Source organism: Synechococcus sp. WH 8016, from assembly GCF_000230675.1.
Lineage (GTDB): Bacteria > Cyanobacteriota > Cyanobacteriia > PCC-6307 > Cyanobiaceae > Synechococcus_C.
Genome location: NZ_AGIK01000005.1, coordinates 1 through 107,347 on the forward strand (window position 1 = coordinate 1; position 107,347 = coordinate 107,347).

The following is a 107,347-nucleotide window of genomic DNA, read 5'->3' on the forward strand; positions in this document are numbered from 1 at the left end:
GTTGAGACTGTTGGAGCAGGGACCGTGAAGTCAGCTTGCTTCTGCTGATAACTCAGGTGGAGTGTCGTCTGTCAAAGCGCCTCCGATCTCGATGCCCATAGTTTGCGGCAGCCGTGCAGCGTTGCCATCGGTGTAAAGGCGCATTGCCTTCACAGCAGAAACCACCGAAATTAGGAATGGCGTGCCTCATCAGCAGGGGGCGGTGGATTTTGAACCTGCTGCCAACGGCTCCATAGATCTGGCCGACGCTCCTGGGTGCGCTGCTCGCGCTGCTGCTGACGCCACAGCGCAACAGCACCATGATCCCCACTGCGCAGCACATCGGGCACGGTCATGCCACGGAAATCCGCCGGGCGCGTGTAATGCGAATGCTCAAGCAACAGATCGCTATGACTTTCCTCCACTAAGGATTCCGGCGTTCCCACCGTGCCTGGCAGCAAGCGCACCACCCCATTGATGATCGTCATCGCCGGGAGTTCACCGCCCGTGAGCACGAAATCCCCGATGGACACCTCCTCATCAGCCAAGGAACGGATCCGTTCATCAAACCCTTCGTAGTGCCCACAGAGAAACACCAACTGGTCGTAATCCTTGGACCAGCGTTGTAAATCAACCTGACGCAATGGTTGCCCCTGGGGGGACATCAACAGCACCCGCCGTCGTGGGCAAACCGGTAGCGACTCAAAGGCCGCAAACACTGGTTCCGGCTTCAGAACCATGCCGGCCCCACCCCCATAAGGCAGATCGTCCACCTTGCGGTAACGGTCGATGGCGTAATCGCGAGGATTGTGAAGGTGCAGCTCCGCAATCTCGGCCCCAAAGGCACGACCAATCACCCCAACCTCCAGCAATGGCGCAAAGGCCTGCGGCGCCAAGCTGATCACATCGAGGCGATAGGGAGCCATCAGATCTCAGCTCTGCGGACGACTGACGCGCCTGATCTCCGAGCAAAAACTGCCCTGCCTGGGCTGGCCATCCTCACCAACCGCCGTGGTGCTGCGCAGGCGCAAATTGGGTTTGGTGAACCAAATACGCTCCAGCACCTGGTCGCCATTCTTGGCTTGGACGCGGAGCTCGAGACTGGCATCAGGAAGCAGCTGCCAACGCCCGGTCTGCTCGGTGCCGCCTGCCTCGATCGCAAGACACCCATCGGCTTGAAACGCGAGGGTGCTCTTGCCACCCTCGGCGGGCGTCACGTCCAAACAGGGCACGCCAGAGGCAACGGAAGCCGACACCTCAACCTCGCCCCGTTCGCTGCTATGCCATTCCTGCTCGGAGGCATTGATCAGAAAACGGCTACGCAAGCTCATCCAACGGCCCACGCAGAGGGCAAGAAAACCGTCGAGATCTGACGGAGGGAACGGAGTTTGATCGCTCATGCTTTGCATCTTCGCAGGCGCAGCAACCAGCACTTAATCGCCCACGTATCCCAACTCCGCCAGTCGGGCCGGCTTGCTTCGCCAATCGGGAACCACTTTCACGAACAGCTCCAGATACACCGGACCATCGATCAAGGTTTGCATCTGCAAGCGAGCGCCCTGGCCGATCGTTTTGAGCATGGCTCCCCCTTTGCCAATCAGGATTCCCTTCTGGCTTTTGCGCTCCACCAACACCGTTGCCAACACAGCCGTTCGCCCAGAGCCCTTGCCCTTGGAAGGCATCTCCTCAATCCGATCAATGCTCACGGCAACGCTGTGGGGCACCTCTTCGCGCGTATTCAGCAACACCTGTTCACGGATCAACTCTCCCATCAGCAAGCGTTCGGGCTGATCGCTCACCATGTCCGATGGATACAGCTGGGGCCCCTCGGGCATCAACGAACTGATCGCTTTCACCAACTCGGGGCAGCCGTCTCCGCTGAGAGCACTACAGCGATGCACCGGCCAATCGGTGTCAGCCAACAGCTCTCGATAGGCCGCATCGGCCGCATCCTTCTGCTCCAGTGGGACCAGATCCCACTTATTGAGCAGCACCTGCACCGGCAAGGATTGCTGACGCAGCAGTTGGACGATGAAGGCATCACCCCGTCCTGGGGCCTCGTTTCCCTCCAGCAAGAGCAGCACCTGATCCACCTCTCCAATCGCTGAGCGGGCACTGCGAACAAGCCGCTCCCCCAGGAGGTGATGGGGCTTATGAATGCCGGGGGTATCCACCAGAATCAGCTGGGCCTCATCGGTTGTGAGGATCGCTCGCAGGCGATTGCGCGTGGTTTGAGCCACGGGCGAGGTGATCGCAATCTTGTCGCCGATGAGCTGGTTCACCAGCGTGGACTTCCCCACATTGGGCCGGCCGATCAGGGCCACAAAACCAGAGCGAAATCCCTCAGGCGCACTGCTTGTGAACGAACGAAAGGAAGACTCAACCATGGATCAAGTCTGCGCTGTCATCGGCTCACACCTTCGGCTTGATGAAGTTCCTCACTGATATCTCGCGAAAGATCAGCCTCAAGAAATTGCTTGGTTTCTGGAAGCGCCAACCGGAGATTCGATTGAAAGTCCAGTTCAACGTTCAACGAATCCGCTTTCACATCCAAGACATGACCACCGCTGCCGTGATCGTCGGATAAAAAATGAAAGTGATAGCCAGGGATGTTCAAGCTGGTGGTATGCGCAGGACTCCAAAACCCCACCCGCGTTCCAGACACCTTTTCCAGGCGGACCATGGCTTGGTTTTTGGAAGCCTCGAGCAGACCCATCCCTTCAGGCACCCTCGACACCGTTCGCATTTTCACCTGTTCAAACAAGCCTTGGATTTTGATCGCCACGAACAAGTTGGCGCCAGGGCGAACCGGATCGATGCGGCCGCCGAGATCCTCAATGCTGCCGATGTCCGATACACGCATCTGATGCTCAGCCTGAAAATGGGTCGCCACCCAAAAAGGAATGGCCTCCTCAGGCGGGGCCTGGCTCAGGCTGCCATCGCCTCTCGCCTGCCAACAGACGCCATCGAGAAGAATCCCTTCGCCATCGAGTTGTTCAAAAGTTCCCAGACCAAAGTCGCCGTGGTCGATCAGGTCTTTCACTTGGAGGGCACCGCCAAAAACCCCTTCCACCACGGCCGTTGAGGTGGAGAGCTGCCAAAGAGTCTGATGGTCGAGGTCGAGGTAATCGGCCAACGCTTTGCGAACCACCGCGCTTAGTGTCTCGCCGCTTTGCTGACAATGACGCTGCAAAGCCTGCCAATGCCCAGCAGGCAGCCTGAGATTCAGATCATGACCTTGTTGCTCTTCCACTCTTCATCAGCGGCTTGTCCTTACTTTGGCGAGAAGGAACGTCTGCACAAGCCTTGTCTTCCTAATCTGCTGAAAGCTCTCACCTCCGCACCATGACTGATCAGGACTCGACTGTTCCGTCAGAAACCGAGCCACACGTTTCGGATTCCGTGCCAGCGCCCAGCTTTCAACAAGCGATGGAGATCGCCGCTGTCTGGCTCCAGCAATGGGATCAAGAAGAGATCAGTGATGAAGTGATTGCCGATCGGGTCGGGGAGCTTGTGGCCAGTCGCGATGGAGCGCGGGGCTTTTTTGTGGTCAGCCTGGCTGGAGACAGTGCCTTGATGGATCGATTGCCCGAAGCCCTTGTGGGCAAACTGCGTTCCTGTGGTGAAGGAGTGGTCGATCTCACCGCTCGCAATCTCGCCATGAGCGCCGCGATGGTGGTGCACCACCGCAAGCAATCGGATGACTTGCAAGCTGCAGGTTCGGAGCGCGTCAACCTGCGCTGCACCGAGTTGCTACGCCAACTCGAACCCCACAGCGTCAAGGCACGCTTAGAAACCTTGTTGGCAGCAGCAAGCCACGATCAAGGACAGGATGTGGCTTTTCTCAATCGCTGGGGATACGACGCAAACCAAAAGAAAGCGATTGCACGGGCGATTGAAGCGGTCGCCGACTAAGTCGTGACGTGTAAATGCGTGCCGTTAAATGCGTGACGTTTAAATCAGAACAAGAAAGACATTTGCATCCCCAACACCAACGCATCCGGCACCGAACCCGTCCCTGAAGGATTGAACACCCATTGAAGGTTTGGCTGAAGGGTCACGTTGTCACCTAAAGCAACCTGATACCCCAATTCAACAATTGATTCCCAAACCTGATCTGTCGGCACCGATGGACTCCAGCTGGCATGGGAGAAGCCCAGCACCACCGTGTCATCGGGGCGATTCCGAAATAATCCTTTCCCAACCCAACCACCGGCATAAAACATCGGAATCTGCTGCACATCGGAATTCAATCCAAGCGATGCATTCGCCCAAAGCTGTCCGTCCAACACCAAGTTGTTGAGGGTCATGGGCACCGACACCAGTCCATAAACGCCATTGTTGTCCTTAGAGATTTGGAGCGGATCCTTCACAAGAGGAAAATCCCATCGCCCTAACCAACCACCCAACTGCAGCCCGGGGGTCGGGAGGCCCGACACATAATCGAAATCCTTCTCATCCTCAGGAACACTTTCTAAATGACCATTTTCTAATTTTTTAACCGGAATGGAGGATCGCTTTGCAAAGGGAATATCAACCTATAGAGACTGAGCAAGACCATTGGCAGACGGTGAAATCTGCAAGTCAGCACCATGATATCCAGGCTCAAATCCTTTCGGATTAATTTGATAAATTCCATAGCGCAAGGTATGACGCTCCTTATCACCTAAATGGAGCACCGCTCCATACTGATTAGCGGGATAAGCCGCCACGGGGAGTGAATTAGGGACACCCCAGATTTAGCCACAAAAGCCATTATTGCTGTAGTAACAAAGCAGCGGTGATGAAGCAAAGTCATCAAATGTTGCCATTTTTCCAAGCTTTACTTTGAGCAAGCCTGGTTCGCTTTGATTGCGCTCAACCCAAAGACCAGCGAGTCGGAACGTTTGCCCATCGCCAAAAATTTGCTGAACAGACTGCGCATTCGGGATCTTTTCAGACAGGCTTGTACCGGAACGTTGAGACGCATTGATCACCAACTTCCATGCATCAAATTCATCCCATTCAGATTCTGGGCGACGAAACCCAGAGGAAAAGCTTGTGTTTAAAGAAAGATTGTGCGTGTAGGTAGCGCTCTGCTGCAAACCTCCGGAAGGATTGCCATTGATTTCATTGACATATCCCAACGAGATCGAAACCCAGTCAGGGAGATCCAACCAGTGATGCAACAACGGTTGAGGCCTCACTTGCCAGACTTCATCCGTGGAGTTTTTAGGCTCTTCCGCCCAGAAAAGCTGAGGTTCCAGGGGAGACAGCAGTGCCAAGGCAGCCACGAGAAACGCTCTACCAAAACCTGTGAAACCACGCAAAGCCAAAGGAACCCTCATCCAAAAGACAAAACCGGTCAGACCATATCCTCCAGTTCCCGGCCCTTGGTTTCCCGCACCATGAATAGAACAAAGAAAAACGAAATCGCCGCAGCCGTGGCATACAGGCCATAGGCCAGGGAGGGGCCTGACGACTCAAGGAAGACAGGGAAGGTGGTGGAGATCACAAAATTGGCCAACCAATTCACGGTGGCAGACAACCCCAGAGCGAGGGCACGAATGCGGTTATTGAACATCTCTCCCAAGAGAACCCACATCACCGGTCCCCAAGAGAAGCCAAAAGCAAAGACGAAAACGTTGGCTGAAATCAAGGCCACCCATGAGGAAGCCCCTGAAAGCACAGGCGCACCATTCACAATCGGAGCTCCAGCAAACGCCCAACTCATCAGCCCCAAGCTGATCGTGATCACGACGGACCCCATTAACAACAGGGGACGCCGCCCCAATCGATCAATCGTAAGGATCGCCAGGAATGTCGTCACGACATTCGTGACTGAAGTAATCACCGTGATAATCAAGCTATCTGTGGTACTGAAACCCACCGACTTCCACAAGGTGCTTGAGTAATAAAAGATGACATTAATTCCCACAAACTGCTGAAACATCGCCAGCAATATCCCTGTCCAAATAATCGGTAAAAACAATGTTCACCTGGAAAAAAGATCAGCAATGGAGCTCCCTTCATGGTTGCCAAGACTCAACTGAATCCGATCAATGACTGGCTGCGTTGGCTCACCGAGGGTTTTGCAAATCACTACACGGGCCTGCTCAATTCGACCTTTTTGCACCAGATAGCGAGGACTTTCTGGTATCTGCAACACCATGGCTCCATAAATCACAGCAGGAACCAGCTCTGAGATCAACATCCATCTCCACGCCGCCATCGGCCCCAAATTCGACAGGGGGTTCTGATCCGGAGTGGCGAGGACCAATAAATAGTCACTGAGAAGCGCGATAAAAATCCCCAGCACAATCGCCAATTGCTGCAAAGAGCCGGTGCGGCCCCGCATCTCCGCTGGAGAGATCTCAGCGATGTAGGCCGGCGCAAGCACACTCGCAAAACCCACCGCCACCCCGCCAATCACGCGCCATGCCACCAGATCAAGCAATCGGGGCGCCAAGGCAGAGCCCAGGGCACTCACCACAAACAAAATCGCCGCAAGCCACATGCTTCGGCGACGTCCAATCCCATCCGCCAGCCAACCAGCACCCAAAGCACCGGCTGCAGACCCCAGCAGTGCTGACGACACGGCAAGTCCAAGATTCACCGCCGACGCATTGAAGGTGGACTGAATGGCAGACACCGCCCCATTGATCACGGCCGTGTCATAACCAAACAAAAAGCCGCCTAAGGCGGCAGCAATGGCGATTCGCAGAATGAATTGGACCCGTGGATTCCCCTGATGATTCCCTTGATCATGCTGGGTTGGCTCAGCACTGTTGTTGCGCATGAATGGGCTCGCCAAGCTCGAACTCTCAATAGAGCAAAGGGGCGTTCGCGGCGCCTTGATTCCTTACAGGCCGACACACACTGTCCATAAAAAAATCCCGGACGAGGCCGGGATGAAACAAACAGCGTGAAATGACCCTTGATCAGTCAAGCCCAATCAGTCGCGACGACCACCACCCTGAAGGGCAATGATCAGGCGCAAGATGAAGATGAACAGGTTGATGTAGGTGAGATACATTCCCAAGGCACCTGCGAGATATTGATCGTCGCTGTAGGTGCGGGGCATTGTGTAGAAGTCCACGAAGGCCATTCCCACAAACAGCACCGTTCCAAATCCTGCAATCGCAAGATTGGTGGCTGCAAAGATCCCCGGGATGAAGAAGCCAGCGACAAAAATGCCGACCATGGCGATCAAAAGGCCGATCAAGCCAAGACCCACCACTGCCGACAACGCTTGACCAACGCTGTCGCTCATGCGCCGGCCGACGACGGAGGCAATCGCAAAGGTGAGGCCCGTGGCGAGAGCAGCGATGCCAATCGAAGCCACACCGGCCACCGCAACGGCTTGCACCACCAGACCGGTGAGCGTGAAGCCCGTGAGCAAACTAAAAGCAGCCATCAACGGCAAAGCAGTGCCGTTATTGCCTTTTTTGGCTGCATTCTGTGCAACGAAGAACAGAATGAACCAAGGAATAATCGCCACCATCGACAGCCCATTAAAGGCTGGACCCATGGCGGCCATGGTGGACATGCCACCAAGAACACCTGCGGCGGTGAGAACCATGCCACCGCCTACATAAGGCAGGGCTTTATTGACAACATTGGGGCCAACAAGAGCACTGGATTGTGCCTCGCGGATGGCCTCTTGAAAATTACTGCTGGCTGGCATGCCTTTCACTGAAGACTCCCTATATCTTGCCAGCGAGAAAAGGGAATGGCCTGCTGCAGAAGTGTGGATCCCCCTATCAATTCCAAACAGGTGGGACAAACAACCTGCCGTTGCTGATCCCTACTCAGGGCCCTCGAGCGGGCTCAAATCAGCGCCTCTTTGTGGGTGAGATTGTTCATCAAAGCTGGCATAGGCCTCCACCACGCGTTGCACCAACGGGTGGCGCACCACATCAGCCGCGGTGAGATGGCAAACGGCAACACCAGGCACCCCATCCATCACCTGGGCCGCTTCCACCAAGCCACTCAACTGCCCAGACGGTAAATCCTGCTGCGTGACATCACCTGTCACCACCATGCGTGAGCGCTCCCCTAAACGCGTGAGCACCATGCGCATCTGGGCCGGTGTGGTGTTTTGAGCCTCATCAAGAATCACAAACGCGCCGGCGAGGGTGCGGCCTCGCATATAAGCCAAAGGAGCCACTTCGATCACACCTCTCTCGAGCAGAGAGGTGGTTTTTTCAGGTCCAAGCAGGGCATGCAGGGAGTCGTAGAGGGGCCTGAGATAGGGGTCAATTTTTTGCTGCAAGTCGCCTGGAAGAAAGCCAAGACGCTCACCAGCCTCCACCGCTGGCCGGGTCAGAATCAAGCGCTCAACCTTGCGCTCCGTGAGCATGCGCACGGCCAACACGGCGGCGAGAAACGTTTTTCCCGTACCAGCTGGACCGAGCGCAAAGGTGAGGTCGTGGCGCTCCATCGCATCCACATACTTCTTCTGACGCAAGGTGCGCGGACGCAGAAGGTTGCCCTTTTGGTTTCGGGCAAGCACCTGATCGCCCATCGTGACGTGATCCTCGCCTTGGCCCGTGTTTAAAGCACCGAGAGCGGACTGCAAATCAATCTGAGACACCGCCTGCCCGTCCTGCCAAATCGGGCGGACCAACTCAACCACCGCGGCGGCGCGTTCGATCTGGACGAGATGGCCAGACATTTCAAGTTGAAGACCCCGCATCACGAGGGACGCACCGGTGAGGGCCTCCAATTGATGCAGGGTCTGTTCAGCCGATCCTGCTAACGCAAGAGCGGCTTCAGAGTGGGGTAGATCAAGGACGAAGCGACCTGTTGCGGCAGCTTCGGGCATGGGTTTGATCAGCTTTCGGTTGATTCGGTAGCTGAATCATCAGCTTCACTGGCCGCTGCTGCCTCTGCAGCCTTGGCTTCTGCCGCATCTTTGGCAGCCTGCTTCACAGCCGCTTCGCGAGCAGCAGCTTGCTTCAACTTGCCGATGGTCTCAGCAGGTCGCACAGACTTTTCGAGCAGTCCACCCTTCTCGAGCAAAAAGCGAACGGCATCGGTGGGCTGTGCACCCTGGCTAAGGCGCACACGAAGAGCCTCGGCGTCTAGACGGGTCTCCTTGGTGCGTGGGTTGTAAAAACCCAGCTCCTGCAGGGGGCGGCCATCTCGGCGTGACGTGCTGTTGCAGGCCACGAGGCGGAAACTCGCTTCCCGCTTCTTACCGAACCGCTTCAGGCGGAGCTTGATCATCGTGGCGCTTGCTTAATGGTGGAATTCAGCGCAGCAAAAAGTTGCCCTGAGCAACCAACTTACCGTGCCGTGGACTCAAAGCTGACCAAACCCCTTCTTCTTCTTGTAAGGGCGCTGCCGGCGGGGAGCAGCTCCAGGCTGCCCAGCGGGCATTCCACCACCCATCCCAGGCATTCCTGGCATTCCTGGCATTCCTGGCATGCCTGGCATCCCTCCACCCATTCCGGGAAAACCACCTCCACCCATTCCTGGCATTCCGGGCATCCCGCCCCCTTTGGTCATCTGTTGCATCACCCCGCGCATCTTTTGGAAATCAGCGAGCACTTTGTCGACATCAGCCGCTTGATAGCCACAGCCGGAGGCAATCCGTCGGCGCCTTGAGGGCTGGGCGGCCAGCAACTCGGGCTGCGTGCGTTCCGCCTCTGTCATCGAACCGATCATCGCTTCGATTTTCTTGAGCTGCTGCTCTCCCTGCTTAAGCATGCCATCGTCGATTTTGTTCATTCCCGGGATCATTTTCATCAGCCCCCCCAGGGAGCCCATGCGCTTGATCAAGCGCATTTGCTGCACGAAGTCGGAAAAATCAAACGACGCCTCCTGCAGCTTTTTCTGCATTTTTTCAACGTCTGCGAGTTCAACCTCTTTCTGCGCCTTCTCCACCAGCGTGAGCACATCCCCCATCCCGAGGATGCGACTCGCCATCCGCTCAGGGTGGAAAGGCTGGAGAGCCTCCACTTTTTCGCCCGTGCCGATGAATTTGATCGGCTGACCGCTCACCTTGCGAATCGATAGCGCCGCACCACCGCGGGAATCACCATCGAGCTTGGTGAGCACGGCGCCGGTGATCCCCACCTGATCATGGAAGGCGCGGGTGAGCTCGGCCGCCTCCTGGCCGATCATCGAATCCACCACCAACAGCACCTCATCGGGCTGCACGGCGCCGCGAATCCGGACCATCTCCTCCATCATCTCGGAGTCGATTTGCAGACGGCCAGCGGTATCGACCAACAGGGTGTCGTACCCCTCCTGTTTCGCCTTCGCCAAGCCGGCCGCAGCGATGTCCTCAGGCTTGGCCTCGATCCCGAGACTGAAGACATCCACACCGATCTGACCGCCGAGGGTCTTCAACTGCTCAATGGCAGCAGGGCGGTACACATCCGCCCCCACCATCAGGGCCTTGCGTCCCTGATCCTTTAAATGAAGCCCCAACTTGGCCGTCGCCGTGGTTTTGCCTGCCCCCTGCAAGCCAGCCATCAACACCACCGTGGGCGCTTGGTCGGCCTTCGCGAGCGGAGCATTGCCGCCGCCCATCACGTCGACCAGCTGCTCATGCACAACCTGAATGAACTTCTGGTCGGGCGTTACACCACGAACAACCTCAGCGCCAACTGCTTTCTCGCGGACTTCAGAGACAAAATCCTTGACCACCGGCAGACTCACGTCCGCATCAAGAAGCGCCCGACGGACCTCCTTCAGCGCCCCCTCCACATTCGTTTCAGAGATGGAGTCCTGGCCTCTCAGACCTTTGACGGCATCTTCAAAACGGGCTGAAAGCTCGTCAAACATGGAGGGCGTCCGCGCAGCACTTCAACCAACTGTAAAAGTCCTTCTTCTTGGATGAAAGTGCAGGGTTGAAAGTGAAGGGCTGAAGGGAAAGGGTTAGCCAGGGATGTAGGCCTGCAAACGCCAGCCATCAGGATCTCGGCCAAGGATGTACGTCACCGGCAAGTTGCCTGCTGGAGTCTCATCCACCACTTCCCCCTGATCGTTCATGGTCTGATCGCGATAGGTGAGTTGTGCCCTCACTTCAATGCGAGATGGCGTTGAACTCACCGTCTGAATCGAGGTGATCGACGCTTGAACCTTTTGGACGAGGCCATCCCTTGATAAGGCGGCTTGCTGATCACGCACGCGACCGACAAGGACAGGACGGGCCACCTCTGCCAGGGATTCCGTCCCCCCCTCTTGGAGCAACGCCGTCGCTTTGAGATCCAGCCATGCCTGGAGGAGAGCTTGCAACTGAACCTCACTGGGAGTTTTCACATCCAGGGGCGCCATCAGCGCATTGGCCTTAGGGGTCTCCTGCTTGAGGGTGGCCTTCGGTTGAGAAGACAGCGCATCAGAAGACAGCGCATCTGCGGTGGGAGTTGCTGTTGGGCTGGATGCCGTCTCCTGCTGGGCCTCCCGCCTCAGCCCCACCAGGCTGAATCCCACCACCATGAGCACCGCAACCACCCCGGAGCCGATCAACACAGAACGCCTGGATTCGATCAATGAGTGTCTCTTCACCGACAGCCGAGAAAGCGAGAGCTGGGGCAGCGACAGCCGAGACATGGAAAGCCGTGACATCGACAAACGAGACATCGACAAACGCGATAGGGACGGGCGGCGGAGCTTCAGGTTTGTCCAGGCCACGGGAATCATCCGGCGCAACCCACGCCCCCTTGTCTCCTCCTCCCCGAGATTTCCGCTGTCCTCCGAGAAGGGTTCCGCGTCCCCGAGTGAAAGGGGCATGGTGCCCTCAGGATCAAGCCCGAGTGGAGGGAGATTGCCAAAGTTCCAATCCGTGTCTGCGTCCGTTGCTGCAGGCGGATCGGGCGTTAGGGGGCTTCTCCCCTCCTTGCGCTCAAGGCGCTCCACATAGGCCTGCACATCGCGATCGGCAAACCACGCCTCCAGGTCAACAACCTGGGCATCCACATCGCGATAGCCGGGGAGTACATCCCGGCCAAGCCAACTGCGGCAGTAATCGAACAGGGCCGCGAGATCGTCACTGGGGTGGTTCTCCAGCCATTCCTGCAACTCCACATCAGGACTGGCATGCACGTGCTCCAACGCCCGCTCCACATCACCGAGCAGGAGATCCATGCAACCCAGCATTGGATTGAGATCTAAACCCACGAGAACCAAGGCTTGAAGTTTTCCGCGTGCGTCCTGAACCCGCTCAGGCTTGCGCTGGGAAAATCCAGCGGCGGCCAAGGCCATCACGGAAAGGAAGCTGGCATCAGAAGAGCCAAGCCGCTCCCAACGTCCATACAAATCAACTTGTTCTTGAACCGTGAGAAAGCGTCGAATCTGCTGAAAAAACAGCTCAAAACTGCCCTGGTCCATGCCAGACGTTGTGAATTCAGCAGCCCCCCCCTCCAGGCCACCGCGATTTTGGACAAAGGTTTCCAACATCACCAGTCCCTCTTGCCGGGCTGATTGCTCCGCCAGATCACGGCTCAGCAGATCCAGAATTCGATAAGGAGTGAGCTGCTCTAAGTCCGTTTCAAGCCGCCGCCTTTGATCGGGAAGCTTGCCCATGCGCTGGAGCAACTGCAGTCCCTCGGTGAGAAGGCCGGCGGCGGATTCATAGCGGCGCTGGTCCTGGTCTTGGCGAGCTGCATCACGGCAAGACAAGGCCGCCAATAGGGCCAGGTCCGATTCTCGACCACTACCCAGGGCGGGTGCCTGCGGAGGTTGCAGCACCTGGCGAGTGAGCTGAAAGGTTTCGTGCGGGGCGTGGGCCTCCCAGAGCAACATCAAACCGGCAACCTCACGGCTGGAAGGCATTTCCAGACCCGCCGTCTCCTCGGGATGCTCACGACTCAATTTGAGCAGGGTGCTCTCGTAGTCCTGCCGTCGCGCCGCATCGCTTAAGAGGTCGGCAGAGAGCCTCAACAATTCAGCCCTCTGCATGAGGACCTCATGGGTGAAGCCCTGATCGGGGCAGCGATCAAGACGCAACTGCAGCGTCCGCAACACCGACTCGGTTTCGGCTGAAGGGCTCACCCCCAACAGGCGGAAATGATCGATGGGCAATTCCACCAGCGTTGCGCTCATTAGCAGAGAAACTTTAGGCAGTGAAAGGGGTTTTGCCCATTGCCTCAACATGGCCCCTTAAAGTTCGTCTCAAATAGGTGGTGCCATGAGTCAGGACATCGCAGTAGGCGCAGCGGCAGGCATCGATCAAAAGCTTGCAAATGGGGCGTCCCCGATGGGAGCGCACGCCGAGCGCTTGTCGTCTCTGGTGACGACCAAAAGAGCCAGCGTGGACCGCGAGACGGGCCTGAGGCTCTACCGGGACATGACCCTGGGTCGCCGTTTTGAGGACAAGTGCGCGGAGATGTACTACCGCGGCAAGATGTTTGGTTTCGTTCACCTCTATAACGGCCAAGAAGCGGTGAGTACAGGCGTGATCGGCGCCATGAAGCGTCAGCACGATTGGTTTTGCAGCACCTACCGCGATCACGTGCATGCCTTGAGCGCAGGCGTCCCAGCCCGCGAGGTGATGAGTGAGCTCTTTGGCAAAGAAACCGGCTGCAGCAAAGGGCGTGGCGGCTCGATGCACCTGTTTTCCAAAGCCCATCACCTCTTGGGCGGCTTTGCCTTTATCGGCGAGGGAATTCCCGTGGCCCTAGGCGCTGCCTTCACCAGCCGCTACAAGCGTGATGCCATGGGTGATTCCAGTAGCGACTCCGTCACTGCAGCCTTTTTCGGGGATGGAACCTGCAACAACGGGCAATTCTTTGAATGCCTAAACATGGCCCAGCTTTGGAAGCTGCCGATCTTGTTTGTGGTGGAGAACAACAAATGGGCGATCGGCATGGCCCATGACCGCGCCACCAGCGATCCAGAAATCTGGCGCAAAGCGGCTGCCTTCGGCATGGCTGGAGAAGAGGTGGATGGCATGGATGTGCTCGCCGTTCGGGCCGCTGCAGAACGGGCCATCGAACGGGCACGGGCTGGGGAAGGGCCAACCGTTCTCGAATGCCTCACCTATCGCTTCAGGGGCCACTCATTGGCCGACCCTGATGAGCTCCGCGCCGAGGAGGAAAAGCAATTCTGGGCCAAGCGCGATCCGCTCAAAGCCTTCGAACGCGATCTTGTTGGCGAAGGATTGGTGAGCGCTGATGAACTTCGCGCGATCGAAAAAGAGATCGATGCAGAAGTTCAGGACTGTGTGGAGTTTGCCCTCAATGCCCCCGAGCCCGATAGCTCAGAGCTGACGCGCTACATCTGGGCCGAAGACTGAAAGCTGATGCCCATGGCCCTAAAGACCATGCAATCTCGCCTGGTCGGCAGCAGCCCGAAACACCAGTGAATGACGCCTCACCAGAGGGTCAAGATCGTCGTAGCCACCGCCAATCACGCTGGCGACGGGGATCTGTCGCCTTAGACAGGCATCAAACACGAGGTGATCGCGTTGCAATAGGCCCATATCGGACAAGCAAAGTCTTCCGAGGCGATCGTCTCGATGCGGATCCACGCCAGCGTTGTAGAGCACCAGCTCAGGTTTGAAGCGGTCGAGGAGTGAAGGAAGCACCTCACCAACGGCAGCCAGATACCCCTGATCCTCAACGCCATCCTCGAATGGCAGGTCACAATCGCTGCTCTGCTTCCGAGACGGAAAGTTGGAAGCAGCATGAGCAGAAAACGTGAAAACCCGTGGGTCGTCAGCAAAGATCACAGCAGTGGCATCGCCTTGATGCACATCTAGATCCACAATCATCAAGCGCTCCAGGCGCCCCTCATCCAAAAGAACCCTGGCTGACACGGCAATGTCATTGAAGATGCAAAAGCCACTGCCGTAATCGGAGAAGGCATGGTGTGTGCCACCCGCGAGATGGCAGGCCACACCATGCTCAAGAGCCAACCTGGCCGTGAGCAACGTTCCCCCCACCGCTAACCAGGTGCGTTGCACCAAGGGTGTGGTGGCGGGAAGACCAATCCTGCGTTGCGCTTGCCGATCAAGCCTGCCCCTCGCAAAGGCCTCGTGATAGCGACGCTGATGCACTGTTTCGAGCCAGCGGCGAGGAATCGGAAGAGGAGCGTGAATCTGATTGGATTCGGCTAAGCCCAAAGCGTTGAGAGCCGAAAACAACATCTTGAACTTCGCCATCGGGAAGCGATGGCTCGAGGGCAGAGGTGCGCTGTAGGCCTGGTGATAAACGAGGGGGATAGCCACTAACTTTCAAATCTTCTCAATATTTTTTGATTGAAATCAAACAACCGTATCAACCAACTGTGTTGTAGCTAAGAGTGGATGAAGATAGCTTGATTGGATGCCTGATGCGCACTCTTCTCTTCGTAGCACTGAGCCTATCGTCGATCGCCTCAACGATGACTGCAAATGCTTCGATGCAGGCACAAGTTCAGAGCTACGCAGAGATGGTTTGCGGGACAAATCTGAAAACAGGCAATGCTGAAAAACCTTCAGCGAAGAAGCGCTGTATCTCTGGATTAATGAAGTTAGGCAAAAATGCTTTTAAGCTCGCTGCACCAAGCATCCAAAAATGCAAGCAAGAAACTAATTTCCTTTCATGCATCAAAGGACACACAACAGATAGAGCCGGGATCAAGCAAGCAGCTAGGGAGCATGGACAGGAAATCAAAACCATGTCTACGACCCCTCACCATCTCGACAGTACGAGACTTAAAAAGCTAGGGGGAAGCAATCCAACAAGTCCTTGGGCAAAGATCTATTCTTTGGTCTAATAACTCTAAAACCTGGGGATGCAAAGGCAGAAGCTTATATGGATATTACCGAATTAAAAACGAATTAGTCGTGATGTACCAGGGGTTTCACAATGGTGATCTTGTTGAATTAATTGACACCCTTAAGCACGAGGGATGGCATGCAGTACAACACCGTTGCCGCAATGGAGCACCCTATCTTGATGATCAGCAAATCGCAGAACGCCTTCCACAAAGTGATGCCATCAATGTACACAACTATCACCCGAAACAAAGACGATTGGAAAGCGAGGCAAGGGTGATGGCAAAAATCAATGATGCACAGTGGATTCAATTAGCGAAAGATCAATGCAAAGGGAAAGAGAAAAGACCATATAAGCCTGACCCAGGCTTTCCCTACTCAACATTTTAAACACCAAAAGCAGCGGAAAAAATCAATACAATCGACATTAATAGAATATCAGCAATCAATGAACACCTATAAAAATTATGAGGTGAGCGAATCAACGATCTGCTCTTTAAAGAGCCGAATGGTCACGACTTTGTCCAGCCCTTCATGGGCGCAGCTTGAGCAGACAGCCGTTTTTACACGTTTGAAATGCAGAGGGATGGGAACAGGTGTTGAGCAGATGCGACAGGGGAGTTGATCTCTCATGACAAGAATATTTTCTTTCAGCTGAACTTTGAAATCCACATTCCTTCGATGAGGTCGTCATCTAGATCACAGTGCTGACGCACGAACTCCTCAGCCTCACTCCTGGTGGGCTCTATCTCTAGTCGCCTGTTCGCCAGCATCAACAAATTGGAGGCCAAGTGGCTAACGAGAGAGTCTCTCGATTCGGCATACCCATCAGCATTGCTGGGTTTCATGCCATTTTGGTATTCCTGTTTGATCTGGAACCGCAGGTTCCTGTCAAAGACAAGCTCTGAAGCTTCACGCCAAGCCGCGGTGCTTTTGCTCGGAGCACGTCGCTGTCTGAATTGAGCAATCAGATACGCAAGAGCTGCCGAAAAGACAAGACACGCAAGAGCACTCATCAGATCCCCGCGTCACCACCAATGTGATCAACTTCTTGATCAGTTTCAGTCTTGAAGGACTGCTCCAGATGCTCGACAGAGCGCTCAAATAGATCCTTTCGGCGCTGTAGATTTAGCTCTTGCTGATGGGTGACATCATCCATTTGTTGCTGACCACCATTCATCATTTCCGTATAAGTGAGCGCTCTGGGCTTTTTGGGCTGATTGGGTTCGTTCAAATGCTTCTTAGAGATACGAGTCAGTAATGTCCGAAAGATTATTCCTTGATGAGTGGATCCGGAAACACTCCCGCAGGTACTGATGCCTGAATAAGTAGCCAAAGAGACTCTCTCAAAATCCCCTCTTCAAAGCCCCTACACGCTCAAAAGATTGCCTTAGATAGTGCGATAGCGGTTAGCTCTGAAACCGGGTCAGACAAGGGCATTCCAACACTGAGTTGCATCGACCCAGTTTTGGAACTCATCAACCAATCAACAAATCAAAACGTCGGAGACATCCGACGGGTGAGATTGCGCAGCTTGCGCAGCGACTTCAATTCAACCTGACGGACGCGTTCACGCGAGACATCGAGCAAACGACCAATTTGAGCCAGGGTGTGACGCTCGTTGCCGTTTAAACCAAATCGCAAGGTAAGCACGTGTTGCTCCTGCTCACTGAGATGGCTCAACCAGCGACCAAGTTGCTCGTGGTGAATGCGCTGCTCAACCTTGTCGAGTGGCTCCTCTGCAGAAGAATCAGCAATCAGATCGCCAAGGAAGCTGCGGCCATCCTCTCCATTTACAGGAGCATCCAGACTGCTGGTAGTGAGAGCCTGCCGAAGCAGGGAGTCGAGCTCTTCCACAGGCATGTCCAGCGCTTCCGAAATCTCGAGGCGGCTGGGCATCGCACCAAGCTTGTGGGCAAGGTCCAAACTCACTTTGCGGATGGTGGTGAGACGTTCGCTCAAGTGCACCGGCAAGCGAATGGTGCGGGACTGACAAGCAATCGCCCGGGTCATGCTTTGGCGAATCCACCAAAAGGCGTAGGTGGAAAATTTGTAGCCGCGGGTGGGGTCAAATTTCTCAACCGCCCGTTCCAAGCCCAGGGATCCCTCTTGGATGAGATCGAGAAGCTCAAGGCCTTTGCCTTGATATTTCTTCGCGACACTCACCACCAAACGGAGGTTGGCCTTCATCATCCGCTGCTTGGCACGCTGGCCAACGCGAATCATGCGCCGATCCTTGGAACTGAACTCTTCGCTGTCAGCAGAGACCGAACCGTCCTGCGTCAGCTCCATGAACTTCTGAACCTGGTTGCCAAGCTCGATTTCCTCAGCCGCCGTTAGCAGGGGTATTCGGCCGATGGTCGCCAAATACCAACTAATCGGATCACTGCTTCTACGTCTCTGAGTCTCGGAGGTCCGAGCTGTTGAGGAAACCATGGCAACTCGTCTCTTGGGCGTGGGGAGACTTTCCTATGAAAAAACGATAAACCCAAATGTTTTCAGCAACCCTTCAGATTCGTGAAAGGAAAACGACACATTGGCGCGTTTTGAATTGTGTGCATTTTAAAACTTCATCAATTTTTTAATAATTAATTTCCGCAAATCCGCCGGGTGAGCTCAGCAAGGGTTTTCGCAATCTCACTGGCATCACTGGCATTTTCAGTGGTTCGTGACGCCTCGGCATGCAGCAAAGCAGCGGCGGCAAGAGCTTGTCCCTGCGGCTGCTCTCCACAAGCCAGATAGCGCGCTCCCCAGCCAAGAGCAAATCCAGCCAACAGGTCTCCCAAGCCCGTACGAGCCACCTGCACCGATGTATCCACAAGTTGATGCACCACACCCTTCGGATCGGCAATGACCGAGTGGGCACCCTTGAGCAACACAACGGCTCCGCTCTCTGCTGCAGCCCCTTGGGCGCTCTCAAGCGGTTCCCGCCCACTGAAATCAGGAAACAGCCTTTCAAATTCACTCTGATGCGGGGTGATCCAGGTTGGAAACGCACGCTGGCAAAGCCAGCGCCAGCCTTGCTTTGAAGCGGCCAAAGCGTTGAGCCCATCGGCATCCAGCACAAGCAGTCCTTCGAAGGACAGCAAGGGCTCTGCCCAGGCCTCCCACGGCGCGCTGAACCCTCCAATCCCAGGCCCCAGCAACAGCGCATCCAAACGGGACAGGTCTGCCTGAGCCAGCCATGGTCCCCAAGCCAATCCTCCCGATGCGGTCGCTGGCAACCCAGCCGACAGCACCAACTCGGGAATCCATTGCCAGATGCGCTCGGCCACGGCCTCTGTCAACGCGGCTTTCAGGCTTCCCACACCACTTGCCATGGCCCCTTGTGCGGCCAGGAGTGCTGCACCGCGATAGCGCTCGCTGCCGGCGAGCAGCATGACGCGGCCACGCTGATATTTCATTGCCGTTGGCGGGTCTTGAGGAACCGGCAAGGTCGCTAAATCCTTTGCCATCACCCGCAAGACAACAGGTGCCGCCAGTGCATCGATCGACTGGTGAGGAACGCCAGGATCCAAGCGATGCAAACAACCCACGTTGGCGAGGGCTGCGTCCTGTACCAACCCGCGTTTCACCAGACCCACGCACAACGTGTCGGAAGCCACCGCCCCACCTCCGGCCTGCATCCGTCCGTGATTGGAATGCATCCCTGCAGGCACATCCAGACTGATCAGCCGACCTGGCTGAACACGCTCGCGTTCGCCGAGCAACAGCGCCAAACCTTCAGGAAGAGGCCGATGTTGTCCCAACCCAAACAGAGCTTCCACCCAGAGAGCGGAATCCTCCGGATCCGGATCCGTCTCCAGAACCGTTGCCCCAAGCCACTCGAGATGACGCCAATGCTCTTGGGTGAGCGCTTGCCGAATCGGCAGAGGGGCCCACAGCCTCACCTCCACTCCGGCATGCATCAGCCGTCTTGCTACCACCAACCCATCACCACCGTTGTGGCCGGGTCCCACCAACACCAACACGCCCTGCTCCAGACGCTTCCGGCGCTGAAGACACCAATCAGCCATCGCCTGACCGACGGCCTCCATCAAGGCAGCAACGGGCAAACCACTCGTCAGCCATTCCTGCTCCAAGGCCAGCATTTGCTCTGCACTGACAAGCCAGTGCTCCGCATCAAAAGGAGGCCAGACCAAGCCAAAAACACCCGGGCCCTCACTATGGAGTCAGACAGCGATGCCCGCCCATGTCGGCCGAGGCCAAGATGACCACCCTCACAGCAACCCCAGCCGGTGCCGAGGCCCTAGAGCGATTGCGCCAATGGCCCGGTGAGCATCGTGTGGCCGTCGGCCTTTCGGGTGGTGTAGACAGCTCCCTCACCGCAGCCCTGATGGTGGAGGCCGGCTGGGAGGTGGAGGGCCTCACGCTCTGGCTGATGAGTGGGAAAGGGGCGTGTTGCGCCGAAGGCTTGGTGGATGCTGCCGGAATCTGTGAACAGCTCGGCGTGCCCCACCACGTGGTGGATTCAAGAGACACCTTCGTTCGTGAAATCGTTCAAGGCTTGGTTGACGGCTACCGGGCAGGCATCACACCTCTGCCCTGCTCCAAGTGCAACCGGTCGGTTAAATTCGGGCCGATGCTCGCCTGGGCCGAACGGGAACGCCATCTCCCCAGGATCGCAACTGGCCATTACGCCCGCATCCGTCTGGACGGAGATGACGGTCGCTGGAAGCTGCTGCGAGGCCTGGACAGCCGCAAAGACCAGAGTTACTTCCTCTATGACCTCCCCCAGGACGTTTTGGCGCGCGTGGTCTTCCCACTCGGCGAACTCAACAAGGCCGACACCCGTCTTGAGGCTGCCCGCCACGGATTACGCACGGCAGACAAGCCAGAAAGTCAGGACCTCTGCCTGGCCGATCACCACGGCTCCATGCGCGCTTTCCTCGATGCCTACCTTCCCCCACGGGACGGTGAAATCGTGCTGCAAGACGGAACGGTGGTTGGACAGCACGACGGCATCGAACACTTCACCATCGGCCAGCGCAAAGGATTAGGCATTGCCTGGAGTGAGCCGCTCCACGTGGTGAAACTCGATGCCGCCATGAACCAGGTTGTCGTCGCCACTAGGGCAGAAGCCGGTCGTACTGGCTGCGAGGTGGGCGCTGTGAATTGGGTCTCGATCCCCCCGCCCCCACTCGGTTCAGCCATGGAGGTGGAGGTGCAAGTGCGTTATCGCAGCGAACCCGTGGCGGCCTATCTCACCTGTATCGAAGCCAACGCCGCCGATCGGGCCGGAGAGCGCCCTCATCGCTGCAAGCTCAGCTTTCAAGAGCCACAGTTTTCGATCACTCCTGGTCAAGGGGCGGTGTTTTACGACGGCGAGGTCGTGCTGGGCGGAGGCCTGATCGACTCGCCGATCTGACCAACAGCAGCGACGACACGCCGACCATCAACCACAGAGGCGCCTCTCCCCAGCGCACGTATCCCGTCAAACCCTTGCGAGGTTGCAACGGCACCAGCAAAAGACCTGGATCAAACGCGGCCAGGCGTTCTGCGATCTGACCGTCAGCTCGAATCATGGCCGTTGGCCCTGTATTCGCCGTTGACAAGAGCGGTCTGGCCGATTCCAAACTGCGCAGCTGGGCCAAAGCCAAATACTGCTGCTGAAGGAGGCTTGGGTAGGGGTCCAGGTTGGCTGCTGCAAGGATCCACTCCGCCCCTTCAGCAACGGCGCGAGCCAAGGCCGCTCCGTTGCTGATCTCGTAGCAGATGGCCACAGCAGCGGGTGGACCGCCCCAGCGCCAAAGCCGGGAGGGCTCACCCGCCTCCAGGCCACCGATGGCAGAGAGGCCGCTGAGACCTGGCCAGGCCGGCACCCACTCCCCCAATGGCACCAAGCGATGCTTATCAAGCGAGGACACCGGAGTGGTGCCGCCAGCCTCCACCAAAACCATGGCGCTGTGCTGACGTCCCCGCGACCAGCGAAACCCTCCACTCATCAGTGGAATCGGGGCCGGTGCCATTAGAGAAACATGAAGTGGCAACGTGCCCTCAGGTGCCATCAGCCAGTCCGCACCAGCGGCATCGGCCTCTTGAAGCGCCGCTTGAAGCCGTTTGGGCAAATCCCGTTGGCGTTGCGCAGAAAATTTTTCGCGGGTGGGAATCGCCGGTTGCCATAGGCCAACACTGAACTCTGCTCGATCGGATTCGGCACCCAGCCTGACTGGGTTCTGCAGCAGCCAGGCCCCCAGCCCATGCAGAACCAACAGGCTCAGCACGCCGCCGGCCAACAGTCTCGGCCAACCCGACTCGCGCCGGGACAGCGTCAGCAAACGCCACAGCCACCAGCCGAGCAGCAGTTGCAGGGCCGCCAGTCCGCCCTCACCGATCCAGCGACTCAGGGCAGCCAACGGGGCGTCGGCCGGGAGCACGCTGCCACCGACACCGATCCAAAACACAGGACTTTGCGATAGGGCTACTTCCACCAATCCCCACACAGCCGCGGCCAAGACGGCATCGATGAAGCTGCCTCGCAAGGGCAGGCGACTAACAAGCCCACTCCAACAGGCCAGCAGCAGGGCTGCCAACAGGGCGCAGGCCAACCAGATCCCAACCGCCACCGGCAGGCTGAGCCAAGCGGGAACACCGATCCACATCAGGGGGTGTAACGCCAGCAACCAGCGGTGACTCACCAGGACAGCCACTCCACCCCAGATCGCTGAGGCGAGAGAGCTGCGGGACGCAGCCCAGAGCAGCGCCAGGGCCGGCACCATCCACCAAGGGCCCGACAGGGTGAGGGCAACCCCTGCAAGCAGTCCCCCCAACAGCCCCTGCAGAAGCACCAGGGATCGGTCATTGCCCATGGTCAGTGGCGGGAGATCAAGCCATCCTGAATCGGAATGCACCCGTACGGCTATGGATACCGCTAATCCCCTGCAACAGCTACTTCTTCGCGGGCTCGGCACCACTACCCTGGTTGCCGATCGGCTCCGTTACGTCACCCAGGAATGGGTCAGCAGCGGCCGCCTTGATTCAACCCATGCCTCGGCCTTAGTGGACGATGTGCTGAAGGCTTTGCGCGGCGAGACCCCAGAACTCGAACAGCAGATGGGCCGCAACCTTGAACGCAACCGCGACCACATCATTCAAGACCTCGGCTTAGCCAGTCAGCGAGAACTGGATGAGCTGCGGGGACGAATCGATCGCCTTGAGCAGCAGTTGCGCCAAAAAGAGCGCGAGGAATGAACTGCCAGACTTGGATTCAATCGAGCAAAAATCTGTGCGCGAGATCTTGATCAGCACCGCTGTGTTTGTGTCCTGTCTGATGGTGGCGTTCATCAGTCAACTGGTGTCGCCCTCCACGGTGATCGCGGCAACGCCATCCACCATGGCCAGCAGCAATGCGACGAATGTCCAAGCGGCTGTCGTTCAGGCCGTGGCCAATCCGATGGAACTCGACCCCGACAACCCCAACCCCACCTTGTTTGCGATGGCTCCCGATACCAACATCGCTGATGCCTCAGCGCTCGGCGGACCGATGGAAGCCGAGAAGCCTCAAGTCACCGCCAGTGGCCTGAAAATCACCGACCTCGTTGTAGGAACTGGTGATGTGGCGAGCTCGGGACAGAACGTGGTGGTGAACTACCGCGGCACCCTCGAAGACGGCACACAATTTGATGCCAGCTACGACCGCGGCACCCCGTTTGAGTTTCCGCTGGGGGCCGGCCGGGTGATTAAGGGTTGGGATGAGGGCGTCCAAGGCATGAAAGTGGGAGGAAAGCGCAAGCTGGTCATTCCCCCTGATCTCGGCTACGGCAAGCGTGGTGCAGGTCGCGTGATTCCTCCGAACGCAACTCTGATTTTTGAAGTCGAGCTACTGGACATCAAAAGGTGAGCCATTGGACGGTGATCCATAGGTAGGCTTGTCGAACCGAAAATTCTGTTTCAAACCCGATGCTTCGCTCGGCTCTATCAGCGATCGTTCGCTCCTTGCCCGCCTCCACCGTTGAAGCCCACTGCGACGGACCCTGCGGCGTCTATGACCCTGCTTCAGCTCGTGTTGCCGCTGAAGCGGTGCTCTCGATGACCAAAAAGCTCAAAGCGTTGGAAGCCCCTGCTGCTGGAAATGCGGCAGCTCTTGCCACCTACAACAACACCTTCTCCCGCTTCGTTGCCATCAAGGAAGAAGAGGCACAGAAGACCAAGAAAGAACTCTTGATCCTTTGGACCGACTACTTCAAGCCTGAGCACCTGGCGACATTCCCCGACCTTCACGACACCTTCTGGAAAGCAGCAAAGCTCTGCAGCGCCTGCAAGGTGCACATCGATCAAGGCAAGACTGAGGAGTTGATGGCCGCTGTTGAGAAAATCCACGGCATGTTCTGGCAGTCCAAAGGCCGTACGGACGCTTGGGTCACCGCCTCCTGAGACGGGCTCTGAGCTTTTCATCAGAGCTTCAACAACCCCTAGCAGCAGTTGGTCTTCTCGACCTACTGCTGCTTTTTTGTGGGCGTCGACGGGTGATGCAAGTGGAGGGATATTCGATGTGGCCAACGCTGAAGCCCAAGGACCGCGTCATCGTGCGGCCCCTCGCTCAGCACGCAGCCTTCCCCGCCATCGGTGCCATCGTCGTCTGCCTTCATCCGCAGCAGCCCTCACGCCAGGTGATCAAACGCTTGCACGCTGTGGAGGACACCCAGCTCAGCATCCTTGGTGACTGCCCAGATGCCAGCACAGACAGCCGGCAATGGGGAGGTGTTCCTAAGGAGTGCTTGGTCGGAGAAGTGGTGGCACTCGTGACCACAGCATCAGAACAAGACCGCTGATGTTTTTTGGAGCCAAATCGCTCCGGTCACGATCGACAGCCCGCCGGTGCAGCCCACCAAAAGCGGCAGAAAACGGGCGCTGCTCCGCATCGTGAGCATGGAGACTGAGCTCACCACAGCGAGCATGGCGCCCATCGATCCGCACAAATAGGCCAGCAAATACAGAATCGCCCCATGAACCGGCAAGGCAAGCGCTGGGATCACGGCCAACAGATGCCCGGCACCCGCCAGTCCATGGAGCAATCCAAGGCCCGATGCCGCATGCGCATGGAGGCGATGGTTGTTCTGACCGCGGAGGTGCAGATGAAGATGGCGATGCAAGGCCGAACCATCATGGTGATGGTCATGGGTGTGCAACTCCAAGCCAAACGCGGTTCGAATGGCAAGAGCGCCAATCACAAGCAACGACACCCCCACTAAAAATTCAGCCCATGCCGACATGCTTTCGACGTGGATCAGATCTTTAAAAAAAATCGCAACAACGCCGAGCAACACCACTCCAAGGGAATGGCCTCCGCCCCAAGCCATTCCTGACTTCACGGCCTGCAACGGACGCCTCAGCGAAAAGGGGGCCATCGCGACCAGATGATCAGCACCACCAACCACGTGCACAGCACCTGCCGCGAAGCCCGTCAGAACACTGATCAGCAAGTCGCGACCCCAAGATCTAGCAATTCTACCGGACGGAGATCGGGGGCAACCGATTCACGGATGGCTGGTGCTGATTCAACCATGGATCAGCGCTTGGAGTGCTGCCTCCACATCCGCTTGGCGCATCAGGGCTTCACCCACCAAAACAGCCTGGGCTCCAGCGGTTTGAACCCGATCGAGATCAGCGCGATGGAACAGTCCAGATTCACTCACTAACAGGATCTGCTGCTCCGCCAGTTGCGCAGAGAACTGGGCCGTGAGCGTTTCGGTGGTCGCCAAATCGGTTTCAAAACTGGCGAGATCCCGATTGTTAATTCCAATCAAAGGGAATCCACCTAGGGCCAGCACCCGCTGCAACTCTTCCGCGTCATGCACCTCCACCAAAACCGTGAGACCAAGGGCTGCGGCCACCTTGGAGAAGTAGGCCAGATCTTGATCGGACAGGATCGCTGCAATCAGAAGGGCGGCATCGGCTCCCGCCGCCCGCGCCTGATACAGCTGATAAGGGCTAAGGATGAAGTCCTTACAAAGCAGGGGAAGGTCCACGGCATCGCGCACCTCAATCAACACATTGAAACCACCCTGAAAGAAGGCTTTATCAGTGAGCACCGAAAGACAGCTCGCCCCACCGGCGGCATAAGCCTTGGCAATCGCCACTGGATCGAAATCCTCTCGAATCACCCCTTTGCTGGGACTGGCTTTTTTCACCTCCGCAATCACGGCAGGCGTGACGGCTGCAGTCCTTAAAGCGGCCAGGAAATCACGGGCTGGCGGCAATTCAGCCACCTTGCGGCGCAACTGCTCCAAGGGCATGCGCTCACGGGCAATAGCGATCTCGCGATCTTTTTCCCAGACGATTTTTTCCAGGATGTTGCGGGGTTCGCCGTCCTGATCAGGAACGGCGTACTCCAGATGCGCCACTTGCACCTTGGGATTGGGCGGACGACGACGGATCTCCATCACTCAGGCCCCCACCGCTGAAGCCGCCTGCTTGTAGGCCACTTCCACCACTTCACTCAGCGTTGGATGCGTGTGCACCTCATTGGCGAGTTGGGTCACGCTTTGACGGCGGGACACCGCATTCGCAATCTCCTGGATCAAATCAGCGGCATGCAAACCGTAGATATGCGCCCCCAGGACCTCCCCGCTGGTTTTGTTGAACAGCAACTTCATCAGGCCATCACTTTCCAATTCGGCAAGCGCTTTGGAATTGGCTTTGAAATAGCTGCGAACCGTGCCCAGCTCAAAGCCTTCCTCTCCTGCAAGCTCCTTGGCATCGGCTTCCGATAAGCCCACAGAACTGATCTCAGGGTGCGTGAAGGTCGCGGCCGGGATGCTGCGGTAATCGATTTGTCTGGGATGCCCAAGAATGTTGTCGACAGCCACCGAGCCTTGTGCAGCGGCCGTGTGAGCGAGCATCAACTTGCCGGTGACATCACCAACGGCCCAGAGGTGGGCCTGCGGAGCACCATTCACCAACACGCGCATGCTGTCGTCCACGGGAATAAACCCCCGATTGGTCTCCACTCCCACGGATTCGAGATTGAGATGCTTGCTGCTGGGCACACGCCCTGTCGCCACGAGCACCGCATCCACTTCCAAGGTCTCAACCGGCTCTCTGGTTTTCATATCAACCAGCTCAATTTGCACGGGGGATCCGGGTTGAATTGATTTCGCCAAAACCCCAGAGCGCGCATCAATATCGCGGCCATCGATCAATTTGCGGGCTGCAATCTTGGCGATATCAGGATCAAAGGTGGGCATCACCCGATCCAAGGCCTCGATCATCGTGACTTCACAGCCCAAAGCTGTGTAGACATCGGCAAATTCCAGTCCGATATAGCCACTACCAATAATGGCAATCCAACGCGGCAGCCATTCCAGATTGACCGCCTCGTCGCTGGTGAACACGCTGCGCCCATCCGTTTCGATGCCCGGGGGGACAAACGGATCCGAGCCCGTAGCCAAGATCACATCCCGTGCCGTTAAGACCCGGTCCACCCCGCTGAGCTCACGCACCCCAACGCGTTGAGGTCCCTCAAGCCGACCTTGACCACGAAGGATGGTGACCCCTGCCCTCTCCAAGGTTTTGGTGAGATTGGCCCGAATCGTGGCCACCAATTGGTTGGCGTGATCAGCAATCTTCTTGCGCTCAAAACGCACGGGAGCCGCATGGATGCCAAACCCTGCGAGATGCTCAGCATCCGCCAGCTCGCGCACGCGACCACTGGCTGCCAACAGGGCTTTTGAGGGAACACAGCCACGATTCACGCAGGTGCCTCCCATGTCGCGGGATTCAAGGACGGCCACCTTGAGGCCATGATCGGCTGCATGTTTAGCTGCATCAAAGCCGCCATATCCGGCGCCAATGACAATCACATCGAAGTCGAAACTGGCGTCGCTCACCCGATCTTCTGCGTTGAAGGCGTCATTCTCGCCCGTCGCCTCTCCAAAAGCAGAGGGACCGCAGCAGCCGCCACATTGAGAGATTCCACAGCGGCGCTGTGGGGCAGGGTCACACCAGCGGAGCAGCAGTCCTGTAACAACGGGTCCAGACCGGCTCCTTCGTTGCCGAGCAGGAGCACCGTGGGCAGCGTCCAGTCCAGCTCCCAGTAGGGCTGAACGCGTCGGTCTGCCGCCGCATCTGGCACCAAAGTGGCCACGATTTGAAGTCCTGCATCGCGCGCTTGCCTCAGTCGTTCCGCGAGTTGAACGACGCCTTCCGTCGGATCAGGGCCAAAGCGCTCGACCGGCAAGCTCAAGATTGCACCAGCCGAGGATCGCACCACCTTTGGGGCCAAAGGATCAGCACCGGAGGCACACCAAACCTGCTGGATGTCGGCGGCCCGTGCAGTGCGCAGCAGGGTTCCGAGGTTGCCTGGATCCTGAATGCGATCCAGCGCCAGCACAAACTCGGGAGCGGCTACTGCTGAAGGCAAGCAAGACAACGGCAGCAAACAGGCCACACCATCGGGCTGAACCGTTGTTAAGCCCGCTTGCAGGGCTTCAGCACTGATCCGCTGCACACGCACAGATCCAGGCAAAGAGCGAATCAAGCCGGCATGAGTGTTCAACCAAACGGGAGTGGCCACAACATCAAGGTCAACAGAATCCGGCCAAACATGGGTCCGAAGTTCTTGTATTTGATGCGTTCCCTCCAGCAAGACAACACCATGTTCCTCTCGCCCTGAACGGGAGGACAACGAACGAAGTCGTCGCACCAAAGGATTGCGGCGACTTGTGATCAGCTCCTCTGACTGATCGTCAAAAGACACGGAATCAGAAGCTGGTGTGCTTACGCACTTTCATTCCATCGTGAAGATTCAGATCATTGCCGTTGAGGTCAATGCCTTGAACCGCAGCGATCTCCCCCTTAATCCCTTCAGCCGCCAAATTCTCAACCAACTTCTTAATAACTTGGTCTTCCACCGTGGATTGATCCACGGAATCTGGAGTCAAAAGTTCGATGAACTTGCCAACTTTGGAAGCCACTACCTCCGATGAGTTGGAGATCTTGAGCACAATCATGAAGGAGTTGGGAGTCCTGACCCAATCACGTTAATGCGGTTAGGGAGACTTGAACTCCCACGTCCGAAGACACATGTACCTGAAACATGCGCGTCTACCAATTCCGCCACAACCGCTGGCGTCACAAACGTGACCTGAAGACCATACGACATCAGCTTTGGAGTGACAGACACGATCTGGGCTCTACAGAACCAGTTTGAGGGCCGGCCGTCTAGACGGTCTCATCCTTGATGGTCAAGATGGTCGTAAATTTAGTAACCACGGGCATGAAGGCAGCGGCTCTTGCGTCTCAAGACATTCTCAAGCCGCACCTCGTGATCGACGGTGGAGAAAAGTTGGGTGGAGAGCTCCGCGTCAGCGGTGCGAAAAATTCAGCTCTCGTGCTGATGACAGCTTCACTCCTCACCGAAGAGCCCCTCACCCTCCGCAACGTTCCACCGCTCACCGATATCGGCGGGATGACGGACATTCTCTCTTCTTTGGGCGTGAACGTTCAACGGAGCGGAGAGGTGGTGCATCTTCATGCCAATCAGATAACAGGAGCAGAGCCTCCCTACGAATTGGTGAACGGCCTGCGCGCCAGCTTTTTTGCGATCGGCCCACTGCTCGCCCGCATGGGAAACGCGCGAGTGCCCTTGCCAGGGGGATGCCGCATTGGTGCTCGTCCGGTTGTGGAGCACGTCCGTGGGTTGAAGGCCCTAGGTGCCGTGGTGAACGTGGAGCACGGCATCATTGCCGCCTCGATCCCAGGCGTGGAACAACGCCTCAAAGGGGCTGAGATTGTTTTGGATTGCCCCAGCGTGGGCGCAACAGAAACGATTTTGATGGCCGCAGCCTTGGCGAAAGGCACGAGCGTGATTTCCAATGCCGCTCAAGAACCAGAGGTTCAGGATCTCGCCAACTTGCTGATTGCCATGGGGGCCAAGATCAGCGGAGCCGGCGGACCCACCATCACCGTGGAAGGTGTGGATCAACTCCACGGTTGCGAATACACGGTGATTCCCGACCGCATTGAGGCCGGAACCTTCCTGCTCGCTGCTGCCATCACCCGCTCAAAACTGAGAGTGGCTCCTGTCATCCCCGACCATCTCAGTGCCGTTCTGCAAAAGCTGCGCGACTGCGGCTGCAAACTCGACATCGATGACGAAGGGATCACGATCACACCCGGCGACATCCGGGGCATCGACATCACCACCCAACCGTTCCCTGGTTTTCCCACCGATCTACAAGCACCGTTCATGGCCTTACTGGCCACAGCACAGGGAACCAGTGTGATTACGGAGAAGATCTATGAGAACCGTATGCAGCACGTCGCAGAGCTGCAGCGCATGGGTGCCTCCATCAGGGTTCAAAGCAACACTGCCGTGGTGGAAGGGGTCTCAACTCTCAGCGGCGCTCCAGTGAATGGAACCGATCTCAGAGCTTCAGCCGCCATGGTGTTGGCAGCGCTCGTGGCGAAGGGGACGTCTCAAGTGAGCGGACTTGAGCACCTCGACCGTGGGTATGCCGATATCGAAGCCAAGCTGGGCCGGGCTGGAGCCAAATTGACCAGGCGCTCATAGGGCCTAGGGGCAAAACGTGTAGGGTATTAAGGAAGTCCTCAATCCCTTGAAGGACCTTGAGCGTCAGGAGACGCGAACTAGCAGGTGTGGCGGAATTGGTAGACGCACCGCACTCAAAATGCGGCGGGGCAACCCTTGTCGGTTCAAGTCCGACCACCTGTATGAATGAAGCGGTCAGCTTCAATAGAAGCGCGAAGCCACGGGTCAACCGTCGGGCGAAATGGTAAGAACTCCCCCCCAAACCACTGGCATCACTGAGCCGCTTCCCACTGCCGTGATGGGGACCTACAACCGCTACCCGCTCACCCTGGTGCGTGGGAAAGGCTGTTGGGTAAGTGACCACAAAGGCGATCGCTACCTCGATGCCGTCGCTGGAATTGCCACCTGCACCCTCGGCCATAGCAACCGCGCCATGCGCCGGGCATTGAAGGATCAGCTCAGCCGCCTGCAGCACGTCTCCAATCTCTATCAGATTCCTGAGCAGGAAGAGCTAGCCCGCTGGCTTGTGAACAACAGCTGCGCCGACAGTGTGTTCTTCTGCAATTCCGGGGCGGAAGCCAATGAAGCCGCCATCAAATTGGCACGCAAACATGGCCATCAACGGCGGGGGATCGAGCGGCCCGTCATCCTCACGGCGGCAGCAAGCTTCCATGGCCGCACGTTGGCAGCGGTAAGCGCCACTGGACAACCTCGCTACCACGTGGGGTTTGAGCCGATGGTGGAGGGTTTTGAGACCTTCACCTACAACGACATCCAGAGCTTTGAACAGCTTCTAAACCGCCTGGAGGCCCATGGCCCACGGGTTTGCGCTGTGCTGATCGAACCGCTCCAAGGCGAGGGCGGTGTGAATCCTGGCGATCCCGATGTCTTCCGTGCGATTCGTCGCCACTGCGATGAACGCAACATCCTGTTGATCTTTGACGAAGTTCAAGTGGGAATGGGTCGTAGCGGCCGGCTCTGGGGCTACGAGCAACTGAATGTCCAACCCGATGTGATCACCTTGGCGAAGGGGCTCGGGGGTGGCCATGCGATCGGGGCCCTGCTGACCAGCCAACACGCCGACCTGTTCGCACCTGGAGATCACGCCAGCACGTTTGGAGGCAACCCCTTTGCTTGTCGCGCTGGCCTCACCGTCGCCCGCGAATTGGAACGGAGGCAGCTGCTGCGCAACGTGTCAGAACGGGGCGAGCAATTAAGCGCCGGACTCCACCAGCTCATTCAACGCTTTCCTCAGCAACTCCAGGACGCCCGAGGGTGGGGCTTGCTGCAGGGTTTGGTCCTTCGAGAAGACTGCGATCTCACTGCTGCTGACGTAGTCAAAGCAGCGTTAGCTCAAAAACTGTTGCTCGTTCCAGCTGGAGCGAAAGTGGTGCGGATGGTTCCTCCCCTCGTGATCGATCGCCGGGAGGTGAACGCGCTGCTCTCCCGCCTGGAACGCACGCTGGAACTGTTGAACGCGTGACCCGCTCCAAGGCTGATCTCAAAGCTGATCCCAACACTGATCCCATCGATGAGTTAGCGGACCTGATCTCCCCCTTTGAGCAGCGGGGCATGGATCTATCCCTTGAGCGAATGCAGAGGGCAGTTGCTGATCTAGCCACCCCCTGCGCTGATGTTCCCGCCGTTCAGGTGGTGGGCACCAATGGCAAAGGCTCAATCGCCTGCATGATTCACAGCGGCCTAACAGCAGCAGGTCTGAACTCTGGCCTCACCACCTCTCCCCATCTGATCAGTTGGTGTGAACGGATTTGCATCAACAAGCAGCCGATTGAACTCCCCCAACTGCGCCAACGTTTAAAACAACTCCAAGCGTTGGCGCGGCAGCACAACCTGACCCCGTTCGAGCAGCTGATCACTGCGGCCTTGGTCCACTTTGAAGCCAACGCCCTCGATTGGCTCGTCCTGGAAGCAGGTCTTGGAGGGCGGCTGGATGCCACAACGGCCCATCCCAATCGACCTCTGATCGCCATTGGCTCGATCGGCATGGATCACTGCGAGCATCTCGGACACTCCTTAACGGCAATCAGCAGCGAAAAAGCAGCGGTGATCGGTCCTGGGGCCCACGTGGTCAGTGCCCCTCAACACGAGGCGGTCGCCCAGGTCTTGGAGGCACGCAGCCAAGAGATGGGCGCAACCCTGGAGTGGGTGGAGCCCCTCTCCGAGGAGTGGGAACTGGGGCTGGCTGGACACCTGCAACGGCGAAACGGAGCCGTGGCCCGCGCAGCGCTGCGACGCATGAATGTGCTTGGCAGCTCAATTTCAGAGGAGCAGATCCGGCGGGGGCTGGCCCAAGCCCGTTGGCCTGGTCGGCTTCAAACGCTGCAGTGGAAGCACCACTCCGTGCGTGTGGATGGGGCCCACAACCCCGATGCCGCTCAGCAGCTCGCGCTCGAGCGCGGTGGCTGGAGCCCGCCAGGGCAGCAGATCTGGATTCTTGGCATTCAACGCCACAAGCAAGCTCCAGAGATGCTCAACCTGTTGTTGGAACCAGACGATGAAGCCTGGATCGTGCCGGTGCCAGGGCATGTGAGCTGGACAACCGACACATTGAGCGAGATCTGCCCAAGGCATGCGCAGCAACTAAGGAGCGCCTCAAGCGTGGAGGACGTGCTCATCAGCCTGTCGAAGAAGACTGCAGACAGGCCGATGCCAACGCCTGTGATTGCAGGCTCCTTGTATTTGATTGGCGCGTTGTTGGCGGAAGGGGTGCTGAAAGAGCCCTAGAGGTTCAGGGCTCGCTTCAGAACGAACGGAGGAACGGCAGAGTGAGGTCAGCTTTCGATGCACCCGTCATGCGCCACCAGATTCTGGGCTCCCTCTTCGCGCTTGCTCTCCTGGCGCTCATGACAGCTCTGCCTTTCCCTGTGATCGCTCTCGACACCTCCACCGGTGTGGGGCTTCAGGATCGAGCGCTCTTTCAAGAGAGGGTGGATTACACCCTGACCAACCAGAGCGGCGGTGACTTCCACGGGCAGAACCTCGTCAACACATCCTTCGCCGGTGCGACGGGCAGGGGGGCTGATTTCAGCGACGCCAATCTCCAGGGAACGATCTTTACGCAAGCGGAATTCCCAGAAGCCAATTTCCATGGCGCCAATCTCAGCGATGCACTGATGGATCGTGCCGATTTCTCCAAAACGGATCTTCGCGATGCCTTGCTCCAGGGCGTGATTGCTGCCGGGAGCAGCTTTGCCGGCGCAGACATCGAAGGGGCTGATTTCACCGATGCCTTGTTGGATCGGGAAGATCAGCGCCGCCTCTGTCAGGACGCTGATGGCGTCAATCCCAGCAGCGGTGTCGCCACCCGCGACAGCCTGGACTGCTGATCATGCGGGAAAACCACCAAGCTTTCCCGGGTTGAGCAAGCCATCAGGATCGTGACGGTGCTTCGCTGCGACCTGATCGCCATCAATCACACCCAGGCCGCCTCCCTCCACGGTGATCACATGGGGGTTGAACACAAACGCCCCCTGGGCCAGACAGTGATCGATTAAATCCTGAAGAGCCTGCGCTCCTCTCCAATAGACCAACGGCAAAGCCGCCAATCGAAAGGCCCCCTGCTGACGCACGGCCTCGAGATGCCACACGAGATCATCTCCCCAGCGCTTCTGGAGCGCCTCCATACAGCCCAGTTCAGGCTGGGGCAAAAGCATCTGCAGATAGGTCCAATTCGGATCGTGATTGCGCAGATGCAGGGTTGTGTGATTCCAGCTCAACTCCCGCAGACCATTGCCCTGATGGTCGTCCTCTTGGCCAAGCACGTGCATCTCCGCCTGAACAGAGCGCGCCAGGCGTTCAATCGTGCTCACCCCATCGGGGGCGACTAACAACAGCAGCCGGTGCTGTCCCCGCGGGGAACCACTCCACGAGGGCAGATGCTCGACGATGGACGACTGCAACACAGTGCAGAGGTTCAACTCAACGGCCGCTCGACCGCAACGCTGGGCCAGCTCCACCGCCGTCGTCCAGTCGGCACAATCCACCACAACTTCCTGCCACGCCACCCGCGCCGCCGAGGAGAGGGTGAGCGCCGTGATGATGCCATTGGTGCCGTAGGCGTGATTCAAGGCTTCCGCCTCCGCGGCTTCCAGTTGCAACAGCCGTGGCGAGGCCTCCATCGTCACCACCTCCAGGCCGAGGAGGTGGCCAGGATCGCGCAAAAATCCCCAGCGCACCGAACCGATCCCCCCGGATCCGCCGCCGATAAAGCCACCGATCGTGGCACTGCGCCAGGTGCTTGGAAACAGCCTTAATTGCCGGCCATGAACGGCCAAGGCGCGGTCGAGGTCACGCATCAAACAACCGCATTCCACCGTCACCACACCCGAAACCGGATCGATGGAACGCACCTCGCGCAAGGAATCCATCAAGAGCACCACGCCCCCTTTCAGGGGCACGCTTTGGCCGTAATTCCCCGTGCCCGCTCCACGCAAGGTCAACGGCACGCCATGGCGATGGCACGCCGCGGCCACCGCTTGCACCGCCTGCACGGAAGCCGCACTGGCAACGAGATCGGCGCGGCATTGGCTGAGCTGTTCCCGCAGCACCGGTGAGTAGTCGTAGGCGTCACGGGAATAGCGATCTAAATCCGCTGGGCTGATCAGCAAGCTGAGATCGGCAATGGCTGCCAGCTCGTGGTGCAAAGCATCGAAACCCATGGCGATTCAGAACTGGCTTGGAATGAGAGAGGGGCTGTTGCTCAAGAAAACTGCTGTGCTGGAGGGTAGTGAATTGTCCTTAGCTTCAATCCTGCACCCACACCCCACGCACCAACAGCCGGCGCTGCGGAGGTGCCGCCAAGGCTTCGGCCCAGCTTTGAACGGGGAGCTGCATCGCATCAGCAGGGGCACCCGCCCGGATCACCCCATCCCACTCCATCTGCATCAATCGGGCTGCCGCCGTTGTGAAGGGCGAAAGCCCCAAGCGCTCCCAAGGCGCCAGCTGGGCCTGGGCCAAGCTCGCTGAGATCAACGCCAAGGGGTCGAAGTTGCCAGCCGGGAACCATGGATCCTGCACGTTGTCACCGCCGACAGCCACACACACACCCGCCCGCTGCAACTGACGAATTGGAGCCAATGGTCGCCGCAGAGGCGTCGCGAAATCCTGCCGACCCAATAACCAGCCATTGGTCAAGGGGAGAGCCACCACTTGAACGTTGTGATGCGCCATCCGTTCAGCAAGCCGCTGCAAGACAGGGGCTCTTAGGAGCGACAGGCTGCTGGCATGGCTACAGGTGATCGGCACGGAAACGGTCATCCGCTTGAGCACGCGCATCAGCTGAAACAAGCCGGCAGCCGGCTCAGAACTGGCTTCGTCGATATGCAAATCCACCCCACATCCATGCCGATCAGCAAGCGCCAAGAGGTTGCGGAGCTCCTGGCGAGGCGCACGCCCCGAGCAGGGGGGGCTGATCACACCACCCAGCAAGCCACCGGCCGCAGCCACCCGAGCCGCCAACTGTTTCCCTTCTGTGCTGCCCCAATGCTCCACCGGAACCAGCGCCACCGGCTGAACCGTGACCCGATCTTGCCAACGTGACGCTCCTTCAAGAATGGCGTCCCAGCTGCACTCAGCTCCAGGCCCAAGGCTGTCGATGTGGGTTCGCACAGCGCGCAGACCATGGCGCCAAACCAGTGACATGGCGCGCTCAAAGCGCTCTTGAACCACCTCCAGGGTGCGGCTCTGATGTTCCCTGAGATTGGCCGCCATCGCTCCGGCGTAGGTGCCACTGAGGTTGGGGTAGCCGCTCCAGCTAAAGGCTTTATCAAGGTGTGCATGTGGTTCCAGCAGACGGGGAAGCAACATCCCCTCCGGTTCCGCTGACCCGTCAACAAGCGGCTGCACTTGCACAATCCGCCCTTCACGCCAGGACACCTGCAAGGCACACAGGCCATCGGCGCGCGTAATCGGTGCTGGCGTCCCAACGCCCTCATGATCCAGTTCGACCAGTCCCCTTGGAATCCAGGCACGGAGCGTGCCATCTCCAAAACGAGGAATCATTCGATCTTGCCATCGTCACTGCTGGAGTGAAGGATGACAAATTGCCCGGCGATTCCGAGGGTCGTGACCGAATACTCAGGAAGTCGCAAGGTGGGGAGCAAGTCCTGTCCACCAAGCTCGGTGGTGTAGACGCTGGCCAGGCCAAGGTTGAGACGACGGCTGAATTGACCCGCAAGCTCCGCCAACGCCGGCTCCTGATCACGAATCAAGCGGGGGCAATCTTTCACCCAAAGCTGCAGCACCATCGGCAGTGCACCACCACATAACTCGTCGCTGATCACGGAGACGAGTTGAGCTCCTGCATAGCTCTTGAACTCTTCTGAAGAGGGGTTGGATAGGGCGAGTGCCACGCCAGAGGCGGCGAATGCGAGAACGGCTGCCACTGCATTGGCCGATGGCTTGCGGAAAGGGCCGATGAGCGTCTCCAGAACGGTTTGGGTGAATTGGTAGATTCTTACCCGACACGGCGGGTGTCGCCAAGTGGTTAAGGCAGCGGCTTGTGGTGCCGCCATCCGGGGGTTCGAATCCCCTCATCCGCCCTCAACGCTTCAAAAACACCTTGAGCAGACCATCTGCCTGATGGCGAATGGGATCGTCGCAGGGAAGGCCTAGGGCCTGTTCACAAGCCTGGATCGATCGCTGCGCCTCCTCTGGCGATAACTCAGCTGTATTAAGAGCAACGGCTTGGACTTTCGGTGGGGGGCCTGAGCCTCGCGGGCGGGCGACCGCCGCCAACGACTCACAAAGGCTGATGCACTCCTTCAACGGGGGCAGGAGCACTTCAGGCAAACGCCCGATCGTGGACTGACCCGCCCGATGCACCATCAGCAACGCCGTTGGCTGACTGCCGCGCATCAAAGGAAGCGTGGCACTCGAGCCTGGGTGACAGAGGGAACCTTGCCCTTCCACCACCAACAAATCCTGCGCTGACAAACCCGACCCGGCTTCAAGAACAGCCGCTTCCACCGCACCGGCCGCATAGTCGACCCGCACCGCATCCAAAGGCACACCGCGACCGCTGATCAAAATTCCAGCCTGACCGGTTCCCACAAAACGGCACTCCAGCGTCTGGCGTTCTGCCGCCGCTTGAAGGGCCAAACAGGCACTCATCTTTCCCACCGCCATATCGGTTCCCACGGCTAAAACGCGCTGGCAGGAAAGCGCGGCAGCGCGTGCCTGCCCCACCTGCAGGCTGGGGGGCTCCTGGCGTAAATCCCAGATCCATTGGCCGGCATGACAGGCCGCCTTGAAGTCCGGATCCTCTGCCAACTGCGTGTGCAAACCACTGGCCAGGCTTAACCCGGCCTGCAGCGCGGCCAAGGCATCCCGTCGCACCGGGTCGGGCAACACTCCACCGGAGGGAGCCAAGCCCACCACGGCAACCGCGGGACGATAAGGCAAGGCCGCAGCCAGGTCGCGCACAATCGGTACCTTGCGCGCAATCCCTGTGATCTCTTCAAGGGAGCCGTTGGCATGGTCAGCATCAATGACCGCTGCGATCGGCCCCCGTCGATGTCGCAACATGGCAAGGCCTGTCTTGCCGGTGAGGGACGACAGACCACCGTGCTGAAGAAGCAGCACAGGCAACTGTTCAAACCCCTCAGGACAGTGCTGATTCACGCCAATTCCGTTGCCATGACGACCAGAGTTGAGCAGAACAAAGCTGCCAACTCTTGCTTACGCCTTTAGCAAGACTTTGCAGCAACAACGCACAACTGAGGGGTTTAAAACGCGGCTTTAAGAGCAGGTTTAAGAAGACGTGCTTGTTGTCATGAGGCGCGGCTGATCCCCAACCCAGCCGCCGCTGGCGCTCGCAGTTGATCTCCTACGAGATCGAGCCCCTGATAGGGGTCATCCACAAGATTGAGATGGCTGTCGAGATCGGGCCAGCGGATCAAGGGCAGCAGCTGGGCGGCCGCTCCATTGAGCAAAACGCTGTCGGAATAACAGCCAATCATCAGATCCAGATCCAAGCGCTGAGCCACCTGAGCCATCAGCCACGCCTCACTGAGCCCGCCACTTTTCAGCAACTTGAGATTCACGCCATCCACGTGGGGGGCAAGGCGCAACAAATCCTGTAAGTCCCAACAGCTTTCATCGGCCACAAGGGCCATGGCGCAATGGGGCTTGAGCGCCGCAAAAGCAGCCGTATCTCGATCGGGATCGAGCATGGCCGCCATCGGCTGCTCCAGCAACACCACCCCTGCCTGGTGCAGAGATGTCTGCATCGCCTTTGCCTGATCGAGAGTCCAGCCCCCGTTGGCATCCACTTGAAGCTCCATCGGCTGCTGCTGCTGTTGAGCCTGCTCCTGCAGGGCCTGGGCCACAGCCTCCAACAGAGCTCGATCGTGTTCGCAGCCATCAGCACTGCCAAGTTTGAGCTTGATGCGTGTTGCCGGTAGCTGCCGCCACCAACGCTGAAGGCGGCTGAGAACCGCATCGACCGAACCAAGCCCCAAGGTCACGCTGGTGGCCACAGGGCGATGGCCATCGAGACCGAACAGGCGCCAAACCGGTTGTTCGAGCCGTTGGCCCCACCAATCCCAAAGGGCGAGATCCACCGCACAACGAGCCGGGGGCGACAACGGCTGCAGCAAAGGTGCGAGTTGCTGGCGATCAGCAGGGTCCACATCTCCCAGTTTTGGCAGCAAAGCCTCAAGCTCCAAGGCCAGCTGATCGGTGCTGAAGGCCCGATGCCCCGTATCAAATCCCCCCGTTTCGCCGCGGCCGCTATTGCCATCCATGCTGAAGGTGAGCTCGAGGTGCTCCACCTGGGCTGTGGTTCCGCGGCTAATCGCGAGAGGTACCGCTTTGGTGAGAGAAAAGCGCCGAAGAGACCAGCCCATCGCCCGAATACGCCAATCCCCAAGCTGGCACAAGCTGGCCGTGGCCCACACTAAAAGAAGATTTCACCGTCGTCGGTCTCCAGGATCGCCACCCGCTTTGGCCCTCTCCAGTCCCGTCAGCCCCAGTCTTGCCAAGACCCCTGCATCCTCCACTCGGGACGAGCAGCAACGCGGCAGCTACTGGATCACCACGTTTGGCTGCCAGATGAACAAGGCCGATTCCGAGCGGATGGCAGGAATCCTGGAAACCATGGGCTACCAGGAAGCCGATGCTGAACTCGACGCTGATCTCGTTCTTTACAACACCTGCACCATTCGCGACAACGCCGAACAGAAGGTTTACAGCTACTTAGGCCGTCAAGCCATCCGCAAGCGGACCAATCCGAATCTCACCTTGATCGTGGCTGGCTGCGTCGCGCAACAAGAGGGCGAATCCCTGCTGCGCCGAGTGCCAGAGCTGGATTTGGTCATGGGACCCCAGCATGCCAATCGCCTCGAGACCCTGCTCACGCAAGTCCAGACGGGACAACAGGTGGTCGCGACTGAAGAGCATCACATCCTTGAAGACCTCACCACCGCCAGGCGCGACAGCAGCACCTGCGCTTGGGTGAATGTGATTTACGGCTGCAACGAACGTTGCACCTATTGCGTGGTGCCCTCGGTTCGTGGCAAGGAGCAATCCCGGCTGCCGAACTCGATCATTTTGGAGATGGAGGGCTTGGCCGCGCGTGGGTTCAAAGAGATCACCCTGCTCGGCCAAAACATCGATGCCTATGGCCGCGATCTACCGGGCATCACCGCCGAGGGCCGTCGCCAACACACCCTCACAGATCTCCTCTACCAGGTGCACGACGTGGAGGGCATCGAACGCCTGCGCTTTGCCACGAGTCACCCGAGATATTTCACCGAGCGCTTGATTGATGCCTGCGCTGAGCTGCCGAAAGTATGCGAACACTTTCATATCCCCTTCCAAAGCGGTGATAACGAGCTTCTAAAAGCGATGGCCCGGGGGTACACCGTTGAGCGTTACCGGCGCATCATTGATCGCATTCGCGAACGCATGCCCGATGCCGCCATCAGTGCGGATGTGATCGTGGCGTTCCCCGGAGAAACCGATGCGCAATACAGACGCACCCTGGCGTTAATTGAAGAGATTGGCTTCGACCAAGTGAACACAGCCGCCTATTCACCAAGACCCAACACACCAGCGGCGGACTGGAACAACCAGCTCTCGGAAGACGTCAAAGTGGCACGCCTACAAGAGATCAATGCGCTTGTGGAATCCACGGCAAAAGAGCGGAACGCTCGCTACGCCGGTCGGATCGAGCAAGTGCTGGCCGAGGGAATCAATCCAAAAGATCCCAGCCAACTGATGGGGCGGACGCGCACCAACAGGCTGACCTTTTTCTCCGCTGAATCCGCCAATGGCATCACGCATCGTGCAGGAGATCTGGTCGATGTCCGCATCGATCAAGTTCGCTCGTTCTCCCTCACTGGCACACCGGTGAGCAACTGATACCTTTCGGGTTCATTTGTTGAATGAACGGCCACACCATGCCCTCGTCTCCCCTTCGCATTGGTGTGGTGTTCGGAGGAGCATCCGGTGAGCATGCCGTGTCGATTCGCTCGGCCATCACGGTGATCAACGCCCTTCAAGCGGGGGGCAATCGAGATCACTTTGAAGTGGTTCCGCTGTACATCGATCAGGCGGGACGTTGGTGGGCCGAGCGCATTGCCCTCAGCGTTCTTGAGCAAAAGCAAGCACCTGCAGAGGAAAGCCTTCCCCAGCCCTTACCGCCAGCGGGCTTCCGTTCCCTGCCGATCGACAACGATCGCGTGGATGTTTGGTACCCGGTGCTGCATGGTCCCAATGGAGAAGACGGCACCGTGCAAGGGTTGTTCACCCTGATGGGGCAGCCCTATGTGGGCTCCGGCGTGCTCGGTTCAGCCGTTGGAATGGACAAACTGGCGATGAAAGCCGCTTTTGCCGCCGCAGGCCTCCCCCAAGTCCCCTACGTGGGTCTGAACGCTGCAGACCTCCATCACCCTGAACAGCAAACCAAGCTGGTCGCCAGGATCGAAGCGGAATTGGGATACCCGTGTTTTGTCAAACCAGCAAACATGGGCTCATCGGTAGGGATCAGCAAAGCCCGTGATCGAGACCAACTGCTTGAAGGCTTGCGGGAGGCGGCACGCCATGACAGCCGACTCGTCGTGGAGCGTGGCGTCTCCGCTCGAGAGCTGGAATGCGCCGTCCTCGGACGGCAACAGCTCAAGGCTTCCGTGGTGGGCGAAATCAGCTTTGAGGCCGATTGGTATGACTACGACACCAAATACACCGAGGGCTGCAGCCAAACGCTGATTCCAGCCCCACTTCCCGACCAGGTGAGCGCTCAAATTCAAGCGATTGCCCTGCAAGCCTGTACGGCTGTTCACGCCTATGGCTTGGCACGCGTGGATGTTTTTTACGACGAACGCACCGGTGAGGTCTGGCTCAACGAGATCAACACCCTGCCTGGATTCACCTCCCAAAGCATGTACCCCATGCTTTGGGAGGCCAGTGGTGTCGCTTTACCCGACCTAGTGGCCCAGCTGGTCCACACAGCGCGAGAATGAATCAACATCCAGACAAGCGATGATTGAAGGTCTGCTCTGGCTTCCGCTGCTCGTCGCCTTTGTGCTGCTTGTAGCACTGGGGTGGCTGGAGCGCCGTCGTCAAAATCTGTTCCGAACCTGGAGCGAAGGGTCGGAGTTAGCCAAACTTGATGGCTGCGGCGCAGCACTTCTCAAGGATGGAGAACTGCGCTGGAGCAGCTTCAGTGCTGGATCTTTTCAAGAGGAGGGGCACTTTGTGATCAAGGGCCTTGAATTGGTCGAATTAATGGCCTTGGCCTCAGGGGAGGCCCCGCTGGCCAGCGAATCGCAAGGACGCTGCCGTCTCAGGCTGATTGGGGATGGTCGTCAGCTCGACGTGCCCTTTGCAGATGCCGATCGTGCCCGACGTTGGATGGATCAGCTCATGTCTCGTGCACGCTGCGACTTGTGAGCCCAGACGCTTCCAGAAAGAAAGGCTTCAAGCTCGGCAAACGCAACAGCCAAGGCCCCCTTCCCCCTGGCGTGGAACGGCGTCGAAGGCTGCATCAGGAGCGCCGGCAAGAACGCCTGATTCAATTGTGGAGACTTGTTTTTTTTCTCCTCACCGCCACGGGATTGAGTTGGTTATTGCTGACCCTGGGCTGGAGCCTGCGATCCGCGACGCAAATCCAGATCAGCGGAAGCGCGCGGATGAACGAAAACGTGGTGGTGAAGGCTGCAGGCCTTTCCTTTCCTCAATCACTGCTAAGCCTCGAGCCGCGTCAGATCGAGACCAAATTGATGCAGGAGCTTCCCGTGCAGGAGGTGTCCGTTCAGCGGCGTCTTCTCCCTCCAGGCCTCGACATCCAACTCGTTGAACGCCGCCCCATCGCCGCTGCCACCCGCGTGGGCCCCGATGGAATCGAGCGGGGAATGGTGGACCTGGAGGCTCAGTGGATGCCGATGGACATGGCCAGGCAGGGAGAGAAGCCTGCAAGCGCTGTGAAAGTCGAAGGCTGGATTTCCAATCGACGGGCCGTCATCGCCCGCATCCTTCAACAACGAGACCAACTCGGTCGACCACTGAAAACAATTGTTGTAGAGCCCGCCGGTGGCGTCAGTCTGCGCATTGAGACCCTTGGCCTTGTTTATCTCGGCGCCAATGACGCCCTCTTAGATCAGCAATTCAAAACCATTGCCCAACTCACGCAAAGCCTTCCTCCCAGCCTGGGCGGCGTTTCAAGCGAAGGGCTGGATCTCAGTGACCCAAGCCAACCTGAACTGAAGTTACGGCCGAAGCCCAAACCTGCAGCTCCGTAAAAAGTCAGCGTTCGTTGACCTGATCGGGCCAAAAATGATGGTGACAATCAAGTTCCTGTATCGCTTTTGTCGGCAAAAGCGATACACAGCCCCATAATGCAACCGATTACAGCGGTTCAAGCTCGGATAATGGAGATTGTGAGCAGTGAGATGTCCTCAGCCATGAACCCAGAGGGCATCTCGCCTAGCCAATCAGCCCGCATCGAAGTGATCGGTGTTGGAGGGGGTGGCAGCAACGCTGTTAATCGCATGATTTTGAGCGATCTGGAAGGGGTTGCTTACCGGGTCTTAAACACCGATGCTCAAGCGCTGATTCAATCGGCTGCTGACAACCGGGTCCAGCTGGGCCAAACCCTTACCCGCGGTCTTGGAGCGGGCGGAAATCCAAGCATTGGCCAAAAAGCGGCGGAAGAGTCGCGTGCTGATCTTCAACAGGCGCTCCAAGGCGCAGATCTGGTCTTCATCGCTGCAGGGATGGGTGGAGGCACCGGGACGGGTGCTGCTCCTGTGGTTGCAGAAGTTGCCAAAGAAAGCGGCGCTCTCACCGTTGGCATCGTCACAAAACCCTTCAGTTTCGAAGGTCGCCGCAGGATGCGTCAGGCCGATGAAGGCATCGCCCGCCTGGCAGAGCACGTGGACACCTTGATCGTGATCCCCAACGATCGGCTTCGCGATGCCATCGCTGGAGCCCCCCTTCAGGAAGCGTTCCGCAGCGCCGATGACGTTCTGCGCATGGGAGTGAAGGGAATCAGCGACATCATTACCCTCCCTGGCCTTGTCAACGTTGACTTCGCTGACGTTCGCTCCGTCATGACCGAAGCCGGCACCGCCTTGCTCGGGATCGGTGTGGGCTCAGGCCGATCACGGGCGGTTGAAGCAGCACAAACCGCGATTAATAGCCCCTTGCTCGAGGCCGCGCGCATCGATGGTGCCAATGGCTGCGTGATCAACATCAGCGGTGGCCGGGACATGACCCTGGAGGACATGACCACCGCATCTGAGGTGATTTACGACGTCGTGGATCCAGAAGCCAACATCATTGTTGGTGCTGTGGTAGATGAACGCCTTGAGGAAGAGATCCACGTGACCGTGATTGCCACAGGCTTTGAAGACGGCAACCCTTACCGCTCAGAGCGCAGCACGCTTCGCCCCGCTGTTTCAGCCTTCGAGCCCAGGACACCGACCAACATCGCCCCTGAAAGCGGAGCACGGATTCCCGACTTCCTCAGGCAGCGTCAACAACGCCAGAGCGACAGCTAGAGGTTGGTGACCCGGAGTCCACGCCTGCCCAGAGCATCCCGTGTGGCTGCTCCCTTCCGGTTCTGACCAGGTTTGGGCGTCTGGACCGCATGGATCCGAATCGACGTCATGCTAGCAATGAACCTCTTTCACGGCGGAAGGGCGGATGCGCCCAGCTGAATTGATTCGCTTCAAGCAATCAGGGAGAGCGATCACGATGCTCACCGCCTGGGATGGCCTCAGTGCTGCCCTGGTGGAAGAAGCCGGCGCCGACGTGGTCTTGGTGGGTGATTCGCTTGCGATGGTGGTTCTAGGCCATGCCACCACCCTTCCAGTCACGCTGGAACAGATGCTGCATCACAGCCAGGCCGTCTGCCGCGGCCTAAACAAACCTCTTGCCGAGCGCCCGCTGGTGGTGTGCGATCTGCCATTTCTGAGTTATCAGTGCGGCCTCGATCGCGCCGTCGCCGCTGCAGGCACCATCCTCAAAGAGTCGGATGCCGCCGCCGTCAAGCTTGAAGGAGGCGAACCAGAGGTGGTTGCCGTTGTCGATCGCCTCGTGCGCATGGGCATCCCCGTCATGGGCCATCTCGGACTCACGCCTCAGGCGGTGCATCGACTCGGCTACCGGCGTCAAGCCATCGATCCGCGCAGCCAGGACAAACTGCACCGCCAAGCAAAGGCTTTAGAGGACGCTGGTTGTTTTTCACTGGTGGTGGAGCATGTCCCCGCCGAACTCGCCGGTCGGTTGCGACGCAACTTGTCGATCCCGGTGATCGGCATCGGCGCCGGATCCGATTGCGACGGACAGGTCAGCGTGACCGCGGACCTGCTGGGACTGACGCCAAGCCAACCACCCTTCAGCCCGGCCCGGATGCAAGGCCGTGAACTCAGCATCAGTGCCCTCAAAAGCTGGCTGACGGAGCAACGGGATCAGGGAGCAACTCCCACCACTCCACCACCTCCACAAGCACCTGATTGCTAACGGCCATTCCCTCGGGATCGCTGAGGCGCCAACGGCGGCCAAAACGTTCCATCAGACCCCTCTCTAAGAAGGGTTGCCAGCGCGCTTCTAGGGCAGGTAAGTCACGGCTGCAGCGACGTTCGTTCCAGCCGCAGCGTCTCGCAAGCTCCCACAGGTTTACGCCTTCGTAGCAGCGCAGCCCCACCAGCAGCCGATCGTCCAGAGGCAAGCTCTCGGCTGACCCTCGAATCAAACTCGAATCCAGTTTTGGACCCTGCTCCTTCAGCCAGGAGGCATAGGCCTCTCGGGTGCGAGGACGAGCCATCCGCTCCCCCCAGGGTGCACTGGTCGCGCCTAGACCAAAGGCCCACCATCCCGCACCACTCCAGTACACGCGGTTGTGCCTGGAGGCATGCCCTGGCCTAGCGAAATTGGAGATTTCGTAGCGGCAGTAACCGGCGCGGCGCAGCCTGCGGGTGGTGAAGGCGATCCGGTCGGCGGCAGCATCTTCCTCAGGGATCGCCAGCTCGCCTCGCTTCTCGCGCCAAGCAAACACCGTGACTGGCTCCACGCTGAGGTCGTAGATCGATAGGTGGGGAGCCTGCAGAACAACGGCCTGCTCCAGCTGCGCCTCCCATTCCTGATCCCCTTGGTCTGGAAGGTTTCGGATCAGATCCAAGCTCCAGCTCTGCAGTCCACCAGCCTGCAAACACCCTTGGAGCCAATGGCAGGCCTCAAGCAAATCCTTTCGGCGATGTCGGCGCCCCAGGGCCGCGAGCCTGACATCGTCAAAACTTTGCCCTCCCAAACTCACGCGGGTCACGCCCGCAGCGACCAGGGCGTGAAGATCCCTGCGCTCAAACGTAGCTGGATCCATCTCAAGGGTGATTTCAGCACCGTCCTGGAAGCCAAAGCGGCCTCTGAGCTGCTGCAGCAACGCTGCAAGTTGATCGGGCCTCAACAGGGATGGCGTACCACCGCCGACATACACGGTGGCCAATGGAGGCCCTGGGGGAGAGAGGTGGATCTCTGCGCTGAGCTGCGCCAGGTAGGTCTCGATCGAACCGCTACCAGACCCTCCATCCGCATCAGCCCGATCGCCGAGGGGCACCACCGCGAAGTCGCAATAAAAACAACGCCGATGGCAAAAAGGAATATGTAAATAGGCGCTGCGAGGTGCAGATGCGGTCATCTGCGCAGGCAGAGCGACGGAAGATGATGCATGCTGCCTTCATACGGAGTGAACGGCCACGACCGATTGCCATGGTTGAAGTTCTCATCCTGGTCCTATTTCTGATCTCCGGTGGAGCCACCGGCTGGATGGGAGTTCATCTCCTTCCACAAGAGATGCTGGACGATGTCACCGATGTCCAACGGGTGCGCCTCGGGCTCACCGGCCTTGGCACGGCCATAGGCCTCGTAGCAGGCCTCGTTTTCAAGCGGCTGCGTCTGCAACTGATGCAGCAGGTGCGCACGATGCCCACCGATTTGTTGATCAGTCGATCGGTGGGACTGATTCTTGGTCTGCTGGTCGCCAACCTCTTGTTAGCGCCGATCCTGCTGCTCCCACTCGCCGGTGGCGTCACGCTGGTCAAACCGCTGGCTGCGGTGCTCAGCAATGTGTTTTTTGGCGTTCTGGGATACAACCTCGCCGAGGTGCACGGACGCACGCTTCTGCGCCTGTTCAACCCCACCAGCACGGAAGCGCTGCTGGTGGCAGACGGTGTGCTCACCCCTGCAACCCCGAAGATCCTCGATACCAGCGTGATCATTGATGGGCGAATCCGCGGCATGTTGGCCTGCGGTTTGCTGGAAGGTCAGGCCATCGTTGCTCAAACGGTGATCGACGAGATGCAGCAATTGGCCGACTCCACCAACTTGGAGAAGCGAGCCAAGGGACGTCGTGGCCTGAAACTTCTGCGCGATCTACGCGACACCTACGGCCGTCGACTGGTGATCAACAGCACCCGTTATGAAGGAACGGGCACCGACGATCGCCTTCTCCTGCTTGCAGGCGACACGGGCGGCACGCTTGTGACCGCCGACTTCAACCTGGCCCAGGTCGCCGAAGTGAAGGAGATCAAGGTGATGAATCTGAGCGAATTGGTGATCGCCCTACGCCCTGAGGTGCAGCCCGGAGATGAGCTGTTGCTCAAGATCGTGCGCGAAGGCAAAGAGGAGAGTCAGGGAGTGGGCTACCTCGAAGACGGAACGATGGTGGTGGTTGAGGAGGGCCGGAGCTTGATCGGATCCCGTCAACCCGTTGTGGTGACCGGTGCACTGCAGACCCCAACAGGGCGCATGGTGTTTGCTCGCCGTGACAAAAACGGTGCGCGAAACAACCGCAGCAGCAAGAGCAGCAAGGGCAAGGCTGCACGCACGGACAGCGCTGAAGAGCAGCCATCCTCGTGACCCCGCTAGGCTCCCTCCACGACAGGGATGCTCAGAGGAATGACCACATCAGCGCCTTATTACGGCGACTCAGGCGTGATGCGCACACCCCCGCCTGACCTGCCCTCTTTGATGCTCAAAGAGCGGATTGTGTATCTGGGCCTTCCGCTGTTTTCAGACGGAGACACCAAGCGTCAGCTCGGCTTGGACGTGACCGAGCTGATCATTGCCCAGCTCCTCTTTTTGGAGTTCGACAACCCAGACAAGCCGATTTATTTCTATATCAACTCCACGGGTACAAGTTGGTATTCGGGCGAGTCGATTGGCTTCGAGACAGAAGCCTTTGCCATCTGCGACACGCTTCGCTACGTGAAGCCACCGGTGCACACGATTTGCATCGGTCAGGCGATGGGAACGGCTGCCGTCATCCTTTCCGCTGGCACCAAAGGGCAAAGAGCGGCCCTACCCCATGCCTCGATCGTGTTGCATCAGCCCCGCAGCGGCGCGCGCGGCCAGGCCACGGACATTCAGATCCGCGCCAAAGAGGTGCTGCATAACAAGCGGGCCATGCTCGAAATCCTTTCGACCAACACCGGTCGCAGCGTGGAAGAACTCTCCGCCGATTCAGACAGAATGAGTTATCTCACCCCTCAAGAAGCCGTGTCCTACGGCCTGATTGACAGGGTTCTCGATAGCCGCAAGGACCTACCTGCAGCGGTGGGTTAAGGACCCATCCAGCATCAACCGCGCCTGTCATTGAAAACACAACGCTGTTGAACCAGCCGTGGTTGTCTAAACAGACCATTTTTTTTACTTCAACCCTTCCTAGGACCCATGCCGATCGGTACCCCCAGCGTTCCCTACCGCCTCCCCGGCAGCCAAATGGAGCGCTGGGTCGACATCTACACCCGTCTTGGCGTTGAGAGGATTTTGTTCCTCGGCTCTGATGTGAATGACGGGGTTGCGAACAGCCTCGTTGCCCAGATGCTGTATCTCGATTCCGAAGACAGCAGCAAGCCCATCTACCTGTACATCAACTCCCCAGGTGGATCGGTCACCGCTGGCTTGGCGATCTACGACACCATGCAATACGTGAAGAGTGACGTCGTCACCATCTGCGTCGGGCTGGCCGCATCGATGGGTGCCTTCTTGTTGACGGCAGGCACGAAAGGCAAGCGCCTGGCCTTGCCCCATAGCCGGATCATGATCCACCAGCCTCTTGGGGGAACGGCGCAACGTCAGGCGAGCGATATCGAAATCGAAGCCAGGGAAATCTTGCGGATGAAGGAAATGCTCAACCGCTCCATGGCCGATATGACAGGGCAGAGTTTTGAAAAAATCGAGAAAGACACCGACAGGGACTATTTCCTGAGTGCGGAAGAGGCCAAGGATTACGGCTTGATCGATCGGGTGATCTCCCACCCCAACGAAGCTTGAGGGTCAATCCGGCCCATCCGTAAACTTCAGTATTGTCTTCAGCAGGTTCCGACCGGATGGCTCAGCTTTTCTATGACTCAGACGCCGATCTCTCGCTGCTGAGCGGCAAGACGGTAGCCATCATCGGTTATGGATCCCAGGGCCATGCCCACGCCCTGAACCTCAAGGACAGTGGCATCAATGTGGTGGTGGGTCTCTATGACGGCAGCCGCTCAGCCGAGAAAGCCAAAGCCGATGGCCTCGAGGTTCTGAGCGTGGCGGATGCATCCGCCAAGGCTGACTGGATCATGGTGCTGCTACCGGACGAGTTTCAGAAAGAGGTGTATGAGAAAGAAATTGCCCCTCACCTCAGCGCTGGCAAGGTTTTAAGTTTTGCTCACGGCTTCAACATTCGCTTTGAGCTGATCAAGCCACCGGCCGATGTGGATGTGTTGATGATCGCTCCGAAGGGACCGGGTCACACCGTGCGCTGGGAGTATCAGAACGGTCAGGGGGTTCCTGCCCTGTTCGCAATCGAACAGGACGCTTCCGGGAATGCGCGCGGCCTGGCGATGGCCTACGCCAAAGGGATTGGCGGCACACGCGCGGGCATCCTTGAGACCAACTTCAAGGAAGAAACCGAAACCGACCTGTTTGGAGAGCAAGCGGTTCTCTGCGGTGGCCTCTCAGAGCTGGTCAAAGCTGGATTCGAGACCCTTGTGGAAGCCGGTTATCAGCCTGAGCTCGCTTATTTCGAGTGCCTGCACGAAGTGAAGTTGATCGTCGACCTGATGGTGAAGGGCGGTCTCTCCTCCATGCGCGACTCCATCTCCAATACTGCGGAATACGGGGACTACGTCAGTGGCCCGCGTCTGATCACCGCTGACACCAAAGCGGAGATGAAAAGGATCCTCTCCGACATCCAAGACGGAACCTTTGCCAAGAACTTCGTTGCAGAATGCGCAGCCGGCAAGCCTGAGATGAACAAAGTTCGCGCTCGTGATGCCGAGCATCCAATCGAGAAAGTTGGCAAGGGACTGCGCTCGATGTTCAGCTGGCTCAAGACGGCCTGAGCGATCCCTTTCTGCTTGTGATCGTCGCCGCAGGCCTTGACCTGCTGGTCGGCGATCCCCGCTGGAGCCCTCATCCAGTTGTCGCCATGGGGCGCGTGATCACTGGACTCCGCTACTGGGTCGAACGCTGGGCCGGAGACCGGCCCTTTCCACTGCGCGCCGGTGGGGCCCTGATCACGCTCGTTTTGGTGGTGGGCAGCGGCGGAACGGGCTGGCTGCTGGAACGGCTGATCTTGCCCCAGTCTCCGTTGCCCCATCCCTTAGCGGCAGTGTTGCTGGTTCTTGCCCTGGCGAGTGCTCTGGCAGCTCGCAGCCTTCGCGACAGCGTGCTGGCCGTCCTTCAGGCCCTCCCGGACCTCCCCTCGGCCAGGGATCGCCTCAGTTGGATTGTGGGCCGTGATGTGAGCCAATTGGATCAAGACGACATCCTCCGGGCCAGCGCGGAAACAGCCAGTGAAAATTCAGTGGATGGACTGTTTGCCCCGCTGTTTTGGATGTTGATCGGAGCTGGCCTCTGGCAGGCGGGCTTCAGCCAAGGTCCAGGCCCCCTGGCCTTGGCGTGGGCGTTCAAAGCCAGCAGCACCCTTGATTCCATGCTTGGGTATAAGCATGGACGCTTGCGTTGGCTCGGGACTGCTGGGGCCAGGCTCGACGACCTATTGACCTGGTTGCCCTGCCGGTTGGTGCTAATCACGCTTCCGCTTATGAGCTTGCCCTGGACCCAGTGGCCAACAACAGTGCGAGCCGCCGCCGCCGATGGGAGACCTGATCCCTCCCCCAACGCAGGACTCTCAGAATCAATTTTTGCCCATTGCGCCGATGTGCAGATGGGAGGGCTCAATCGCTACGGCAACACTTGGATCAGCAAACCAGTGCTTTCCGCCCAATCAGGCAAGGCCACAGCTGAAGGCGTGCGCAAGCTGCTGAACTTAAGCCTCAAACTTGAAGTGTCCTGGTTAGTGGCGGCAGCTGGCTGGTCGTTGCTTCAGTAGGCACCACGGTCCATGGGGAGCAGAAGAACTCCAAACGTGCGCAGGATGATCGCCAAATCAAGAAGGAAAGAGCGGCCTCTCGAGTAAGCCAAATCAAGCCTCACCCGCTTGGGGTAGCTGAGATTGTTCCGACCACTCACCTGCCACAACCCCGTTAAGCCGGGCCGCACAGCCAACACCTCATCCATGAAGGGGCCGTAGCGCTCAATTTCCTTGTCCACAATCGGCCGTGGCCCAACCACACTCATCTCACCACGGAGGACATTCAGAAACTGAGGGAGTTCATCCAGGCTGGAACGCCTTAAGAAACGGCCAATCGGAGTGATGCGGGGGTCTTGGCGAAGCTTGAAATCTCGCTCAAATTCAGCGCGCATCTCTGGCGACTCAGCCAACACGCGTTGCAAAACAGCGTCGGCATCCGCGCGCATGGTGCGAAATTTGATGCATCCAAAATGCCGGTATCGACGACCAACGCGCTTCTGCACGTAAAACACAGGTCCGGGCGAACTCAAGCTCACCAGGGCCGCGATCAACAAAAAAACTGGTGATCCAAGCCCTAAGGCCAGCAACGAGAAAGCAATATCACCACTTCGCTTGAGTGAGCGTCCCAACCGGCTCTGCTTACGAACCAGTGCCACGGATGTGAGCACCGAGGGAGGGGCTGACAACAACTCGAGATGCCGCTTCGTCGCACGCCGACTCAGGCTGGATCCACCGGCCTGGAGCGACGTTCGACGCAGACTGACTTGCATCAAGTGTCCCTTGAGTCTCAACCTACTGAACCGCAACAGGACACAACCAAAAGGGTGAAAGGGCCACTCGCCGCAACGGCACAGGAACAACTGCTACCTCCCGACCTGCGCAGCAGCGAGCCGAAACGAGCAGATAACAGCATTTGCTGACAGAAACAGGTCAAGAAGTCTCTCAGCCAATTGCAGCAAAAGACAAATATTCCGAAGCTGGGGCATGACTTCCACCGACACATCCATCAGCGCCCTTCTCGAAGAAGCCCTCCAAGAACCCACGATTGGAGACACAGGGAGCTTTCGGTGGCACGCCACGGCGATTGGAATCGCAGCGCTGTGGATCGACGCGTCACCGCCTTCCACTCCACCGTTTGAGAAGGCTTTAAAGGAAGGATTGGAGATTGGCTTGGATCTAAGCCGAGAAGAACGAGAATTTCATCAAGTCAGTGAAGGACTTGTTCTTCTGTTTCACTCCTAATTTCCTCAACAAGCAAAGAAATCATCAAGAAAACCTGCCCAAAGCACACAAGCAACCCAATCACTTGAACAAACATCTGCTCACCGTTGCTAAATACTGGCTTGGAGGATTCACAGCTTTTATGCTTCTGTTTTACGCAATCATTTCCATCAAATAAAAAACCATTGACCAGCGCCCATCCAAAGGAATCAAAGCGCATCTCAATCATTGAAATCAAATCCTTAAAAAATTAATTGCTTTTTAATATTGCGCCAGTCCACAGGGGATGCGACAAGATCGCCATTAATTCATCGAGAAGCCTTGTCTGAGCTTCGTTTGTCCATCCACGGTCGATGACCTGAATCAAATATTCATGCTGGACACCATCACCGCGCTGGCGAGAGCAAACGATGACGACATCATCATAAGAAATTGGAAAATCAGCCGTTAAAATATGCCCAAGAATGCCTTCTGAGATGAATAATAAAAAATCACATACAACCTGGCTCAAATACTCCTCTCCCTCAGCCAGATCTCCGCAGGCAATCATCTGCTCTTTCGTCTGTGGGGTGTAGGTCACAAACGAAAAAAAGAATGGGGCAGTCGTTTTCTGTAAATACAAGCCTTTGAATGGTCGATGCATCTTCACCACACCTTGAATGGCAATTTCTCTTCAGTCCTTAGAGACAATCAAAAAAATGCAATCAATGATCGACCCTCCTGACACAGACAAAATCAAAAGGTTACCTCTGATTAACGCGAACTTTGAAGGCACTTTAGTCCTTACGAATCAAGGGCTCAAACCTTTGATCCCCGATGAGTGATATCAATCGCAAACCGCAGCGACTTTTAGGAATGGAACGTTCAGCTCACAAGGACCAGAGGATCACATAGATCCTTGAAGCCTTCCCGATGATTAAAACGGAGAGGGTGGGAATACATATAGGTCTCAAAAAGACTTTATTACTTGCTTTAGGAGGAAACACAAGAGAAAGCAAGTATTTCCAACAACACATCCAACAACACATTCACGGGACCACCTGAAACCTTCCTGAACCCATTTCCGGAAAACGATTTCACGAAGAGATTCCCTCTATACGACTTCGATTCATGTGCCCGCCCAAGCGCAAAAAAAAGGAAGGTCTCCCCAGACCTCCCTCATGACGACGCATCCCCGCTTTCCAGGGACGAATGAATTGTTATGTATCGAGCGGAACCTATTTGTAGGGACAGGCACTAAACCACTGGCAAATACTGAGACAAAGAAAAACCCCTGAGGTGCTCACTCCCCAGAGGTCTTTCCCGTCCGTTCATGACTTATTCACTCTCCTACTGACTCCTAGATACGGATATCAGGAGAACCGCCTGCCCTAGTAGTAAATACCCATCAACTCGCCCTTCTCTTTTAAGACGATGGAATCAAGTTGAACTTGACCTCATAGCGGTAGAAGTCGATGCCCTGTGCGATCTGAAGTGCTCTCCTGATTCGCTTGTCATCGTCCAAAGCGATGATCACGCCGCGCACGACTTCAGTTCATGCGGGTTCAAAAGGTTCCTTCAGAACATAAAAAAGGAGGGTCTCTCACCTCCCTCCTTCGTGCCGTGCAATCCCGTGTGAGGAATGAAAAGAGTTTTATGTATCCGCGTGAACTCTTCTGTAGGAACAAACACCTTTCAGGGTTCTGCGTCAACACCCCAAACAGCAGGAACGTTTTCCCAACCCTTCCGCACTAAGTCCTTCCACATACCTTCTGCTCTTTCCCTCCTGAGGTGCTTACGAGTCTTCAAGAGAGCAGGAGAACCATCAGGCATTGCACGACCCTTATCCACGAAGACACGGGGGTCGACGGACCAACTCTTCTCATCCCTCTGAAACCGATAGGTCCATCCGTCTTCGGGGTTCCGCAACCAACCGTCTCCCATAAAAACTACTCACCAATACATCTGTATTAGTCATAGCAGTGGATTGGTGTTCGGAAACTCTTGAGTTGCTCATTCAAAAACGAACAGATGACTTGACTGGGTTCTCAGGGGCGAAAATCGTTCGGAAAGGCGTTCGGTTGGTAGAATCTAGAAACACTTACCCTTTCCGAACGATGGGACGGAAAATCGGATACGCAAGGTGCTCCACCACCCATCAATCCACCGACTCGCAGGTGGATGACCTCAAGGCAGATGGATGCGAAGAGGTCTTCTTTGAAAAGGTCTCAAGCACCACGACCCTGGAGCAACGACATCAACTGCGTGCCTGCCTATCTGTTCTCCGTGAAGGAGACCTGCTGTGTGTTGCCAAGTTGGACCGCCTTGGAAGGAGTCAGGTCGAAGTCATCAACCGTCTGAACGATCTCCAGCAAGAGGGAATCCATGTGAGAACCCTGGATGGATTGATAGACACCAAGGCACTTGGGAAGATGGCACCTCTTGTCGTTGGACTCCTAACTGGACTTTCAGAAGTGGAAAGATCTCTTATCCAGGAGAGGAGCAGAGAGTCCGTAGAGCACCGCAGGAAGACAGGAGGGAATCTTGGAGGGAGACCAAAGACCTCCAACAAGAAGGAGTCATTGGTCTTGCGTCTGCGTCAAGAAGGAGAGTCCTATAGGTCCATAAAGGATCAAACAGGTCTGGCACTCGCAACCATCACACGCATCATCAAAGAAGAAGAGGTGATGTGATGGTGAAGATCCTTATTGGGGTTGGTCTTGGGTTTCTGCTGTTCACTAACCCAGAAGCAAGGCAGATAACAGGAGACCTACTCCGCTCTGCTGGCGATGCCATTGCTCCCGCAAAAGAAGGAAAGACGATCCAAAACAGAATGCAAGATGCAGTATTGGAAAAGGTCCAAGAAAAAATATGAAGGCACTGCTACTCATGCTGCTTTTACCTGTGATGCCAGCGAAGGCAGAGCAACCAGACATCAAGTGCCCAGGGAACAACACCGTTGAGATGAGATGGTGCGCCTCCAAGAGTTTGGATGAGTCCAAGGCAGCACTTGAGAAGAAACTCTCACCAGAGACCCTGAAGCAATGGAGAGAGGCAACCATGGAGGTCTGCTCTGCTGCCTATCGACCTTATTTACAAGGAACGATTTACCCACAACTGGTTGTTGGGTGTGATGACCGACTCAATCGCGTTCTGCTGAAAGAACTGAAAGGTCTAGCAGAATGAAAGCACTGCTGTTCCTGCTCACAGGGGTAATGAATCCATTGATTGTTCCGCAGGACAACATCCTTCCTGTTTTTGGTTGTGGAACTTCCTGTCGGGTGGAAACAGAGCAGTTGTCCTTACCAGAGGTGATGAACGACGGGTGGTTGAGAGTCAAGGTCAGGCAGCGAACCTGGATTCATACCTGCGATTGGGATACCAAGGAATGTAGACATGAACCAGCATCTGGCAGAGCAGGTCCTCCTGTAATCGACATCTGGTTGTTTGCTGACTGCGTTGGCGAGAGGTTCTCAACCAGCAAGAACGCTGACCGCACTGATTCCTGGGAACAGGATGTTTTCTACAGAGAGGGCGATGTCGCAGGACAACCCAAGTACCAGACCGTTCATGGGAATCCATTTATGCGATGGGCGAAGTTATGTCCTGCTGAAGGAGAGGACGGGATGCGTTCTATCCAGGGGTCCTTTGACCGCTTCCGTAAAGCATTGGAGGAGATCAGATGAGGTTCCTACTCCCACTACTCCTTTCACTTGCACTACCAGTGATGGCAGCACCCAAATACAAAATCCAAGTCAGAAACCAGTTCGGTGGATGGCAGCAGTATCAAACCGTTCATCACCTTCCCTCTGCCGCAAGGACAGCACAAACAAGAGCAACTCAATCAGGCAAGCAATACAGGATTGTTGATGAGGATAGAAAACTTATGGATCTCTTCTATCCATAAAATTAATTCCGCACTGTTATTCCTTTATTATGTTGTGTTGTTAACGTGCAGTTGAATGCAATATTGGAATATCGAGGGACTGCCTCTAAGCACTCCTAGACAATTTAACTCTAACAAGATAGAATGAATATATTGTGGAAATTGTCATGACTACTCCAAGGCATAAGAAGTTTGGATATGAATTGACTGACAAAGATAAATTTAGATACTTCTCTAAGATATTCGCGCTTTATGAGAGTGATATCAAAAGATACTGGGACAAAACACAGTCAGAAGACTGGGACGATGTCGAGGTATTACCTGAATCGTTCAGACTTGACTATCTTGATAATCAGTTCGATCAAGATTATGAGGAGAACCGTAATGACGAAGATGAAGACGAAGATGTGCCATTTGAAATTGAACTGCACGGGAAAGACTTACTTAGTGATAATTACAAACGCATCCTTGATAGAGCGATCGAGGTCAGGAAGAAGGAACATCCTGATGAGGATGAAGAGACACTATTTGCCAATACTATTGAGGAACTTGCAGAAGAGTATGGTCCTCCATGGTTGAAACTACACCCACCTGCCAACCAATTACCTGGCAAAAAGTACAAGACAATCACCGACGCTCAACTAGCAGGATGGGAATGGGACGAAGACCATATGATTAATATCGAGATGCCTAAGAAATATCTCCTTGCCTGGTTTGACAATGTGGAGTTCGATGAAGATGAGGAAGATGACTTTTCCTTCGGTTTTGAGAAGTACGATAAAGATACACTTTTAATCACTGAATTCAATCCTGATTTCTGGACTAAATGCAGTCAGGAAGACTTTGAGCAAGCAGTCTTAGATAAACTTCATCTCAAGAAAGAGTGGATTGAAAGCATGACCGTTGACGGTTAATAACTTATCACAATCCTTCCCTTTCTACGCGTTAAATTCTGCAAGTATAGTTGAAGCGTGTAATCATCTGAGTTATACTCGTGTCAATACGAGCATTAAGCATTAGCGATGATTGGTTTAATAATTATGGCGATAGGTTTTGTCAAAGCAGCATCCGATTATGGGATCCTACAAGGATTCGCATTTGCGGGACTCTGGTTTGTATTCGGATTATTTCTACTAGGTATACCGACTATTGTCGCAATGATGAGAACACTGGGGACATTTGAAGCAAAAGAATTTATTCAAGGGATACTTGCTCAATGCCTTCTAATTGCAATTCTTTACGGTATTCTTAACTTATTTGGCATGGAGGAGATGTTTAGTTGGTTTGTATTTGGGGGAATAATTATGGGTTTGACTGCTCCACAACAGGCACTCAACCGAGACAGAGAGGATCGTATCAAGTTAAACCAAGAGCAGGATACTGAAAAATGAAATTCGTAAATATTCTAATTTCAGCGACTGTAATGATTTCAGGTTTTGGGATAGCAAGATATTTCAGATACACCAAAACACTTTCTAGACCAGTAGAGATGGAATCAATCCCTGCTGGGTACTCATATGAAGGACGCTTTGGACAGGGAAAAGATATTTACTCAAAGGAGGAGGATCGGACTGGCAGCATCGTTGAGATTTCTGGATATCGCATCAACAGACATGGAAAGGTGCGTAAGGATATTCCCTATGCCTTGGACTGTGAACGCTCTTTAAGGAAATGGCAAGGCGAATGGGGACCCATTGAGGTTGACTCCCTAGCAGAAGCATTTGAGAAAAGGTATTGTTGAGATAAGACTGAGTTAAAACATGATCCCATTTCAAGGATTGATCGCCTCTATACTTGGAGTGATAGGTCTCATTGTCAATTGGAACAAAGAGTTATACTTTTTCTTTTGGTTGCTTGTATTTCTTCTTCTGATGGACATGGTTCTAACAGATGCGCTACGCAATGTATTGAAAATAAAAGGTGATTGCAATACTGCTCGAATTACCGTCCTCATTGCCACAATCAATCAAATAACTATAATAATTTTTGGGATAGGGTCTTTTAGCACTTAACCTGTAGGAGATCCAAATAGATTCAAGGCAACGAGTATTTTAATTTCATACAAGCAAGCAATATCTGCATGACTCGTCTAAGCATCTATGCCACCCTTAAGTCGTACTCTTTTGATTGGTTTGTTTTGAGATGCATAGTTAGTAAATCACAATACTTATATCGTTCCGAGATAGAACTCGTAAGAGACTTACACTGATCTAAAGCATTGCCCGTTGCTGAGATACCAATGGACTACAAACGCTTGGCAATTTCACTCGGTGCTGGCGTTGCAGGTGCTGTGGTCGTATCTGCAATAGGTGCTCAAAAGTCTTATGTACTTGCTGCTGCCTTAGTGATGGGTGCAGGAGGCACTTTGATACGGAGGCAATCATCACAAAAAAGAAATATGCAGATATCGACTAGCGATGATGCTAAAAATTACTTCGAAGAGGGTAAAGCAAATTCACTACTTGAGAAACACGAGCAGGCAATAGAATGTTTTTCCAAGGCGATATTAATTAATGCAAAAGATCCAACTTTCTTTTCGTCCCGTGCATCATCAAAAACAAAACTTAGACAATATGAAGAGGCATTAAAGGACTATGACTATGCCATCGAATTAAAACCTGACTGTCCCGAACAATTCATTTGCCGTGGACGCATCAAAGAAATCTTATGCGATACATATGATGCGATTGAAGACTATTCTATTGCAATTAAGTTGGACTTTTCTTGTATGCAAGCATATGCCATGAGGGGTAAGGCGTATAAAGAATGCTTTGAGTTTGATGACGCAGAATCGGACTTAAATAAGGCAATTGAACTTGGCAGCAATGATATAGCAATTAGAAAAATGAGGGGTTATTTAAGAGAGAGAAAAGGAAATCTGAAAGGTGCTATCGAAGATTACACAATCACAGCAAATGCTAAAGAGACTTTTGATAACTACCAATCCTTGGGAGATGCTCAATTTGCCCTTGGAGATTATGCTTCAGCAATCAAGTATTTTGAAAAAGCAATTCTGTTAGATGCAGATAATATAAGCGCCCACTTTTCTCTTGGGAACACCTATATGCGCCTGAAAAACTATTCAGATGCGTTGGTATGCTACACAAATGCATTGGAAAATTCACCTTCATTTGCAAGTGGATTCCTCAATCGTGGGATCGCCAATTACGCATTAAACCAATTGGTGGATGCTTGCTCAGACTGGATGAAAGCAAAAGAATTAGGAAGTGAAGACGCTCAGGATCTTCTGGATAAACATTGCAATTAACCCTTTAATGCCTATAACAAAATAACAAAATAACGGATTAACACACTGAAACTGAAAATTGTAAATTTCAGTTCTACGACCAGTGCTCATCCCACTCTTGTTGCAACTCAGCAGGGGTAAGTGAGTTGTAGAACCCGCGCCACTTCTTCTCTGAATTGGCATCAGACGCAACTAGAGACACGAAGAGGTCAATTGCCTGTTGCTCGCTGAAAACACGCCCTGACGGAGATTTGAGTTCCATATGCGGTCATCTTCGCCATCTAGGTCTTGGAGTAATCAAAATCGTCATACACCTCTGCGCGTCTCAGACACCCTTTAAGCGTCTTCTTTTGCGTATGTGAAAGATGAAAGCATATTCAATGCCTTCGCACCCCCCAAGGTGATGATTCATCTCTTCTATCCCTGGTCAGCAAACCTTGATAGATAGTTCTTCATTACCAACTACTCATAAAAAGTTTTAGGTGTGATCAGTCAAGATCTGCATAGTTCCCATGAGCGTCCCAGACGCCCTTGAAGCGTCCTCTTTTGCTTGGGTTATAGCGAGGAGCATATTCAATCCTTCTACCGCCTGAGGGCGCTGTAGTGCTCTTTCCGTAGAACCTTCTGCTGGTCATAAATGAGACATCATCAAACCTCAATCCACGCTGCTTCCTGATGCTGGATGCTTTGCTCTTTGCTTGATCAAAACCTCTTGCTGTTCCAAGGACTGCTCTTGTCTTCTTGTTGTAAATAACGAACTCAGCATTCGGGTTGTAGTCCTCACACAGGTTCAAGAACTCTCTAAATGTAATCATGTCATTAACCTCTTATTTTGTTTCAGCAGTTTGAGGTCTGCTGCTGTCCTTGCTTCCAGATACTGCTCGTAATCAAGAAAATCAGTCCTTGAAATGATCTGTTTAAGATTATTTTCTATATTTTTACTTGTAATCTTGACATTCATACCTATCTCTTCGCTTTACTGCGTCTAAAACTTTTCTTGCTGCTCTTTTGTTTCTGCTTTCAAAGACCCTGACACCTTGCTGAGGATCAACTGGATTGGGGTAATACTTTGATTTCCCTCTTTGCCTTGGATCTATTGCTCTTGGATTAATATTTTCCCAATCCTGAAGACCAGGGTCATCCTCTAGATCCTTTAGGTAGGAACCGTCTTTCATCTTGTCTCTTAGACGCTTGATGATTTCACGATCTTCCAGATATGCCTTGTAGAGCAGTTCAACATAATCACGAAAAGTCATTTGCTATTCCTTCCTATATTCAATACATCATTCAACCTTTGCTCATACTTTAAGTAGTCTTGCTCAAATATATTCTGTTTCAAGTGTTTGATTTCATCACTAATCCAGGCATAAGCAAGTTTGAGATCAGGATCAATACGAAAACCTGAAGCATCTTCTATCTCCTGCCTTTTAGCAATTAGATAATTGATCTTTTGTTCATGTTGCTCTCGCATTGACTTATCCATCTTGTCTTAGAAACCAACTTGTGGCATTTTCAACATGGTGTAAGCATTACGAATAAGGTGCTTATGAAGATCACTTCTATTCATGCTGTAGTGATCCATCAACTCCTCCTCATATACCAAGAGATTTCTCTCTTTTTCTTTATAAGAAATATGGGTCTTAGAGGGGAGTAAGGACAACCTTGAATTAACTCTTTTATGTGGGTATGTAAATGTGCTTCTGTTCATTTGATATCCAATTGATTTCAATATCTGGTCTGCTAAGGCAGCATTCCTAAAACTATTTATATCGCATTAAAAAGACAATGCGGAAACTCAAACGCCCCAAAAACACCCAAAGGACTCTTAAAGAACTAAAGGAATGTCTGAAAAACGCCAAGGTTATTTATACACTTTAGATCCAATAAATACATATAGTTAGCAAATTGACACAAATCTGTTAATGCGCAAGTGATGGGCATTTAGTTGACAATACTCAAAAATAATAGTAAAATACAATCAAGAAAAAGAATAACAGCGATGGATCTTACTGATAAAGAAAGGCAGGCAATCACAGGAAAGCACAATCTCGCAGACCAAGAGAAGAGAGTAAAGATCAAACAATTAGATCTTGAGGTATGGACAGCGTTTGCGCCAAAAAAAGCAGAGCACAACAACTCATCAATTGAATACCGTTGCTTCTGTCCTTACTGTGCGGAAGATTCAAAGAAGAAGCATAAGAAGGAAAGAGGTGGAGGTCATGACCTAACTGCGTGGGTCTTCCAGCACGCCAATGGAGATGGTCTGAGTTTCAAGTGCTTCGCCTGTGGGACAAAGCACGACAGAGTCTTTGAATTCTTAGGTGGTGCTGGTTCTACAGCAGCAGAGAACTACGCCTGGAAACGCTTTGCGATAGGTGCTGTAGGGCATGGTTGGTATTGCCCTTACCCACAACGATGGAAGCAAGAACAAGAGCAAGCAAAGCGAGATAGAGCAACGCACCACAAGGCAAAAGACGAACGCCTCAAGAAGGAGCACCAGATCGCCTACGCACTGCGTGAACAGGAAGCACTCAAGGCAGCAGAACCCAGAACACCTTCACGCCCAAAGGGGTCATGTGGCGTCTCCAAGGAAGAAGCAGAAAGAGAGCGAGAACGCTTTGCCTCGAGACCCGTCAGGAGAAGTCAGGGATCGTGAAGTCCCCGCCTTCCTTCAACTCGCCACGGAGACCGATGTAATCACAAAAACTTATACAGAGAGAAAGTTGATGGGTTTTCCAAAGAGAGAGACTACAGGAACTAACTTCGATTTCAGAGCGCACTCATTTCCTCAAAAAAAATCCCCCAGGATGTTTGAGATCCCAAGGGTTGAGCATCAATCAATCTTGTGTGTCGTCGAATAGTTCCTCCAGTCTTCGATACATGCGGATTCCATCTTCTACCTCCCAGTGCTTGTTAAAAGATGGACCACCGGGATACTCAAAGTGTGATTGCTCTTCATCGCAATAGTTTTCCCAAACTCCAGTCAAAACTTGATTGACTTCACCACCACCTCGTTCTAGAAGGTCGCGGAACTCTCTGGATTGCTCCGTCATTCCAATGAGTTCGTCATGCGTAGCGTATAGAACAACTGGTTCAGGATTCTCACCACCATTTGGGTAGGTCCAGTCCTCATGGAAGAACGAAATCTTCCATGGTTTTTCATCGGCAAGTGTCATAAGTGTTTCCCTCCATTAGTAAGTGAATAAAGGGGAGTAGTTTCCTGCTCCCCAGTCAGGTCAGATTTACTCGCAACAACGGGAAACGAGTGTCAGCATCCATTCATCAAAATGATTAGACATCTCATCCATTCGCAGTTGCTCTTCATCAGTCCGAGCAATAGTGCTGGTTCCCAATCCTTGCTCTACTTCATCTTTTAGAGCAAAAGCACGAATAGCATCCCAGTAATAAAGCAAGACGTTTATGAGTTTGCGACAACCACTACCTTCATAAAAGTCATCATCATCTATCAAAGAATATAGATGTCCCTCGAACACCCTGACAGAACATCTGTCTTTAATTGCGTCTCGCCTGAGAGACGACCACATCTTCGAGATGTGTCTAACATCTGATGCTTTTGTAATAGACATAAGAGATTTCCTCCATAGTTTTGTTTGTAAAAGTGAGAGTTATTACCTTTCTGTCTCCCGTATATCTCTCAGAACCGGGGTTTTACGAGGGTCAGAGGTCCTCGAAGAACTTATGTAATGAGAACCTTGGTGCGTCCTCCAAAAGGAGAGACCGCACAAACTAATTCTGGTTTCCAACCACATAGTTCTGATAGTTCCTTCCAGGGGTCCAACAGAAAACAAATGATCTCTTCTGTCCCCCATAGGAAACAACACAGACGGGGTGTCCCGTCTTCTTACGCATATGGAAGGTTCCTTCATCAGCAAGGTCCCGCAGGAAGTCCTGAATCCTGCGATTGACCTGTGCTGAGTTCATGGGTCAGAAGTCAAGCGAATCCCTTTCCAGAAGGAACATAAGGATTTGCTTCTGGAAAGGTCGCAAAATCCACCAATGTCATATTGGGAGGAAGGAGTTTTGCTCTCGCAGGATTCACACGAGTCGCATCACATTCACTACAGCAACGATGCGGGAGATTCTGTTCTTGCGCTTCCTTCGCATAGGTATGAGGAGCAAGAGGAGCAGGATTATGAGTGTCGTGAAGGGAAACCATTTCCTTACCGCATAAGCAGCAGTTCATGGGTTGGTAATCCTTCTCATGAATCATGGTCGAACCAGGTTCATAGGAATTCTTGTTCCAGAGGTTCTTATAGAAGTTGTTGTATTTGATTTGAGATTCGACATTTCCTTTAGTTCCTTCACGGAACCACTTCATAACCTGCTTTTGAGAAGGTTGCTGATGTTGTATAGACATTAGATTCACTCTAATAATGTGATTTACATGGGGTCTCTGCCTCCACTCCTAAGTGAAAGCAAAGCAGAGAGATTTGTTGTGAGGACTCAGGTGTTCAGGATTTTAGACTTATTACTGCCTGATTACTTCTGACTAAGTAGTGGTCAAAGATTCACCCTCAGAAAGGTCAGTTTTAACCACCTTTATAGTTCTATCTTGTTGATTAGCAAGGAGAGCAATCTGACCACAGAATGAATCCAGATCAGTGTCCTCTAATGAAGAGTCAGCAAGGACCTCAAAGAAGAGTTGCCAGGTCTTCTGCTTCTGTTCCTGAGGTTTCAGACGCAGGTTCTCAACCTCAATCACCAGAGAACAATGGTCATCACCCGAAAGATCCCACTCAGGGTAAAAATTAGACATATCAGGTTCTTCCAGTTCCTTCTCACCACGCACATAAGCAAGTGCTTCTTCCTTAGAAGAACATTCAAAGGTCTGGGTATGGTCCGAAACCACCACTTTCCAAGTTCCTTCGACCGAATAAGATTCGTCCCACTCAAAGTTGTCCAGAAACTCTTGGAGAGTCAGGTGCTTTGTTTCATCAGCAGAACCCCTGAAGTCCAATTCCTTATTTAAAAGACGACTAAGTTTCTGGGTGAGATAATGAATAGTCTTCTTGTCTCCCGTACTGAAGAGTTCTACGGCAGTTTTCTGCTGTTCTTGTGTTGCGTTGAACATAATGGATTCCTCTAATAAAGTGTTTATATGTATTCTTGGGAAGGAGTTATAAAGGTGGGTTCCCTTGCTTTTTTTCACCTATCGATTACTCAAATATGAGCAGCATTAATTTTCTGAGCGCACCAATCTTCGACATCGGACTTCACCCAGGCGACAGAACGAGCGCCCAATGAAACTTGTTTCGGGAAATTGCCCTCATCCATAAGGCGATAAATCGATGACTTAGAGAGACAAGTAAGTTCTTTTACTTGAGGGAGTCGAACGAATACCCGAGGAAGACGAATGAACTGATACTGAGAAAGCATAAAATGTGGTTCATAAAAGTGTATTGATTACGGAAATCTCGAAGTTAGATTAGTCAGGGAGGGGATGTCTGACTATAAAGACCCAGGACGGGTGAATGTTTATTTGATTGTTGGATGCGTGTGGTCGTTTCCTCTTCATCTGTATGTGAATAGTATAACAAGAGGAACCCGACCCGTGGGTTCCTCTTGTGCCACTTTGACCCCTGACTTTTCAGTCATACCAGTAGGTCTCACAAGGTCTCACTAACAAGAACTAACCACCAATCGTCAGACCTTCATGCCCTGAGAAAGTAGAGCATCGCACCAAGAAATCATAAACTTTCTCCTCTCATCTAAGAGTGTCGAATCGTCATAGGACTGCCTAACTTTGTCTCCAATCGCATGAGACAACTGCCGTTGGATAAGTTCAGCAGGAAATCCCAAGACATCCTGTCCAGCAGTCAAAGCAGTTCTTCTAAGTCCGTGTGCCGTCTGGACTCCCTTGTATCCCATCCGAATGAAGTGCTGGTTGATGGAATAGGGATTCAGATAGGGAGTGCTCCTGGACCTGGGAGAAGCAAAGACAAACTCCTCATCCCCACTCACCTTCCGCAGAGAGTCCAGAACTTCTTTGAATGGGTTCGTCAAAGGAACCAGATGGTCATGCCCAGTTTTCATCCGAGTGCCTGGAATCACCCATAGATCCTTGGATTCATCGAGTTCTTCCCACCGCATCGGAGTCAAAGACCCGACACGCAAAAAGGTCATCAGAACGACCTTCACCGCAGAACAAAGCACCAAGGTTCCATTTGCCTGGTTCCTCTCCAAGTCATCAAAGAACCGAGGGAGTTGGTCCCAAGGAAGGGTTGGATGCGGAGTTGCCTTGTGCTTTGTCTTTGTGCCTTTGGTCCCAAGAGCAGGGTTCTGGTTCCTCTCCATCCACCCCTGGTCAATCGCATGGTCAAAGACCCCACGCATCACCATCAGGAGTTTGTCTGCCTGAGGTGCTTTCCCATCAGCAACCTTGGACCGAAATATCTCCATCACCCTTTCCCTGCCGTTCTTTCCACCAGTTCCCTTGTGGTCCCAGGACAAGTGAGCAACAGGTGTATCTCCACCTAATCGGGGTATGACCTGATGGTTGAGCAGGTTTGGATATTCCTTTTTCGATGCCTTGGACGAGGAGTGGGAGAGATAGGACTTACATGCCTCAGCAAAGGTTGGACCTGATGAGTCCTGGACCTGAATCTGCTGTTCCTTTTTCAGTTCTCTTGGGTCTCTTCCTGTCTCCCTGCTCCATGACCTGATGCGGTCCCATTCGTCCCGTGCCTCTTTCAGGGACCACTTCCCAACCCCCCTTCCATAGACACCAATCCGAAGGGGGACCTGCTTTCCCTTCCGTCCAGGGGGAAACCTCATGCGTCCCTCAAAGGACTTTCCACCACCTTTTCCGTCATCACGGAGAGGTTCGATGACGAGGAAAAGAGAATCCCCTACGGAAACATTTCTTCTGCGAACTCCTGCCTTCTCTGCCTTGACTTGCGAGTCAGAGAAAGACATCTCAGGAATCCAACAACACCAATTTTATCCAACAACACAACCCCTAAATCCAACAACACTTCCAACAACACATTTACGGGACATCCTGGTGTTTCCAGGAACCACATGAGACCACGCAGACACTAAAAAGTCCCTCACCACAACGGGTTTGAGACATCAAAAGACCTTTCAGGACTTACTTAGAACGGAGAGGGTGGGATTCGAACCCACGAGGGTGTTACCCCTACACGATTTCGAGTCGTGCGCATTCAACCGGGCTCTGCCACCTCTCCAAACGCTTCACCAGCGTGATCCCATCTTAAAGCGCCACGGCCTGATTGCTTAAGGCGATGGAGCTGCGCATTCACGCGCAACTGCCAACGTCGGTCTTGACCTTGCAGAGGGCGCAGCATCAAACCAGGGCTTTGCAGACGTTGACCTGGAAGCAAGGGAGGTTGGCCTTGATGCTCCGCCCGCACGGTATGGGCCAAAGGCGTCCAACAACTGATGTGATCACTCGCCACTGGGTCCATCACCACCAGCCAATCCAAGCGGCGGTGTCCGTAACCCTGCGCAAGCTGCTGAGCCAACTGGCAACTAAGCAAATCGCCATGACTGCTGATCAGTGCAGCGCGCCCTTGATGACGAGCCAGTAGCCACTGCCTTCCCCACTGGTGCACCAACAACACCTCATCGCTGAGCTGAACAGCGGCTTGCACCAGCGTGGCCAAGAGCAAAAGAGGAAACGCTCTCCAGCGCCAGCGTTGCAGTGCGGGTAAGGCCCAAGGGAGAAAAGCCAGCACAACAACCAACACCACCCAAGGCTGCGGATGTCCCGTCAGCAGCTGGGCATGGGGCCAGGCGCTGATCCACCCCACCAAAGCGATCAACAACGCTGCCAACTGCTGCACCGGCCAAACCAACAGCGGCATCACGAGTGCGGCGATCGCCGTTGGCAGCAGCAACGTCAGCAATGCCAAGGTCATCGCCGCAAGGGTGAGCGGTGCCAGCAGAGGTGCAGCCATCAGGTTGCTCAGAAGCGAGTACAAAGGCACAGAGCCAAAATGCAGGATCTGCAAGGGAAGGGTCCAAAGCAGCGCCGCCATCGGCACCGATAGGGCAGGGGCCAGAACCGTCATCCACCTCTGAGGACAACACTGAGAACCATGCTGGAGAAGCCACTGCTCTAAGGGCTGCGCACTGAGCACTAAACCCGCTGTTGCAGCAGCACTGAGCTGAAAGCCGATGGAACGTGCCCAAGCAGGGTTCAGCAACAGCATCACCACCAAGGTGCTGAGCAGCACGCCCAAGGGTTGGACGCGAGAGCCCCGTTCCCGGATCAAGAGAGCAGCAGCGCCCATCAACACGGCACGAACCACGGATGGCTGCCCGCCCGCCAGCGCAAGAAACACAGCCATCGCGCCCACTCCAGCCGCCAATCGCAAGGGCATGCAACCCCTGCGCGTCAGGGCAAGCGTGGCTCCCAACAACACGGAAAGATGAAATCCGGACGCGGCTAAGGCGTGGGATAACCCAGCAACACGAAAGGCTTCTCGCAACTCCGCGCTGAGCTCAACGTGGGCGCCGCCCAGCACCAGCGCCGCCAACAGACCACCTGAATGCTCTCCTGCTAGCTCTTGAAAGCGAGCCGCGATCTGACGACGCCGATCAGCCAGGGGGGTGTGATCTTGATGGATCAGCTCCACTGTCTTGGTTCGGAATTGGGTCCAACAGCCGCGAGCCGCCAACCGTTCCGCCGGGTTGGGAAGCAAGGGATGGGTTGCGACAGCAGGCGTCACGAGCTGACCCTGAGCCCTCACCCAGGCACCTTTGCGCACCAGCTGAGGGCAGGGATCCACCACCAACTCCGTGCGACCATCGCGTACCTGCCCCGCCAAATGGTGCACCTGCAGCAGGGCTTGGCAGCGCCCCCGACGAACAGGTGCATCAGCCAGAGCACGGCCTTCAAGCACCAGCTGCTGCGAATCTGAATCGCTTGGCACAAGCTGCAGCGGATCCAGGGGGGTGGGCGTGGCCACTTGCCCCATCGAGGAGCGCAGCAACAAGCCACACAACACGACCACAAGAACAAACAGCTTCCAACCTGAAAGTGAAAACCGGCGGCAGATCAGCACAACAGCCGCAGCCAGCCCAACCAAGACCACACACCAGTGCTGAATCCCCTGGGGAAAGGCCGCCCCCAGTTGGGTGGCAAGCATCAAAAGAACCAGCCAAAGAGCAACGTTCATCCACGCTGTGCGATCAAGCTGGTTGAAGCATTCCCCTAAAAAACAAAAGCAAAAGTCCAGTCAGAGCGAGCTAGAGAAACAATCCACTATCTATGTGTTGTGACTCACTAAAGCCACAACACATTGCTTAAAAATATATTCAGATTTCGAATCGATACCGCTTTATTGATGCATTGAGAGCAAGCTCAATGATCAACCGCCGCGGCAACCTTTGATTGCAGCAACGGGAATCCCAGGGCCTCCCGCTCTGCTAACCAAGCCTCAGCCACTTTTCGGGCCAAATTGCGAATCCGTCCAATCGTGGCAGTCCGTTCCGTCACCGAAATCACGCCACGAGCTTCCAGGAGATTGAAGGTATGACTGCACTTCAGAACAAAGTCGAGAGCAGGAGCTGGCAAGTTGTGTTCAATCAGATCCGTGGCTTCTGCCTCATAAATGGCAAACAGCTGCTTGAGACGATCGGGATTGGAAGCCTCGAAATTAAATTGACATTGCCCCTTCTCGAAGGGAAGCCAAATATCCCCATAGCTGCGTTCAGCGTTCCAGCTCAAATCCCAGATGCTTTCCACATCCTGTAGATACATCGCTAGGCGCTCCAAGCCATAGGTGATCTCAATCGATACAGGCTTGCAATCGATGCCACCACATTGCTGGAAGTAGGTGAACTGGGTGACCTCCATACCGTCTAACCACACCTCCCAGCCCACACCCCAAGCGCCAAGTGTTGGCGACTCCCAGTTGTCCTCCACAAAACGAATGTCGTGATCGGCAGCGCAAATGCCAAGGGCCGCGAGCGATGCGAGATAGGTTTCCTGAATGCCATCGGGCGAAGGCTTGATCAGCACCTGATATTGGAAGTAATGCTGCGCCCGATTCGGGTTATCGCCATAACGACCGTCGGTGGGGCGCCGGCAAGGTTCTGGATAGGCAACCGCCCAGGGCTCAGGTCCAATCGCCCGGAGCACCGTATGCGGGCTCATGGTTCCAGCACCCTTTTCCGTGTCGTAGGGCTGCAACAACACACAACCCTGCTCTCCCCAAAAGCGATTCAGCGTGCTGATGATGTCCTGAAAGTGCATACCGAGCAGGGACCTAATGGGGGCGATTGGACATGCTCACGGAGTTCTGCGCTGTCGCAAGCCTTAGAACGCACATCGAACGAGTGCGAGACGGTCCAGCAACGCAGAGAACTTGTGGAGGTCAAAGGCTAGTCGAGCACAGGCTTCTGGCCTGAACACGGAAGCACGCTCTCGCCACGGACTGATTTGGTAGCGACTCGCTCACCTTTTCGTCATACCTCCGCTTGCTCCAAAGCCAAAGTGAACAGGCGAAAGCAAGACGCGTTGAGAGGGGTTGAGAGCCCTCTCATTTTTTATGACGCCAGGTCAGCGAGACCATGACGCCTGATCACGGCGCCCGATCACGATGAACCTGTTCACCCAGTAACGATCAGGATCCCTGAACCATCCCTCTGAATGCAACCAGTCAGAACTTTTCAGGGCTGTGACGCAAACGGCCGCTTTCCTCTTTTCAATTCATCAAAAGATCAAACTTAGGAATCAAATTTAGGAATCAGACTTAGGAATCAGTAAGTTCTTAATAACGAAACTGTTGAAAAGCCTTAATGGATATCGACTCTTTATCACTAGGGCGACTCACAACGGCATCACGCGCAACATCGAGCTCAATGCATTCAAAAGACTGCAACTCTTGATCGTCGCTGCATTCACGACGTTGATATTCAACTTTTTTCAATTCCTGATCTTTCACGATCTTTTTCTGGGGGATCTTGGCATCATCTCCAGCGATGACTTTACGCGGACCAAATGAACACAACTCCTTGGCCAGATCAGTCTCAGCTTTCTCGAGACAATCACTATATTCAGCCTCAATTCTTTGCCTCATCGACTGATCATTTTGAGACTTCAATCTCTTCTTTTCAAGGGCCGTTAGAGGCACCGTGCGCCGAACCGTGGCAAGCGTCTCCACAAAATAAACGCCTCCAAGGGAGATCCACTCATTCGCCGCATTCTCAGCTTCCTGCTTAGATTGAAAGATGGATTGATCAATCTCGTCGGGCGTAGGAATTGTGCGCTTAGCGTTGGAGTAAAAAATACCCGCATAAACCAGCATCCCAACCAAGCCACTGCCAACAACAGCGATGAACAACGCGAGCGTGGAGGGCCCTTTCAATCAATAACAAGCAAGCATTAAAAATCTAGCAGGCATCAGCCAGGCAAGAAGAATCAATGATCTAAGCAAAAAACAAAGATCCCAATTCAATGGGTTCAGATCAGAACAAAACCAAAGATTGAGGCCCAGATCCAATCTTCCTCAAGGATCTACCCCTTCGCGAAGCAGCGATCCAGGTGAGCGACCGCATGCTGATGCCGGGAGCGCGAACGCGACACGCTGGGGCTAATGATCCCCAACCAAAAGCGCCCGTCTCCCTGGACGACCAACACGGGTTTGCTCGCCCGCTTCCCCTGGGACTTGAGCAGCGACAGACTGAGCTTGTCCGCGACCTCTGCACCTCGCGGTTTCGATCGCAGCCTGGCCAGCACAGGATTCACCTGAGCCACAGGAAGAAAGGTGGCCTCTTGGGACTCCGTCACCAGGATCATCCCGTCTAGCCATGCCACCTCCACCAAGAGATCTTCAATCGAAGCCAGCAAGGATGGGAGGGGGAAGGCCAAACGGACAGCTCCGTTTCTTAATGTTTTCTTCCTAATCCCTTTTTGGGCTCGCCGCGCAAGGGCCTCAACAGGCCTCAACCATCCTTAACGAATTCAATCAACGGATTAAGAGCAGCACACCCATCTGTCCGCCGACCAAAGGTCGATGCTGTGCGGCGGTGAAACCAGCAGAAACAGCCTCCCGCTCCTGCTCCTCTCCCGTGAGGAATTGCTCCACGCTCGTTTCCAGATAGGCGTACTGGTCGGCTAGCCCCATGCCAGCGGCGACAGGGACCACCACCCGGCGCAGGTAGGTGCGCTGAAAAGCAGCTGCTGCACTGCCTTGTGGCAACCGATTGAAGTCCAAAACAGCGGCGCGCCCGCCAGGCTTCAACAGCCTTGCCATCTCCTGAAAACCCAACAACGGGTCCGCCAGGTTGCGCAACCCATACGCCATCACCACCCCATCGAAGCTCTGATCCGGAAACCCAGTGTCAAGCGCATCCGCTTGGATCCATTGCACCGGCAACCAGGGCTCGCGGCCTGCGCGTTCCGCCGCCAGCGACAGCGGTGCAGCGGCGGCATCCAACCCCAAAACCGAGCCCTCCGGCCTCAACTTTCGTGCAAAAGCAAGGGCGAGATCCCCTGTTCCACAACAAAGATCAAGCCAACGCTCAGGCGATTGCGGGCTCAGCCAGGACAGGAGTTGACGCTTCCACTGCCTGTGCAGCCCCAAGCTGAGCAGATCATTCAGGCGGTCGTAACGGGGAGCAACGGCGTTAAATAACGCCTCCACCGCAGCTGGGTCACGAGGTTTCACAAGCAGCTCAAACCAGCAGTCCGTTCAACGTCATCACCATCACCGTTGCCAAACCAACGGCAGCTGAACACACCAAGCAGCCCGCGAGCATCAACGAAAATTCCTGTTGATCGATCGCCGCTTGCATCAATTGCAGGGCCCAGGCCAGCAACGCAATCACCACCGCAACCAAAAGGATCCCCACAGGCAAGGCCTGATGACGGGTCATAAATGGCAAACCACCCAGCAACAATCGCCCTTCTAAGTCTCCCCAATTTAAGGCGCCAGCTCAGGCTCCAAGGGCCTAATCAGCAAACCGCGTCCCTGCAAATCCAGCTTGATTTGCTCAACGCTGAGAACACCGTCATGGAGGAGTGAGGCCAACAAGGCCGCCGATGCCTGGCCGCCCTCTGGCCCGGCATCGAGGGCGGCAGCGATGTGATCCATACACCCCGCCCCACCCGAGGCGATCACTGGAACTGCAACGGCCTGAGCCACCGCCCTGGTAAGCGCCAAGTCGTAACCCGCTTGGGTTCCGTCTCCATCCATTGAAGTGAGCAGGATCTCCCCCGCCCCAAGGTCCGCAACCCGACGGGCCCAGTCCACCGCATCCAATCCGGTGTTTTCTCGGCCACCTTTCACATAGACATCCCAGCCCCCGCTCGAGCGGCGCCTCGCATCAATCGCCACAACAATGCACTGACAGCCGAAACGCTCAGCCCCCTCAGACACCAGTTCAGGGCGGCGAACAGCCGAAGAATTCAGGCTCACCTTGTCGGCACCGGCACGCAGCAGTTCCGTGATGCCCTCCACGGAAGCGATTCCGCCCCCCACCGTGAAGGGGATCGTCACACTCGCAGCCGTACGACGCACGAGGTCCACCAAGGTGGCGCGTCCCTCATGGCTGGCCGCAATGTCAAGGAACACCAGTTCATCGGCTCCGGCCTCGCTGTAACGACAGGCCAATTCCACCGGATCGCCTGCGTCACGCAGGCCCACAAAATTGACACCTTTCACCACCCGGCCGTTGGCCACGTCGAGGCAGGGAATCAAACGAAGAGCGACCATGTCAATTGAAAAGAGGCTGTTAGTGTTGCGGCCACTTCTCAAGCCTCGCAGGCCATGTCACAGCAGACGTCAGTCACGATCGACATCGGCTCGAAAGTCCGGGTCACCCGGGTCCGTGATCGCATTTCCGGTGCACTGGTGGAATTGCTCAAGAAAGACGCCATCGGCACCGTGGTTGATTTCCGCACTGTCGATGGGAAAGGAATCGGCGTGGTCGTTCAGCTCAGTGATGGCTCAACCAGCTGGTTCTTCGAAGACGAAATCGCTCCCGGCTGAGGATTGATCTAGTGAGTGACGCCCGTCAGCTGCTCGGAATGAAAGGTGCCAGTGGCACCTCCAACATTTGGAAGCTGCGCTTGCAGCTGATGAAACCAGTCACCTGGATTCCCTTGATCTGGGGGGTGGTGTGTGGTGCTGCCGCTAGTGGTAATTACGAATGGCGTTTTGACCATGTGGCCGCTGCGCTGGCCTGCATGGTGATGAGTGGGCCTCTTCTCGCGGGCTACACACAAACCATTAACGACTACTACGACCGCGAGATCGATGCGATCAACGAGCCGTACAGGCCGATCCCTTCGGGTGCGATCAGCCTCGGCCAAGTGAAGGTTCAGATCTGGGGCCTGTTGATCGCCGGCTTAGCGGTGTCTTGGGGTTTGGATGCTTGGGCTGGACACAGCACTCCCGTGTTGTTCCTGCTCGCCCTTGGCGGCTCGTTTGTGAGCTTTATCTATTCAGCGCCTCCCCTCAAGCTGAAACAGAACGGTTGGTTGGGCAATTACGCCCTCGGGGCCAGTTACATCGCCCTTCCCTGGTGGGCAGGTCAAGCCCTATTTGGCCAACTCACCTGGGCGACGGCACTGCTCACGCTTGCCTACAGCCTCGCCGGCTTGGGAATTGCTGTGGTCAACGACTTTAAAAGTGTGGAAGGTGATCGCGCTCTCGGCCTTCAGTCACTCCCTGTTGCATTTGGGATTGGGCCCGCAAGCTGGATCAGCGCTGGGATGATCGACCTCTTCCAGCTCTTGATGGTTGCAGTTCTGATCGCAATCGGGCAGCATTTTGCAGCCATCCTGCTGGTGTTGTTGATCGTGCCTCAGATCACTTTTCAAGACATCTGGCTGCTTCGCGACCCCGTTGAATTCGACGTGAAATATCAAGCCAGTGCCCAGCCCTTTCTCGTGCTGGGAATGCTGGTCACAGCGTTGGCGATCGGCCACAGTCCCCTGACGCAGGGAATGTGAATCGCACCCGTCGTCACTGGTTCCTGATCGCGGGTGTCGCCGCTGCGATTGGCAGTGGTGCGGCCCTCGGGCAAGCCGCCATCACACGCGCGATTGATGCGACCTTGCCCGATGCCAGAGGGATCAATCTCTTCAATCGGCCTGGCACGATCACGCTCCTCTCGAGCAACGGCAAGGTGATCCAAAAACTCGGGCCTGCCACCCGGGAGAAGATCAAACCAGGGCAAATGCCCCCGCTTGTGATGCAATCGTTCATCGCAGCGGAAGACCGTCGCTTCTTTGACCATGACGGCGTTGATCTCTGGGGGATCGGACGGGCCGTTGTCACGAATTTGAAGCAGGGCTCGGTGCGCGAAGGAGCGAGCACGATTACCCAGCAACTGGCCCGCACGGTGTTCTTGAGCCAGGACCGGACGGTCACGCGCAAGCTCAAGGAAGCAGCGCTGGCCTACAAGCTCGAGCGTCAACTCAGCAAGGAGCAGATCCTCGAGCAATACCTCAACTTTGTGTATCTCGGATCCAGCGCCTATGGCGTCTCCGATGCGGCTTGGGTGTATTTCTCCAAGCAACCGGAGGACCTGACCCTCCCAGAAGCGGCTCTCATCGCGGGCATGCCACCAGCCCCCTCGCTCTACTCACCGCTGGTGAACCCCGAGATTGCACTGCAAAGGCGCAGCATCGTGATCAGCCGCATGGAGCAGGAAGGATTCATCACCAGCGGCGAAGCGGAAGCGGCTCGCAACAGCCCACTGGCGCTCAAGCCCGCCATCCCGAAGTACTACAACAGCACGGCTCCCTACTTCACAACCTGGGTCGCCCAACAGTTGCCCACCTTGCTCACCCCAGAACAACTGGAGGTGGGAGGCCTCAAGATTCGCACCAGCCTGAATCTCGATTGGCAACGCAAAGCCCAGAAGGTGGTGCGTGAAATCGCTCCGAATGGAACAGAAGGTGTGATCGTTTCGATCGCCCCTGGCACAGGATTGGTGCGGGTGATGGTGGGAGGAAAAAACTTTTATTCCAGCCAGTTCAACCGCGCCACCCAGGCCCTGAGATCACCAGGATCCACCTTCAAACTGTTTCCCTACAGCGCAGCGATTAATGCGGGCGTCAAAGCAGAAGATATTTTTCTGGACAAACCGCGCTGCTGGAACGGTTACTGCCCCAAAAACTTTGGCAAAAAATATTTTGGCAACATCTCTCTCGCCGACGCCTTAAAGAATTCGCTCAACACGGTTGCGGTGCAATTGCAAGACAAGGTGGGCTTTGACCCGATCATTGCGATGGCCAACAATCTCGGCATTGGTAACAAGCGACCTCTCGGCCGCTATTACCCGATGGCCATCGGTGCCTATGAGCAAACCGTTTTAGACATGACGGCCGCCTATTCCGCCGTCACCAACCGCGGTGTATACGTGAAACCCACCGCCTTTGAAGAGATCAGAGGTCCTGGAGGCGATGTGCTTTGGAGCCGCAGGCTCGATGGCGATCGCGGCAAGCGTGCCATGGATAGCGACGTTGCCGACACCATGAATTGGATGCTGCAGCGGGTGGTGAGCGGCGGCACTGGAGTGGCAGCCAAGCTCGATGATCGCCCTGTGGCAGGAAAAACGGGAACCTCAGAGGGGGGGCGCGATCTCTGGTTCATCGGCTCGATTCCCCAACTCACTACGGCCGTTTGGTTTGGTCACGACAACAACGCAGAAACCAAGAGCAACAGTGGCGAATCCGCATGGGCCTGGAAACAATTCATGAATCAAATCAAGTCTGAATTTCCGGCACAGAAGTTTCCCGCCAAACCCAACGTTGTGCGGCCGGTTCTTCAACGACCTGGCAAAAAGAAAGCAAGCAACCCCAACCAACCGAACCCTGGAGACGGGCCTCTTCCCGATCGCGATCTGTTTGGTGAAATGGATCCATCCAATGACAACTCGGACACACCGAAACCCGCACCCACACCCCGTTACGTGAGCCCATCTGGTGGCCCCCCTGTGGACGAATTCTTCAGGCCTCTGCCGGTGCAGTGATCGGTGCAGTGATCACTGCGGTGTAAAACCCATCACCGCCGTCGGGGTCGGGCCAGCGCTGCTGCTCAGACTCCAACTGATAGTGAGCGTGGCCTTGGAGAAGCTTGTTGACCTGCGCCACGTTCTCATCGGGATGGATCGTGCAAGTCGCGTAGACCAATCGCCCACCAGGGGCGAGCAAGGGCAGCATCGCCTCCAGTAAGCGCGCTTGCAGCGGCAACAGCTCCTCCACCGTGGCAGGCGTGACGCGCCAACGGGCATCGGGATGACGGGACAAGGTCCCCAACCCCGAGCAAGGAACATCGAGCAGGATCCTTTGAAAGAAACCACGCCATTGGGGCTGTTGTGCAAGCAGGTCGGTCGCATCCGCTGCCAGCGCCTGGATGGAAGCGCATCCCAAGCGAGAGGCATTCGCGGCCACTCGCTTTAAACGACCAGCGGAGCGATCCACGGCCCAGATCTCACCTCCATCCCCCATCAGCTCCGCCAGATGGGTGGTCTTCCCTCCCGGGGCAGCGCATGCATCCAGAACCCGATCTCCAGGCTGAGGCGCCAACAGCGGAGCAACCCCCTGGGCCGATCGATCCTGAACGCTCCAATGCCCCTGTTCAAAACCCGGCCAACGGCGCAAATCACCTGCAGGTGCAAGCACCTGCAAGCCATCTGGGCAAGCCTCAATCGGCTGCGTGGGCACCCCAGCCTCGGCCAATTCAGCCGCCACGAATTCTGGCGTGCTGCACAAGCGATTCACCCGCAGATCCAAGGGGGGCACTTGATTGCTGGCGATCGCCACACGCTCGGCCTGATCGGGACCCGTCCAGTTCAGGAGGCTCTCAGCAAACCAAACGGGTAGGGAGTGGCTCAACGCCAGTCGTTCGGCGGGTTGGTGGGGCACCGCCAGGGTCTCGCCGGCCTCCTTGGCGCGTAGGGCCGAGCGCAGCACACCATTCACCACCGGCGACAGCTTGGAGAGCCGGTGGCGCTTGGCAAGCTCCACCGTGGTGTCGACGGCTGCTGCAGCCGGGATGCGCTGCATCCGCAGCAGTTGATAAAGGCCGAGATGCAGGAGCCAACGCAAGCGAGGCGGCTGCTTATGGGCTGGAACTTTGCCGAGACGATCCAACCAACCATCCAGCCATTGACGCCAGCGGATGCATCCATAGGCCAGCTCGGTGGCCAGGCCGCGATCCGCTGGAGACAGGGGATTTTGACGAAGGGCCCGCTCTAGGGCCACGTCGGCATAGGCGCCCGCAGCCACGGCCTCCAGCACCTCCCAGGCCAAACGACGCGCCGGTAAACCAATTTTGGCGCCGTTGACTTCGGGCTCACTCACGGGCAATGGCGAATTGGTGGATCTCTAGAGCTAGCGCCTCGAGGTCCGGCCTCCAGAGAAATCGCTGCAACGGGAGCCGGCCGTCTCCATCCACAGGGATCCCCTCTGCGATCAAAAGCTGCCGCTGCATCCAATCGGATCCCTCCCTACTCAGGCTCATCGAAATCCGTCCCTTGGCATTTATAACCCGCTGCCAAGGCACCTCAGACGGCAAGCTCAGCCGGCGCAACGCCCATCCCACCTGACGGGCGCAGCCCCAGGCCCCAAGCCAGTCAGCCACCTGGCCATAAGTGGCCAAATGACCAGGCGGAATCAAGCTGACGGCATGCCAAACCCGCTCATCAAAACCTCTCTCCCTGCTGGACCCAATCAAATGTTTTTATCGTCATCAACCCACCACTAGGTAGCTCGATACGAGCCAATCTGACGGCACACACCATCCTTTCGATAGTTCGAGCGACGCCCCTCAACGATCCGGTTTTCTTTTCAGGCCATATGACAACCCAAGACAATGGCGATTTGCGAATTGATCTCTCCTTAAGTCCTGCAGACCTCAGGTTGCTGCTGGATGCCGTGAGCTACCGACTCGAGCGTTGGCCAGGAGGGGAACCTTATGAACAAGAGGATTTACAAACCATGCAAACCCTCTTACAAGCCGCCATTTTGGAAGCGAATTTTGGCTCCACAGGGGAGCGCTGAAGGCATCAGCCCCCATCCACTTGGCAACCCAACAAGGCGCCAGCGGCACCACCAACGGGAACACCCACCCAGCGGCCGTTGCCCCGTGACAAGACAGCACCAAGACCAGCGCCCAATAAGCCGCCGATCACACTGCCTTCCAGGCAACTATTGGTGTCTTGATTGTTCACGTAAACGTCACGATTGGAACCGACCCAAGGATCGCGAGCTGAACCGCCATACCGCTGATCGACATAGGCAGATTGAGGGTCATAGATATTTTTCGGCCTTGCAAAAGCAGGTGCAGTGGCAGCAGCAGCAGCCGACATCAACATCAAAGCAACAGCGAACCCGGCGCGTTTCATGGAGTGAGAAGCAACAACTCCATCGTTTTGCAAACCAACAGGGAATCGATGACTGAACCAGCCCCGTGATGCGTCTGGATGTGACCGAGAGCGGCATCCCATACCCTCAGGGATAGAGAACGATGCGCCATGCCCATCCTTCCCCGTCGTTTCGAGCGGTTGCGTGCGGTCTTGAACCAACGCATGGCCAACCTCACCGTTCTGGTCGAGCACGTGGACAAACCCCACAACCTCTCTGCGATCCTGCGCAGCTGCGATGCCGTTGGCGTGCTGGAAGCCCATGCCGTGAGCCTCAGTGGCCGCTCGCGCACCTACAACAGCACGGCCCAAGGCAGCCAACGCTGGGTGCCCCTGCATGACCACCCCAACATCGAGGCAGCTGTTAAAAAGCTCAAAGACAGGGGCTTTCACCTGTATGGCACCAATCTGAGCGTGGATGCGGTGGATTACCGCGACTGTGACTTCACCGGTCCCAGCGCCTTTGTTTTAGGGGCAGAGAAATGGGGACTCAGCGAAAACGCCACCCAGCTGATGGACACGGACGTGTTCATCCCGATGCGCGGCATGGTGCAGTCGCTCAACGTATCGGTGGCCACCGCCACCCTGTTGTTTGAGGCACTGCGGCAGCGGGAAGCGGCAGGACTTGCGCCCTCCGATGGGGAGGGGATCCCAGCAGAGAACTACGACAATCTGTTATTCGAGTGGGCCTATCCCGACGTTGCCCTGTGGTGCCGCGAACAAGAAAGGGCTTATCCAACCCTCAACTCGGAGGGCGAGATTCAAGAAGAGCTTCCACGCAATCGAAAACTGCGCTGCTAATCAAGATCTGACCTCAATCAGGGGCGTCAGAACGGCATCAACATATCTTTTCCAGCCTTGGAGCGAGCCGCCACAGGATGATTGCGCCGTGCGGCGGGCAAACGCAGGGCAAACACCAGCACCAGCACTTCCAGCAACAAACTGCGTCCGATGAACAGCACCACCAAGCCAAGGGTGATGGCCAGGATTTGCTCTAAAAGACCAATCACGTCATCGGGATTGCTGCGCCCCGCCAACCACAGGTAGGTCATCAGGCCAAGCAACATCAATGTGGCCCAGAGCGTCATGCGCGACACACCAATTGGTTTCAGTTTGCCGCGTCGCGCCCCGTACTGCTAACCCAAGACTCGAGTCCTTCACCAAGGAACGACAAACCCAGGACCAGCACAAACATCGCCAATCCGGGGTAGAGGGCCGTCCACCAGATGCCCGTGGGCACCGCCGCAAGGGCCAAATTGAGATCACTCCCCCATTCCGGCACCGTTTCTGGCAGGCCCAGCCCCAGAAAGCCCAAGCCTCCGAGCACCAACACCGCATCAGCAGCATTCAAGGTGAGCAGCACGGGCACTGACGTGATCACATTGCGGAACAGGTAGCGCCGCAGGATCCAGATGGGACCAGCCCCAAGGGTTTGTGCTGCCTCCACGAACAGCTCCGATTTCACCTGGGCCGTTTGATTGCGCACCACCCGAAAGTACTGGGGGATGTACACCACACACAGCGCTGCTGCTGCATTGGGAATCCCTCGACCCAGCAGAAACGCCAAGACCACAGACAGCAGCAACACCGGAAGGGTATAAAGCGTGTCCATGAGCAGAACCAGCACCCGGTCAACCCCGCCCCCCAGGTAGCCGCTAATCATTCCAACCGGCACTCCCACCACCAAGGCAAGAACTACCGCCAACAGCACCACCTGAAGAGCCACACCACTCCCCTGCAATGTGCGTACACACACATCGCGGCCGAGCCGATCGGTGCCACACCAATGCTGCGGAGACGGCGGTGCATAGATCGCATTCTCTAAACCGGCGTTGGGATCCGGAAGGAAGCCAGCGCTGATCAATACAGGCGTGAGCAGGGCAACGGTGATGTAGATCCCCACAATCACAAGCCCCCATCGGGCCATGCGGGCCGAGAGGGTGGGGCGTGCGATACCTAAAGGCGAGACCGCAAAACTCAAGGCAAGAGAACGCGCTAGGGGTTTCATTCTCCCTGGTCCAGCTGCCAAAATCCCAGGAAGAGAGGCATTAACGCTGAGGACCGATTTCGTGGCATCTGGGTCCAACTGGCGATCAAAACTTCTTGGCAGCCTTGAGGGCCAACTTCAGCTGGCCACCTACACCGCCGTGCTGATCGGATTCACTGGGGCCACCACCACAGGGCTTTGGCTGAGTAATCGCAATCAAATCCGCAACGGAGAAGCGGAATTGCAGGCCAATGCGGACCATCTGAACAACAACCTGGAGGCCCATCGACACCTCGGCCAAGGCCATTCAGCCCGAGATTGGAGCCCAACGATTGAGGAGGAAGTGCGCCAAGAACTACGCGATCAATCCAGCGTGCGCACCACCCTCTGGATTGAGCTAGCAGATGGACGCCTCGTGCTGCCAACGGTGGGCCCCATCGCCATCCCCCAAAAGATGATGAGAGCCACCATGCAGGCTCACAAACAGGATCCCAAAACTCGGCTGATCAGCGTTGAAGACGAGGATTACCTCACGTTGCTTGGTCGCTCCTATCCCACAGGGGAACGGCTTTGGAGTAGTGCCAAAGCGATTGACGCGGGCCGCATCCAAAACGAATTTTTGGGTTGGATGATCTTGATCGGGGTGGGATCGATGTTGCTCTCACTGATCACGATCACCGTGATGGTGAGACGGATCGTGAGGCCTCTGCTGCATCTCAGTGAGCGCAGTGCCGCCCTCACCGCCGACACCCTCAATCAAGATCCGATCCCAGAGATGACGGCAGCACCGAAGGAAGTGCGCCAACTGGCAAGGACCTATTCCGACTTAATGGAACGGCTGGCCCTGTCCTGGCATGATCAGCGTCGCTTTGTGAGTGCCGTCAGCCACGAGTTGAGAACACCGCTCACCATCGTTCAGGGGTATTTGCACCGCACGATCAAGCGCAGCAAGGGATTAAGCGACGACGAACGTCGTGGACTAAAAACCGCAGAAGAGGAAAGCATTCGCATGCGGATGCTGCTCGACGATCTCCTCGACCTCTCGCGCGGGGACTCCGGCCAACTGCAACTCAACCAAGAAGTGGTGGACCTTGGGCTATTGGTCGAGAAAGTGGCTGATCTCAGCCAAAGCAATCTCACCGATCGCAGGCTTGAAGTGCTCAACAACATTTTTATAGATGAAAGCAGTGAGGCCCTGGCTGACCCGGGTCGACTCCAACAAGTGCTCTTGGATTTAATCGATAACGCTGCCAAATACTCCGCAGAAGGCTCTCTGATTTCGCTGATTCTTCGTTCTCATCCAGATGGCATCGCCATCGATGTGAAAGACGAAGGAATCGGCATTCCCGAGAGTGATCTCCCCCATATTTTTAAGCGCTTTCATCGCGCTAAAAACAGCTCAGGCAGCAGCGGCACCGGGCTCGGGCTCTCTGTTGTCGCGCTCCTGATGTCTGCAATGGGCGGAGAAGTTTGCGTTCAAAGCAAAGAAGGAGAGGGAAGCTGCTTCTCTGTCATCCTTCCAAAACCAGCATCAACAGCAAGTTCAGCCTCATGATGATCTATTACTTGGTGTTTTGTTCCCTGCTGATTCCCGTGAATTTATGGGCAGCGATTACTCCCCATCTCCATAGCGATCTGAGCATGCAAATTCTGCATGCGACGTCCACCCTGATCTTGCTGCCGCTGCTAGTGAGTCTCTGGACCCAACGCAAACGTCTCAATCATTTTATTAGCTTCATTTTGAGCACGTTCCTAAGCGTGATGATGGTGATCAACACCTGGATTGCCTTCATGGGCATGGGGGTGCGCAACGGCTGGATTGATCACCTCTTTCTGGCCCTCGCGGCCACAAGCGTGGAGGCCTACTTCCTGTGCATGCCTATCCCCGCAGCTGAAAAGCTTGAACAAGCAGAAGGCATCGATTCAGCCTGACACTGGTGTGAGAAGGCAAGACCTGCACTGGGCACATACCTAGAGTTGAGTGAATAGGTCTCAAAAAACTTGCAAACTCCAACCAATCAGCATTTGGTTGAACTATTTCACTTGGAATACAACGGACCCTTTTTGGTTGGACATTCATTTCTCGTAGGACTGGTGGTGGGCTTGTTTGGCTGGCTGCTGGCCTGGGGGTTATGGCGGTTCTGGAGAGTGTTTCCTTACAAGCCCTGGGTGAAGATCAGAATCAAGGTCTATTTCAACGATTAAGTAGAAAGCACTTCATTTAGAACACGGCAGCAGAGCGAAGGCGTTTGGAGCCACGATCAGCTTCCTGTTCCAACGCGAGATGCAGCACCTTGGAGTGAGGATCCTGGCGGACTTGAAACCCCAAATCGTCTTTAGGTAAGCCATCAATAAGAACGCGGTTTTGGGCTGTGCCCCCTGGTCTGATCACACCATCGAGGCCATAGGCGGGCCCGCAGCGCATCAACACCTGGCCCCGCCAAATGGGTGAAGGCGCTGCTCCCACGCTGTAAACAATGGTTGGAGCAGAAGCCTGAGACTTGCTGCCATCCAGCCCAATCGCGAGCACCGGCTGACGGCCAGCCATGCCGCAGGGCCATTGATCGGAATTAACAGGATCCACCTCCCAGCTAGAGCCAATCGCCAACTCATCACGTATCAACTCCAGGGTGCGCCGTTGCTGCGCTGATTCACGCAAACGGCTCGCCATGCTGCTGCCAAGGCGCAAATCAGCACCGATCAGCTGCAGGAGCACCACAAACAGCAGACTGCCAAGGCTAAGGGAGAGCAGCAGCTCGATCAGCGTGAAGCCTTTCTCAACTCGTGTTTCAGGAATTCGCTTGATCATCGACTTAGCTCGCAGCGACATCTGGCAAACAACGGCTACTCAAAAGACGCCCTCCATTGGAGGGAAGGGGAGCCTGATAGGAACCAATCCGGCTCACGCCTAAGGGCAAACTCACCACCAAACAACGCGCTTTCGCCAAGCGCTGATGACTGAGCACGGCAATCCCACCATCCAAAAGCAAACCATTGGCGGTGAAGCGCAACACCGCCGGCAGATTCGTGTTTAAGGCAACAGGCCCCTGCTCAAAAGCTTCCTGCAAGGCCATGCCAAGTCCAGGGCAGGGAGGAATGGCACCAGGCTGAATCCCTTCATCAGGAGCCGCGAATCCTGCCTCGCTCAAAGAAAGTCCACAAGCTGTTTGCTCACGCCGAGCCATGCTCCGGGCCCGGTCCAAACCGACCTGCAAGCGGCGAGCACTGGCATCGAGCTGAAGCTGATCGCGATCGCCGCGACCCGTCACGAATGGAATCGACGCCAACATCCCCACCAAGCTCACCACCATGAGTTGCTCGATCAAGCTCATGAACTCACCTCTTCCTGCTTGCACAGGCCATAGGCAGCAGGGGTAAACAGCAAACGCCTCTTCAAGGGAGGCATTACGTGCTGAGAAGTCGCACTGAGCTCAAGCCAATGGCCAAGGCCCTGGGAATCAACACTCCAACGGCTGCTCACATCAGAGCCCAGCAGCATGCGCTCAGCAACGAATGCCTCTAAAGCTTCAGGGTTAAACCTGCAATCAGCTGAAGTTGAATCGATCACGACAGACGCTGCCGCATCCGACTGCAGCCAACGATCAGTCGCGATCCGAGCCGTCTCCAGCTGAAGAGACAACGCATCCAATTGCTTGGCACGTTGAATTTCGCTCGCAGCCTGATTCCACACTCTAAGAGCAGCACTGCTGCTTCCAGCCAACACAACCGATGAGACCACCACTTCTAGCAAGCTCATCACTCACCCTTCAGCTGAGGAACGCGAGCCTGCAACCCCACATCACTGATGCCCAGGACCGCAGGAGCAAGAGGATCAAGCGCAAGTCGGAAGCTTCCGGTTTGGCCATCCGCTATTTGCAATCGCAACGCCCCGTTTTCACCATGGGGAGTCCAATCGAGCAGGGACCATAGCTTCTCTCCCACCACACCACGACTCAGCTGGGATGGATCGGATGCTTTGCAAGCGTGAACGGCAGCAGGCCAATCCGTTGCGGCCCATCGCAACAAACAAGACTCCGGCCCATGGGAAGCAACAACAAAGGCCTGGGCCGCAGAGCGCAACTGATCGGCGACCTGCGCATGCCGAGTAGAAGCATGGATTCTCAAACGCTTCTGGAGACTGAGGGTATGAATCGAGGCACTGCCCAGCAACAACACCGCTGAAGCAGTCATCGCCAGCGGCAACACGAATCCAGCCTGTGATAGGGGGCTACCCGTTAACCGAAAACTCAAAGCTTTCAAACGCAGCTGGATGAAGCATTCCCCGGAGCAGCGCCGTATCTTTCAGAAACCTGGTATGCCCGCCATGCCGCAGGAACAACCCAACAGGCTGCTGATCGTCGACGACGATCCAGAGCTACTGCGCTTTCTCCTGGAAGAGTTCAGCAGCGAAACAATGGAATGTATTGCTGCAAACTGCGGAGCTGATGCACTGATGCATCTCCGTCAGAGCAGCTTCGATCTCGTTCTACTGGATTGGACACTTCCAGACTTTGAGGGCATTGAGATCTGCCGGCGGCTACGCAGCAGCGGTGACACCACACCCGTTCTGATGCTCACAGCCCGCGATGATCTGGACGAAAGGGTGCGAGCGCTTGATCTGGGCGTCGACGATTACCTCACCAAACCCTTCGAATTAAAGGAATTGCACGCCCGTGTACGCGCAAGATTGCGCCGAGGCCAGTATGCAAGCGCTGAACGCGTCAAAGACAGCCTCAACCTGGGAGATCTGCACATCGACCTGATCGAACATCAAGTTCATAGAGGAGATAGGGCGTTGTCACTCTCCCAGCGTGAGTTCGAGCTGCTCGCTCACCTCGTTAAGCACACCGGCGAGGTTCAAACCCGGCAACAAATTTTGGAAAGCGTTTGGGGAAAGCCGTTTGTAGGGGATCCCAACTCGCTAGATGTCTACATGGGCTACTTACGCAAGAAGGTGGAAGCCCAAGGAGATCCGCAACTGCTACACACCGTGCGCGGTGTGGGCTTTATGGCACGAGTTGGCGATCCGAAATCTTGAAGCGCAACTGGAGATCAGCCCCACCTCCTGGGGCATCGCCGATCAGCAACTCGCCCTGCATCGCCCGCATCAAGTCATGGGCGATGGCCAGACCAAGGCCACTGCCCTGGGTTCCAGTCGCCGTGCGTCCGCGGGCAAACCGCTCCAACACCTGATTGCGTTCCGCTACGGGGATGCCGGGCCCTTGATCGCGCACATGCAGCGTGACGCCAGTGGAGTATCCCGACACTCCCAGCTGAACGGCACCATCTGAATAGCGCAAGGCGTTCTCCACCAGGGCGGCCAGGCATTGATGCACCCGATCAGCATCAGCATGAATAAGTGGCAAATCATCCTGAACAGGAGGCGCCAAACTCAATCGATCGGGAGCCAGACCCTGCAGGCGTTCAAACGCCCGCAGCAGCAATGCCTCAGGCTCGAGCTCAATAACCGCCAAAGCGAGTCGCCCGGCATCAACGCGGGCGAAGTCGAGCATCACCGAAATCAATTCACCCAGCCGCTTTGCTTCAGCAGCGATCAAGGCAACCGCAGCTGGGGAGTTCTGCGAAGGCTCAGCCTGAAGACGCTGGGCATGGATAGAGATCACCGTTATCGGCGTGCGCAATTCATGGGCGACGCCATCCACAAAGCGGCGTTCACGCTGCCATGCCTCCGCCAAACGTGTTTGTAGCTGATTAAAGGCCTCCACGATGGAGCGAAATTCGCTGGGCTGCTCAGCAGGATTCAGCACATGGCTGCCGAGCGAATCAGCCTCCAACTGCTCCAATTCATGGGTGAAGCCCCGCAAGGGCTGAATCAAGCCCCGCCAGATCACGAGCCGCAACAGGGCGGAGGTGAACAGCACCGACCCTCCGGCCACTGCGATCAACAGCAGCAGATCCCTCTGACTGCGAGCAACCGAGGCCGTTATGTCTTGCCGCACTTCCAGAACAGATGCCTGCTGGCTCGGTGAGTCCAACGGCGTTCGACTGATCAACCAGACACGACCATCCGCCGAACGAATGGTTTGCGGAGGAACAACGAGGCGCGTCTTGATCCACTCCGCCTTCACCCCCAACCCCGGAGGCAGAGGCAGGGTGACCCTTCCATCGCGCAACCCATCAGACAAAGCAGCCACAAGTAGCTGGTGACGATCAAGACGTTCGGATTCAACAAACCCGCGACTGACCGCAAACAGCAGGCTATAACCGGCGACCACCGCCAACAGGGAACTGGACTGAAGCCAGACCCGTAAAGAGGGAAGTGATCGGGAAGCCAAAATCTGAGAGAAAACCTAAGAACGCTCTTAGGGAAGCTTTAGCCAACTCTGGCTTCCCAGCAAATGGATTAAGTCATGGTTGTGATGTCAGCACCACCGGTGCAAAACCACATCACTCATTATTGCCATGACGAAGCTAAACAGCCGGCTGCAACTGGCACTCCTCAACCGCAAAAAAGGCCGCAATCTGCTCGAGAAGGGCTTCACCTTGGTGGAGCTGATGATCGTGATTGTGATTGTGGGAATCCTTTCTGCAGTTGCACTTCCAAGCTTTCTGAACCAAACAGTGAAAGCCAAGGCAACAGAATGCACGACAAAATTTGGTGCGATGCTCTCACAGATAGCAGCAGAGGCACAGATTTCTACAGGCGATGCAGACACCCTGGCAGCAGCACTTGTTAGCTCCGGCGACACAAATTCACTAATTTGCGATTTTACTATCACTCCTATTGAGGACGGAACCGGAAGCATTTACACAGGCTCAGTCGCAGGCAAGGGGGAGCTATTAAACAAGTATTTAGCAAAAGGATGTGTCAACTACTCGAATTCAAAACGTGTGATTAAATCGGCTACTAGCAACACAGACAGCCCTCCAACAATAGCCGATGCAGATATAAATTGCACATAAAACAAATTTAGAGAAACAGGACGCCTGGCAAGGAATCCTGGTTCTCTAAAGTCAACACACGAAAGGGGCGAAGAATGAGATGCAGTTCACCTCAGAAAATTCCCAAAGAAACGAATCAGATGATGGGTTTGTCCTCCCACTTGTCATCACCGTTGGCCTCATCCTTACGGTTGGAGGCTTTGCACTCTTAACACGAGTCTTCGGCGGGTTCATGGGCTCCATTCGTTCAGAACAAGCACGTCAAGCCAGGGAGATCGCCGAGGGAGGCATGGCCGAAACCATTGAGAATCTAAATCGAAAATTTAACTATTTACTGATCAACTGCTACGACCCCAGCATCAGCGATAACGGTTGGCAGTCCGCAGACCAATGCCAAAACATTGTATTTAGGATCGACTCAGGCAAAGCGGTAGGACTCTGGAACTCACCACGATATCCAAGTTCCGTATGCCCAGGAGTACAAAGAGAGAGTTACAACCAATTCAGCAAATTAATTGATACACCAAAAGGAGAATATCGAGTTCTTCGCTATATCTTTGATGGCACCCAATTTTACGGTGGAAAAGGAACGCTGAGTATCGAAGGAACAAGACGCTCAAGTGACAACCGTATTCTTGCAACATCAGTGATTGAGCAAACATTTGAAGTAAAGCCAAAAAACTGTGGTTCCAATTTCAAAGGAAATGCAAACAATAGTGGGTTCCCCGGGCTGTTAGCTAGTGAAATCAACCTCGGGAATAACGATGTAAAAGGATCCATCTCTGGCAACATCCTCTGCACAGGCTGTGAGTATGCAGACCCATTAAATCCTCAACCAGGAGAGGAGTTAGCTCTTATTCAAGCAAACACAAACAATGCTGAAGTGGATGGTGAAATCTTCATCGGTGAAATCACCATGCCCGATGTCTGGCCCATTCCAGACAAGATCCGCAAGGCCATCACCCAAGTTACGGATGATGAAGACAATCCAATTATCCGCAGCCTGCAAGAAAACATCAATAAGGAATCTGGGACAAACACCTATAAGATTAGTTCTCAACCAGTTCCGCAGGCAGGCGAAAGCGAGCTCAGCAATGGTGGAATGTGCGCCACAGATGAAGCTAATCCCGCTCTTGCCGCTGGTGAACCGATCACATACTGCATTGTCTCCAGCATCGTTCTCTCCAGCACAGAACAATTAGAAGTCGATACAAGCAGAGGCCCCGTGAAGCTGTATGTGACTGGTGATGTAGATGTAGGAGGGCAGCGCAGCCTCAAACAAACCAGAAGTGATGGACTCAGCACCACGGCATTTCGCTTGGGTCTCTTTGGATTGAATGAGGCCCAATGTTCCAAAGAACGTATAAATAATTCGTCATTTCAGCAGAATGTGAAGCTCGCCGGTGTTTCGAAAACCAAAAAGAAAAATAACGGAGGAGAAGAACCAAAGGCAGCGAATGTGTTTGTGCATTTTCCGTGCGGGAAGGTGGGCATTAGTGGTGGTGCTCAAAACGAGGCTGAGTGCAACACCACCGACGAATCGATCACACCAGAGAATGCCTTGGAGGGGCAGGTCCCCTACGGTGACTGCGGCGGGGGAGACATCCGAGGTGTGGTTTGGGCGGAAGAATGGGATGGATCCGGCTCAAACAATGCACAGCTGGTTGTACCTAGCAACGCCGCAGATGATGGACTCCGCGAACAGGGATTTGAATACGCCATCAGCGTGAAGGATTACGTCGCCATCGGCACCAACAGCTGGTTTGGATTCGGAGGAGTCCCCAGGCCATGAATAATCACAGAGTTATTCACAATGGTTTCAGCCTTCCGGAGTTGATGGTGGTGGTGGCGATTGTGGGAATTCTCAGTGGCATCTCCATCGCCAGCTTCGATCGCAACTACAAACAAGAAGTCCTAAAGCGAGACAGCCGAGAAGCCTCAACCTGGCTCAGGGAAGTAAAAAGCAAAGCCGTTCAGCAAAACAGGATTTGCGAAGTCACGATTGATCGATCCCTAGGGACGGCAACCCAAACCAATCCCAGCGATTCGGGCTTAGCTGCCGCCGATCGCTGTGAGCAACTCGGAGACTATTCCTTTAGAGCACCAATCTCAACACTCATCAGCGATAACCAATGCCTATGGGATGACAACACCAACAAACTTCTGATCAGCTTCACCGCCCGCGGAACACTTCCCTGCGGAGGGGAGATACGCCTCACCGATACCAAATACAGCACAACACGCTGCGTCAAGCTCGTCTCACCCCTCGGTGTGATTCGAGAAGGTCCTGAACAACAAGGAATATGCAATTACGCCAACTCCTATTAACAAAGGGCTTCACACTGGTGGAGTTGATGGTGGCCAGCGTTATCGGGCTACTTACAACCACAGTGGCCGGTCAAGTCATGCTGAATCACTTCGAAACATCGGAAAGAGCAGAGGCCTTCCAGCGTCACCGGGAAAACTGGACACGAGCAGCAAACTTCATTGAGGCCGAAGTGGCACTATCTGAATCAATCATCACCGATGGCACAAAGGTGACAATTCCAGCAAGCTGCAAATCGGTTTTCAATCAAGACCAAACTCAATTCAAATTCGCTCTGAATATTCGTCAAGATATTCACCAATCAATCTACGCCGTTCGCCCATCGGAGGAAGGCTGGCTGAAACCCAACACCCTTTGGAGGTGCGGCCCTTCCTTTGACCAGTATGGAAATTACCTCTCCATTGAAGAAGAAGTCAATGAAGGACCGATCGCTCAAATTCTCCTTGATGGTCTCGATGACAATGACAGTCACAATGGTTTTGAAGTCAGAGAATCAACATCACCAGGAAAATTACTCAATTTCAAACTGTCGATGGTTAAGCGCAATCAACGCAACCAGAATGTGCAGTTCAGTTACAGCAATCAAGGCAGCACCAGAACACGAATCAGCCCCCTTTATTCCAGGCCCACATCCGGCAGTCTCTGCACTGCATCGAATATGGCAAAGTTCAGCCCAAAGCCAGGGAGCTCGAGCACAGATTTCAAGGTGAATTTAAGCGTAAATGACCTTACTCCTGGCCAGGACGTGTTGATTTGTGGGAAAGGACTTGTAACCGCGATCCATGGAAGTGATTACGACGATATCATTGAAAGTGGGGCTAATGAATCAACAACGATCTACGGCTGCAACGGCAATGATGTCCTGGAAGGAACAATCGCAAACGACTCGTTAAGAGGTGATGACGGAAGCACATCAAACTGCCCAGATGGCATCAAAATTGATGGTGATGATATTTTGATAGGCAATGGAAATAATTCCACCAATCCAGAAATCCTCATTGGCGGGAATGGATTCAACCGCTATATACCAGGCATAGGAAATGCAAGTGTCATAGGAGGAGACAATCTTGACATTGTTTTCTTCGATAAACCAGTTCAATTTACTGATGAAAATACTACAACAACTAATTACACCTTTACAGCCAAATCAGGGGGGATTTGTAATCGGTCTCAGTGCACCGTAAAAGACATCACGAACAACCCACAACTCGAATACACCCTAGAGAATGTGGAGATCTTAATCTTTCCCGACCAACGCAAAGACCTAGAATAACAACAATGATCGGGCGAAAACTCATCAAATTCTCAGGAAACAATCATCGAATACTCCGCAAGGCCCATCGCAGCAATCACCTAATCAAAGGACGCTAGTCACAAATAAAGCTAGAATAGCAATATCAGTCAGTGAAGCAACTGCCATTTGGCACATTGCTTTCACCTTCGATGACCCTTACCGAATCGCTAGTTTCATCGTTCCTCCTGATGCTGTTTGCTGGACAGTCAGGCAGAGTGTTCACGTATTCAATGGAAGCTGCTGGCAAGACAAAAATACGCGATCAAGTTGCACTGGTCATCGCCAGCGACCTTGAGCATATGCGTAACCAGGTCAATCTATGGAAAACAGTGGGCACAAACTTGAACAGCAATGGTTTACCCCTCAATGGAGAAATGAGCTACGAGCCAACCGCTGCCATGTGTTTAAATAACACTCTTGCAAAAGATCTTCTCAACGATAACGTTTTTTCCGGCCAAGGAATCCTTAACAACACAGAAAGCGAAACAACGATCGTAAAAACCATTGTAGTGCCAAGTACAGATATCGAAATAACACGCACGATCTCGAGCGAGGCTAAAAACTACAACCTCCTCAATATCCACTACAAGATCAATGCACAATCGCTTAAGCAAAGTGATCAGAGAACAACCCTAATGATGCCAGCACAAGCTTGGTGTCCGTAACGAAAACCAGCAAGAAGATTAAGGTGTTTGATTCAGCTTCAACACCGCCATGAAAGCCTCCTGCGGTACATCTACCTTACCCATTGCTTTCATCCTCTTCTTACCTTTTGCCTGTTTCTTCAACAGTTTCTTCTTGCGCGAAATATCACCGCCGTAGCACTTGGCAAGCACATCCTTACGGATTGCACTAATACTCGTACTGGCAATAATCCGGCTACCGATGGAAGCCTGCAAAGGAATCTTAAATTGTTGGCGAGGAATCAATTCCTTGAGCTTTTCAACTAAGCCCTTGCCCACGTTATAGGCCTTATCGCGATGCACGATCGTGGTAAGAGGATCAGCTCTTTCCGCATTGATCAACACATCCAAACGCACAAGCTCGTTCTTGCGATATCCAATCAGGTGGTACTCCATCGAGGCATAACCCTGGGTGCGGGTCTTCATTTGATCGAAGAAATCAGTCACAACTTCCGCCAAGGGCAATTCATAGATCAAGGTCACCCGTTCCTTGGTGATGTACTTCATATCGATATAGTCACCCCTTCTCTCCTGGCACAGTCCCATCAAGGCCCCGTTGAACTCATTCGGCGCATAAATCTCCATGCGCACATAGGGCTCCTCAATCGATTCACGCTGCTGAGGATCCGGAAGTGTGGCCGGATTATCCACCAAGATTTGCTCACCATTGGTGAGGTTTACGGTATAAATCACCGATGGAGCGGTAACAATCAGGTCTAGGTTGTATTCGCGTTCCAGCCGCTCCTGCACGATCTCCATGTGCAACAAACCAAGGAATCCACAACGGAATCCAAAGCCCATTGCACTGCTGGTTTCGGGTTCAAATTTCAGCGCTGCATCAGAGAGCTGCAATTTGTGCAGAGCTTCGCGTAAATCCGGGTATTGATCGGCTTCCGTCGGAAACAAACCACAAAACACCATCGGCTTGGCTTCTGCATAGCCAGGAAGCGGGGCATCAGCGGGCTCATTGACCAGGGTGATCGTGTCGCCCACACGGGCATCAGCCACGGCCTTGATCGATGCCGCGAGGTATCCCACCTCTCCGGCGTGGAGCTCATCCACCTTTTTCTCATCCGGAGCCATGATCCCGACTTCATCGAGTTCATAGGTTTTGTTGCTCGCCATGAGCAACACCTTGTCTTTGCGAGTAATCCTGCCGCTCATCACACGGAAGTAAACAATTACGCCGCGATAAGGGTCGTAATAGGAATCAAAAATCAAAGCTTTCGTGGGCTCCTTCACCGTGTCGGCAGGAGGTGGCACCCGATCCACCACCGCTTGGAGAATTTCAGGAACGCCCATCCCTGTTTTGGCAGAGCAAGGGATCGCATTCGAGCAATCCAAACCGATAATTGCCTCGATCTCCTCCTTGATCCGATCCGGGTCGGCCCCAGGCAGATCAATCTTGTTGAGCACAGGAATGATCTCAAGATCGTTCTCCAGCGCCATATACACGTTGGCCAAGGTCTGAGCCTCAACGCCCTGGCTTGCATCCACCACAAGCAAGGCCCCTTCACAGGCCTGCAGGCTGCGGCTCACCTCATAGGAGAAGTCCACATGACCAGGTGTATCAATGAGGTTGAGGACATACTCCTCACCATCCGCCGCCTTGTAGTTCATGCGGGCAGCCTGGAGCTTGATCGTGATCCCCCGTTCCCGCTCCAGCTCCATGTTGTCGAGGAACTGCTCTTGCATATCCCGATTGGCCACCGTGCCGGTGTCTTGCAGCAAACGGTCGGCCAACGTCGACTTGCCATGGTCGATGTGGGCAATGATGCAGAAGTTGCGAATCCTTTTGACGGGAGCGTCGGTCATGCGGTTGGCGAAATCCCGGCTCGGGCTTCAGAAGGCAATGCGCCAATCCTAAGGAGCCGCCACCAATTCGAAGACAGAAACGCTGGATGCTCTCAACCTGGATTCTGCAATTGCTGGCGATCGGTTCCTAATTGATTCGAACCTCCTACCTCAATTTCTCTCAAGGGTTCAGCAGAGCTATTCCCACAATCGTTGTGCTCGCCGCTTTCTCCACCTCGATGCTGTTGGTCTCTCGCGTGCTGCAAACCATTCCTTCCTCTCGGCATCACCCACGCCCAGTGAAGTGGAATTGGGTTCGTGAATCTCACAGGAAAGCATCCCTGAACGCAGCCATGGATCTCCCGCCCATGCCCCTTGAATGGATCAAGGCTTCCCTAGGCATGGCCGCAGCTCTCAGCATGGCGGCACCTTTCGCCCCATCAGCCATGGCAACCCAAACGGAGAAGCCCACCCAATTCGTTCCTGAGGGTCACAAGGGAATGGTTTGCATGGCAATCGCACCTCAGTGCATGACCAAAAAGCAGTGGGCGGCCTATTGCCTTGCACAGAGCGATTTGATCGAATCCAAAAGTTGCCGTGACGCACTCGATCGACCCGGCCCAAACCCAGAAAAGAACTGACGACCCTGGCCCAGCTGGGAGTGAATGCCGACCACGACGAAGCCAGCTCTCAAGGCCGCCGATCAACGTCAAGTTCAACGCCTAGTTAGCTCGCAATCTGCAAGCCAAGCAGGGCATCACTGCGATCTCGGCTGCGCTGAAGGAGCTCTCTATCCGCATTGAGATCTTGCCCATAGCTCGGCAATAACGCTTGCAAACGCTGCTGCCACGCTTGCGAAGCCAAGCGATCAGGAAAACAGCGTTGAAGAATTTCCAACATGATCGTGACGGAGGTGCTCGCCCCAGGAGAGGCACCAAGCAGGGCAGCCAACGAACCATCGCCAGAGGCAACCACTTCCGTGCCCAATTGCAAACGGCCTCCAGTGGGGGTGCGTTTGATGATCTGAACGCGCTGACCAGCCACCGACAAAGCCCAATCATCGGCGCGCGCCGTTGGGAGAAAAGCCTTTAACGCCTCCATCCGATCCTCACTGCTTTGGCGCAGTTGATTTACGAGATAACGAACCAGGGGGATGTTGTTGACCCCAACTTGAAGCATGGGCAACACATTGGAGGTGCGCACAGAACGAGGAAGATCCAGCAAGGACCCCTGCTTCAAAAACTTGCTGCTAAAGCCTGCATAGGGCCCAAACAATAGGGAGCGACGGCCATCGATCCAACGGGAGTCGAGGTGGGGCACCGACATCGGTGGAGCCCCCACCTTGGCTTTGCCATACACCTTGGCGAAGTGATGCTCTGATAAATCCGGGTCATTGCAGACAAGCCATTGGCCGCTCACGGGGAACCCGGCATAAGCGGCCGCTTCAGGAATGCCCGAACGTTGAAGGAGAGGTAGGGCCCCACCACCGGCACCGAGAAACACAAACGGCGTCATCACGTCGCGGCGTCCAGAGGGGCCACGCAATTGCAGCTCCCAGCCCTCTGCGCGGCGGTTGAGATCAGACACCGAAGTGCCGAACACCAAATCAAGGGCCCCCGACGCTTGCAAGGGAACAAACAGAGAGCGAGACAAAGCCCCAAAATCCACGTCTGTGCCGCGCTCAATCCTGGTGGCCGCAACGGCCATTTGAGGATCTCGCCCGGCCATCACGAGCGGAATCCAAGAAGCGAGCTCAGCCTCATCACGGCTCCACTCCATGGCCGCAAAAGCAGGCAGCGGCTTCAACTGCTCATAGCGCTGGCGCAGGTAGGCCACATCGCCCTCACCCCACACAAAACTGATGTGGGGCACGCGGTGAATAAACCCAGAGGGATCTAAGCGACCCTGCTCACATAGGGACGACCAAAACTCGAGGCTGCACTCAAAACTGGCATTGATCGCCAGCGGTTTTGCCGTTGAAACTGTGCCATCAGCCAGAAGAGGCGTGTAGTTGAGCTCACAGTTGGCAGCGTGGCCCGTGCCAGCGTTATTTCCCGCAGCACTGCTTTCTAAAGCGGGTGCCTCTAACCGTTCAACAACCAACAACCGCAAGTCTGGATCGAGTTCATGCAGGAGGGTTGCCAGGGTGGCACTCATGATCCCAGCACCCACGAGCACAACGTCGTAGCGGTCCAAGGGGCGAACAGATCTGCTATCGACAGGCTATGAGGCCGAGCGACTTGGGAATGCCTAGAATCACATCAATCTGAAAATTGAGCGATGAGCACCGAGACCATGGCCCTCACCAACGAGAACGTGGAAAAGGTGCTCGATGAACTCCGCCCCTTCCTGATGGCCGATGGCGGCAACGTGGAAGTGGTCGAGATCGATGGTCCAATCGTGAAAGTTCGCCTCCAAGGCGCTTGCGGAAGCTGCCCGAGCAGCACGATGACCCTAAAAATGGGAATCGAACGCAAGATGCGCGAATCGATTCCTGAGGTGAGCGAAGTGGTCCAAGTTCTCTGATCGCAAGCACATCAAACATCGCATCGAAAAACTCAGAACAATTCATTGAAGCTGGCATTCAATTGCAGCTACTGGACGCCAATCAATAACTCTAAAAAGTATTTTCATCGCAGCCAATCCTTCAGTGAACCGGCCACAGTGTGGCAGTCATTCGGCATATGTCGGGATGCTTTGGATCTCTTCGATTCTCTGCGTGACTGCGATTGCCAGTGCGCATTGGCTCGCAGGCAAGGTGGCAACACGACCTGATCGCGAACAGATGCGCTGGGCCTCCTTTGGAGGCGGAGCGGGAATGGCCTACGTATTTGTGCATTTATTGCCAGAACTTGCCAGTCATGGACAAGCCTTATCCCTAGCCCCAGGGATGGAAAGCTTTGCCCCTTCCCCTATTACAGAGGCATTGCTATTTCTGATCGCCCTGGCAGGAATCATGGTGACGTACAGCCTTGATGTGCTCGCCACCCATGAGCGCAAGGCTGGCAGTATTGCGAGATCACTGCACACGCTTAATTTCGCTGCGATCAGCTACCTCTATGCCTATTCGCTTCCGTCCCTGATCAGCACCGGATTGGCCTATGGAATCTTGTTCACCATCGCCATCAGCGCCCATGTCCTCCTAGCCGATCGGACCATGGATGCTCGGCATCCAGCCATCTACAGAACACGCATGCGCTGGGTGGGAACCGCTGCCCTGGTGTTGGGGCTGTTGCATGCAGCACTCCTCCACCCCGTGGACGACCTCCATCTCGCTATCGCCACAGCATTTCTGGGAGGGGGACTGCTCATGGCCGTGTTCCGAGAAGAACTCCCGGCCATTGATCGCGCCCGTCTTGGTTGGTTTGTGGCTGGCACCGCATCAATGACCAGTCTTCTCCTTCTCGCACTCACCCATGCCACGCACTGAGGATGAATTGGAAGCCACGAATCCTTCACGCAGAAAGAGGGATGCCTCAGCCGTAGCGCGTTGACCGGGTAAAAAGTCACGTAAAAAGAGCTGCCCACAATGAATCATTCCAGGCACAACATGCAAAGCCACATCATGTCCTGCTGTTTTTAAAATTGAAAAACAGGCGATCGCATCACTGAGCAACACTTCACGATCACCAACCTGGAATAATGTACGGGGATAAGAGCTGTAATCCTGCTGCAAGCAATCAAGATCTCGTGAATCATATGAACCATCCTCTGGCAAATAATGGGAAGAGATGGCCTCCAGTCGCTGCAACGACACCAGATCATCCTTGGCATTAAAAGCAACAGATTCTCTCCCATAGCGGAAGTCCATCACCCCTGCCATCACCAACGCCACAGCGGGCATCGGCAAGCCCTTGCTCTTACAGCGATGCAGCAACTGCGTCACCAATGTGGCCCCAGCAGAAATTCCTGTTACACCAATCGCCTCTGCTCGATAGCCCTGCGCTAATAACCAGCGATAAGCATCTTCCACATCATCGAGAGCAGCTGGAAAACAATCATTCGGGCACAAACGATAATCAACCCCTAGAAAACTGATCCCTGAATCCTCTACAAGTGAGGCAATCAATTGCAAGTGATCATCCGTCGATCCCATGGTGTATCCCCCACCATGGAAAAACAAACACACATTTTTGCTACGGCCCGAGGGAGGATCAATCCAGGTGTAGAACGTTCCCTTCATAGGAGAACAACGCACACGCCTTACAACATCCGTCTGAAAGCTTCGATAGAGCGCAGAAAAAGCTTGTGACATGGCCTCAAGCTCAGACCCCCCCAAGCTCACACGTTGCAAAAACAGTGCCTTCAACGCTGAAGAATCCATGGGTTGAAGCCACAACCCTCTCTGTTTAGCCAGAGGGGTCAGTCAGGGCTGTGCATTGGGATCCAGTGAAGGACAGGTCTTCGCATGGAAATCACAGGCATAGATGGTGGACTTCTGCCAACCGAGCGGAATCTCGAGAAGGTCGCGAGTCCCCGTGAGGCCTTGCGTCAAAAACAGCAAGGCCGCCAGCACGTTGGCGGTGACATGCATGCGACGCATGCGAATGTCGCGCAGGATCTCAGCGCGAGCTCCCAGGGAAAACAACATCAAGCCCGTCACGCCAACACCAGCCCAGTAATGGGACTGCCAAAACGCAGGCGTAAGGGGATTATCCGAAAGCCGCCAAACCTCAGGCTGGGCGCCAAGCCCCAACACTCCGGCCCAGGTAATGAGAGAAAAAGCCAACCTCAATCCGGGCCTCTTGCAACGCCAAAGGGCCAGGAGGCTCACGATCGTTCCAACCAACACCAGCAACAGCTGGATTGCACGCCCCAGCCCCCCTTGGAACTCAGCGACAGGAACCTTCGTGCCAATCACAACAGAGAGGGCAATCAACACCACCATCACCACAGCCGCTGCAAGCCAACGACCCAGGTCGCTGTGGTCGCGCCCAACCGTGACGGGGAGATTCTGTTTCTGGAGCCGTCGTGCACGCGTCTGGACGGCCAAGCGCACCACCACACCCACCAGTGGATAAACCAAAACCACGGCAAGGAAAGGATGCAAGATCCACAACCAATCAACGCCGGCCATCACCAACAGAGCACCAACGCAAAACGTAGCCACGCTGCCAAAACATGCCGACGCCACCTGCAAGGCATCGTCGTTGCCCTCAAAGGCTCAATGGTGCCGAGCAAAAAGGGACAAAAAAGCAACATCAAGACAACGCAATCGCGTCGTTAGCAAAACGATTCACACAACAATTCCCCTCAAAATCATCCACAAATGAATGGCCAAAACCATGCTTAATCACTGGCGCAAGTCCTGGTAGATAGCTTGGTGCTCATCAGAAGCCTCTCGTGATCCATACCTGATCGACAACCATGGACATTCGAAACTCCCTTCGCGATCTCTGTCCAGCACTGGGCAACAAGATCTACTTCAACTACGGCGGTCAGGGACCGTTGCCTACGCCTTCATTGGAGGCCATGACCCAAAGCTGGCAGCGCATCCAAGAACTGGGGCCCTTCACTACAGATGTGTGGCCGTTTATCAGTTCAGAAACAAACAAAACGCGTGCGTTGCTCAGTCGCATGTGTGGTGTGGCACCTCATCGCCTTGCTCTCACCGAAAACGTCACCAGCGGTTGCGTTTTGCCGCTTTGGGGACTTCCCTTTGAAGCAGGTGATCGCCTCCTAATCAGTGATTGCGAGCACCCAGGAGTCGTAGCTGCATGCCATGAACTTGCCAGACGGGAACACCTAGAGGTCGACACCCTTCCTGTTCAGCAGTTCAGGCAAGGACGTGAGGCCCAACAGGACACCGACGCAGGCGTTCTTCAAGCTTTGGAGGACTCTCTACAGCCACGCACCAAAGTGGTGGTGCTATCTCATCTGCTATGGAACACCGGGCAGCTGATGCCCATCCCTGCGGTGGCAGAGCAGCTTGATCAGCATGCCCAGCAACCTTTTCTGCTCGTGGATGCAGCTCAAAGCATGGGTCAAATTCCTGTGGGAGCAGCAGCGCAGGCAGCTGATATTTATGCATTCACTGGCCACAAATGGGCGTGCGGTCCCGAGGGGCTTGGAGGTGTGGCCTTATCAGAAAGAATTCTCAACCAAGCCAATCCAACCCTGATTGGCTGGCGCAGCCTGCGCGATGAAACACGCGCCGTGATCGATGATCCAGACCCGTTTCACCACGACAGCCGGCGCTTTGAAATCGCAACGAGCTGTGTGCCATTGATGGCAGGGCTGCGTCAATCGTTGGGCTTGCTCGCTAGTGAGGCGAACGAGCAACAACGCCTCCAAACCATCCAATCTCTAAGCGGCGAGCTCTATAGAAAGCTGAATGAGCTTCCAGGAACCACTCCCTTACTCGAAGGGGAGCCCCCCGCAGGATTGGTGAGCTTCCAGCTCAACGATTCATGCTCCCGAAGCACAACTGACATCGTAAAAATACTTGGTAGCAAAGGGATTTGGATCCGCAACCTGGAAGAACCCATCTGCCTAAGAGCCTGTACCCACATCACCACAGAAGAACGCGAACTCACATCCTTCCTGAAGGCTCTTCAAGAGCTGACCGGCATCTAATCCTTAAGCCCCTGCAGGTATTAAGTACCAAGACGTCACCACAGCAATTGAGCAAAACAACACCATCGAAAGCGGCCAAACCTCATCTAAGAATTCAAGTCTTTTCGAAAGATTATCGCGCGCCTCTCCAAGCGGCATACTTTCCATATCGGCATAACGACGTCCAATCCATACCAACAAAACAAACGCAAACAAAGTAACCACATAAGCAATCACATAGACCTGATCTAGAAACGTTAGGAAGGGAAGATCAGGAAGTTCTCCTCGATAGACCTGCTGTAAGAAAACCAAAGTCAACAAAACTGTTACCGGAATTCCGGCTCGAGCATCTTGTTCGTCTGGACGAATTTTAAAGACCAGTAGGACCATCACCATGACCACCAACAAAGGCAACATCAAGCGCCAAAAAGAGGACCAAGATGAGGTTCCAAACGTAATATCATAAAGAATTAGACTATAGTCTCGATCAAGTCCACCCAGGCCAAAATTGGTAGCATAATTATGGCGGTACTCAGCAATCGACCAGCCTCGATTCAACCAACCAATGATTCCCGTACCTGCATAGAGACCCATCCCGCTATTACGACTATCAGGTTCAAAACGTAGTGTTCCATAGCCAAGACCACCAGCTACATCATCAGCCTCGATCGCAATCGGCAAACTAATTGTAAGGAAAGGAAAATGTCTAAAGCTTGCTCGATCGATATAAAAACGTCCAACATAAGTATAAAGTTGATAGTAGGTACCATCAGACAAAATTGCTGGCTTATCTTGAACAGGATGCAACACAGGATCCGCGTCAGACAACAACGCATTCAGCAACGAAATATGCTCTTGCAAATCCGTATTATTAGCCTCCAAATAATCCTGAAGAGGCTGTTTCCAACGCATCCATACATAACCGTTCGATGAAAAGCTAGGAATACTTAAATCTAAATCATAGGTACTATTTGAATACACCCCGATCTTTACATGATATTGCGCATCATCCAAGGCATCAATATCAGCTTGAATTTCACCTCCACCCAAAGACTCTCCTCGCTGAGAACTCCAACCATCACGAGGAAGACGATCCACTGATGTCGTCAAAGCACGAGAAGCTGAAGAAAGGCGCAGGGAATCACGACCTGGCACTTGATCAACATTTAAACTGGTGACTCCAACGATAGAAAGCAAGGCTGCCAGAACAACTGACGCGATCGCCAAGATGTTCCACTTTCTCCGTCTTCGAACCTTCGTCATGAAAAAAAAAGCAGCGAATCAAACAAGTGTGTTACAAGCTAAGCCAATAGCAACGATTCTTCGTAGAAATACCCTGGTAGCGATTGGGCTCAGTCTATCGATCGCCTCCACATCAGCCCAACAAAAAGAATCCCAAACATACACTGATAGCAAAAGCACGATCCTCCTCGGTCAATCCTTACCACTGAGCGGACCTTCAGCTCAAATCGGGAAAAAATATCAAGCTGGAGCGCAAGCATGGTTTAACGAAGTGAATCGTCAGGGAGGAATCAATGGAAAAAAAATCCGCTTGATCAGCCTCGACGACCAGTATGAGCCTGAGCAAACCATCAGAAACACGAAAACCCTGCTGGACCGCCCCAACCTTCTCGCCTTATTTGGGTACGTAGGCACACCAACAACAAAAGAGATCCTTCCCGTCATTGAAAAAAGAAAAGTCCCTCTCATTGCCCCCCTAACAGGCGCTTCAATCCTGCGAGACAACGAATTGAACATGGTGGTGAATTTAAGGGCCAGCTATCAAATGGAAATCGATAAAATTGTGGATAGTCTTGTTCGAAATGCGAGACAGAAAATAGCCATTATTTATCAAGATGACGCCTTCGGGAAAGATGGACTTAAATCTGCAGAATCAGCGCTAAAAAGGCACGGCCTAAAACCATATGCAATCTCCACAGTTCAAAGAAACTCTGCACAAATACAATCAGCACTTCAAATCCTGACGTCAAGCCGACCAAACGCCATCATCATCATCTCGACATACGTCAGCTCGGCAGCATTAAGCAAAGAGTTACTGCAACGAGATATAAAAGCCCAGATCATGAATGTGTCTTTTGTTGGCACCAGAGCTCTGGAACAATCACTGCCTGTAGGACAAGCCAATGGCATTGGGGTTAGCCAAGTCGTCCCCTTTCCCTGGGACCGCTGGATTCCTATTGTCGCGGAGTATCAACGCCTCATGCGCGTAAACAATCCTTCAGCCCGATTTGGATTCACAAGCCTGGAAGGATTTATGGCTGCCAAATTAATCACAGAAGGTATCAAAAATGTCCAAGGGCCACTCACAAAAGAAACTCTCCTCACAAGCCTTAAGTCGATTAAAAAAGTAGACTTGGGAGGATTTCAGCTAGACTTGTCCAGCAATAACAAGCAAGCTAGCAATTACGTTGAGCTCACATTTTTTGGAGCACAACAATGGGAGCCTTAACTTCTGCCGTAGCAAGGATCTCAACCCCATTTAACCATCAAACAATACATGCGCTCAGGCCTTCATAAAGTCGACGAACTCATACCCCAAAGCTTGATATCCTCCTTCGTCCAATCCGGACGCTGGAAGCTGATTCCAGCGCTACTCATGCTGGGGATAACACAGCTGGCCTCGATGCAGGGTTGGCCAACTCTGCTTTGTTTCATTGTTTCAGCGACAGGCATCATTCCGATCGCCCTGTTGCTTAGCGATGCAACGGAAGAGATTGCAGAACATAGCGGACCAACGATTGGAGCCATCTGCACCGCAGTGTTTGGCAATTGTGCTGAATTTATTATTGCCCTATCGGCTCTAAGATTGGGCCTTATTGATGTGGTCAAGGCAAGTATTACTGGAGCGATTCTCTCCGATCTACTCCTCGTTACGGGCGTGGCGATGCTTGTAGGTGGATTGAAGTACAGCGAACAAAGTTTTCAGGAAACCATGGTTCGCACCAACGGTGCGGCCATGACCTTAGCTGTCATGGCGATGGCCCTACCTGCATCCCTCATCAGCACATCAGGAATCGATGATCCCGTCGCAATTCATGGCCTATCAATGACTGTTGCGGCAGTCCTTATTATCATTTACTTCCTAACACTAATATTCTCGCTCGCGACCCATAGCCATCTGTTTAACCCCCAACACAGCCATAATGATGACGCTGATGCACCTCAGGAAGCAGCAAAAAAAATAAACTTAGCGCCCTGGATTATTCAATTAATCGTTAGCACAGCGTGCTTGGCTTACCAATCGGAGAGCTTTGTACATTTTTTAGAACCTGCCACAGAACAGCTCGGATTCAGTGCCCTATTTACCGGAATCATCATCATTCCGATCATTGGGGGGTTTTCAGAGTATGTGCCTGCCGTTAAAGGAGCCTTAAAAAATCAAATGGATCTCCCCATCTCCTTAGCGATGGGATCCAGCTTGCTTGTTGCCCTACTAATCACCCCATCACTGATCATGATTGGATCTGTGATCGGTCAGCCCATGGATCTTGACTTCACAGCCTTCGAAGTCATCGCGCTCATCTTTAGTGTCTTAATTGTAAATCTTGTGAATATGGACGCAAAATCGAATTGGCTGGAAGGTGTTTTACTCCTGGGAATGTTTTCGATTTTCGGAGCAGCTTTTTACTATTACCCAAGCTAGAAGTTTAAGAACTCAATTTATCTTGCAGGGCTTTTAAAGCCTGTTCACGGTCATCAAAATGAATTTTTTCGGTACCCAGAATTTGATAATCCTCATGACCTTTACCAGCAATGAGAACAAGATCTTGTGAGCCAGCATTCTGAATCGTTTCCGCAATCGCTTCCGCTCTATCCAGGGTCACCGTTAACGCAGCTCCACTAGGAATTCCACTCAGAACATCATCCAGGATTTGTTGAGGATTTTCTGTGCGTGGATTATCAGACGTCACCACCACCCCATCAGCAAGCTCTGCCGCAATCGCAGCCATCTGCGGACGCTTGCCACGATCCCTATCACCACCGCAACCAAACACACAAATCAGTTTGCCGTCCGCGAAAGGACGACAGGCCTTCAAAGCGCTGCGCAATCCATCTGGCGTGTGGGCGTAATCCACCAAGACCGTGGGCAACGCTGCCCCCTTTGAGGTCACAACAACCCGTTCCATCCGACCAGGAACGCCACCGAATGTGCTGATAGCTTCAAGGAGCGGCTCCAAAGGGAGACCTTGCTGAAGCAAGGCCCCTACGGCCTGCAACAGATTCATCACATTGAATCGACCCAGCAGTGGGGAGTGAAACGAGCCCTCACCAACCGGACTCAACAGGCGGCCTTCAACCCCAGACGAGCCCATCACCAAATCTGACATCGTCAATTCTGCGGGAACTGAGCCCTCGGACAACGAACTCCGCCAACAACGATCGCCCAACCGCTCCGCCAGTTGTTTGCCCCAAGGGTCATCCACATTCACGACAAATTGAGCGCCACGATCAGCAATCAGAGGTGGGGCAAGCGGTGAGGCAAACAGGCGAGCTTTGGCTTCGAAATAAGACGCCATCGTCTCGTGGTAATCGAGATGGTCCTGGGTGAGATTGGTGAACACAGCGCCAGAAAAGCGGCATCCAGCCACCCGATGCTGATCAAGGGCGTGGGAACTCACCTCCATGGCCGTGATCTCAGCGCCAGCGGCACAGGCCTCCGCGAGCTGAGCCTGCAGCCGATCAGCCACAGCGGTGGTATGAGTTGCGGTCACGCTATGGCCAGGCCAGCGATTCAGAAGGGTCCCAAACAGAGCAGAAGGACGTCCGCAAGCCGAACTCAAATGTTCAATCAGATGCGTCGTGGTGGTTTTGCCATTGGTGCCCGTAACCCCAATCAAGCCGATGCGATCACTGGGGTAATTCCAAAAAGCTGCTGCCAGCTCACCAGCCCAAAGAGCAACTGGATCAGGCACCACCACCACGGCGTCGCTGTGTTCAGGAGGCTTAGCAGCAGCAGCGGCTGAGCCAATCAGTACAGCGGCAGCGCCATCAGCGAGAGCATTAGGCCAAAAGCTGCCTCCATCGACCATTCCGCCGGGAAGACCGATGAACAAACTCCCAGGACCCACGCCACGTGAATCACAGGTGATCGATTCGATCACGACATCGACCAAGCCCTGGGGGACAGGCAAACCCACCGAATGAAGCAAGGCGTGGAGTGTCTGGGTCATCGCTGGGGCACCACAGAAGGGTTTTCTAATCCGAACCTGCCCCAGTGGAGCAGACCCGCTGCAACCAGTTGCGCAATCCATCCCCACTCAGTCTGGGGGAAACGCGAGGGAGCTCGGTGTCCTCCAAGACCAAAACGGGCACCTCGAGGTCATAACGCGCGCGCAATAACGCTGGACATTCGGGTGAATCAATGTCCACCACAACGAGCTGTAGGGGATGGACGCTTCGCTCAAGATTGAGGTCTCGCAAGCGCTGTTCCAGCCCCTCACAGAGACAACAACCAACCCTGCTGTAGAGCAACAGTCGCCGGGAATCAATCGGGGACGGGGTCACAGCCGCAGGGGGTAAAGGGATGGCAACGCAGCAACCGTCTCAGAGTGAGCCAACCGCCCCTCCAGGGACCATGGCGCTCAATCGCCTCAAGACCGTAGGCACTACATGTTGGGATGAAACGACAGCGAGGGCCGATCAAAGGGGAAATCCAACGCCGATAAAAACTGATCAGCGCAAGCATCAGCGCGCTTACCAACCGATTGAGGGGATGCGTGCTGCCGGCAGATAGGATGTTTAATTCGTGCATGCGATTCCGCGGTGCGGGCCACAAACCCAGCATGACGGATTCTCGCTTGAGCGCGAACCATTTCATCCCTTCTTTCCTATGTCCAGATACCGCGGCCCTCGCCTGAGGATCACGCGGCGCTTGGGAGACCTCCCTGGTCTCACCCGGAAGGCCGCAAAACGGTCCTATCCACCCGGTCAGCACGGCCAAGCCCGTCGCAAGCGCTCCGAATACGCAATCCGCTTAGAAGAGAAGCAAAAGCTTCGCTTCAATTACGGCGTTTCCGAACGTCAACTTGTGCGCTACGTGAAGAAAGCGCGTGCTCAGGAAGGTTCAACAGGAACCAACCTGCTCAAGCTGCTCGAGAACCGTCTCGACAATGTTTGTTTCCGCATTGGATTTGGTCCAACCGTGCCCGGCGCACGCCAATTGGTGAATCATGGCCACGTCACCGTGAATGGACGGGTCACTGATATCGCTAGTTATCAGTGCAAGGCAGGTGATGTGATCGCCATTCGCGAACGCAAGTGCAGCAAACTGCTCGCTGAAGCGAATCTTCAATTCCCAGGATTGGCCAACGTGCCTCCCCACCTTGAACTCGACAAACCCAAGCTGAGCGCGAAAGTGGTTGGCCGCGCTGAGCGCGAATGGGTGGCCCTTGAGATCAACGAACTGCTAGTGGTTGAGTACTACTCCAGAAAAGTCTGAGGTTCAAGCCCAGATTTCGATCTGGGACTGTTCTCAATCCATGTCTATTCCTGTTGGCCTTGGAGATCAAGCCAGCAGGATTTTTTATGCCCACACACACCTTTCAAGCCAATCAAATAATTTTCTAAGTATCGCCAAATCCATTCGACTTTTTAGATGATTTCTTCTTCTTTGCCTTTGTAACGGAAGCAGGAAGCTTTTCAAGAGGTTGATCATCCTTAAAGAAAACTCCATCCAGCCATACTGTAATGATGTAAACAACGATCAAAACCGGAATCAACACAGCCCATTGATTGGGAAATTCATAGGGGATCTGCTGAACACCAAAAATCGCCAAATAGCCCGTAATTAAAGTAAATATAAATCGGCGGATACTGGCTTGATTCAACTGAAATTCTCAATTAAACAGAACTATAACGCTAACCCCACAAGACTCCTCAATAATCACAATATTTTTCGCTATAACCATTTTCTTTCATCAGTTATCAACGCTTTCAATGGGGCACACTCTTGCTCACACAGTCCTGACTCTCAGCAGAGATCGAACATTCGGGATCCTTTTTGCCGTACTGACTAGGCTCTCGCATCGCCCAGTACTCATCGACAACGCCAAGCAAATAAACCATGGCTTTTTTAAGTGATTTCCTCAGACCCATGGAATTGAC

General features: G+C 54.9%; 124 protein-coding genes, 4 tRNA genes, 1 other RNA gene and 1 pseudogene. 57 read left to right on the top strand and 73 right to left on the bottom strand.

Features of this window, described 5'->3' with window-relative positions; translation table 11 throughout:
* Positions 1 to 30: 30 nt before the first annotated feature.
* Genes SYN8016DRAFT_RS15975 through budA form a run of 5 tightly spaced genes read right to left on the bottom strand, consistent with a single transcriptional unit; the run spans position 31 to position 3,232 of the window.
* The gene (locus tag SYN8016DRAFT_RS15975) at positions 31 to 165 is read right to left on the bottom strand and encodes a hypothetical protein (RefSeq protein ID WP_255444974.1); all 135 of its coding nucleotides are present in this window, start codon (positions 163 to 165) and stop codon (positions 31 to 33) included.
* A 5-nt stretch (positions 166 to 170) separates the two neighbouring features.
* Positions 171 to 905 (bottom strand): tRNA (guanosine(37)-N1)-methyltransferase TrmD, encoded by a 735-nt coding sequence (gene trmD, locus SYN8016DRAFT_RS11470; protein WP_006854581.1) that lies wholly within the window; start codon positions 903 to 905, stop codon positions 171 to 173.
* 6 nt (positions 906 to 911) lie between these two features.
* Positions 912 to 1,388 carry a phycobiliprotein lyase gene (locus tag SYN8016DRAFT_RS11475; RefSeq protein WP_006854582.1) on the bottom strand — a complete coding sequence of 159 codons (477 nt, stop codon included), beginning with the start codon at positions 1,386 to 1,388 and terminating at the stop codon, positions 912 to 914.
* A gap of 24 nt (positions 1,389 to 1,412) precedes the next feature.
* Positions 1,413 to 2,366 carry a GTPase Era gene (gene era / locus SYN8016DRAFT_RS11480; protein ID WP_006854583.1) on the bottom strand — a complete coding sequence of 318 codons (954 nt, stop codon included), beginning with the start codon at positions 2,364 to 2,366 and terminating at the stop codon, positions 1,413 to 1,415.
* Between the two features lie 17 nt (positions 2,367 to 2,383).
* Positions 2,384 to 3,232, bottom strand: a complete 849-nt coding sequence (gene budA / locus SYN8016DRAFT_RS11485; protein WP_006854584.1) for an acetolactate decarboxylase — start codon at positions 3,230 to 3,232, stop codon at positions 2,384 to 2,386.
* A gap of 92 nt (positions 3,233 to 3,324) precedes the next feature.
* Here budA and SYN8016DRAFT_RS11490 point away from each other — a divergent pair, with 92 nt between their 5' ends.
* On the top strand, positions 3,325 to 3,894 hold the full coding sequence (locus tag SYN8016DRAFT_RS11490) for a hypothetical protein (protein WP_006854585.1): 570 nt from the start codon (positions 3,325 to 3,327) through the stop codon (positions 3,892 to 3,894).
* A 44-nt stretch (positions 3,895 to 3,938) separates the two neighbouring features.
* On the opposite strand, the gene SYN8016DRAFT_RS15855 is transcribed toward SYN8016DRAFT_RS11490, so the two are convergent.
* The 8 genes and pseudogenes from SYN8016DRAFT_RS15855 to SYN8016DRAFT_RS11525 all read right to left on the bottom strand — a co-directional run bounded on the left by SYN8016DRAFT_RS15855 (position 3,939) and on the right by SYN8016DRAFT_RS11525 (position 13,014).
* Complete coding sequence (locus SYN8016DRAFT_RS15855; RefSeq protein WP_006854586.1) at positions 3,939 to 4,418, bottom strand: carbohydrate porin; 480 nt, start codon at positions 4,416 to 4,418, stop codon at positions 3,939 to 3,941.
* 300 nt (positions 4,419 to 4,718) lie between these two features.
* Positions 4,719 to 5,306, bottom strand: a complete 588-nt coding sequence (locus tag SYN8016DRAFT_RS15860; RefSeq protein WP_006854588.1) for a carbohydrate porin — start codon at positions 5,304 to 5,306, stop codon at positions 4,719 to 4,721.
* A gap of 17 nt (positions 5,307 to 5,323) precedes the next feature.
* Positions 5,324 to 6,757, bottom strand: a pseudogene (locus SYN8016DRAFT_RS11500) (sugar porter family MFS transporter).
* 156 nt (positions 6,758 to 6,913) lie between these two features.
* Positions 6,914 to 7,645 (bottom strand): Bax inhibitor-1 family protein, encoded by a 732-nt coding sequence (locus SYN8016DRAFT_RS11505; RefSeq protein WP_006854591.1) that lies wholly within the window; start codon positions 7,643 to 7,645, stop codon positions 6,914 to 6,916.
* Positions 7,646 to 7,765: 120 nt separating this feature from the next.
* Positions 7,766 to 8,785: a PhoH family protein gene (locus SYN8016DRAFT_RS11510; RefSeq protein WP_006854592.1), complete on the bottom strand. Its 1,020-nt coding sequence runs from the start codon at positions 8,783 to 8,785 to the stop codon at positions 7,766 to 7,768.
* 8 nt (positions 8,786 to 8,793) lie between these two features.
* A complete protein-coding gene (gene rpsP, locus SYN8016DRAFT_RS11515; RefSeq protein ID WP_006854593.1) occupies positions 8,794 to 9,189 on the bottom strand; it encodes a 30S ribosomal protein S16 in 396 nt (131 codons plus the stop codon).
* 75 nt (positions 9,190 to 9,264) lie between these two features.
* A complete protein-coding gene (gene ffh, locus SYN8016DRAFT_RS11520) occupies positions 9,265 to 10,755 on the bottom strand; it encodes a signal recognition particle protein (protein ID WP_006854594.1) in 1,491 nt (496 codons plus the stop codon).
* A gap of 93 nt (positions 10,756 to 10,848) precedes the next feature.
* Complete coding sequence (locus SYN8016DRAFT_RS11525; RefSeq protein WP_253909865.1) at positions 10,849 to 13,014, bottom strand: ARC6/PARC6 family protein; 2,166 nt, start codon at positions 13,012 to 13,014, stop codon at positions 10,849 to 10,851.
* 85 nt (positions 13,015 to 13,099) lie between these two features.
* Here SYN8016DRAFT_RS11525 and pdhA point away from each other — a divergent pair, with 85 nt between their 5' ends.
* Positions 13,100 to 14,206, top strand: coding sequence for a pyruvate dehydrogenase (acetyl-transferring) E1 component subunit alpha (gene pdhA, locus SYN8016DRAFT_RS11530; protein ID WP_006854596.1), 1,107 nt, complete (start codon positions 13,100 to 13,102; stop codon positions 14,204 to 14,206).
* A gap of 18 nt (positions 14,207 to 14,224) precedes the next feature.
* On the opposite strand, the gene SYN8016DRAFT_RS11535 is transcribed toward pdhA, so the two are convergent.
* A complete protein-coding gene (locus tag SYN8016DRAFT_RS11535; protein ID WP_038014677.1) occupies positions 14,225 to 15,139 on the bottom strand; it encodes a histone deacetylase in 915 nt (304 codons plus the stop codon).
* Between the two features lie 104 nt (positions 15,140 to 15,243).
* On the opposite strand from SYN8016DRAFT_RS11535, the gene SYN8016DRAFT_RS11540 reads away from it, so the two are divergent.
* Both SYN8016DRAFT_RS11540 and SYN8016DRAFT_RS11545 read left to right on the top strand, forming a co-directional pair.
* A complete protein-coding gene (locus SYN8016DRAFT_RS11540; protein WP_038014679.1) occupies positions 15,244 to 15,669 on the top strand; it encodes a hypothetical protein in 426 nt (141 codons plus the stop codon).
* Positions 15,670 to 15,742: 73 nt separating this feature from the next.
* Positions 15,743 to 16,060: a hypothetical protein gene (locus tag SYN8016DRAFT_RS11545; protein WP_006854598.1), complete on the top strand. Its 318-nt coding sequence runs from the start codon at positions 15,743 to 15,745 to the stop codon at positions 16,058 to 16,060.
* Positions 16,061 to 16,320: 260 nt separating this feature from the next.
* On the opposite strand, the gene SYN8016DRAFT_RS11555 is transcribed toward SYN8016DRAFT_RS11545, so the two are convergent.
* The 4 genes from SYN8016DRAFT_RS11555 to SYN8016DRAFT_RS11570 form a co-directional block, all read right to left on the bottom strand.
* Positions 16,321 to 16,686: a hypothetical protein gene (locus SYN8016DRAFT_RS11555; RefSeq protein ID WP_006854599.1), complete on the bottom strand. Its 366-nt coding sequence runs from the start codon at positions 16,684 to 16,686 to the stop codon at positions 16,321 to 16,323.
* Positions 16,686 to 16,904, bottom strand: a complete 219-nt coding sequence (locus SYN8016DRAFT_RS11560; protein WP_038014684.1) for a hypothetical protein — start codon at positions 16,902 to 16,904, stop codon at positions 16,686 to 16,688. The genes SYN8016DRAFT_RS11555 and SYN8016DRAFT_RS11560 overlap by 1 nt, the downstream gene beginning before the upstream one ends.
* 260 nt (positions 16,905 to 17,164) lie before the next feature.
* Entirely contained in the window at positions 17,165 to 18,106 is a 942-nt protein-coding gene (locus SYN8016DRAFT_RS11565; protein ID WP_006854601.1) for an RNA polymerase sigma factor, RpoD/SigA family, read from the bottom strand.
* A 152-nt stretch (positions 18,107 to 18,258) separates the two neighbouring features.
* Complete coding sequence (locus SYN8016DRAFT_RS11570; protein WP_038014686.1) at positions 18,259 to 19,812, bottom strand: bifunctional ADP-dependent NAD(P)H-hydrate dehydratase/NAD(P)H-hydrate epimerase; 1,554 nt, start codon at positions 19,810 to 19,812, stop codon at positions 18,259 to 18,261.
* A gap of 50 nt (positions 19,813 to 19,862) precedes the next feature.
* On the opposite strand from SYN8016DRAFT_RS11570, the gene mnmA reads away from it, so the two are divergent.
* Positions 19,863 to 21,038 carry a tRNA 2-thiouridine(34) synthase MnmA gene (gene mnmA, locus SYN8016DRAFT_RS11575; RefSeq protein ID WP_006854603.1) on the top strand — a complete coding sequence of 392 codons (1,176 nt, stop codon included), beginning with the start codon at positions 19,863 to 19,865 and terminating at the stop codon, positions 21,036 to 21,038.
* Here the strand turns inward: mnmA and SYN8016DRAFT_RS11580 are convergent.
* On the bottom strand, positions 20,962 to 22,479 hold the full coding sequence (locus tag SYN8016DRAFT_RS11580; RefSeq protein WP_006854604.1) for an apolipoprotein N-acyltransferase: 1,518 nt from the start codon (positions 22,477 to 22,479) through the stop codon (positions 20,962 to 20,964). The two genes, mnmA and SYN8016DRAFT_RS11580, sit on opposite strands and share 77 nt — an antisense overlap.
* A gap of 52 nt (positions 22,480 to 22,531) precedes the next feature.
* On the opposite strand from SYN8016DRAFT_RS11580, the gene SYN8016DRAFT_RS11585 reads away from it, so the two are divergent.
* Genes SYN8016DRAFT_RS11585 through sodX form a run of 4 tightly spaced genes read left to right on the top strand, consistent with a single transcriptional unit; the run spans position 22,532 to position 24,441 of the window.
* Positions 22,532 to 22,861: a phasin family protein gene (locus tag SYN8016DRAFT_RS11585; RefSeq protein WP_006854605.1), complete on the top strand. Its 330-nt coding sequence runs from the start codon at positions 22,532 to 22,534 to the stop codon at positions 22,859 to 22,861.
* A gap of 34 nt (positions 22,862 to 22,895) precedes the next feature.
* A complete protein-coding gene (locus SYN8016DRAFT_RS11590) occupies positions 22,896 to 23,510 on the top strand; it encodes an FKBP-type peptidyl-prolyl cis-trans isomerase (RefSeq protein ID WP_006854606.1) in 615 nt (204 codons plus the stop codon).
* A 59-nt stretch (positions 23,511 to 23,569) separates the two neighbouring features.
* Complete coding sequence (gene sodN / locus SYN8016DRAFT_RS11595) at positions 23,570 to 24,043, top strand: superoxide dismutase, Ni (RefSeq protein ID WP_006854607.1); 474 nt, start codon at positions 23,570 to 23,572, stop codon at positions 24,041 to 24,043.
* Positions 24,025 to 24,441 carry a nickel-type superoxide dismutase maturation protease gene (sodX, locus tag SYN8016DRAFT_RS11600; protein ID WP_253909866.1) on the top strand — a complete coding sequence of 139 codons (417 nt, stop codon included), beginning with the start codon at positions 24,025 to 24,027 and terminating at the stop codon, positions 24,439 to 24,441. The genes sodN and sodX overlap by 19 nt, the downstream gene beginning before the upstream one ends.
* Here sodX and SYN8016DRAFT_RS11605 read toward each other — a convergent pair.
* From SYN8016DRAFT_RS11605 to SYN8016DRAFT_RS11630, 6 genes are all read right to left on the bottom strand, one after another.
* Positions 24,424 to 25,092 (bottom strand): hypothetical protein, encoded by a 669-nt coding sequence (locus SYN8016DRAFT_RS11605; protein ID WP_006854609.1) that lies wholly within the window; start codon positions 25,090 to 25,092, stop codon positions 24,424 to 24,426. The genes sodX and SYN8016DRAFT_RS11605 overlap by 18 nt on opposite strands.
* 75 nt (positions 25,093 to 25,167) lie before the next feature.
* Positions 25,168 to 26,052 (bottom strand): indole-3-glycerol phosphate synthase TrpC, encoded by an 885-nt coding sequence (gene trpC / locus SYN8016DRAFT_RS11610; RefSeq protein ID WP_006854610.1) that lies wholly within the window; start codon positions 26,050 to 26,052, stop codon positions 25,168 to 25,170.
* A gap of 3 nt (positions 26,053 to 26,055) precedes the next feature.
* The gene (lpdA, locus tag SYN8016DRAFT_RS11615) at positions 26,056 to 27,498 is read right to left on the bottom strand and encodes a dihydrolipoyl dehydrogenase (protein WP_006854611.1); all 1,443 of its coding nucleotides are present in this window, start codon (positions 27,496 to 27,498) and stop codon (positions 26,056 to 26,058) included.
* Positions 27,495 to 28,367 (bottom strand): RNA methyltransferase, encoded by an 873-nt coding sequence (locus SYN8016DRAFT_RS11620; protein WP_006854612.1) that lies wholly within the window; start codon positions 28,365 to 28,367, stop codon positions 27,495 to 27,497. Before SYN8016DRAFT_RS11620 ends, lpdA begins: the two co-directional genes overlap by 4 nt.
* 4 nt (positions 28,368 to 28,371) lie before the next feature.
* A complete protein-coding gene (locus tag SYN8016DRAFT_RS11625; protein ID WP_006854613.1) occupies positions 28,372 to 28,620 on the bottom strand; it encodes a hypothetical protein in 249 nt (82 codons plus the stop codon).
* A gap of 34 nt (positions 28,621 to 28,654) precedes the next feature.
* A tRNA-Leu gene (locus SYN8016DRAFT_RS11630) sits at positions 28,655 to 28,736 on the bottom strand.
* A gap of 150 nt (positions 28,737 to 28,886) precedes the next feature.
* On the opposite strand from SYN8016DRAFT_RS11630, the gene murA reads away from it, so the two are divergent.
* The 5 genes from murA to SYN8016DRAFT_RS11655 all read left to right on the top strand — a co-directional run bounded on the left by murA (position 28,887) and on the right by SYN8016DRAFT_RS11655 (position 33,508).
* A complete protein-coding gene (gene murA / locus SYN8016DRAFT_RS11635) occupies positions 28,887 to 30,182 on the top strand; it encodes a UDP-N-acetylglucosamine 1-carboxyvinyltransferase (RefSeq protein WP_038014689.1) in 1,296 nt (431 codons plus the stop codon).
* 80 nt (positions 30,183 to 30,262) lie between these two features.
* A tRNA-Leu gene (locus SYN8016DRAFT_RS11640) sits at positions 30,263 to 30,344 on the top strand.
* A 58-nt stretch (positions 30,345 to 30,402) separates the two neighbouring features.
* Positions 30,403 to 31,644 (top strand): aspartate aminotransferase family protein, encoded by a 1,242-nt coding sequence (locus SYN8016DRAFT_RS11645; protein ID WP_006854615.1) that lies wholly within the window; start codon positions 30,403 to 30,405, stop codon positions 31,642 to 31,644.
* The gene (locus SYN8016DRAFT_RS11650) at positions 31,641 to 32,906 is read left to right on the top strand and encodes a folylpolyglutamate synthase/dihydrofolate synthase family protein (RefSeq protein WP_006854616.1); all 1,266 of its coding nucleotides are present in this window, start codon (positions 31,641 to 31,643) and stop codon (positions 32,904 to 32,906) included. Before SYN8016DRAFT_RS11645 ends, SYN8016DRAFT_RS11650 begins: the two co-directional genes overlap by 4 nt.
* Positions 32,907 to 32,974: 68 nt before the next feature.
* Positions 32,975 to 33,508 (top strand): pentapeptide repeat-containing protein, encoded by a 534-nt coding sequence (locus tag SYN8016DRAFT_RS11655; RefSeq protein WP_006854617.1) that lies wholly within the window; start codon positions 32,975 to 32,977, stop codon positions 33,506 to 33,508.
* Here SYN8016DRAFT_RS11655 and SYN8016DRAFT_RS11660 read toward each other — a convergent pair whose 3' ends face one another.
* From SYN8016DRAFT_RS11660 to SYN8016DRAFT_RS11670, 3 genes are all read right to left on the bottom strand, one after another.
* Complete coding sequence (locus SYN8016DRAFT_RS11660; RefSeq protein WP_006854618.1) at positions 33,509 to 34,840, bottom strand: FAD-binding oxidoreductase; 1,332 nt, start codon at positions 34,838 to 34,840, stop codon at positions 33,509 to 33,511.
* Between the two features lie 85 nt (positions 34,841 to 34,925).
* Positions 34,926 to 36,182 carry an amidohydrolase family protein gene (locus SYN8016DRAFT_RS11665; RefSeq protein WP_006854619.1) on the bottom strand — a complete coding sequence of 419 codons (1,257 nt, stop codon included), beginning with the start codon at positions 36,180 to 36,182 and terminating at the stop codon, positions 34,926 to 34,928.
* Entirely contained in the window at positions 36,179 to 36,565 is a 387-nt protein-coding gene (locus tag SYN8016DRAFT_RS11670) for a DUF4359 domain-containing protein (RefSeq protein WP_006854620.1), read from the bottom strand. Before SYN8016DRAFT_RS11670 ends, SYN8016DRAFT_RS11665 begins: the two co-directional genes overlap by 4 nt.
* Positions 36,566 to 36,648: 83 nt before the next feature.
* Between SYN8016DRAFT_RS11670 and SYN8016DRAFT_RS11675 the strand changes: the two genes are divergently transcribed.
* Positions 36,649 to 36,721 (top strand) — tRNA-His (locus tag SYN8016DRAFT_RS11675).
* A gap of 1 nt (position 36,722) precedes the next feature.
* Here SYN8016DRAFT_RS11675 and SYN8016DRAFT_RS11680 read toward each other — a convergent pair.
* Both SYN8016DRAFT_RS11680 and SYN8016DRAFT_RS11685 read right to left on the bottom strand, forming a co-directional pair.
* Positions 36,723 to 37,802 carry a DUF1611 domain-containing protein gene (locus SYN8016DRAFT_RS11680; RefSeq protein WP_006854621.1) on the bottom strand — a complete coding sequence of 360 codons (1,080 nt, stop codon included), beginning with the start codon at positions 37,800 to 37,802 and terminating at the stop codon, positions 36,723 to 36,725.
* 149 nt (positions 37,803 to 37,951) lie between these two features.
* Positions 37,952 to 39,028 carry an enolase C-terminal domain-like protein gene (locus tag SYN8016DRAFT_RS11685; RefSeq protein ID WP_006854622.1) on the bottom strand — a complete coding sequence of 359 codons (1,077 nt, stop codon included), beginning with the start codon at positions 39,026 to 39,028 and terminating at the stop codon, positions 37,952 to 37,954.
* Positions 39,029 to 39,212: 184 nt separating this feature from the next.
* Here SYN8016DRAFT_RS11685 and miaB point away from each other — a divergent pair, with 184 nt between their 5' ends.
* The 5 genes from miaB (at position 39,213) to ftsZ (ending at position 44,182) form a co-directional block, all read left to right on the top strand.
* A complete protein-coding gene (gene miaB / locus SYN8016DRAFT_RS11690) occupies positions 39,213 to 40,544 on the top strand; it encodes a tRNA (N6-isopentenyl adenosine(37)-C2)-methylthiotransferase MiaB (RefSeq protein ID WP_256364600.1) in 1,332 nt (443 codons plus the stop codon).
* A 38-nt stretch (positions 40,545 to 40,582) separates the two neighbouring features.
* On the top strand, positions 40,583 to 41,644 hold the full coding sequence (locus SYN8016DRAFT_RS11695; RefSeq protein WP_006854624.1) for a D-alanine--D-alanine ligase family protein: 1,062 nt from the start codon (positions 40,583 to 40,585) through the stop codon (positions 41,642 to 41,644).
* A 19-nt stretch (positions 41,645 to 41,663) separates the two neighbouring features.
* Positions 41,664 to 42,074: a hypothetical protein gene (locus tag SYN8016DRAFT_RS11700; protein ID WP_006854625.1), complete on the top strand. Its 411-nt coding sequence runs from the start codon at positions 41,664 to 41,666 to the stop codon at positions 42,072 to 42,074.
* Positions 42,071 to 42,922: a cell division protein FtsQ/DivIB gene (locus tag SYN8016DRAFT_RS11705; RefSeq protein ID WP_006854626.1), complete on the top strand. Its 852-nt coding sequence runs from the start codon at positions 42,071 to 42,073 to the stop codon at positions 42,920 to 42,922. Before SYN8016DRAFT_RS11700 ends, SYN8016DRAFT_RS11705 begins: the two co-directional genes overlap by 4 nt.
* A gap of 150 nt (positions 42,923 to 43,072) precedes the next feature.
* Complete coding sequence (ftsZ, locus tag SYN8016DRAFT_RS11710; RefSeq protein ID WP_253909867.1) at positions 43,073 to 44,182, top strand: cell division protein FtsZ; 1,110 nt, start codon at positions 43,073 to 43,075, stop codon at positions 44,180 to 44,182.
* Positions 44,183 to 44,187: 5 nt separating this feature from the next.
* Here the strand turns inward: ftsZ and ffs are convergent.
* Positions 44,188 to 44,284: signal recognition particle sRNA small type (gene ffs / locus SYN8016DRAFT_RS14615), an RNA gene on the bottom strand.
* A gap of 43 nt (positions 44,285 to 44,327) precedes the next feature.
* Between ffs and panB the strand changes: the two genes are divergently transcribed.
* A complete protein-coding gene (gene panB / locus SYN8016DRAFT_RS11715; protein WP_006854628.1) occupies positions 44,328 to 45,146 on the top strand; it encodes a 3-methyl-2-oxobutanoate hydroxymethyltransferase in 819 nt (272 codons plus the stop codon).
* Here the strand turns inward: panB and hemW are convergent.
* Positions 45,067 to 46,317: a radical SAM family heme chaperone HemW gene (gene hemW, locus SYN8016DRAFT_RS11720; protein ID WP_006854629.1), complete on the bottom strand. Its 1,251-nt coding sequence runs from the start codon at positions 46,315 to 46,317 to the stop codon at positions 45,067 to 45,069. The two genes, panB and hemW, sit on opposite strands and share 80 nt — an antisense overlap.
* A gap of 71 nt (positions 46,318 to 46,388) precedes the next feature.
* Here hemW and SYN8016DRAFT_RS11725 point away from each other — a divergent pair, with 71 nt between their 5' ends.
* The 5 genes from SYN8016DRAFT_RS11725 (at position 46,389) to cbiB (ending at position 50,997) form a co-directional block, all read left to right on the top strand.
* Positions 46,389 to 47,537: a PIN/TRAM domain-containing protein gene (locus SYN8016DRAFT_RS11725; RefSeq protein WP_006854630.1), complete on the top strand. Its 1,149-nt coding sequence runs from the start codon at positions 46,389 to 46,391 to the stop codon at positions 47,535 to 47,537.
* A 39-nt stretch (positions 47,538 to 47,576) separates the two neighbouring features.
* The gene (locus SYN8016DRAFT_RS11730) at positions 47,577 to 48,242 is read left to right on the top strand and encodes an ATP-dependent Clp protease proteolytic subunit (RefSeq protein ID WP_038014693.1); all 666 of its coding nucleotides are present in this window, start codon (positions 47,577 to 47,579) and stop codon (positions 48,240 to 48,242) included.
* Positions 48,243 to 48,350: 108 nt separating this feature from the next.
* Positions 48,351 to 48,953: an ATP-dependent Clp protease proteolytic subunit gene (locus SYN8016DRAFT_RS11735; RefSeq protein WP_006854632.1), complete on the top strand. Its 603-nt coding sequence runs from the start codon at positions 48,351 to 48,353 to the stop codon at positions 48,951 to 48,953.
* A gap of 56 nt (positions 48,954 to 49,009) precedes the next feature.
* Entirely contained in the window at positions 49,010 to 50,005 is a 996-nt protein-coding gene (gene ilvC, locus SYN8016DRAFT_RS11740) for a ketol-acid reductoisomerase (protein ID WP_006854633.1), read from the top strand.
* A 17-nt stretch (positions 50,006 to 50,022) separates the two neighbouring features.
* The gene (gene cbiB, locus SYN8016DRAFT_RS11745) at positions 50,023 to 50,997 is read left to right on the top strand and encodes an adenosylcobinamide-phosphate synthase CbiB (RefSeq protein WP_006854634.1); all 975 of its coding nucleotides are present in this window, start codon (positions 50,023 to 50,025) and stop codon (positions 50,995 to 50,997) included.
* On the opposite strand, the gene SYN8016DRAFT_RS11750 is transcribed toward cbiB, so the two are convergent.
* On the bottom strand, positions 50,991 to 51,749 hold the full coding sequence (locus tag SYN8016DRAFT_RS11750) for a sugar transferase (protein ID WP_006854635.1): 759 nt from the start codon (positions 51,747 to 51,749) through the stop codon (positions 50,991 to 50,993). The genes cbiB and SYN8016DRAFT_RS11750 overlap by 7 nt on opposite strands.
* Positions 51,750 to 51,963: 214 nt before the next feature.
* On the opposite strand from SYN8016DRAFT_RS11750, the gene SYN8016DRAFT_RS11755 reads away from it, so the two are divergent.
* Complete coding sequence (locus tag SYN8016DRAFT_RS11755) at positions 51,964 to 52,221, top strand: hypothetical protein (RefSeq protein WP_006854636.1); 258 nt, start codon at positions 51,964 to 51,966, stop codon at positions 52,219 to 52,221.
* Here SYN8016DRAFT_RS11755 and SYN8016DRAFT_RS11760 read toward each other — a convergent pair.
* The 3 genes from SYN8016DRAFT_RS11760 to SYN8016DRAFT_RS11770 all read right to left on the bottom strand — a co-directional run bounded on the left by SYN8016DRAFT_RS11760 (position 52,187) and on the right by SYN8016DRAFT_RS11770 (position 54,123).
* Complete coding sequence (locus tag SYN8016DRAFT_RS11760; protein ID WP_006854637.1) at positions 52,187 to 52,429, bottom strand: hypothetical protein; 243 nt, start codon at positions 52,427 to 52,429, stop codon at positions 52,187 to 52,189. The two genes, SYN8016DRAFT_RS11755 and SYN8016DRAFT_RS11760, sit on opposite strands and share 35 nt — an antisense overlap.
* A 21-nt stretch (positions 52,430 to 52,450) precedes the next feature.
* A complete protein-coding gene (locus tag SYN8016DRAFT_RS11765; protein ID WP_371212448.1) occupies positions 52,451 to 52,780 on the bottom strand; it encodes a hypothetical protein in 330 nt (109 codons plus the stop codon).
* Between the two features lie 1,094 nt (positions 52,781 to 53,874).
* On the bottom strand, positions 53,875 to 54,123 hold the full coding sequence (locus tag SYN8016DRAFT_RS11770; protein WP_006854640.1) for a DUF1651 domain-containing protein: 249 nt from the start codon (positions 54,121 to 54,123) through the stop codon (positions 53,875 to 53,877).
* A 173-nt stretch (positions 54,124 to 54,296) separates the two neighbouring features.
* On the opposite strand from SYN8016DRAFT_RS11770, the gene SYN8016DRAFT_RS11775 reads away from it, so the two are divergent.
* The 8 genes from SYN8016DRAFT_RS11775 (at position 54,297) to SYN8016DRAFT_RS11820 (ending at position 59,333) form a co-directional block, all read left to right on the top strand.
* Positions 54,297 to 54,872, top strand: coding sequence for a recombinase family protein (locus SYN8016DRAFT_RS11775; RefSeq protein WP_006854641.1), 576 nt, complete (start codon positions 54,297 to 54,299; stop codon positions 54,870 to 54,872).
* On the top strand, positions 54,872 to 55,054 hold the full coding sequence (locus SYN8016DRAFT_RS11780) for a hypothetical protein (protein WP_006854642.1): 183 nt from the start codon (positions 54,872 to 54,874) through the stop codon (positions 55,052 to 55,054). The genes SYN8016DRAFT_RS11775 and SYN8016DRAFT_RS11780 overlap by 1 nt, the downstream gene beginning before the upstream one ends.
* Before the next feature lie 14 nt (positions 55,055 to 55,068).
* Positions 55,069 to 55,365: a DUF1311 domain-containing protein gene (locus SYN8016DRAFT_RS11785; protein WP_253909868.1), complete on the top strand. Its 297-nt coding sequence runs from the start codon at positions 55,069 to 55,071 to the stop codon at positions 55,363 to 55,365.
* Entirely contained in the window at positions 55,362 to 55,865 is a 504-nt protein-coding gene (locus SYN8016DRAFT_RS11790) for a hypothetical protein (protein WP_006854644.1), read from the top strand. The genes SYN8016DRAFT_RS11785 and SYN8016DRAFT_RS11790 overlap by 4 nt, the downstream gene beginning before the upstream one ends.
* 41 nt (positions 55,866 to 55,906) lie before the next feature.
* Positions 55,907 to 56,086, top strand: coding sequence for a hypothetical protein (locus SYN8016DRAFT_RS11795; protein ID WP_253909869.1), 180 nt, complete (start codon positions 55,907 to 55,909; stop codon positions 56,084 to 56,086).
* A gap of 146 nt (positions 56,087 to 56,232) precedes the next feature.
* Complete coding sequence (locus SYN8016DRAFT_RS11800) at positions 56,233 to 56,979, top strand: hypothetical protein (RefSeq protein WP_006854646.1); 747 nt, start codon at positions 56,233 to 56,235, stop codon at positions 56,977 to 56,979.
* A gap of 108 nt (positions 56,980 to 57,087) precedes the next feature.
* Positions 57,088 to 57,456, top strand: a complete 369-nt coding sequence (locus SYN8016DRAFT_RS11805; protein WP_006854647.1) for a hypothetical protein — start codon at positions 57,088 to 57,090, stop codon at positions 57,454 to 57,456.
* 848 nt (positions 57,457 to 58,304) lie between these two features.
* Positions 58,305 to 59,333 carry a tetratricopeptide repeat protein gene (locus SYN8016DRAFT_RS11820; RefSeq protein ID WP_006854650.1) on the top strand — a complete coding sequence of 343 codons (1,029 nt, stop codon included), beginning with the start codon at positions 58,305 to 58,307 and terminating at the stop codon, positions 59,331 to 59,333.
* A 467-nt stretch (positions 59,334 to 59,800) separates the two neighbouring features.
* Here SYN8016DRAFT_RS11820 and SYN8016DRAFT_RS11825 read toward each other — a convergent pair whose 3' ends face one another.
* The 3 genes from SYN8016DRAFT_RS11825 to SYN8016DRAFT_RS11835 all read right to left on the bottom strand — a co-directional run bounded on the left by SYN8016DRAFT_RS11825 (position 59,801) and on the right by SYN8016DRAFT_RS11835 (position 60,795).
* Positions 59,801 to 60,127, bottom strand: coding sequence for a hypothetical protein (locus tag SYN8016DRAFT_RS11825; protein ID WP_006854651.1), 327 nt, complete (start codon positions 60,125 to 60,127; stop codon positions 59,801 to 59,803).
* 123 nt (positions 60,128 to 60,250) lie between these two features.
* Positions 60,251 to 60,568: a hypothetical protein gene (locus tag SYN8016DRAFT_RS11830; protein ID WP_006854653.1), complete on the bottom strand. Its 318-nt coding sequence runs from the start codon at positions 60,566 to 60,568 to the stop codon at positions 60,251 to 60,253.
* Positions 60,565 to 60,795 (bottom strand): hypothetical protein, encoded by a 231-nt coding sequence (locus SYN8016DRAFT_RS11835; protein ID WP_038014701.1) that lies wholly within the window; start codon positions 60,793 to 60,795, stop codon positions 60,565 to 60,567. The genes SYN8016DRAFT_RS11830 and SYN8016DRAFT_RS11835 overlap by 4 nt, the downstream gene beginning before the upstream one ends.
* A gap of 462 nt (positions 60,796 to 61,257) precedes the next feature.
* Here SYN8016DRAFT_RS11835 and SYN8016DRAFT_RS11840 point away from each other — a divergent pair, with 462 nt between their 5' ends.
* Complete coding sequence (locus tag SYN8016DRAFT_RS11840; RefSeq protein ID WP_141561501.1) at positions 61,258 to 61,968, top strand: hypothetical protein; 711 nt, start codon at positions 61,258 to 61,260, stop codon at positions 61,966 to 61,968.
* Positions 61,969 to 62,149: 181 nt separating this feature from the next.
* Here SYN8016DRAFT_RS11840 and SYN8016DRAFT_RS11845 read toward each other — a convergent pair whose 3' ends face one another.
* The 14 genes from SYN8016DRAFT_RS11845 to hisF form a co-directional block, all read right to left on the bottom strand.
* On the bottom strand, positions 62,150 to 62,488 hold the full coding sequence (locus SYN8016DRAFT_RS11845; RefSeq protein ID WP_006854657.1) for a hypothetical protein: 339 nt from the start codon (positions 62,486 to 62,488) through the stop codon (positions 62,150 to 62,152).
* 66 nt (positions 62,489 to 62,554) lie between these two features.
* Positions 62,555 to 62,899, bottom strand: a complete 345-nt coding sequence (locus SYN8016DRAFT_RS11850; protein WP_006854658.1) for a hypothetical protein — start codon at positions 62,897 to 62,899, stop codon at positions 62,555 to 62,557.
* Between the two features lie 365 nt (positions 62,900 to 63,264).
* Positions 63,265 to 63,651, bottom strand: a complete 387-nt coding sequence (locus SYN8016DRAFT_RS15110; RefSeq protein ID WP_159098329.1) for a hypothetical protein — start codon at positions 63,649 to 63,651, stop codon at positions 63,265 to 63,267.
* 171 nt (positions 63,652 to 63,822) lie between these two features.
* On the bottom strand, positions 63,823 to 64,404 hold the full coding sequence (locus SYN8016DRAFT_RS11855; RefSeq protein WP_006854661.1) for a hypothetical protein: 582 nt from the start codon (positions 64,402 to 64,404) through the stop codon (positions 63,823 to 63,825).
* A gap of 89 nt (positions 64,405 to 64,493) precedes the next feature.
* Positions 64,494 to 64,709, bottom strand: a complete 216-nt coding sequence (locus SYN8016DRAFT_RS14620; RefSeq protein ID WP_006854662.1) for an AlpA family transcriptional regulator — start codon at positions 64,707 to 64,709, stop codon at positions 64,494 to 64,496.
* Between the two features lie 267 nt (positions 64,710 to 64,976).
* Complete coding sequence (locus tag SYN8016DRAFT_RS11860; protein ID WP_006854663.1) at positions 64,977 to 66,248, bottom strand: site-specific integrase; 1,272 nt, start codon at positions 66,246 to 66,248, stop codon at positions 64,977 to 64,979.
* A gap of 185 nt (positions 66,249 to 66,433) precedes the next feature.
* Positions 66,434 to 66,520: transfer RNA gene (locus tag SYN8016DRAFT_RS11865), tRNA-Ser, on the bottom strand.
* A complete protein-coding gene (locus SYN8016DRAFT_RS14625) occupies positions 66,497 to 68,476 on the bottom strand; it encodes a ComEC/Rec2 family competence protein (RefSeq protein ID WP_006854664.1) in 1,980 nt (659 codons plus the stop codon). Before SYN8016DRAFT_RS14625 ends, SYN8016DRAFT_RS11865 begins: the two co-directional genes overlap by 24 nt.
* A 185-nt stretch (positions 68,477 to 68,661) precedes the next feature.
* A complete protein-coding gene (gene glyQ, locus SYN8016DRAFT_RS11895) occupies positions 68,662 to 69,555 on the bottom strand; it encodes a glycine--tRNA ligase subunit alpha (protein WP_006854665.1) in 894 nt (297 codons plus the stop codon).
* A gap of 517 nt (positions 69,556 to 70,072) precedes the next feature.
* On the bottom strand, positions 70,073 to 70,645 hold the full coding sequence (locus tag SYN8016DRAFT_RS11900) for a hypothetical protein (protein WP_253909870.1): 573 nt from the start codon (positions 70,643 to 70,645) through the stop codon (positions 70,073 to 70,075).
* Positions 70,646 to 70,818: 173 nt separating this feature from the next.
* Positions 70,819 to 71,172, bottom strand: a complete 354-nt coding sequence (locus tag SYN8016DRAFT_RS11905) for a hypothetical protein (RefSeq protein WP_038014773.1) — start codon at positions 71,170 to 71,172, stop codon at positions 70,819 to 70,821.
* 97 nt (positions 71,173 to 71,269) lie between these two features.
* Complete coding sequence (gene ubiE, locus SYN8016DRAFT_RS11910) at positions 71,270 to 71,971, bottom strand: bifunctional demethylmenaquinone methyltransferase/2-methoxy-6-polyprenyl-1,4-benzoquinol methylase UbiE (protein ID WP_006854668.1); 702 nt, start codon at positions 71,969 to 71,971, stop codon at positions 71,270 to 71,272.
* Positions 71,972 to 71,978: 7 nt separating this feature from the next.
* Positions 71,979 to 72,179 (bottom strand): hypothetical protein, encoded by a 201-nt coding sequence (locus SYN8016DRAFT_RS11915; RefSeq protein ID WP_038014775.1) that lies wholly within the window; start codon positions 72,177 to 72,179, stop codon positions 71,979 to 71,981.
* Positions 72,180 to 72,226: 47 nt separating this feature from the next.
* Positions 72,227 to 73,018, bottom strand: coding sequence for an imidazole glycerol phosphate synthase subunit HisF (gene hisF / locus SYN8016DRAFT_RS11920; protein WP_006854670.1), 792 nt, complete (start codon positions 73,016 to 73,018; stop codon positions 72,227 to 72,229).
* A gap of 54 nt (positions 73,019 to 73,072) precedes the next feature.
* On the opposite strand from hisF, the gene SYN8016DRAFT_RS11925 reads away from it, so the two are divergent.
* Genes SYN8016DRAFT_RS11925 through SYN8016DRAFT_RS11935 form a run of 3 tightly spaced genes read left to right on the top strand, consistent with a single transcriptional unit; the run spans position 73,073 to position 76,286 of the window.
* Positions 73,073 to 73,294: a DUF2862 domain-containing protein gene (locus tag SYN8016DRAFT_RS11925; protein ID WP_006854671.1), complete on the top strand. Its 222-nt coding sequence runs from the start codon at positions 73,073 to 73,075 to the stop codon at positions 73,292 to 73,294.
* 11 nt (positions 73,295 to 73,305) lie between these two features.
* On the top strand, positions 73,306 to 74,259 hold the full coding sequence (gene chlG, locus SYN8016DRAFT_RS11930; protein WP_006854672.1) for a chlorophyll synthase ChlG: 954 nt from the start codon (positions 73,306 to 73,308) through the stop codon (positions 74,257 to 74,259).
* Positions 74,256 to 76,286: a transglycosylase domain-containing protein gene (locus tag SYN8016DRAFT_RS11935; protein WP_006854673.1), complete on the top strand. Its 2,031-nt coding sequence runs from the start codon at positions 74,256 to 74,258 to the stop codon at positions 76,284 to 76,286. Before chlG ends, SYN8016DRAFT_RS11935 begins: the two co-directional genes overlap by 4 nt.
* On the opposite strand, the gene SYN8016DRAFT_RS11940 is transcribed toward SYN8016DRAFT_RS11935, so the two are convergent.
* Both SYN8016DRAFT_RS11940 and SYN8016DRAFT_RS11945 read right to left on the bottom strand, forming a co-directional pair.
* Positions 76,264 to 77,619, bottom strand: coding sequence for a 16S rRNA (cytosine(967)-C(5))-methyltransferase (locus SYN8016DRAFT_RS11940; protein ID WP_006854674.1), 1,356 nt, complete (start codon positions 77,617 to 77,619; stop codon positions 76,264 to 76,266). The genes SYN8016DRAFT_RS11935 and SYN8016DRAFT_RS11940 overlap by 23 nt on opposite strands.
* Positions 77,612 to 77,992 (bottom strand): MGMT family protein, encoded by a 381-nt coding sequence (locus tag SYN8016DRAFT_RS11945; protein ID WP_006854675.1) that lies wholly within the window; start codon positions 77,990 to 77,992, stop codon positions 77,612 to 77,614. The genes SYN8016DRAFT_RS11940 and SYN8016DRAFT_RS11945 overlap by 8 nt, the downstream gene beginning before the upstream one ends.
* 122 nt (positions 77,993 to 78,114) lie before the next feature.
* Here SYN8016DRAFT_RS11945 and SYN8016DRAFT_RS11950 point away from each other — a divergent pair, with 122 nt between their 5' ends.
* Positions 78,115 to 78,318, top strand: coding sequence for a hypothetical protein (locus tag SYN8016DRAFT_RS11950; RefSeq protein WP_006854676.1), 204 nt, complete (start codon positions 78,115 to 78,117; stop codon positions 78,316 to 78,318).
* Between the two features lie 5 nt (positions 78,319 to 78,323).
* Here the strand turns inward: SYN8016DRAFT_RS11950 and SYN8016DRAFT_RS11955 are convergent, their stop codons facing one another.
* Both SYN8016DRAFT_RS11955 and SYN8016DRAFT_RS15980 read right to left on the bottom strand, forming a co-directional pair.
* Positions 78,324 to 78,662 carry a glycine zipper 2TM domain-containing protein gene (locus SYN8016DRAFT_RS11955; protein WP_006854677.1) on the bottom strand — a complete coding sequence of 113 codons (339 nt, stop codon included), beginning with the start codon at positions 78,660 to 78,662 and terminating at the stop codon, positions 78,324 to 78,326.
* Complete coding sequence (locus SYN8016DRAFT_RS15980) at positions 78,659 to 78,793, bottom strand: hypothetical protein (RefSeq protein ID WP_256364599.1); 135 nt, start codon at positions 78,791 to 78,793, stop codon at positions 78,659 to 78,661. Before SYN8016DRAFT_RS15980 ends, SYN8016DRAFT_RS11955 begins: the two co-directional genes overlap by 4 nt.
* Between SYN8016DRAFT_RS15980 and trmH the strand changes: the two genes are divergently transcribed.
* Positions 78,792 to 79,481 carry a tRNA (guanosine(18)-2'-O)-methyltransferase TrmH gene (gene trmH, locus SYN8016DRAFT_RS11960; RefSeq protein WP_006854678.1) on the top strand — a complete coding sequence of 230 codons (690 nt, stop codon included), beginning with the start codon at positions 78,792 to 78,794 and terminating at the stop codon, positions 79,479 to 79,481. The genes SYN8016DRAFT_RS15980 and trmH overlap by 2 nt on opposite strands.
* A gap of 26 nt (positions 79,482 to 79,507) precedes the next feature.
* Here trmH and SYN8016DRAFT_RS11965 read toward each other — a convergent pair whose 3' ends face one another.
* Both SYN8016DRAFT_RS11965 and SYN8016DRAFT_RS11970 read right to left on the bottom strand, forming a co-directional pair.
* On the bottom strand, positions 79,508 to 79,768 hold the full coding sequence (locus SYN8016DRAFT_RS11965) for a hypothetical protein (RefSeq protein ID WP_006854679.1): 261 nt from the start codon (positions 79,766 to 79,768) through the stop codon (positions 79,508 to 79,510).
* 20 nt (positions 79,769 to 79,788) lie between these two features.
* Entirely contained in the window at positions 79,789 to 80,688 is a 900-nt protein-coding gene (locus SYN8016DRAFT_RS11970) for an ABC transporter permease (RefSeq protein WP_006854680.1), read from the bottom strand.
* A 61-nt stretch (positions 80,689 to 80,749) separates the two neighbouring features.
* On the opposite strand from SYN8016DRAFT_RS11970, the gene SYN8016DRAFT_RS11975 reads away from it, so the two are divergent.
* The 3 genes from SYN8016DRAFT_RS11975 to SYN8016DRAFT_RS11985 all read left to right on the top strand — a co-directional run bounded on the left by SYN8016DRAFT_RS11975 (position 80,750) and on the right by SYN8016DRAFT_RS11985 (position 82,872).
* Positions 80,750 to 82,222 carry a sensor histidine kinase KdpD gene (locus SYN8016DRAFT_RS11975; RefSeq protein WP_006854681.1) on the top strand — a complete coding sequence of 491 codons (1,473 nt, stop codon included), beginning with the start codon at positions 80,750 to 80,752 and terminating at the stop codon, positions 82,220 to 82,222.
* Complete coding sequence (locus tag SYN8016DRAFT_RS11980; RefSeq protein WP_038014777.1) at positions 82,222 to 82,599, top strand: hypothetical protein; 378 nt, start codon at positions 82,222 to 82,224, stop codon at positions 82,597 to 82,599. Before SYN8016DRAFT_RS11975 ends, SYN8016DRAFT_RS11980 begins: the two co-directional genes overlap by 1 nt.
* 69 nt (positions 82,600 to 82,668) lie before the next feature.
* The gene (locus SYN8016DRAFT_RS11985) at positions 82,669 to 82,872 is read left to right on the top strand and encodes a hypothetical protein (RefSeq protein WP_038014723.1); all 204 of its coding nucleotides are present in this window, start codon (positions 82,669 to 82,671) and stop codon (positions 82,870 to 82,872) included.
* A 16-nt stretch (positions 82,873 to 82,888) separates the two neighbouring features.
* Here the strand turns inward: SYN8016DRAFT_RS11985 and SYN8016DRAFT_RS11990 are convergent, their stop codons facing one another.
* Genes SYN8016DRAFT_RS11990 through SYN8016DRAFT_RS12005 form a run of 4 tightly spaced genes read right to left on the bottom strand, consistent with a single transcriptional unit; the run spans position 82,889 to position 84,858 of the window.
* Positions 82,889 to 83,497: a prepilin-type N-terminal cleavage/methylation domain-containing protein gene (locus tag SYN8016DRAFT_RS11990; RefSeq protein WP_253909871.1), complete on the bottom strand. Its 609-nt coding sequence runs from the start codon at positions 83,495 to 83,497 to the stop codon at positions 82,889 to 82,891.
* Positions 83,481 to 83,999, bottom strand: a complete 519-nt coding sequence (locus SYN8016DRAFT_RS11995) for a GspH/FimT family protein (RefSeq protein ID WP_006854684.1) — start codon at positions 83,997 to 83,999, stop codon at positions 83,481 to 83,483. The genes SYN8016DRAFT_RS11990 and SYN8016DRAFT_RS11995 overlap by 17 nt, the downstream gene beginning before the upstream one ends.
* The gene (locus SYN8016DRAFT_RS12000) at positions 83,996 to 84,424 is read right to left on the bottom strand and encodes a hypothetical protein (RefSeq protein ID WP_006854685.1); all 429 of its coding nucleotides are present in this window, start codon (positions 84,422 to 84,424) and stop codon (positions 83,996 to 83,998) included. Before SYN8016DRAFT_RS12000 ends, SYN8016DRAFT_RS11995 begins: the two co-directional genes overlap by 4 nt.
* Positions 84,424 to 84,858, bottom strand: coding sequence for a hypothetical protein (locus SYN8016DRAFT_RS12005; protein WP_006854686.1), 435 nt, complete (start codon positions 84,856 to 84,858; stop codon positions 84,424 to 84,426). The genes SYN8016DRAFT_RS12000 and SYN8016DRAFT_RS12005 overlap by 1 nt, the downstream gene beginning before the upstream one ends.
* Before the next feature lie 79 nt (positions 84,859 to 84,937).
* Between SYN8016DRAFT_RS12005 and SYN8016DRAFT_RS12010 the strand changes: the two genes are divergently transcribed.
* Positions 84,938 to 85,705: a response regulator transcription factor gene (locus tag SYN8016DRAFT_RS12010; protein WP_006854687.1), complete on the top strand. Its 768-nt coding sequence runs from the start codon at positions 84,938 to 84,940 to the stop codon at positions 85,703 to 85,705.
* Here the strand turns inward: SYN8016DRAFT_RS12010 and SYN8016DRAFT_RS12015 are convergent.
* Positions 85,674 to 86,963 carry a HAMP domain-containing sensor histidine kinase gene (locus tag SYN8016DRAFT_RS12015; protein ID WP_038014729.1) on the bottom strand — a complete coding sequence of 430 codons (1,290 nt, stop codon included), beginning with the start codon at positions 86,961 to 86,963 and terminating at the stop codon, positions 85,674 to 85,676. The two genes, SYN8016DRAFT_RS12010 and SYN8016DRAFT_RS12015, sit on opposite strands and share 32 nt — an antisense overlap.
* A gap of 127 nt (positions 86,964 to 87,090) precedes the next feature.
* Between SYN8016DRAFT_RS12015 and SYN8016DRAFT_RS16000 the strand changes: the two genes are divergently transcribed.
* From SYN8016DRAFT_RS16000 to SYN8016DRAFT_RS12040, 5 genes are all read left to right on the top strand, one after another.
* Positions 87,091 to 87,591, top strand: a complete 501-nt coding sequence (locus SYN8016DRAFT_RS16000; protein WP_006854689.1) for a type IV pilin protein — start codon at positions 87,091 to 87,093, stop codon at positions 87,589 to 87,591.
* 211 nt (positions 87,592 to 87,802) lie between these two features.
* On the top strand, positions 87,803 to 89,362 hold the full coding sequence (locus tag SYN8016DRAFT_RS12025) for a hypothetical protein (RefSeq protein ID WP_141561504.1): 1,560 nt from the start codon (positions 87,803 to 87,805) through the stop codon (positions 89,360 to 89,362).
* Positions 89,359 to 89,898, top strand: a complete 540-nt coding sequence (locus SYN8016DRAFT_RS12030) for a Tfp pilus assembly protein FimT/FimU (RefSeq protein WP_006854691.1) — start codon at positions 89,359 to 89,361, stop codon at positions 89,896 to 89,898. Before SYN8016DRAFT_RS12025 ends, SYN8016DRAFT_RS12030 begins: the two co-directional genes overlap by 4 nt.
* Entirely contained in the window at positions 89,874 to 91,169 is a 1,296-nt protein-coding gene (locus SYN8016DRAFT_RS12035) for a prepilin-type N-terminal cleavage/methylation domain-containing protein (RefSeq protein WP_006854692.1), read from the top strand. Before SYN8016DRAFT_RS12030 ends, SYN8016DRAFT_RS12035 begins: the two co-directional genes overlap by 25 nt.
* A gap of 170 nt (positions 91,170 to 91,339) precedes the next feature.
* Positions 91,340 to 91,855, top strand: coding sequence for a hypothetical protein (locus SYN8016DRAFT_RS12040; RefSeq protein WP_006854693.1), 516 nt, complete (start codon positions 91,340 to 91,342; stop codon positions 91,853 to 91,855).
* Between the two features lie 18 nt (positions 91,856 to 91,873).
* Here the strand turns inward: SYN8016DRAFT_RS12040 and lepA are convergent, their stop codons facing one another.
* Entirely contained in the window at positions 91,874 to 93,688 is a 1,815-nt protein-coding gene (gene lepA / locus SYN8016DRAFT_RS12045; protein WP_006854694.1) for a translation elongation factor 4, read from the bottom strand.
* A 131-nt stretch (positions 93,689 to 93,819) separates the two neighbouring features.
* On the opposite strand from lepA, the gene SYN8016DRAFT_RS15870 reads away from it, so the two are divergent.
* Positions 93,820 to 94,308, top strand: coding sequence for a hypothetical protein (locus SYN8016DRAFT_RS15870; RefSeq protein WP_253909872.1), 489 nt, complete (start codon positions 93,820 to 93,822; stop codon positions 94,306 to 94,308).
* An 85-nt stretch (positions 94,309 to 94,393) separates the two neighbouring features.
* Here SYN8016DRAFT_RS15870 and SYN8016DRAFT_RS12060 read toward each other — a convergent pair whose 3' ends face one another.
* Complete coding sequence (locus SYN8016DRAFT_RS12060; RefSeq protein WP_006854697.1) at positions 94,394 to 95,863, bottom strand: malate:quinone oxidoreductase; 1,470 nt, start codon at positions 95,861 to 95,863, stop codon at positions 94,394 to 94,396.
* A gap of 84 nt (positions 95,864 to 95,947) precedes the next feature.
* On the opposite strand from SYN8016DRAFT_RS12060, the gene SYN8016DRAFT_RS12065 reads away from it, so the two are divergent.
* Both SYN8016DRAFT_RS12065 and SYN8016DRAFT_RS12070 read left to right on the top strand, forming a co-directional pair.
* A complete protein-coding gene (locus tag SYN8016DRAFT_RS12065; RefSeq protein WP_006854698.1) occupies positions 95,948 to 96,193 on the top strand; it encodes a NifU family protein in 246 nt (81 codons plus the stop codon).
* Between the two features lie 166 nt (positions 96,194 to 96,359).
* Positions 96,360 to 97,097 carry a hypothetical protein gene (locus SYN8016DRAFT_RS12070; RefSeq protein WP_006854699.1) on the top strand — a complete coding sequence of 246 codons (738 nt, stop codon included), beginning with the start codon at positions 96,360 to 96,362 and terminating at the stop codon, positions 97,095 to 97,097.
* Here SYN8016DRAFT_RS12070 and SYN8016DRAFT_RS12075 read toward each other — a convergent pair.
* Both SYN8016DRAFT_RS12075 and SYN8016DRAFT_RS12080 read right to left on the bottom strand, forming a co-directional pair.
* Positions 97,050 to 97,991: an alpha/beta hydrolase gene (locus SYN8016DRAFT_RS12075; protein WP_006854700.1), complete on the bottom strand. Its 942-nt coding sequence runs from the start codon at positions 97,989 to 97,991 to the stop codon at positions 97,050 to 97,052. The genes SYN8016DRAFT_RS12070 and SYN8016DRAFT_RS12075 overlap by 48 nt on opposite strands.
* Before the next feature lie 42 nt (positions 97,992 to 98,033).
* Positions 98,034 to 98,744 carry a DUF4079 domain-containing protein gene (locus SYN8016DRAFT_RS12080; protein ID WP_006854701.1) on the bottom strand — a complete coding sequence of 237 codons (711 nt, stop codon included), beginning with the start codon at positions 98,742 to 98,744 and terminating at the stop codon, positions 98,034 to 98,036.
* A gap of 290 nt (positions 98,745 to 99,034) precedes the next feature.
* Between SYN8016DRAFT_RS12080 and SYN8016DRAFT_RS12085 the strand changes: the two genes are divergently transcribed.
* Positions 99,035 to 100,243 (top strand): aminotransferase class V-fold PLP-dependent enzyme, encoded by a 1,209-nt coding sequence (locus SYN8016DRAFT_RS12085; protein WP_006854702.1) that lies wholly within the window; start codon positions 99,035 to 99,037, stop codon positions 100,241 to 100,243.
* Positions 100,244 to 100,246: 3 nt separating this feature from the next.
* On the opposite strand, the gene SYN8016DRAFT_RS12090 is transcribed toward SYN8016DRAFT_RS12085, so the two are convergent.
* Positions 100,247 to 101,449: a hypothetical protein gene (locus SYN8016DRAFT_RS12090; protein WP_006854703.1), complete on the bottom strand. Its 1,203-nt coding sequence runs from the start codon at positions 101,447 to 101,449 to the stop codon at positions 100,247 to 100,249.
* Positions 101,450 to 101,483: 34 nt separating this feature from the next.
* On the opposite strand from SYN8016DRAFT_RS12090, the gene SYN8016DRAFT_RS12095 reads away from it, so the two are divergent.
* Together SYN8016DRAFT_RS12095 and cax are read left to right on the top strand one after the other, a co-directional pair.
* A complete protein-coding gene (locus SYN8016DRAFT_RS12095; RefSeq protein WP_006854704.1) occupies positions 101,484 to 102,692 on the top strand; it encodes an ABC transporter substrate-binding protein in 1,209 nt (402 codons plus the stop codon).
* A 48-nt stretch (positions 102,693 to 102,740) separates the two neighbouring features.
* Positions 102,741 to 103,886 carry a calcium/proton exchanger gene (gene cax, locus SYN8016DRAFT_RS12100; protein ID WP_006854705.1) on the top strand — a complete coding sequence of 382 codons (1,146 nt, stop codon included), beginning with the start codon at positions 102,741 to 102,743 and terminating at the stop codon, positions 103,884 to 103,886.
* Between the two features lie 4 nt (positions 103,887 to 103,890).
* Here cax and SYN8016DRAFT_RS12105 read toward each other — a convergent pair whose 3' ends face one another.
* From SYN8016DRAFT_RS12105 to yidD, 3 genes are read right to left on the bottom strand one after another with little or no spacing between them, the layout of a single operon-like run.
* The gene (locus SYN8016DRAFT_RS12105) at positions 103,891 to 105,414 is read right to left on the bottom strand and encodes a UDP-N-acetylmuramoyl-L-alanyl-D-glutamate--2,6-diaminopimelate ligase (RefSeq protein ID WP_006854706.1); all 1,524 of its coding nucleotides are present in this window, start codon (positions 105,412 to 105,414) and stop codon (positions 103,891 to 103,893) included.
* 25 nt (positions 105,415 to 105,439) lie between these two features.
* Complete coding sequence (locus SYN8016DRAFT_RS12110; protein ID WP_006854707.1) at positions 105,440 to 105,748, bottom strand: glutaredoxin family protein; 309 nt, start codon at positions 105,746 to 105,748, stop codon at positions 105,440 to 105,442.
* Entirely contained in the window at positions 105,729 to 105,995 is a 267-nt protein-coding gene (gene yidD / locus SYN8016DRAFT_RS12115; RefSeq protein WP_006854708.1) for a membrane protein insertion efficiency factor YidD, read from the bottom strand. Before yidD ends, SYN8016DRAFT_RS12110 begins: the two co-directional genes overlap by 20 nt.
* 78 nt (positions 105,996 to 106,073) lie before the next feature.
* Between yidD and rpsD the strand changes: the two genes are divergently transcribed.
* A complete protein-coding gene (gene rpsD / locus SYN8016DRAFT_RS12120; RefSeq protein WP_006854709.1) occupies positions 106,074 to 106,682 on the top strand; it encodes a 30S ribosomal protein S4 in 609 nt (202 codons plus the stop codon).
* 124 nt (positions 106,683 to 106,806) lie between these two features.
* Here the strand turns inward: rpsD and SYN8016DRAFT_RS12125 are convergent, their stop codons facing one another.
* Positions 106,807 to 107,070: a hypothetical protein gene (locus SYN8016DRAFT_RS12125; protein ID WP_038014737.1), complete on the bottom strand. Its 264-nt coding sequence runs from the start codon at positions 107,068 to 107,070 to the stop codon at positions 106,807 to 106,809.
* Positions 107,071 to 107,347 lie beyond the last annotated feature (277 nt).

What these genes read in the sequence shown, in the direction of transcription:
- sodN (WP_006854607.1), top strand. Translation starts at nt 23,570, where the DNA reads ATGCTTCGCTCGGCTCTATCAGCGATCGTTCGCTCCTTGCCCGCCTCC.
- SYN8016DRAFT_RS11800 (WP_006854646.1), top strand. Translation starts at nt 56,233, where the DNA reads ATGACTACTCCAAGGCATAAGAAGTTTGGATATGAATTGACTGACAAA.
- SYN8016DRAFT_RS11625 (WP_006854613.1), bottom strand. Translation starts at nt 28,620, where the DNA reads ATGATTGTGCTCAAGATCTCCAACTCATCGGAGGTAGTGGCTTCCAAA.
- SYN8016DRAFT_RS15110 (WP_159098329.1), bottom strand. Translation starts at nt 63,651, where the DNA reads ATGAAGTGGTTCCGTGAAGGAACTAAAGGAAATGTCGAATCTCAAATC.
- cax (WP_006854705.1), top strand. Translation starts at nt 102,741, where the DNA reads ATGCGCTCAGGCCTTCATAAAGTCGACGAACTCATACCCCAAAGCTTG.
- SYN8016DRAFT_RS11775 (WP_006854641.1), top strand. Translation starts at nt 54,297, where the DNA reads ATGGGACGGAAAATCGGATACGCAAGGTGCTCCACCACCCATCAATCC.
- SYN8016DRAFT_RS11955 (WP_006854677.1), bottom strand. Translation starts at nt 78,662, where the DNA reads ATGAAACGCGCCGGGTTCGCTGTTGCTTTGATGTTGATGTCGGCTGCT.
- SYN8016DRAFT_RS11850 (WP_006854658.1), bottom strand. Translation starts at nt 62,899, where the DNA reads ATGTCTATTACAAAAGCATCAGATGTTAGACACATCTCGAAGATGTGG.
- SYN8016DRAFT_RS11475 (WP_006854582.1), bottom strand. Translation starts at nt 1,388, where the DNA reads ATGCAAAGCATGAGCGATCAAACTCCGTTCCCTCCGTCAGATCTCGAC.
- SYN8016DRAFT_RS11685 (WP_006854622.1), bottom strand. Translation starts at nt 39,028, where the DNA reads ATGGGCTGGTCTCTTCGGCGCTTTTCTCTCACCAAAGCGGTACCTCTC.
- SYN8016DRAFT_RS11825 (WP_006854651.1), bottom strand. Translation starts at nt 60,127, where the DNA reads ATGATTACATTTAGAGAGTTCTTGAACCTGTGTGAGGACTACAACCCG.
- SYN8016DRAFT_RS11860 (WP_006854663.1), bottom strand. Translation starts at nt 66,248, where the DNA reads ATGTCTTTCTCTGACTCGCAAGTCAAGGCAGAGAAGGCAGGAGTTCGC.
- SYN8016DRAFT_RS11700 (WP_006854625.1), top strand. Translation starts at nt 41,664, where the DNA reads ATGATTGAAGGTCTGCTCTGGCTTCCGCTGCTCGTCGCCTTTGTGCTG.
- rpsD (WP_006854709.1), top strand. Translation starts at nt 106,074, where the DNA reads ATGTCCAGATACCGCGGCCCTCGCCTGAGGATCACGCGGCGCTTGGGA.
- SYN8016DRAFT_RS11785 (WP_253909868.1), top strand. Translation starts at nt 55,069, where the DNA reads ATGCTGCTTTTACCTGTGATGCCAGCGAAGGCAGAGCAACCAGACATC.
- mnmA (WP_006854603.1), top strand. Translation starts at nt 19,863, where the DNA reads ATGTCGGCCGAGGCCAAGATGACCACCCTCACAGCAACCCCAGCCGGT.
- SYN8016DRAFT_RS11965 (WP_006854679.1), bottom strand. Translation starts at nt 79,768, where the DNA reads ATGACGCTCTGGGCCACATTGATGTTGCTTGGCCTGATGACCTACCTG.
- SYN8016DRAFT_RS11735 (WP_006854632.1), top strand. Translation starts at nt 48,351, where the DNA reads ATGCCGATCGGTACCCCCAGCGTTCCCTACCGCCTCCCCGGCAGCCAA.
- SYN8016DRAFT_RS12040 (WP_006854693.1), top strand. Translation starts at nt 91,340, where the DNA reads ATGACCCTTACCGAATCGCTAGTTTCATCGTTCCTCCTGATGCTGTTT.
- SYN8016DRAFT_RS11695 (WP_006854624.1), top strand. Translation starts at nt 40,583, where the DNA reads ATGCCCTCGTCTCCCCTTCGCATTGGTGTGGTGTTCGGAGGAGCATCC.
- panB (WP_006854628.1), top strand. Translation starts at nt 44,328, where the DNA reads ATGCGCCCAGCTGAATTGATTCGCTTCAAGCAATCAGGGAGAGCGATC.
- SYN8016DRAFT_RS11565 (WP_006854601.1), bottom strand. Translation starts at nt 18,106, where the DNA reads ATGGTTTCCTCAACAGCTCGGACCTCCGAGACTCAGAGACGTAGAAGC.
- SYN8016DRAFT_RS11760 (WP_006854637.1), bottom strand. Translation starts at nt 52,429, where the DNA reads ATGATTGAGATGCGCTTTGATTCCTTTGGATGGGCGCTGGTCAATGGT.
- SYN8016DRAFT_RS11645 (WP_006854615.1), top strand. Translation starts at nt 30,403, where the DNA reads ATGGTAAGAACTCCCCCCCAAACCACTGGCATCACTGAGCCGCTTCCC.
- trmD (WP_006854581.1), bottom strand. Translation starts at nt 905, where the DNA reads ATGGCTCCCTATCGCCTCGATGTGATCAGCTTGGCGCCGCAGGCCTTT.
- pdhA (WP_006854596.1), top strand. Translation starts at nt 13,100, where the DNA reads ATGAGTCAGGACATCGCAGTAGGCGCAGCGGCAGGCATCGATCAAAAG.
- SYN8016DRAFT_RS12030 (WP_006854691.1), top strand. Translation starts at nt 89,359, where the DNA reads ATGAATAATCACAGAGTTATTCACAATGGTTTCAGCCTTCCGGAGTTG.
- SYN8016DRAFT_RS11510 (WP_006854592.1), bottom strand. Translation starts at nt 8,785, where the DNA reads ATGCCCGAAGCTGCCGCAACAGGTCGCTTCGTCCTTGATCTACCCCAC.
- SYN8016DRAFT_RS11660 (WP_006854618.1), bottom strand. Translation starts at nt 34,840, where the DNA reads ATGGGTTTCGATGCTTTGCACCACGAGCTGGCAGCCATTGCCGATCTC.
- rpsP (WP_006854593.1), bottom strand. Translation starts at nt 9,189, where the DNA reads ATGATCAAGCTCCGCCTGAAGCGGTTCGGTAAGAAGCGGGAAGCGAGT.
- SYN8016DRAFT_RS12085 (WP_006854702.1), top strand. Translation starts at nt 99,035, where the DNA reads ATGGACATTCGAAACTCCCTTCGCGATCTCTGTCCAGCACTGGGCAAC.
- SYN8016DRAFT_RS11995 (WP_006854684.1), bottom strand. Translation starts at nt 83,999, where the DNA reads ATGAGCTTGATCGAGCAACTCATGGTGGTGAGCTTGGTGGGGATGTTG.
- SYN8016DRAFT_RS12095 (WP_006854704.1), top strand. Translation starts at nt 101,484, where the DNA reads ATGAAAAAAAAAGCAGCGAATCAAACAAGTGTGTTACAAGCTAAGCCA.
- SYN8016DRAFT_RS11580 (WP_006854604.1), bottom strand. Translation starts at nt 22,479, where the DNA reads ATGGGCAATGACCGATCCCTGGTGCTTCTGCAGGGGCTGTTGGGGGGA.
- ilvC (WP_006854633.1), top strand. Translation starts at nt 49,010, where the DNA reads ATGGCTCAGCTTTTCTATGACTCAGACGCCGATCTCTCGCTGCTGAGC.
- SYN8016DRAFT_RS11540 (WP_038014679.1), top strand. Translation starts at nt 15,244, where the DNA reads ATGCGCACTCTTCTCTTCGTAGCACTGAGCCTATCGTCGATCGCCTCA.
- SYN8016DRAFT_RS11555 (WP_006854599.1), bottom strand. Translation starts at nt 16,686, where the DNA reads ATGAGTGCTCTTGCGTGTCTTGTCTTTTCGGCAGCTCTTGCGTATCTG.
- SYN8016DRAFT_RS11980 (WP_038014777.1), top strand. Translation starts at nt 82,222, where the DNA reads ATGATCTATTACTTGGTGTTTTGTTCCCTGCTGATTCCCGTGAATTTA.
- SYN8016DRAFT_RS11845 (WP_006854657.1), bottom strand. Translation starts at nt 62,488, where the DNA reads ATGACACTTGCCGATGAAAAACCATGGAAGATTTCGTTCTTCCATGAG.
- SYN8016DRAFT_RS11545 (WP_006854598.1), top strand. Translation starts at nt 15,743, where the DNA reads ATGTACCAGGGGTTTCACAATGGTGATCTTGTTGAATTAATTGACACC.
- SYN8016DRAFT_RS12025 (WP_141561504.1), top strand. Translation starts at nt 87,803, where the DNA reads ATGGGCTCCATTCGTTCAGAACAAGCACGTCAAGCCAGGGAGATCGCC.
- glyQ (WP_006854665.1), bottom strand. Translation starts at nt 69,555, where the DNA reads ATGCACTTTCAGGACATCATCAGCACGCTGAATCGCTTTTGGGGAGAG.
- SYN8016DRAFT_RS14625 (WP_006854664.1), bottom strand. Translation starts at nt 68,476, where the DNA reads ATGAACGTTGCTCTTTGGCTGGTTCTTTTGATGCTTGCCACCCAACTG.
- SYN8016DRAFT_RS12075 (WP_006854700.1), bottom strand. Translation starts at nt 97,991, where the DNA reads ATGGATTCTTCAGCGTTGAAGGCACTGTTTTTGCAACGTGTGAGCTTG.
- SYN8016DRAFT_RS12000 (WP_006854685.1), bottom strand. Translation starts at nt 84,424, where the DNA reads ATGAGCTTGCTAGAAGTGGTGGTCTCATCGGTTGTGTTGGCTGGAAGC.
- SYN8016DRAFT_RS11655 (WP_006854617.1), top strand. Translation starts at nt 32,975, where the DNA reads ATGCGCCACCAGATTCTGGGCTCCCTCTTCGCGCTTGCTCTCCTGGCG.
- SYN8016DRAFT_RS11970 (WP_006854680.1), bottom strand. Translation starts at nt 80,688, where the DNA reads ATGAAACCCCTAGCGCGTTCTCTTGCCTTGAGTTTTGCGGTCTCGCCT.
- SYN8016DRAFT_RS11925 (WP_006854671.1), top strand. Translation starts at nt 73,073, where the DNA reads ATGTCACAGCAGACGTCAGTCACGATCGACATCGGCTCGAAAGTCCGG.
- era (WP_006854583.1), bottom strand. Translation starts at nt 2,366, where the DNA reads ATGGTTGAGTCTTCCTTTCGTTCGTTCACAAGCAGTGCGCCTGAGGGA.
- ftsZ (WP_253909867.1), top strand. Translation starts at nt 43,073, where the DNA reads ATGTCCTCAGCCATGAACCCAGAGGGCATCTCGCCTAGCCAATCAGCC.
- SYN8016DRAFT_RS11770 (WP_006854640.1), bottom strand. Translation starts at nt 54,123, where the DNA reads ATGGGAGACGGTTGGTTGCGGAACCCCGAAGACGGATGGACCTATCGG.
- hemW (WP_006854629.1), bottom strand. Translation starts at nt 46,317, where the DNA reads ATGACCGCATCTGCACCTCGCAGCGCCTATTTACATATTCCTTTTTGC.
- SYN8016DRAFT_RS11855 (WP_006854661.1), bottom strand. Translation starts at nt 64,404, where the DNA reads ATGTTCAACGCAACACAAGAACAGCAGAAAACTGCCGTAGAACTCTTC.
- SYN8016DRAFT_RS11725 (WP_006854630.1), top strand. Translation starts at nt 46,389, where the DNA reads ATGGTTGAAGTTCTCATCCTGGTCCTATTTCTGATCTCCGGTGGAGCC.
- SYN8016DRAFT_RS12035 (WP_006854692.1), top strand. Translation starts at nt 89,874, where the DNA reads ATGCAATTACGCCAACTCCTATTAACAAAGGGCTTCACACTGGTGGAG.
- SYN8016DRAFT_RS11820 (WP_006854650.1), top strand. Translation starts at nt 58,305, where the DNA reads ATGGACTACAAACGCTTGGCAATTTCACTCGGTGCTGGCGTTGCAGGT.
- SYN8016DRAFT_RS11505 (WP_006854591.1), bottom strand. Translation starts at nt 7,645, where the DNA reads ATGCCAGCCAGCAGTAATTTTCAAGAGGCCATCCGCGAGGCACAATCC.
- SYN8016DRAFT_RS11490 (WP_006854585.1), top strand. Translation starts at nt 3,325, where the DNA reads ATGACTGATCAGGACTCGACTGTTCCGTCAGAAACCGAGCCACACGTT.
- SYN8016DRAFT_RS11950 (WP_006854676.1), top strand. Translation starts at nt 78,115, where the DNA reads ATGACAACCCAAGACAATGGCGATTTGCGAATTGATCTCTCCTTAAGT.
- SYN8016DRAFT_RS11790 (WP_006854644.1), top strand. Translation starts at nt 55,362, where the DNA reads ATGAAAGCACTGCTGTTCCTGCTCACAGGGGTAATGAATCCATTGATT.
- SYN8016DRAFT_RS11795 (WP_253909869.1), top strand. Translation starts at nt 55,907, where the DNA reads ATGGCAGCACCCAAATACAAAATCCAAGTCAGAAACCAGTTCGGTGGA.
- SYN8016DRAFT_RS15980 (WP_256364599.1), bottom strand. Translation starts at nt 78,793, where the DNA reads ATGGCGCATCGTTCTCTATCCCTGAGGGTATGGGATGCCGCTCTCGGT.
- SYN8016DRAFT_RS12080 (WP_006854701.1), bottom strand. Translation starts at nt 98,744, where the DNA reads ATGGCCGGCGTTGATTGGTTGTGGATCTTGCATCCTTTCCTTGCCGTG.
- SYN8016DRAFT_RS11835 (WP_038014701.1), bottom strand. Translation starts at nt 60,795, where the DNA reads ATGGATAAGTCAATGCGAGAGCAACATGAACAAAAGATCAATTATCTA.
- SYN8016DRAFT_RS11830 (WP_006854653.1), bottom strand. Translation starts at nt 60,568, where the DNA reads ATGACTTTTCGTGATTATGTTGAACTGCTCTACAAGGCATATCTGGAA.
- SYN8016DRAFT_RS11780 (WP_006854642.1), top strand. Translation starts at nt 54,872, where the DNA reads ATGGTGAAGATCCTTATTGGGGTTGGTCTTGGGTTTCTGCTGTTCACT.
- hisF (WP_006854670.1), bottom strand. Translation starts at nt 73,018, where the DNA reads ATGGTCGCTCTTCGTTTGATTCCCTGCCTCGACGTGGCCAACGGCCGG.
- SYN8016DRAFT_RS11750 (WP_006854635.1), bottom strand. Translation starts at nt 51,749, where the DNA reads ATGCAAGTCAGTCTGCGTCGAACGTCGCTCCAGGCCGGTGGATCCAGC.
- trmH (WP_006854678.1), top strand. Translation starts at nt 78,792, where the DNA reads ATGCCCATCCTTCCCCGTCGTTTCGAGCGGTTGCGTGCGGTCTTGAAC.
- SYN8016DRAFT_RS12005 (WP_006854686.1), bottom strand. Translation starts at nt 84,858, where the DNA reads ATGACTGCTTCAGCGGTGTTGTTGCTGGGCAGTGCCTCGATTCATACC.
- SYN8016DRAFT_RS12070 (WP_006854699.1), top strand. Translation starts at nt 96,360, where the DNA reads ATGCTTTGGATCTCTTCGATTCTCTGCGTGACTGCGATTGCCAGTGCG.
- murA (WP_038014689.1), top strand. Translation starts at nt 28,887, where the DNA reads ATGAAGGCAGCGGCTCTTGCGTCTCAAGACATTCTCAAGCCGCACCTC.
- SYN8016DRAFT_RS11755 (WP_006854636.1), top strand. Translation starts at nt 51,964, where the DNA reads ATGACTTCCACCGACACATCCATCAGCGCCCTTCTCGAAGAAGCCCTC.
- SYN8016DRAFT_RS15860 (WP_006854588.1), bottom strand. Translation starts at nt 5,306, where the DNA reads ATGAGGGTTCCTTTGGCTTTGCGTGGTTTCACAGGTTTTGGTAGAGCG.
- SYN8016DRAFT_RS11730 (WP_038014693.1), top strand. Translation starts at nt 47,577, where the DNA reads ATGACCACATCAGCGCCTTATTACGGCGACTCAGGCGTGATGCGCACA.
- SYN8016DRAFT_RS11990 (WP_253909871.1), bottom strand. Translation starts at nt 83,497, where the DNA reads ATGTCGCTGCGAGCTAAGTCGATGATCAAGCGAATTCCTGAAACACGA.
- SYN8016DRAFT_RS14620 (WP_006854662.1), bottom strand. Translation starts at nt 64,709, where the DNA reads ATGCTTTCTCAGTATCAGTTCATTCGTCTTCCTCGGGTATTCGTTCGA.
- SYN8016DRAFT_RS12065 (WP_006854698.1), top strand. Translation starts at nt 95,948, where the DNA reads ATGAGCACCGAGACCATGGCCCTCACCAACGAGAACGTGGAAAAGGTG.
- SYN8016DRAFT_RS11525 (WP_253909865.1), bottom strand. Translation starts at nt 13,014, where the DNA reads ATGAGCGCAACGCTGGTGGAATTGCCCATCGATCATTTCCGCCTGTTG.
- SYN8016DRAFT_RS11805 (WP_006854647.1), top strand. Translation starts at nt 57,088, where the DNA reads ATGATTGGTTTAATAATTATGGCGATAGGTTTTGTCAAAGCAGCATCC.
- lepA (WP_006854694.1), bottom strand. Translation starts at nt 93,688, where the DNA reads ATGACCGACGCTCCCGTCAAAAGGATTCGCAACTTCTGCATCATTGCC.
- SYN8016DRAFT_RS16000 (WP_006854689.1), top strand. Translation starts at nt 87,091, where the DNA reads ATGACGAAGCTAAACAGCCGGCTGCAACTGGCACTCCTCAACCGCAAA.
- SYN8016DRAFT_RS12010 (WP_006854687.1), top strand. Translation starts at nt 84,938, where the DNA reads ATGAAGCATTCCCCGGAGCAGCGCCGTATCTTTCAGAAACCTGGTATG.
- yidD (WP_006854708.1), bottom strand. Translation starts at nt 105,995, where the DNA reads ATGCACGAATTAAACATCCTATCTGCCGGCAGCACGCATCCCCTCAAT.
- SYN8016DRAFT_RS12105 (WP_006854706.1), bottom strand. Translation starts at nt 105,414, where the DNA reads ATGACCCAGACACTCCACGCCTTGCTTCATTCGGTGGGTTTGCCTGTC.
- SYN8016DRAFT_RS11665 (WP_006854619.1), bottom strand. Translation starts at nt 36,182, where the DNA reads ATGATTCCTCGTTTTGGAGATGGCACGCTCCGTGCCTGGATTCCAAGG.
- SYN8016DRAFT_RS11585 (WP_006854605.1), top strand. Translation starts at nt 22,532, where the DNA reads ATGGATACCGCTAATCCCCTGCAACAGCTACTTCTTCGCGGGCTCGGC.
- SYN8016DRAFT_RS11915 (WP_038014775.1), bottom strand. Translation starts at nt 72,179, where the DNA reads ATGACCCGTCATCAGGCCTTGCCTGTGGGGATCCTTTTGGTTGCGGTG.
- trpC (WP_006854610.1), bottom strand. Translation starts at nt 26,052, where the DNA reads ATGGAGATCCGTCGTCGTCCGCCCAATCCCAAGGTGCAAGTGGCGCAT.
- ffh (WP_006854594.1), bottom strand. Translation starts at nt 10,755, where the DNA reads ATGTTTGACGAGCTTTCAGCCCGTTTTGAAGATGCCGTCAAAGGTCTG.